Genomic DNA, 115,343 nt, shown 5'->3' with positions numbered 1-115,343 from the left:
GATGACGCAACGGGAGTGACGACACGCAGCGGACAATCGAACGACATCTTCGCCGTCAAATACGATCCTGCCGGTACACTCCAGTGGGCGACGGTCCAAGGCAGTACCGGCTACGAGTACCTAGCCGAGTCCGTCGAATCCAATGGTGACCTGATCGTTGCGGGCACATTCGGTGCAACAATGACGCTGGGCACTTCAACGCTCACCCCCGTCGGACAAGAGAACGTCTATGTTGCCAAGATCAGCGGTGCTGATGGCAGCATTGACTGGGCGGAAAGTGGCGGGGGCACCGGCTATGATTACTTCCGCGACCTCGACGTCGATGCATCCGGAAATGTCTTCCTGGCAGGTGCATCGGAGTCGTCCGCGGGCGAGCCGATCACGTTTGGCGGTCTGACACGCAATCATGCAGGTGGAAATGATGCCTTCCTGGTGAAGTACAACTCCGCGGGATCGTTTGGTTGGTTCGCCACCGTCGGTGGGACCGGGGGTGAAGATGTCTACCAGGTATTGCCCGATGGAAAAGGGAACATCTACCTGACGGGCAACTTCGGCGGGACGTCATCCGTTCAGTTCGGCTCGACCGCCTGGTCTTCGTCGTTTCGAAACGGCGTCGGTTCCTTCGACATTTATGCTGCTAAATATGACACCAACGGACGGATTCTGTGGGTCGAAACCGCCGGCGGCCCGGACTTTGAGAGTGTTTATCAAGCCGATGTCGACGGCGCCGGCAACCTCTATTTGGCGGGTTACTTCTCCAGTGATTACATCGACTTCGGAGCGGTTTCACTGAATCAGCAAGGCACGGGACTTTATGATGACCTCTTCTTGGTGAAGTACCAATCGACCGGGACGGTCGCTTATGCGAAGTCCGGCTATCTCGGTACCAGTCCCACCCCCAAGATTGCGTTCGACGCAGAAGACAATCTCTATCTCGGCGGGACGTTCCGGGGTGCTTCGCCGATTCTTGACGGCACGCCATTGGTCGCCGCCGGATCACCAGAATCTGACGACGCCTTTTTGATCAAATACTCGCCGGATGGCACGCTCAATTGGGTGCAATCGTATGGGGGAGATGATGGTGACGGCCTGACGGATCTGCAATTGGATTCCGCTGGCCGCGTCCACGTGATGGGCACCTTCTACGAGGAGACGCGAATTCCAGGTTCGTCGCTGACCAGTCAAGGAAACACGGATTTCTATGTCGCCCGTCTCCAACAAAACCCGATCCAGTACTCAGTTGCAACCGACCAGCCGGATGGTGTTTTGCCCCGCATCAACAACGGAAACTTGTTGATCACCACCGATTTCGATTTCAGTGGTGTAAGAACCGTGATCGTCAGCGCCGAAGACGGCCTGGGCCGTTCTGCCGAGCAACGGTTCTCCGTCGTTGTTGACCGCGGCGCGATCACGGGTACCAAATTCAATGACCTCGACGGCGACGGCGTCCTAGACTCAGGCGAGCCAGGTTTGGAAGGCGTGCCGATCTTCGTTGACAGGAATGGCAACGGCGTGCCCGATAGTGGAGAAACGGTCACGGTAACCGACGTCCAAGGCGACTACGAATTGCTGGACCTGAATCTAGGCAACGTCTATTCGGTCCGAGAAAGCCTCAATCCTCGATCGCAATCACCGACACCGGCAGGTCCCTGGGTCAATACCCGCCCCACCGTCCGCAGCGTTCGCCTTGGATCGGGTGGATTGTTTGTTAAACCGAGTGGAACATCCGAAATCATCGAGTTGCATCCGGAGACAGGCGAAGAGATTCGGCGGATTCCCGCACCGACCACGTCATTTGATCTCGCCTACGACGGGTCCCACCTGTACGTGCTCGGCCAGGGTTCCTTGTACCAGCTCGACCCGGCCACGGGTGCCGAACTGAACGTGTATACGAATCCAGAATTCTCCGGGGCAGTGGGACTCGCCTCGGTCTACGGCAGACTCTATTTCGGCAAGCACAGCGGCGGTTCACCGACGACCTATGAATTAGCAATTCATGCCTTCGATCCGTCCTCTGGAACAATCACATCGACGCTCGATCTAAAGCAACAAAACCCCGCGTTCGACGATTTTGAGTTCTACGCGCCGCAATTCTATGGGTTAACCGGTGACGGATACGGAGGATTGATCGCAACCATCTCCCGGGAGGACGCGGTCGGAAATCAAGGTTATCGCGTCTATTCGATCGACCGGCAATCAGCGGAAGCGTACGAGGAATTCAACCTCGGATCGGCAAAGAACATCCAAGGGATGGCATACTACGACGACAACCTCTACTTCGCGCATTTCGAAGGGCAGGGCTATACCGACGAAGTCGCCGTGTACGATTTCGGCGGGACACTTCTACCAGGACTGGACCTTCCGTTTACGGTCGTGGCGATCGGCAGCGACGGCGCTGCTGCGGTCGCGGAACCGTTTGCCACCGGCGTTGATTTTTATAACCAACGCAAGGTCCGTATCATTGCAGAAGTCGACGGTCAGCCGATCACCACTGCCGTCGGCGAAGGCTCCGCAGTGTCGCTGATCAGTGATCCGTTAATCGATGCCAACCTTACCAATCCGAATTACGCGTGGACGATCGCCGGCTCGTTAGGTGAACCTTTTGAAATCAACTCCCCCGTGAATCAGCCCACCACCAGCTTCACGCCCAGAGACAATGGGCGATTTCTGGTCGATCTTGTGATCACCGCCGACGAAGGTCAATTCACCGATCGCCTCGAAATCTTTGTCAAGAATCTTTCGCCCGGAATCGGAGGCCCCGTCCCCTCTGAAATCATCACCGAAGGCAGCACCTTCGAACTGAACGCCACCGACCTGGTCTCCCTGAACAGTGCGACCAATGATACGTATACATATCAATGGTTGCTCAGCTCCGACAACGAACAATCCTTTGATGCCGTCGATCGACAAAGTCAAACACTCTCGTTCGTTCCCGAAAACGAAGGGGTCTACACGATTTCGCTTGTGGTTACCGATGACGACGGTGGCCAAGCACGTCCGAGCGACTATATTCTTGTCGTTCAGAATGCGGAGCCCACCCTCCAGGCCGTCTCACTCAACGCCCAAACAACGGTTGCTCCGCCCGCGATTACCGCGTCGATCGATGAGCACGGGTTCATCACCTTATCGGGAACGATCCTGGACGCCGGATTCAGCCCGTCGTTCGCTCTCAATGACCAATTCACCGTCACGGTCGATTGGGGCGACGGTGCCATTGAAACCGACCAGGCCGCGAACAATACGTTCCAATTCGTTCATCAATACCTCGATGACGGCCTAACATCGGCGAGCGTCGACAACTACGAAATCGTGGTCACGGTGAGCGATCAGGTCAATACCGTCGGATCGCCGGATGATTCCGCCGATGATTCGTTGACGGTTGTCGCAGAGATCAGGAACAACGCTCCCGAGTTGACCAATCTGCAGATCAATGATGTCACCGAAGGCGAAACGGCGACGCTCACCGGCCAGATTTCCGACGTCGGAACACTGGATTCGTTTACGATCATGGTCGACTGGAACGATGGTTCCCCGCCGCAATCAATCGAACTCGACGCTGGAACGACCGGCTTCTCGCTTCAACATCTTTTTCAAGACGATGGTGCCAGCGGGACGGCGACCGATCCACTGAATGTCACGGTGACGCTGACCGATGACGACGGGGGACAGAACGTCGCATCGATCCCGATCAACGTGTCGAACGATGCACCGCGCCTTCTACAAGTTTCTGCGACTTCTGCCGATGAAGGGAGCTTCGTCACACTCACAGGCATCATTGAAGATGCCGGCCAACAAGACACGTTTACGTTGGTCGTCGATTGGAATGACGGTAGTGATCCCGAGTCATTTGTCTATCCGGCAGGCACAACGACGTTTTCAGAATCTCATATTTACGTCGATGACGATCCCAGTGGCACCCGGATCGATTCGTACAACATCACCCTCTCCTTGCAAGATGACGATACCGGTGTGGCATCGGGCGAGACGAGTGCGGCGGTTTCCAACGTGGCCCCCAGGGTGACCGCCGTGAGCGTCGACAATCCGACGGGCATCATCGTGGAAGGCAGTGTTGTGGACTTGTCCGCATCGTTTGTCGAACCGGGATTGAACGATTCGTTAACATTCGCGTGGCAAGTGGAAAGCACCAATGGCCAGCAGATTGCCCCTTCAAGCGGCACCATCGCTGCCGGAGACTTGGTTCCCGGTTTCAGTTTCGTTCCGATTGACGACGGAACCTACACGGTGACCCTGGTCATGAGCGATGATGACGGTGGTCACGGCAATCAGACGATCGTCTTGGAGGTCGTAAATGTTGAAGCGTCGCTGAATCTCGCACCGACCGCAGCGACCACCGTCCCCGAAGGTCATACCGAAACGTTTCGTGGCCAGATCGTCGATCCCGGCGACGATCAATGGGAATTGACCGCGACGATCATCGAAACAACGACGTCCAACATCGTTGCCGGTTTTGACGTGACACCGGCCGCAGATGGTTCCTTCCGTGTTGACTACACCTTCCCCGACAATGTTTCGGGCGGCTATACGGTCAATTTTGCCGTCAGAGACGATGACACACCGATTTTTCCCGGTGTTTCGGCCAGCCAGACGTTTTCCGTCGAGAACCGCGCACCGGTGATTGATGCCGGGCCGGACGATACGTTGCCCTTACCGCCGCGTGGGATTTCGCGACGGGTTACTTTCACGGACGTCGAGTCTGATTCACTCTGGTCCGCAACTGTCGACTACGACGACGGTCGGGGCCCAATTCCCGTCACGATCGAACCGGATCAATCGATTCTGTTGAACCACACCTTCACCGATCCAGGAGTCTTTAATGTCTCGGTTTCGATCACCGACAAAGACGGCGATACCGGAGTCGGACAATTCCAGGTCGCCGTTGCAACCAATACGACGCCGGTCGTCGATGCGGGGCCCGACGCCCGTGCATTTGCCGGCGTCATCTTCGAACGGTCGATCGTCATTGCCGACCCGGACGAATTGCAGGTTTGGTCCGTATCCGTAGACTGGAATGGCGATGGTGACTTCGATGACACCGAAGATCAGTTCTTTTGCACCAGCGTCCGAGAGTTTGTCATCGACCACATCTTTGATGCATCATCGGCCGGACGAAGCATCGACGTTTCGATTCGCGTCGACGACAGCCAAGGCGGAATCGCCAACGATAAATTCACCGTGGATGTTGTCACCGAACCGCTGCGTGTGATCGGCCACTCCATCACCCCCTCCGGCGTCGAACTCTCCTTCAACCGCGACCTCAACATTGATAGCCTCAGTCTTTACGGCTCAAGCCTGGACGGCCCCGAACCACGCGCAGATTTTTCGCTCGTGGGACATTCTGTCGGCAGCGTACCGGGGTCGCTCGTCTACGACGCACCGACACGAACTCTCCAATTCGTCAAAACGGGGGGCGTTTTGGCTGCTGATGATTACACGGTGACACTTCTTGCCGGCCTGGATGCATTCACCGATCTTGACGGGAATCCGATTGATGGCGACGCGGATGGATTCTCCGGAGGCGACTACGTCATCGACTTTGACGTGGAACATGGGGAGACACGGTTCATCACGCTTCCCGACTTCGTCCGGGCCGCAGGTCAACCGATCGATCTCTCACCCGCCGATCTTACCGATCTGGCCTTGCCCATCCGTCTCAGTGACGCCTCCGACGTCTTCTCGGTGGATCTCGAGGTCGTTTACGACCCACAACTCATGGTTGTCGACTCGGTGGTGGAATCGCCCGATTTGCCAGATGACTGGTCCATCACGTTTAACAACGAACCATCTGGCCGATTAATCCTGACCGCGTCCGGAAACACTCCTCTCGCGGGATCCGACGTCGCGGTCTACTCGATCAACGCTCGGGTCGCCGAAGATGCGCCCTATGGGACCAGTCAAGTAATCGAGATTCTTGAAGCAAAACTTAACGGGGATCGTATCGCGACGTTAGGCGACCGCGCGATCCACAAAGCGGTGCTTCCCGGTGATGTGACGGGAGACCGAACCTACAGTGGGTTGGATGCAGCTTTGATCTCACGCGTCGTCGTCGAACTGGATAGCGGGTTTGAGGCCCATCAGTTGATCGATCCCGAACTGATCGCGGTCGTTGCCGGCGAAGGCCGCCTTTCCGGACTCGATGCGTCATTGGTGTCAAGAAAAGCGATCGGTACCGGCGTCCCTGAAATCCCGACCGTTCCGTCCGGGATTGACGGCGTTCCGCAATCAGGGATCGATCCTGTCGTCAGCGTTTCCGATACCACTGCGATCGCGGGCGGCCAAGCGGAAGTGACACTCACGATCGACAACGCGCTATCCGGCCTGTTGGCTTTCGATGCACAGATTCAGTTCGACCCAACCAAGCTGACCTTGGCCGATGAGAACGTGCTTCTCGGCATTGGAAACTCGGATTGGTCGATCGAAGTTAACGTCGACAATGCTTCCGGCCACGTTAATCTATCGATTTATTCTGCGGTACCACTTCTGGGCACCGATCTTGAATTGTTAAAACTGCGATTCGACATTGATCCGAGCGCCTCGGGATCAGCAGTTGTTGCAATCAACACCGACGCAACGACGCAGCAAAATGTTCCCATCAGCCGTTTGAACGAAGGGCAACTGGCGTTGAGCACTTCCGACGGTGAAATCGAGATCCTGCCTGTGACTGCGATCCCAAGTGTCGAACAGGTGATCGTCAATGACGGATCCGCCGGTCGCTCGCAGGTCACTTCTGTCACCGTCCAGTTCAGCACGATCGTAGATCATGCCCTGCTCAATAATGCCTTCCGGATCACCAACTTGAACTCCGGTCAGGATGTCGGCGGAATCGAGGTAACGGCGACCAATACCGGTCTGAAAACATCCGCGACGTTGACGTTTTCAGGAACATCAACACAAACAAGACTGGGCACGGGTGACTTGGCAACCTCCTTGGCTGACGGGAACTATCAATTGTTCGTCCTTGCAGCGAACGTTCAATCGCAATTGGGCTATCCGATGTTGCAGAACGCCGTCTTTGGCGACCAACGTGTGGACGCATTCTTCCGAATGTACGGTGATACCGACGGCGATCGCGATGTTGACGGTCAAGACTATGGCCGCTTCGGCCTGACCTTCCTAAAGTCATCCGAAGCTCCGGGCTACAATCCGGACCTGGACTCCGACGGTGATGGAGACGTTGACGGTCAAGACTATGGACGATTTGGTCTTCGATTCCTCAAGACAATTTGATCTTGGGCCGTTCCCCATTGTCATTGGATTCGTCGACGGGCCAGACGAGATACGGACCGCTCTGGATTTCAACGTAAACGAGGTTCATGCTTCCCCTGGCAGCGGTGATGTGCACTTCGCCCACGGCTGAGTTCGTTCGGCGGCCGTTTCCGGTGTGATGCCTCGATGGTTTCGATGCCGGGGAAAACCGTCACGACAATCGCTCTACACCGCACAGGCATTCGCGATCGCCGCTTTCAAGTCCGGCGAACTGACCGGTTTGAGCAGGAAATCGGCATCGGGAAGTGGACGGATCGGGCGTCGGAGGTGGGGGCTGGGACTGCCGACGTACCTCGGCCGCATCTGTTTCAACAGCTTGCACCCTCTATTTTCATGAAATACAATCCCTTCATCAATGCTTTTTCATGCAAACGGGAGATGCGGTGTGCCTGCGACGGTAAAGGATGTGGCCAAAGCCGCGGACGTGTCGATCGGGACCGTCAGCCGAGTGCTGAGCGGCGAGCCCAATGTGGCGGATGAAACGGCACGGCGGGTCATGGAGGCCGTCGAAACGCTGGGTTATTCGCGGCTGCGGAAACGCAAACTGTCTCCCGAGGGGCGACAGCTTTCGCGGAAGAACATCGCCATGCTGCTGTTGGGGATGGACCGATCGCTCGTCAGCCTGCCGTCAGTTGCCTGCGGAATCCACGGTGCCGAATCAGCACTCTCCGCCGCGGGCGCAAATGTTCTGCTGGCCGACCTGCCTCGCGTCGATGAGATTCCCAAATCTTTTGCGAACCAGAACATTCATGGCTTGCTGGCCAAGGGGGCTCTGCAGGGAAAACTGATCGACTCCGCCGCCGAACAGCTGATCGAGCGACTTCGCCGCATCCCAACCGTCTGGTTCCTGGGACGCCCGCAAGGAGCAGACTGGGGCGACACGGTGGAGTCGAACGACACGGAGGTGGGGCGTCTGGCGGCCGACCACTTGATCGGCATGGGGCACAAGCGAATCGCGATCCTGGACCCCAAGCCCGATCATGTGACGCTGGGCCAACGCTGTGCGAGTTTCACTTGGCACGCGACCAACAATGGCGCGAGGGTCGAGAATGTTTTTGGTGCCAGTTCCGACTGGACCCTTCCGTTGCAGACGGTCAACGAGATCGAAGGGGTGGACACGCTTGTCGGAAAGTTGCTTCGGCTTCGCAGCAAACCGACGGCTGTTTTCTGCCCGGCCGATTGCATTTCCGCGATGGTTTACCACGCGTTCGCCCGCCGTGGACTACAGATCGGAAAAGACATCAGCCTGGTTTCATGCAACAACGAGTTGCCTCTTTTGACGGGTCTCTATCCCGAGGTCACCACGATCGACATTTGCGCCGAACAGATCGGTCGCCAAGCGGTCGAACAATTGATTTGGCGTCTCGATCACCCCGACTCGCCCATGGTCAGCGTCTCGGTGCAACCGCGATTGGTTGAGGGGATGTCGGTCAGATACATCGCTAGGAGCAAACGATGAGAAACGTAATATTGTCACTCCTCGTGCTGGTATCTCTATCGCGGGGCCTTCACGCGGCAGATGACCTGCCCATTGTACCGGAGGGTTTTGTCGTCGACGTCGTCGCCGCAGAGCCGATGGTCAGCAATCCCTGCGTGATGGCGTTTGACAAACGGGGACGCATCTGCGTGGCCCAGGGTCCGCAATGGCGAGCCCCGACGCCCGAAACGCCCGGCGATCGCATCGACATCTTGATCGATGAAGACGGTGACGGTGCGGCGGACGACATCAAGACCTTTGCCGAAGGCTTCAACAGTGTCCAGGGGATCGCCTGGCATGGCGACGACCTATGGATCGCAAACGCGCCAGATCTAACCGTCGTGCGAGACACCGATGGCGACGACGAAGCCGACGTGTATATCAAGGTCTACACCGGACTTGGGAACCTTGAGCATTCCCTTCACGGTCTCAACTTTGGGCCCGACGGCAAGCTTTACATGTCCAAAGGCAACTCCAAGGGGTACAACCGGCTGGACCAACTCGCACCAAAGACCTTTCGCAAGCTTTGGGGATTGGCTTCCCCGGAAGGAGCTCCCGAGTACACCGACGTCGAAGTCTTCTCCAAAGAAACGTACAAGCGAGCCTATCACACGCCCCAAGACGACTGGGGCCAACAAGGTGGGATTCTGCGCTGCGATCCCTACGGAGAAAGCGTGAACACGATGGGGCGTGACCTCGAAATCTTCGCTCGCGGTTTTCGCAATCCGTGGGACATCTGTTTTGATGACGGTTTCGAATGGCTGGGCACCGACAACGACCAAACCGAAGGCGATAAAGTCTTTGCGCCCTTTTACGGGGCCCACTTCGGCTGGGGCCATCCGTGGAGCTTTGACTGGAAAGGAATCGACCATCTGCCGACCGTCCCGATCAGCGTGCCGCTGTATGAAGGCTCCGGAGCGGGGCTCATTCACTACGGTGCGACCCAGTTCCCCACGAAGTATCAGGGCGTCTTCTTCGTCAACGACTGGATGCGGCGTGAAGTCTATCTGTTCCGGCCGGAATGGGACGGAGCGTTTTTGCGTCACGAAGGTGGCGGATTTCCGAGCGTCTTTGCCCACGCCGGTGGCGGCCGTTCGCTGCCGGCGAGTTCCGGGCGTGTGTTCGAACCGACGGATATCGAAGTCGGTCCAGAGGGTGCGATCTACATCCTGAGCTGGGGACACGGATACGGAGGCACAATTGAAAACGGAAAACAGATCGATGCGGGCCGCGTCTACCGAATCCGATATGGCAATCACGCTCCTCAGGCCCTGCCGAGACCCCGCGTGCTTTCGGAAATGACTTCCGAGCAACTCTTCGCCGACCTCGGCAGCAGTGTGCCGGCTTGGCGTGTCGATGCACAAAACGAACTTCTTCGCCGCGGCGCAGAAAGCATCCCGTTCTTGAAATCACGTTTGCAACGTGAATCCAGCAAAGCGCAGCAGACGTGGGGCCTGTGGACACTTGGCCGACTGTCGACTGAAGCGTTGTTGGATGCGTACGCGAAACAAAAATCGGACTTGAACGTTCACCTGCAAAGTCTGCGGATTCTGGCTCAGGAAAACCCCGCCGCTCTGGACGGCTTGCTGGCCTGGAACTCCAAAAACGCTCGGCTGCGCCACGCAACGGTGCAAGCAGTGTGGCGGGGCGGACGCGATGACTTGTCAAACGAGCTGATCCGACTCGCTGCGGATGAAACCGATCGAGTCGTATTCTATTCGGCTTGGAACGCTCTGCAGGATTTGCTGTCGACCGACGAGTTGAAAGTACGGCTTACTGATTCTCGGCCCCGTGTACGTCTCGCCGCTTTGCTGGCACTGTTATTCGAGGACGCGTTGAGTGTCGACCAAGTGCTTCCGTTGCGTACGGACAAAGCTCCGCAGGTCGCCGCGATGGTCGAACTCTGGTTGGAGAAAACAGGCAACGGTGCCCCGCTGATCACCCTGTCGCCTCCGCCGGGCGACTACTCCGAACCGATCGCCGTCACCGCGCAAAGTTCGATCCCGCGCAGTGTCATTACTTACACGACCGACGGCAGTGTGCCGGCGATGACCGGTCCGCGGGCGACTGGGCCGATCGCCGTCGAGAGTGACACCCGGCTTCGCTTTTCGGTATTTCAGGATTACACACAGGCCGGCGCGATGACGGATGCCGAATATCGAATTCGTCCGACCAAGGCGTATCGGCATCGACCGTTTATTGACGGTTTGGTCTCTGACAGCGGCCGCCGCTACGAATTTGATTGGAGCGGCTTGGCGGTCGGGAAACGACACTACACCGATCGAGACTACCGCATTCTTGAGGTATCCGGTGAGCTTGCTGGTCTTCCCTTCTTGCGCACCGCCAATGAAGACGATCGTCGGATCGTCGAACGTCTGGTTTCTTTCCGAAGCGACTCGGACGTCTCGGTGCTGGTCGGTGTCGATGCCCGTAATCGCGAGCCGCTCAGCTGGATGAACATCGGACAGCCGGACGGGTTCCAAAATACCGGACTGCAAATCATCACCAGTGATCCGGTCTTCAATGTCTACGAGAAAAAGTTCCCGGCAGGCCAAATCTCCTTGGGCGCAAACGTGAACCGCCCCAACGACTCCGGCCGCGGCAATTACATCGTACTGTTCAAGCGAGAGATTCTGTCGCAGCAGAGCGATCGCGAACCGATCACGATGGAAGCCGCCGTTGCGGCGATGGCCGATGCGGACCCTGAGCGCGGACGCGAGTTGTTTCTGCATCCCCAAGGCGCCGGCTGTTTCAAGTGTCATCAAATGCAGGGAATCGGCCAGGTATTGGGACCGGACCTTTCTGACATCGGCAATCGAGCGAAGACACCCGAGGTGCTGATCGAATCGATCATCCATCCGAGCGAGGTGATCACCGAGGGGTTTGCCCAGCAGAAAGTGCTCACCGTCGATGGACGTGTTGTCGCAGGATCGGTTCTCGAAGAAACGGGGCGATTGATCAAACTTGCCGCTTCCGACGGCAGCGTCACGACGGTCAACAAAGACGACATCGAACAGCGAGTCGGCACGAAAATTTCTCCGATGCCGGACGGCTTTGCCAAAATGATGACGGCGCAGCAAGTCGCTGATTTGACGGCTTGGTTGATGGCACAAAAAACCGTCGGCTACCGAGACGGTTTCTGGTTTCAAGATAACGGCGACAGTCTGAACATTCATTTTGCCGGTCAGCAAGTCGCGACGTATCTGAAGGACCATCCGAAGCTCACGCGGCGAGCACTTGTGAACGTCACAACGCCCGGCGGAATTCGAGTGACCAGGAACTACCCACCTCGTAAACCGGATGACATCGACCCCGGATACGGAGCCGAAGACGGAATCATTCACCCGCACATGCACCCCGGGATTTGGCTGGGGTTTGGCGACGTGGATGGAAATGACTACTGGCGTCTTCAATCAAGGGTCGCATTCGATCGTTTCATTCAGCCTCCAAGCGGGGACAGGAACTCAGGCTACTTTGTGACGCGAAATCTGCTGTTGCGAAAAGACGCTACAAAGGAAACCCGACGCAATAGCGAGAGAGACTCGTTATCCACCGTTGAAACCTCCGGCTACCAGGATGACGAAGTGGTCTGTGTTGAAACGACTCGCTACCACTTCGAGAACGTGCCTGAAGGACTGTTGTTGCGACTGGATGCGGAATACCGATCCGACGACCACGATTTCTACTTCGGGGATCAAGAGGAGTCTGGACTTGCCGTCCGGGTCGCTTCGCCCATTCGGGTCCAGGGCGGCAACGGCACGATCCTGAACGACCGCGGAGAACGCAACGGTGCGCAGGTCTGGGGCAAACAGGCGAAGTGGTTCGACTATTTCGGGACGGTCGGTGACCGCGAGGTCGGAATCCTGGTCGTCCCGAGCCCCGACAACCCTCGCCCGTCGTGGTTGCACGCGCGGGATTACGGAGTGATCGTGACCAACCCCTTTCCCAAACAGCCGAAAGAACGCCGAGAGCCGTACGTGAAGACCTGGGTCAAGCGTGGCGAGTGCTACAATCTTTCTTATGCCATTCTGATTCACGACTTGCCAGCCGATAAACCGATCGACCGCGATCACGTGGCAGAGTCGCTGTTAAAATCATTTGATTGACCCTTGCTTGATGTGATGGTCCGATCCATCTCTTTTTGGACACAGAAGCCGACCCAATATGAATGCAGTGTCAATGCAACGACGAGTCGTCTACCGCAACTTAGTTTTCGATCGGGCTGGACAGTCGCCGTCCTCTCCGAGGTCTGCGCAGGGCAAAGCTTCGCTTTTGCAGTCCGCCGAGTCCGGAGAACACGGCGACTCTCGGAAGGCATGGTCAACCCGCAATTTGAGTTGCGGTCGACGACTCGTGTTGGTCGCAATCGCCCTTTTTGCGTTTGCCGCAAGTCCTGCATCGGCGCAAACGTGGAAACCGCTCTTTAATGGCTCCGACCTGACGGGGTGGCATACGCAACCGGGCGGAAAGTGGGAAGTGGTCGAGGGTGTGATCGTGGGGACGAGCCCCAAGTCGGAACCGCGTCATGGGCTTCTCGTTTCCGACGATCAATACGCTAATTTCGTCTTGCGTGCAAAGTTTCGCGTCCACCAAGGCAATTCGGGCCTGTACTTTCGCGCGGAAAAGACGGATACCAATGTTGCCGTGCGTGGATTCCAAGCCGAAGTCGATGCGACCTCCGCTGTCGGCGGCTTGTACGAAACTGCCATGCGAGCCTGGGTCAGGAAGTCCGATCCAAAACTTGTCGAAAAAATTGTTTCACACCGTAACTGGGTCGACATCACGGTGACGGCGATCAATGACGACCTGACGGTATCCTTAAACGGCGTCACCGTCACCGAATTGCTGGGCGATAAAGAGTGCCTCAAAAGAGGCCACATCGCCCTGCAACTGCACGGCGGCACCGACATGCATGTCGAGTTCAAAGACATCGCGATCCTTGAGCTTCCCTAGCTGGACAGCACCACTTTGACGTAGCTACGCTCGCCAGAGCGTGGAAAACCCCAGAGCCCCACCTTCTGGCGAAGGTAGCTACGATTGACCGGCGATTCACGATGTTTCTTGCGCTAAGTGACGCTGTCCCGCTAGGCAGCGACATTTTCACCAACGCTTGGAAGAGGGAAACGGCAACATCACACTGACGATTCAGCACGTCGATGGCTCAATCGATCGAATCGAGCGTCAACGAAGCAATGGCCCAGATTCGCGAAACCGCATCAGAAGCTGACCTCCTCGGGCTAATTTCGGACAACAGCACGGCTGACGGAATCGACAAGACGATCCAAGCCCACCCGGACGTCGACATCCTGGTCAACAATAGTGAGTTGTTCCCCGGCCAGGATTGGGCTGAGGCGGAAAAGCGATTCATGGCGGAAAACCGTTCGCTCTCTTTGATTCAACGGCTGATTGAGCCGGAGGAAATCGCTAACTTGGTTGCATTCGTCGCAAGTCCACTCGCCGCCGCCATCAACGGTGCGGCACTCCGAACCGAAGGCGGGATCGTCCCGACGATCGCCTAAATAACGAGCGAGCTTATCCATGTACAAGATACGCCCCTTTCACGACTCCGATTGGGAGACAACCTGGCAAATCATTGAACCGGTTTTTCACGCGGGCCAGACGTACCCGTATCCTCCCACGATTTCGAAGCAGGAATCCTATTCCGTTTGGGTCGCGACCCCCGAATGCACCTATGTTGCCGAGGACGAACCCGGTCAGATCCTCGGAACCTACTATCTCAAGCCCAACCAACCGGGACAGGGGGCGCACGTCTGCAACTGCGGATACATCGTTTCCGACCTGGCTCGAGGGCGTGGCGTTGCGTCGGCGATGTGTGAACATTCTCAAGAACAGGCCATTCGACTTGGGTACCGTGCAATGCAATACAACTTGGTCGTGTCGACCAACGACGGGGCAGTCAGGCTATGGGAAAAACATGGCTTTGACGTCGTCGGAAGACTGCCCGGGGCATTCAAACATCCGATCGCGGGCTACGTCGACGCCCTGGTCATGTTCAAGAAGTTAACAAGCACGGTTTGCGGGTAGTGGACGAGGCGACGAGTCCATTCCGATTGCGCACCGCGAGGACTCCTCGCGTCGTCCACTACCGTTGACCGTGATCTTAAGGCGAGATGGATACTGGCCTGACTCCGACGGACCCTCCCGTGCTGCGCGATGGGATGAAAGCGTGAACGGATTCCGCAGCGATTTGCAATCGATGATCGACCTGGTTTCCGACTCCTCAACCGATCTATTCGCATCGATCCCCCACGGCGACGGCCAGACGATTCTGCGAGAAGCACTGCTGGTCGCCGATCACAACGCCTACCATCTCGGACAACTGGTCTTTTTGAGACAGTGTTTGGGCATCTGGGAGCCGACATTCTAACGGATCTGCAAGGCCTGGCGACACGCGGAAAGTGAGTTCAGGCCCTCGTTGGTGATTTCAACTTTGACAAACACCACCTCATTGCGACCAACTGCGATTCTTTCGCCGAGTTGACCAGCTCCTATAATCCTCCTAGGTCTAACTTTTCACAATGGAGAATTTCAATGACCGTGAAAGCGTATGCCGTGACCAAAGCCAAGGGTGACTTCGAACCGTTTGAATTCGAACTCGGTGACATCGATCCCTACGAGGTGGACATCAGCGTCGAGTCGTGCGGGATTTGCCACAGTGATTTGAGCATGGTGGACGACGAGTGGGGGATGGCACAGTTTCCGCTTGTACCCGGACATGAAGTTGTCGGAAAAGTCTCTGCCGTCGGCGATCTCGTGTCGCATGTGAAAGTCGGCGATCGCGTCGGGCTGGGGTGGCATGCCGGCTACTGCATGATGTGCGACCAGTGTATGGGCGGCGACCACAACCTCTGTGCCAATGCCGAGCCAACGATTGCCGGACGACATGGAGGATTCGCCGATACGGTGCGGGCGAAGGCTGCCAGTGTGGTCAAAATCCCGGATGGGCTTGATGCAAGTGAAGCCGGCCCGCTGTTGTGTGGCGGTATCGCTGTGTTTAACCCGATGGTTCAAGTCGGGCTATCACCCACCGGCAGCGTCGGGGTGATCGGGATCGGCGGACTGGGGCACATGGGGCTGAAGTTTGCTGCCGCATGGGGATGTCACGTCACCGCATTCACATCCGACTCGAAACGCCAGGAGGCTCTGGACATGGGAGCGCATGACACGATCAATTCTCGTGATCCGGACGCCATCAAAGCCGCAGCGGGTCGATTCGACCTGGTGCTGTCCACCGTCAACGTTCCGCTCGATTGGAACGCGGTCCTTGCGACATTAAAGCCGCGTGGTCGGCTGATGATGCCCGGTGCTGTTACCGAACCGCTGGGTATCAACGTCCTTCCGGACATGATGTTCAAACAACTGGCGGTGGGTTCGTCACCCGTCGGACCGCCCGTCGTGATCCGCCAGATGCTCGACTTCGCGGCCCGACACAACATCGCCCCCGTCAACGAGCACTTCCCGATGAGCAAAGTCAACGATGCGTTCGAACATCTACGGAGCGGGAAGGTGCGTTACCGGATCGTGCTGGACCGAGAATAAGTCGAAACCGCCCGGATGCTGGCGTGAACCGGCTGATCTGATGGAGCGTATCCCAATAGGCTCAGCCCCCCTCAACCCGTAGCGGAAGCCGCCAAGGCTTTCGACTCGCAGCAGTCCACACGGGAAAAGCCGAAATTCTTGGCGAATTCCTCTACCACAGTCGACCCTTGCCGGGTTTAGGGACAAAGCTAGGAGTGATGGCTTCCGTGAAACGTAACGGCATCTCTGGCAGGACGAACCATCTTCGCTACTCTCCCGCTTGTGCCCGAATCGCAGATTCCTCGGCCAGCGTTTGCAGCAGTTGCTGGTACGTCCGCTCGGCTTGGGACACCTTTGCACGAACGTCATCTGCCTGGTCGGCGGTGCGACGGCTCCAATAGTCCAGCGAACTTGAGCCGGATGCGACGCGTTGCTCTGCCGTCTGGACCTCTCGCCGAATCTCGCGAAGTACTTCCAGTTGGCGGTTAATCAAAGCCTTTGCCGAATCGGGATCCCAATGACGAAAGCCCTTCCGAGTGACATAGATCGGTGTGGTGTGCGCCTGGGAACCATCGCGGCCGACGGCGTGTGCCGCGATCCAGAATCCCCAATCGGAATCGATGCTTGTGGCGATTTCAAGCTCGGTGCCCCGTTCATCCTCTGACTGGGCGACCTCGACCGCCTGCCCCAGCTTGATCAATCGCAACTGTTTCGGTGCCGACGCATCGATGTCGCCCCAGGCCTTGACGCGAACCGATAGCGATCGGTTGTCGTCGACTTCAATCTGGTCACCCGGCATGGCATCGTCGACTTGAAACTCGATCATCGGTCCGTTGGTGACAAACGTCCTGCCACGCTTCAGTGCGGCAAACCACTGATCGGGCGAGAAAGATTCCGGAGACCCGGTAAATGCATAGGTGCGGACCGCGCCGATCGTTCCACCGTAAGGCGTATCGGCACCCGCGGACGCGGTCATTTTGAATCCCATATTCAGGAAGTCATAATACAGCTCGGTTCCCAATTCGGACTGCATGATGCTGTTGAAGTCGACGATTCCGTCGGGAGTAAACAGGGCCATTTCCCGATGCACAAAACAAGCGTTGGGGCCGACATGGGTGTGGCCGTAAAGCCCGCCCTGGTCCTGAATTTGCGCAGCGATCCAGTCGTTGGAAAGGTATCGATCCAAATCACGGACCTTGGATTTTAAATTCAGCCCGATCGCGTGCCCCAAGACCGACCTGGGGTCTTCTTGGCCGGGGATCAGCCAATGGTTACCGTGCTGGACGCGAAACGCATCCCCAAAACCACGTTGCGGATAATAAGTTCGCATCACGTCGCCCATCTCCAAGATATTTGCCACGTTGATGTCGACCGCGCGGGTGTAATCGAGCAGTTTTCTTGCATCGGCACTCGTCAGCAATTGAGCATGGACGTGGTCATCACCCGAATACCAGCCCCGCGACGGCATGTTGGTCCATCGTTTCGGTTGCAATTTGACACGTGTCCATTGCCCTGCCCGAACCGAAACGGTTTGCTGCACCGGAGTGAACTCGAGCCCGCGCAGCACTTTGATGTCCCAGTCTCCTGCCGGCAGGGGCATCTCCAACGGCGGCCTGACCACCCAGTAGCGACCTCGCTTTTGACCAGGCAAGTAGAACATGTAGCCGCGACCCGAAGGACTGAGGTGGGGGACGATCTCATTCAGGACTGACCGCAAATCGACGGCTTCGGCGGGTTCTCTTAGATTCCCCGTCTCGTGCGATGCGATGCTCATCAACACCGGAATCGATTTACCATCTTCGTCGACCACGTCCAATGCGAGTTGCCCTAGCGGTGCAGACTGAAACGTCAGCGCGTAGGTGTACAGGACGTCCTGCGTCTGGACATCGCGAAGGGTCAGGTGCGACGTCGTGCGATCCGTCGGAACGCGTTTCAAATCAAGCAAGACGTAGGTTGTTCCGTGCCTTGCGATGTCGACCGGAAAGTGTTCGGTCGGCCGCTCGCTGGCTAAATCCCAGGACCCCATCGACAACTGCACTGGTTGGCTGCGTCCGTCGGCCGGTTGAGCACGGACACGAAGCAGGATCATGTTGTCTTGTGGGCCGACCGCGATTGGCGTGTCCGGCAAGTGCGATGGCGCACCAGATCGAAAATCCAAATCGACGATGCTGTCGCCCGATAAATTGCCAAGCAACTCCAGCAGCGCTGACTCCGCCTTCCAGCGAAAAAAGTTGACCAGGCGAGATTTGGCCAACGCGGTGGGTTGGCGATCGGCCCCCAGATGTCCCGCGTCCACTCGCTGCATCATCTGCAGTTGATGATTGACTTCATCCAGCAGCGTGAGTTGCGTTGCGTCAAATCGGTGGCGCAATTGGGTGACCAATTGCCGCGCCATTGGAATCGCATGATCCAAGGGTGGTTGAACTTGTTCCAACTGCTTGCTGGTCGGCCACCCGGGCTGGGTTTCGTGCCCCCGAGCGTCAACGCCCCCCACGGTCAACAGAAGAATTAGGGCTGTCACCCGAGCCCAGTTGCGGCGATTGTGAGATGTCATGGCTGTATCACGACTAACGTCGTTTTTCCATTTCTGAATCGTCGTACTGAAACGGTTTTAGGTCGGGATAAGCGTGCCAAGGCTGCCAGCGTTTCGATACGGTCCCGTAAATCTCCGGGCGTCGCTGATGCATCATGCGGTTGTTCAAACGCTGATTTCTCAGTTCTTTCAAGTCCAGGTCAGCAACCAGCAATGCCTCCGATCCTGGCTCTGGTGCGGCCTGATCAAGCTTCCATCCAGGATAAGAACAAATCGCGGATCCACATCCCACCGATTGGTTGGACGCTACCACGTGCGTGCATGTCATGAAACTGGCGGACTGGATGATGTGTGGTTCGACCATACCGCCACGGGCGTTGACCCAAACCAGCAATTCCGCACCACGCAGTGAGGGCATCTGGAAGCTTTCAAAGAAATACCCGTCGTAGCAGGTCAGCAACCCGATCCTGCCAAATTCCAAGTCCACGACTCCGTTCTCCTGACCAAGCACCATCGTGTTTTCACCCTTTTCACCTGGATCCGGAGGCCAGCAATAGGGGGAATTCGGGCCAACCGCTGCATGCATTTTGCGGTGGGTTCCGGCCAACGCCCCGTCTCGGGCTGCAACCAGCAGCGTGTTGGCGTACGTTCCGGGGTCCGGCGGTTGTTTAATCGCAACATCGGGAAAGTGCTCCCAGCCACCGACGACGACGTTCAGGTCATGCTGCTTGGCTTGCGCGCAGAGCTTGTCGACGAGAGCGCTCTTCAGGTGAAACGACCCAAGCAGATACTCGGGAAAAACCAGCAAATCCGCGCGCTGATCAGCCGCCCGCTTCATCCAGGGAACCAGTGCGTCCACGGTGTCCTGGTCCGGATGAAAGGCTGCGTGATCGATCTGCATCTGAGCCACCGCGACGCGAACCGAATCCTTGGATTGGTCCAGGGGTGGAACCGGTTTCCCTGGCGGGGCTTGCGCGGGCAACGGGCCAGCAACTACCCCGGCCAAGCACAGCATCAATGTTCGAACGGCCATCAATTCTCCAAAACAACAAGACAGGCGGACTGAAACAGACAAGCACTCTGGTTCTGCCTCTTGATCGTTCTGGGCGTCGAAATTCTAACGCAGAAAAATTTGATCGAAAAAAGCAGTGAACGTTCGTTAGATCTCGCGCCCGTAGCACGAACAGATGTTGGACCTGCACCTTACTCCCAGCGGCACGAGTCCAATCGTTGGTGTCTAGCCTTTAGGCGATTTCGGGTCCCTGCGAAGCAGCGACCGGGAATCGCCGGTCAAACGTAGCTACCTTCGCCAAAAGGCGGGCCATCCGGGGGCACGCTCTGGCGAGCGCAGCTACGCCAGAGTGGTTTCCACGCTCTGGCGAGCGTAGCTACTTCGCTGTCCCGCTAGACACCAATGACGCGTTACCTTTCCGAACGATCGCTGAATCATGACAACACCGCGACACACCCGACGCCGATTCCTGAACCACTCCCTCGCTGCCTGCGGTGCCGCCTCGGCGGCGCTGAGTCGGGCCGGCAAGGTCGCCGCGGACGAGGCCGACACGAAGGAACCGTTGCGTGGAGCCGTGATCGGCTGCGGCGGGATCGCCTCGCATCACGCTCGCGTCAACCTGACGCCACACTTCAAAATCACCGCGATCTGCGATGTCGACCGCCAACCGATAGCGATCGAGGTATTGGATGCCGTCCACCCAGTCGACCTTGTCGACGGACTGCCGACTCTGGACAACCAGTACAACACTGCGAATTCCTTCCGGATCCGCTGCCGCTTCCCCGCCGGGGCTGAATTGATCATTTGCGATCACGCCCAGCAACTTGGTTTCGATAACGGCATCTTGTTCGAATGCGAACAAGGCCGCTTCTTTGTCAACCGCGGCAAGCTGACCGGCAAACCCATCAAAGACCTGGTCAGCCATCCCCTGGACAAGGCCTTGTTTGACAGCCTTCGCAACGGCCGCCCTGTCATGCCTCACATGGAGAACTTTTATCGCAGTTGCCGAGAACGCGTGGCGGGAATCTCGGACCCCGCCAGCCACATCCGGAATCTGAACGTCTGCCACTTGGCCAACATCGCATTGCGACTGGGGCGCAACTTGCGTTGGGACCCAGCCAGTCGGGCGGTCCTGGATGACCAAGCCGCCAGCGAGTGGCTGACGCGCGAGCAACGCAACGGGTTTGAGGTGTCTTAGCCCTCGTTGCTCGATCGGGGGCTTAAAGTTTGTCGCGAGTTTTGCGAGTTTTTTGCAAAAATGCGTTAGGCCAAACCAACTGACCACGATTACGAGTGGCGACCACGAACGACCGACGGAATTCAGATGGCGGACGATCAATCAACTCCACTTTCGAAAGACGACTTCGCGTTGTTGTACCTCCAGAATCAGGGGCGCGTGTACGCCTACATCGCCACGCTGGTCCCCAACCGGTCGGATGCCGAAGATATCCTCCAGCGAACCAGTTTGGTGATGTGGCAGAAGTGGGATCGCTTTGATTCACGCTATGGATTTGTGCCCTGGGCGCGAGGGATCGCCTTGAATGAAGTCAGGAACTTCTTGCGCCGCAGCGAACGAAAAAACGTCCATTTGTCAGACACGGTGATCTCGATGCTGGCCGAGCAGGTCGAGGAGGAGCCGGACGTGGATCGGGTGGAGGCGCTGGAGCATTGCTTGGAAGTGCTTGAAGATCGCCAGCGAGATCTGTTGGAGAAGTGTTATTTGGAATCCGTGGGGGCAAGATCCGTGGCCGAAACGCTGGGAATTTCTGCGGACGCGATTTACATGCGGCTGCATCGTATCCGACGCTCGCTGATTCAGTGCATCGAAGGTCAAGTGTCGATCAAGCCCGCCGGTTCAGGAGGAACGAACTGATGGCAGAATCAAAGGTCACTGAAGAAATGCTGAAGCTGATCGGGAAGTCTTGCGATGGCACGATTTCTCCCGAGGAGGCGAAAAAGCTGAACCAGAAGTTGGAAGCGAGCGCCGAGCTGCGCGAGGCCTACCTTGCCTACGCCCGTTTGAACGGCGAATTGATGTGGCGATATCGGACCGGCGAAGCCGCATCAAAACTGAGCACGTTGCAAGAGCCGACGATGCGACAGAAGTCGAATGGCAGTGATTGGGGCACCAAGGCGTCTCTGGCCTTGCTCGCGGTGGCCGCGGTGACGTTGATTGCTTTAAGCGCTTTTTGGGCGGGCCGCTCGGGCGACAACGCGGCCCTGCCCGGCCCGATTGCTGAGTCGGGTCCGAGCGACCAAGGGGCCGTGGGGACGGAACCGCTGTCGCAGTCGTTTGTTGCGACGCTGCTGAGCGCGTCAACGCCGGTTTGGGCAGAAAACCGACAGGCGATCGATGTGGGATCACGCATCAAGCCGGGGCCGCTTTCCTTGGAATCGGGTGAAGCCGAGATCGTCTTCGACTCGGGGGCCAAGTTGTTGGTTTCGGGTCCGGCCAAGCTGGACCTGGAATCGTCGTTTTCGGCTTACCTGGATTCTGGGAAATTGGCAGCGCATATGCCTCCCAGCGCGATCGGGTTTCGGGTGCGCACCCCAACATCGGAACTGGTGGATCAAGGAACCGAATTCGGTGTGGTCGCGGAACCGGGTGGCGCCTCGGAGGTCCACGTGTTTCGCGGCCAGGTGGATGTGCAAGACGGTCTCTCTGGTGATCCGATTGAACTGACCAACGGCCAGGCAATGCGATTCGAAACCGCAGGCAGGCCGGGTGAGAGGATCGCCTATTCCAAGAATCGTTTCGGTGGACTGGCGTTGCGTGCTGCCAATCCGATCCAGTGGATGACGCAGCAAGGTGGCAACGGGCATTACTACCAGTTGGTCGTTTTGGACCGACCGATTTCATGGCATGAAGCGGCATTAGAAGCCATGAACCTGTATCACAACGGGCTCCCCGGTCACTTGGTCACGGTGACGTCAGCGGAAGAAGACCGGTTCTTGATCGACAGCGTCATCGAAGACGTTGCCCAGCGAGGTATTTGGATTGGATTGACCGACGTGTTGCGTGAGTCCCACTTCCGTTGGGTCACCGGTGAACCATTGGGGTACTCGAATTGGGCCACCTACCCTTCGCAACAGCCGGACAATTACCAGGAAGCGGATTGGCATGGCGGTGAAGACTACGGCATGTACACGTCGTTTGCCGACCACCAGCCCTGGGCGTGGAACGATTTGAGTGTCGACAGTATCCACGAAAAGATCTCTGCGTTTTTGGTCGAATTCGAGCCATCGGTCGATGCGCTTCAGCAACGTAGCATGGCCATGGACCCGATCGAGTGGTCGAAAGAGGTCGGCGGCAACGGACACTCCTACCGGCTCGTGCTTTCGCTTCAGGCGACCGACTGGAAGGACATCAAGCAACGTGCCGACCAATCCAGTTTCAACGGTTCGCAAGGGCACCTCGTTGTTCTGGAGACTCAGGAAGAGACAGACTTTATCGTCGACAACATTCTTCGCGTGTGCGGCATCCCGGAAAACATGATCGGCCTGTCGGGATCAAAGCAAGACGGACTGACCTGGGTGAACGGTCAAGGCGTCGGAGACATCGAGATTCACCAACCCTTTTTGCCCACCAGCGATGTCTTTGGATTGCTGCGATGGGACCACACGAAAAATCAATGGAGTGTGCAGACGCGCGCGATGGAAGCGCGTCCCGCGAACTGGTTCGGATACCTGATCGAATACCCGTGATCGACTTTGCACGATCATCCCGCCTTCAATCATCCCCCCTGCTATTTCCCCAGCACCTGTTCGTTTCACGGCCTCTCCCTCTCGACGAGGGCTGCGGAGGCTTACATTCCTGATGTGTAGGAGTCTTCCATGTCGTACCGCAAGCATTCACGCGGATTTACCCTCGTCGAACTCCTGGTCGTGATTGCCATCATCGGCATCTTGGTCGGGTTGTTGCTTCCCGCCGTTCAAGCCGCCCGCGAAGCAGCCCGACGTATGAGTTGCAGCAACAACTTCAAGCAAATTGGCTTAGCACTCCACAACTACCACTCGGCCTACATGCAACTGCCGACACACGGTACGGGAACAGGCCTTGCGCCGGGTGCCGGCGGCTGGGGCGATCCCACGCCGATCGAAGGCGCATCGCACCAACGGCTGAGCATGCTGGTCGGCTTGCTGCCGTTTTTTGAGCAGCAAGCACTTTGGGATCAGATCGCAAACCCCAACACCGACTTCATCACCACGCCTCCCGTTTCCGGGCGGTGGAACCCCATGGGACCGGTGCCACAGGATGAATTCGACTACATCCCTTGGATGACCGAAATCCCAACGCTGCGTTGCCCCAGCGACCCCGGCGTCGGTGCCCCTGCACAAGGTCGCACCAACTATGGTGCGTGCATGGGAGATTCCTGCCACTCCGGTCTGGCACATGGTTGGAGCAATTGGACTCTCTCGGGCATTGACTCCTTTATGGCGCCCTTTGTGCGAGCAGCGGATCGGGGCACCTTCGCATTCCGTCGCGCTACCAAATTCCGCGACATTCTGGACGGCCTTTCCAACACGATTGCGATGGGAGAAATCGTGACCGAGCTGGGTGACCGCGACATTCGTGGTGCGGTCTCGTTGGGCAATGGCGAAGACAACTTCGCCATCGGCAGCAATATGCCGCAGGCGAATCCCATGCACTGCTCCGACACCGGCCAGATCAGCCCCGACCGGCCGAGGTTCTGGTCCCGCGGTAGCGACGGCGGAACGCCTCCTCCGTTTCTGGTGTCCGGCTACCCCGTGACCCGTGGAATGATGTGGGCCAGCTATCTGCCTTCGGTCCAACAAGTCATGACCATCTTGCCTCCCAACCGCGAACTCTGCGGCCCGAACTTGTTGGTTGTCCCCGGTGTTTACGGCCCCAGCAGCCAGCACCAAGGTGGATGCCACATCTTGATGGGCGACGGTGCGGTGAAGTTCATCACCGACTCGATCGAAGCGGGCACGCCCAACGCGCCGGTCATCAGTCAGCCAAACGTCCCGGGCAGCCAAAGTCCGTACGGTCTGTGGGGAGCACTCGGAACACGAGCGTCCCGCGAGGTCATCGATGAAGCACTGTAGGAAATGTTCACGACTACCCGTCTCCAATCTCCAAACCGATCACCATGCTAAAACCGTTCATTCTTGCCATCGCATTCGCTTTCATCTTGATCACCATCGGATGCGATGACGGTTCAAACCGAATTGTTGAACAACCAGATCCAGAAATGTTGAAAGCCAAAAAGCAAGCGTTTGCGGACTTTCAATCGCAGATGCAAAACCAATCCAAGTTGCCCGGCCAACGATAGTCGCAAAGGCCGGGTTTCGTCGTCCCATGCCATGTCGTTTCGATCGTTGACGCGATTCCTCAGGCGATCGAGATGACGGCACAGTTCCCCTAACAACACGGAGTCGTCTCGCGATGAGCGACCGACGTCATTTTTTAAAGCTTGTGGGTACCACAGGCGGCCTCGTTGCCGGCCAAGCCATGATTCGGGCCGGCGGGCCCGAGAATCACTCGACGGAGTCTAAATCGAATCCGTCCGCGTCAGCCAACTTCCTAAGAGTTGCGTTGATGCAAGCGATCCCGGCCGGTAATGACCAAGAGCGAAATCTGCAAATCGCGGAATCGTTCTGTCGACAGGCCGCGGATCGGGGATCCGACATCTTGCTGATGCCCGAGATGTGGAACATCGGCTATCGTGGCTTTACCGACTTTGATCAACAGACCGTGTCGGCATGGCGTCAGCAGGCCACACCGGTTGATGGAGCGTGGGTCGGCCGATTGCGGGAATTGGCAAAGGAATTGGATCTCGCGATCGCCGCAACCTATTTGCAGCGGTATCACCCCCACCCGCGCAACGCCGTCAGTTTGATCGATCGTCACGGCGAAATTGTATTGACGTATGGCAAGGTGCACACGTGCGATTTCGCTTTCGAAGCGGCGTTGACGCCCGGTACAGAATGGCAAGTGGTCGATCTGGACACAAAGCACGGAAGCGTTTGCGTGGGAGCGATGATCTGTTTTGATCGCGAGTTCCCAGAAAGCGCTCGCAGCTTGATGCTTGCGGGTGCAGAAGTGGTGTTGACCCCCAACGCCTGTCTGCTGGACTCACTACGTCTAGCTCAATTTCAAGTGCGGGCCTACGAAAACTCCACGGCGATGGTCATGACGAACTATCCGGCGCCGCAGAACAACGGCTGCTCGGTCGCCTTCGACGCTGCGGGAACCCAAATCGTCAAAGCCGGTGAAGCACAAGGGCTGCACTACGCCGACATCGATCTCGCCTCGCTACGTTTTTACCGAGAGCGAAGTCTGTGGGGAAATGCCTGGCGCCGCCCCCATCGCTATGACGTGTTGACGCAAGCTGCCGATCGTGGCGTGTTTCAACGCGAGGATGCTTTCGGAAACCCGTTCGAACCATCATCCCGGTAATCATGGATCCTATGTTTCACTTATCGAATCCGATTTTACGAAAGATCAGCGTCGGACTGCTGGCACTGGTTACGATCCGCTGTTCCGGACAAGAAAACGGTTCGGATCAGCGAATGCAGATCGTGACCATTCAGTTTCAAGATCAAGCGTCCGCCGATCGGGCAGAGATCAAAATCGAACCGCTCTTTGACGGCCACTACCGTGCCGTCTCGTGTCGCTGGGATGACAATTGGACCAGTGACAACGTCAAGACACGCGAATTGATGCAGGAATACGGTATTCGCGGGACCTTTTATCTGAACGACCGTGAGTTTTCGCCGGAGAATCGTCCCGCCGACTACTTGCCCGTCGCAAAGCAACTGTTGGAAGGCGGAAACAGTATCGGTGGACACTCGCTGACCCATCCCTTCGTAACCTACTTTCACAGTCACCGAATGTTCCAAGAGATGTCTGGAGTCCGAATCGCATGGGAATCGATGCTGGACCGCCCGGTCACTTCCTACGCTTACTCGTTTGTCGACATCCGTCCCGGCCCCGAAGACAAAGCGGTCACCTTGCGGACGCTGGATTCATTGGAACGAGCCGGGTTTTACCACCTTGCGGAATACGTCAGCTTCTTTAGCGACATCGACCTACAGCATGAACTTAGCCCGATCATGCCGCCGGAGAACCAAACCTTGGAAACGTTCCAGACCGCCATCCAATGGGCTTACAACGATAAAACGCTGACCGAACACTATCCGATGATCAGCAATTCGATGCACGCTTGGTACGGCACACAGCGGTCCGAATACGGGTACGACGAGTTGCGAAAACGATTCGATCTGTTGGTTGGACTGGAAGACGTCTGGCATTGCAATCAAAACCAGTACGGATCGTATCGGCGACAGTACCGCGACGCAAAGCTGATCCAAGTGCGGCGATCGGGCAACACGGTCCACGTCGCTGTCACGCGTCCAAGTGTGCTGGCCGTCAACGACGACACGCCGCTGACGCTGTCGATTAACGGTGTCGGGGCCGAAACAGTTCTTTCCGTTGACTGCAACGATGCGAAGGTCGTGATGTCCGATCGCAAGTTGGATGATCGCTGCCTGTTTCACTTGGGGCACCCCAACGACGATCGACTTCCAACCAAAATCGGCCACATCGCCAATCCAGACAATCAGCCGAACGAAAGCGAACTGGAGCCGGATCCCGATTTTCCTCAGATCAACGGCGTGCTGTATGCACAGAATCAATCGCTGAAATTGTCACTCAAGTGCGCAGGCAACCACCGATTGGATCGATTGCGTGTGGCCTGGCGCGTCCCGATCGGGTACCAGGTCACGGCCCCCATCCAACACGCTCAAGGGAATGATCTTCAGTCGCTTTCGTTAAGCCAAGAGTTGCAGTTGTCACCACAGCATGACCAACGCTGGGGCCAGGAACACTTTGCCGCCCAAATGGATTTCTTGCTTGATGGACAACCGGGGCGAATTCATTTGACGTGCCAGCGTCCGGGAGAGACGCCCGATGAATCACTGCCCAAAGACGGCTTTGCAATTCTTGGCCCGATCCCCAATGACCAATTCGATGTCGAACGGCTCGTCACAATGGCTCAGCAACTACCTTCCGCAGAAAGCTGGGAGGTGTCGGCCGGATCGTCGTTTTCATGGCGGACGAAAGCGCGCGATGGTTACGTCAATCACGATTGGTTGAACCCCGAATATGTTCGGACGATGGGCACTTGGGACGCGAGTTCACAGGGTTATGTCCTTCGCAGCACCGTCCATTCGCCCAAAAAGCGTCAGGCCGCCGTGTTGACCAGCCATCCCGGCGTCAGAACGGTTTTGGTCAATGGCCAGAAAGTTAACGCGGATAATCTTGTCGAACTGCAGGAAGGCGAAAACAAGATTGTCATCATCTACCCCGGCTGCACGCTGGGGGTCGGCACCCAACGACTGACCGCCTGCTTCGTCCGTCTGTCGGATGTCAGAACCGGGAAACGTTTGCGCGACATTCGATACAAAGCTTACTAACGAGCAGAAACAACAACGAGATCGGAGAATGAACCTCTTTGCAACCATGCGAAACATCCTTGCCTTTTGCTGCCTGTGCGTGGCGTCCCCAGTGACTTCGTTTGCGGAAAAGCCAGAACTTTGGCTGGGACACTACAACCCGGAAAACCTTGGAGATCCCCAGCAGGATTGGAAACAGGCGAGCCGAGCGATTGATGGAATTGAGTTCTACATCAACATGATCGCATACAAGGTCCCGCCACAGAATCTGGTCGACTTTTGCAAATCGCTGCGAAAAGAAGGCATCGAAGTTGGGGTCAGCGGCGGCTACTTTGATTGGGTGGCGATTCCGGATCAGTTCTTGGAACCTTCGCCAGAGACTCCCATCCGGGAACGAGAGCGGATGGTCGTGCAGGCCGGCATCGGCGCCGAAACAGCACGCGTCGAGATGAAAAAGCTGGAAAACCTGATCACCGCAGCCGACGGGATCGACGTTATCGCCTTGGACGGCCCGATTCGGCGTTTGCTGTATCCTGGGGCCGACCTGGGACGTACGTCTCCCGTCGGAGAATCCAAGGGAATGGCGGACGTCGGCCCGGCGGTCGACGAAATCATTCGCTACATGCTGGTCTGGCGTGAAGCACATCCCCAGGTGCGTTTTGTCGCCTTGACCAACTTTCCCAACTGGGGCTGGGATGGAGAGATTGCCTATTGGGGCAGCGGTCCCAAGGGCATGTACTGGGGCGACTTCCGCCCCGCAATCGAACTTCTGATCCGACGCTGCAAGGAAACCGGCGTGCCCCTGGAAGGCGTCCGCGTGGACCATCCCTTCGAGTTCGCGACGGGCGAATTCAGTTTGCAAGGCACGAAGTGGCCTGAACCGGTGAAAGACCCCGCCGCCGTCGATTGGTTGCCGCGGATTCTGCATTTGGAAAACATCGTCCGTTCGGCAGGACTGAAGTTCGAATTGATTGTCAATTCCGAATACGGTGGCGCGACGTCAAACGAAGCCTTCGCCAAACGATCGCTTGAATACCTGGACCTGTACCATCGTCACGGCGGGCGCCCGGATCGCTACATCCTGGAAGGTTGGTACCGTTTCCCCGATCGCTTGGGGCCGGATAGCGAGCCGTTCACGCTTAGCCATACGGCGGTCGAATTCGCCGACCGAATCCAACAGCGGAATCAATCCGACGAGACGAAATGACAGCACCACCGATGACAAGATCGAATGTCATGAATGACTGCTGCCGGGCCGGCGTGCTGGTGATACTGGTCGCGGCTGCTGGGATTCAGTCCCATGCGCACGAAGGGCATCACGATGACCGATTCGCAACCAGTCAGCCGTCGTCGAATCCGTCTTCCAGCCCGCAAGCGGTCACGGAAGCACGACACGCTTTCGACCTGTTGACTTCGCTGGTCGCCAAATGGCCGACAACAGTGAAAGACGACTTGATTCGACAAGCCTATCTGGAACATCAATTCATCCACGACGATCCCAATGCGGTCAAGATCGAACGCCTTCGCCAACTGCGGCAGCAGACGATGAATCAACTCGCGTCGCTGTTGCCAACGGTGACGATCGTCCTGTCCGACCAGGGAGCGACACTTGCCGATCCCCAGCAACAGCTACAGCTTAGCCGTGGACTGGAATCTCCATTGCTTTGCCGAGTGATCAATCAATCGGACCAGCGGCGCGCCGTCCGAATTGCCGCCATTCGTCCGCAACTGGTTCCTGCGGAAACGGGTCTACCCGATAGCACTCGTGTCGCGGCAGGCTCCGAAACCTGGTTCCTGAGTTCGCTGAAAGTCCCTCCAGAATCAGAAGCCCCGGAGCGGATGACGCTTCAATTGGAATCACAACCGGACGTCGTCTCCAACGTCTCGATTCCCGTCCGAGTGACGGCTCCGGCAACCTTCCAAATCGAACTGTCCGAACAAGGAAGTCCGGTGGCCGGACGAGTCACGGTTCAGTGCAGTGATGGCGTGTGCCGCCTGGCCGGCGAACATGCCGATAACTCCACGCTAACAGAAAAACCAATCATCTACCCGCCGATCGGCACATCACAACGTTTGCCGTTCGTCTACAGCGATGGCCCGTTTACGGTTTCGGTTCCGGCCGGAAAAACGATTGTCACGGTAGAACGCGGATTCGAACACCGCCGGCGGACGGTCGAAGTGATGTTGAAACCTGGCCAGTCGAAACAGCTGGAACTGTCCTGTGAGCGTTTGGTCGACATGGCCGCCGACGGATGGATTTCCGGTGACACGCACGTGCATTGGGTGACGAACGCATGGAACGTCGACGAACCACTGCAATTGCTTTCGATGGTTCAGCGCGCCGAGGACCTCCGCGTCGCGAATAATCTGACCTTGCTGCAACGCTATGCGAATCAAGCGTTCATCAAACCCTCGCAGGCTGCGATGGGGCTGGTCAAGGGATTCAGCGACTCCTCCTTTCACCTGCAGATGGGTGAAGAGTATCGCAACGAAGACCTGTACGGGCACCTGTGCTTCTTGAACATTGACTGGCTGGTGCAACCGATCGGCACCGGATCGATCATTGCCGGCCCCGACGCACTGGACTACCCGATCAATCGCACGGCGATCGATGCGTGTCGCGGGCAAGGCGGAATCAGCATCGAAGCACATGGAACGGGTGGCAATAAAGACGTTCCAGTCAACGTGATTCACAACCTGTCCGATTCGCTGGATCAAATGGAGCCGGAACTCTACTATCGTCTGCTGGATTGCGGCTTTCGAATTCCTTTGACCAACGGCAGCGATCATCCGGCACGTCCGTTGGGAATCGCCCGCGCCTATGTCAAAGTCGACGGGCAATTCTCCTACGACCGCTGGATCGAAGGGATTCGCCGCGGAAGAACGTTCACGACGTCCGGACCGCTGCTGTTCCTGACCGTCAACGAAGCGGAAATTGGAGACCAGATCCACGCCGGCCCCACCCAGCGACTGCGAATCCGGGCCAAAGTCGTCTCGCGTGACCGGGTCGGCACCTTTCAAGTGCTTTCCAATGAAGAGGTCCTCGCGGAAATGGTCGTCGACGCAACAACCGCGGAGATTGACCTTGAGATCCCGGCACAAGAAAGTCGCTGGATCGTGGGGCGATGCAGCAACCGATCGGATGGCCGCTCGGATTTCGGGTTCGGGAAATTCAATGCGATCACCGGACCCGGCGTCGCCCATACCAGCCCGGTCTACGTGCAAGTCGATGGTACTCCACGATTCAATCCGGAAGCGGCGCAGTACTGGATCCGACGCATGCGGGAACACTCCGGCAAGATCTCGGTGCGGGGTCGCTTTGCGAACGACACACAGCGGCAAGAGGCGGTCGGATACATCCAACAGGGCATCAAGATGTTTCGACAATTGCCCAGCCAACTGGCGAGCGCTCGAAGCAGCGACGAAGACTGGCGTGCCGCGAAGAAACGGATTGCCAATGTGCTGCGTCGGTTCGGAGCTCCCGAAGTCGTCGCTCCGATATTGGACGCGCTGGCGGACGCGAAATCCCCGCTCCAGATTCGCAAAGCGGTCGAACCACTGGTGCTCCTTTCCGCGTCCTTGAACCCCGAGTCTCGGGTCAAGATTTCGGCAACGCAAAATTCGATTGAAGTCCTGCAAGGGCGTCCCCAACGCTTTCTTGTTTCGGTCGAAAACACCGCCGGTTCGACAGCCCCCTTGCAGATCCAAGCGATCGACATCGCCAGCGACCCTCCCGCGGAAGCAACATGGTGCGACGTCCAAATCATCGACAGTCCATTTACGTCTGCTTTTTTGACCGGCGCACAGCAGGAATACAAGGTCGTCGAACTCCTGGTGCGCGAAGGCGGACTGAAGGAAGTCCGGCTGACCGCAAACGTGGGCCAAGGCACACAGGACCTTGGTTTCCGAGCCACCGCGGACCTGTTGATTGATTCAAACCCAGGCACTAAAGCAACAGAAGAATCGAATGAGTAGACTGCTGATCGGATTGTTGACGCTGGGAGTTTTCTGCCCGGCATTGATCGCACAAGAAGCGGCGGCGTTACCGAACATTCCCCGGCAACCCATGCTGGCGCAAGTTCATCGGTTGATCGAAGCGATGGATGTGGTCGGAAATCCATTTGACGCCGAAACCATCGACCGCCTGACGGCGCTAAAGTCGCTGCCGGATGACCAGCAGGTTGTGGCGGAGGTTCAGCAGCTGCTGGATCCGTATTGTTTGGCGATCGTCGACGTTCAACCCGAAGGTGCGCCCAAGGTTCGACCGGGCTCCGCAAAGCGGGAACTGTTGGAACAGGGTTGGCGGACGTTTCTGGTCAAAGTCATCAATACGCCCCGACGCACCAACCGTTTGCTGATTGAAAGCCCCAATGCGCGTCCGTTGCCCCACGCACCGGCGGATGAAATCCCCTCTCGCTGGATGCAGATCTCGTCCTTTGACGGACAACCGATGCGTCCCGATCTAAGCGGTCTGCCACTGGAATACCGCATCGTCCAGGTCTACAGCCGCGATGTGGGGACCAAGAATGCTGCGTTGGAATTCACCGTCAGCAGCGGCCCTGGCGATGACGGGGAATTGTTTCGCGAATGGCGTTTCGACAAAGACACCGACGGGTGGCACGCGATGAACCAATGCGAAATCAAAGCGGAAAACGGGTCGCTGCAATTCCAATCGACTGGTGAAGACCCATTCATGGGCGCCGAGGTGGAAGGACGCGGCGGACCGTTGATCCTTCGGTTCTGGGCCAACTGTGAAGAAGGCGGCATCGGACAACTGTTCTGGTGGACGAAGGATCTGCCACAGGCGACCGGCGATCGACAGACGAACTTTGTGATTCACAAGGGCAAGGACCATTTGTACGAAATTCCCTTCCACGTCGATGGCACCCTGGCGGGAGTGCGACTGGATCCACTGGTCCGACCGGGAAACGTTCGCATCGACTGGATCTACCTCTATGCAGCGACGCGATCGGAGAACTGGGCCAAGCTGGATGTCGACTTCGACTGCGTTCCCGCGACGCAAGTGACGTTTCGCGTTTTTGATGCGGAGGGGAAACCGGGATTCGGCAAGTTTGAGATCCGGGACAACAAGGGACGAATTTATCCGGCACAATCCAAACGTCTCGCTCCCGATTTTTTCTTCCAGCGGCATATCTACCGAGGCGACCAGGAGACGATTCAGCTACCGCCGGGTGAATACTCGATCGTCTGCTCCCGAGGCCCGGAAACAATTCCCGAATCGAAGACGCTGACCGTCGGCGAAGAACCGGTGCAGTTTCACTACCGCGTGAAACGCTGGATCGATCCTGCAAAAGTGGGCTGGTGGTCGGGAGACCATCACATTCACGCCGCCGGATGCCTGCACTACGAGAATCCGACCCAGGGCGTTCAACCCAACGACATGATCCGTCACATCATGGGAGAGGACCTGAAGGTGGGATGTTGCCTGACGTGGGGCCCCTGCTTCGACTATCAGAAGCGATTCTTCACAGGCGAAGTCGCTGAACAATCAAGGTATCCCTATACGTTGCGTTATGACGTCGAAGTGTCCGGTTTTGGTTCCCACATGTCCGGTCATTTGAATCTGTTGAATCTGAAGCAACAGATTTATCCGGGCGGTGAGTCAAAAGATCACTGGCCGACATTGGGATTGAACACGCTGCGATGGGCCAAGCGGCAAGGCGCCGTCTGCGGACCCGCCCATTCTTCCATCGGCCTCAGTCGCTTCATCGGACGTGTACCGAACACCGCGGACAAGGACGGACCACATGGGTTGCCCAATTTTAAGATCCCGGCATACGACGGGATCGGTGCGAACGAGTTCGTGGTGGACGTGACGCACCAGGTTCCAGGCCCAGATGGCCAACCCGTCCAAGCCGTCGACTTCATTTCGGCAATGAACACCGAACGCGTCGCGGAGTGGAACATGTGGTATCACGTGCTGAATTGCGGCATCCGGGTGGCAGCCAGCGGCGAAACCGACTTTCCGTGCATGAGTGGCGAACGGGTCGGCATCGGACGGGTGTATGCCCATGTGGACCGGGAGTTGACGTTTGCCAAGTGGGTGCAGTCCATTGCCGATGGGCGCAGCTACGTCAGTGACGGCAATTGTCACTTGATGAACTATGAAGCAACCCGAACCAGCACCAACCAAACCCTAGGTGTGGGACAGGATGGCGGCGAACTGCAAGTCGATTCGGGTGACTCCGTCCGTCTGTCCGTCACCGCCGCCGCACGTCTGCCTGGGTCGCCTGAGGTTCCGATCGAATTGATCGTCAACGGGTATCCCGCACAGCAACAACTCCTCCGTGCTGACGGCAGCCTGCAAGAGATACTGTTTGAAGCTGAAATCCAAAAAAGCCAATGGGTGGCCATTCGAGTTTTCCCGCACGCGCACACCAACCCGATTTACGTGGTCTGTGACGGCAAGCCGATTCGCGGCCCCATCGACAGCATCCGTTGGTGCCTGGCGGGTGTCGATCAATGCTGGAAATCGAAACAACCCACGTACGCAGAAGCGGAGCAGCAAGAAGCGCAAGCTGCGTATGAACATGCCAGGACGTTCTATCGCCGGCTGCTGGAAGAGGCGCCGTCCCAATGACACCAGAACGATGTCTGAGGCTGGTTTGGATTCAAAGGATTGCGTTTCCAGCGGCGATGCAATTCCTGTCTGGCCTAGCCGCCGCCCTGTTTCTCGCCACGGCACCGACCGCGCGAGCACAAACCGCCCTGCCCATCGAATCGCCATCCTTCGCAGGGGTAATTCACGACAATGAATCGAATCGGTGTCGGCAAGGCAGCGGGTTCTCACCGCTTGTTTTGAGAGACATTTCCGATCACAACCTGTTCCGAGATGATGCCGTCGGTCTAAACTTCGAACACATCTTCAACGGTGCAAAAGATCAGCATCGCATCTCGATGTTCACGCCGCGTCAGGATCCGTGCGAACTCACTCGTGTCGATCATCGCACGTATAAACTGCACTGGCCGAGCGCGGGGTCGCAGTGGGGGTTGCAGGCTGAAATGGTCTACGATCTGTCTCAGCCGAACCAGATCGACCTGCACTTCAGCTGCACACCCACACGCGACCTGTTCCCACAAGGTTACGCAGCGATGATGTGGGCGTCCTACATCAATCGCGCCTTGGATCGGAGGATTCATTTTTGGGGAACAGAAGCAGACCGGACCGGATGGGTTGCATTTGGCGGAACGGTCGGCGACACACTCGAACTGGGCACCGTGTCCTGTGCCGGTGTCGATGCGTTGCCGTTTGAGCAGGGTGCCCAGGCACTAAACGTGAATGAGAATCCACGTAAAAAGTTCATCGCCCCCTTCTACTATGGTGTGATCGATGCCGACCGATCCTCCGAAACGGACCACGACCGACTGCTTTACCTGATGCTGTTCGATCAAACCGATTCGATTCGTTTCGCGATGTGGAACTTTTTTCGCAACCGGCAGGGGGAACACGACACGCACAGCCCGGCTTGGGATTGGCAGTACGTGATCCGCGATCCGATCATTGGACAGCGATACGGGTATCGCGCGCGAGTGATCGTCAAACCATTCTCCGGCCGGGAACAGGTGCTGAAGGAGTACCAGCGTTGGGCAAGGGACTTGGGGAAAGACCTGCCAGAAGTCAAACGCGAATGAACCAATGGATCACGTCTCGTCGTTGGCAAAACTGAAGTCGAACGATGTTGCTCGCAGTAGCGTACGTCGTTGCAACCCGCGTCCCAAACTCACCAACCACGACTTCCGCATCAATGAAAAAAAGCCACTTGCCGCGAGTGGGCAAGTGGCCAGAAGATGGAGGCGGGGGGGGTCCAGTTGGACCCACTTTTTTCGCCATTTCTTACGAATGCAACTCCCTGTTTTCACGACACTTAGGTCCTTATCGGAATATACAGAGGTTTGTGTTGCAGGCCGTTGAGTCGGACTGCGAATCGGACTATTTATCGGACTGCTCGTGACCCCAAAATGGCGATCAGTCGGGTGGGCAAGTCCGAGCGTTCAACTCTACTCCTCGCAATGTCACGAGGCTCTCGCCAGGCTTGATCTTGGTGGCAAGCAGCTTCGCAACGTCAGGTTTCATTTCTCGATCTTCATCAGGCCGGTGTCCAGTGTCTTCGCGTTGCTGCCATGCGAGAGTCTCGACGATCGGGCAGGCGACAGCCACGAGCTCCTGCACGGTCTGATCAAGGGACAGTGGACTTCGGACAACATGGGCTCACGAAGATACCGACAACGTCTGATGGGTTAGTTCCACATCCACGTCCCATCCGTTGTTGAGTTCGTATCGGATCATCTCATCGGCGAGCCGGACCAACTGAAGCCCCACAGCTCGCAAAGAAACCATTCGATTGATTGTTAGACTCTCAGCCATCAACGCCTCCGCGTCGGCTGCGGCCTGCGCAAACTGATTCCCAGTTGGTTCGACCATCACTGCTCTCCCAAGTTCGGTTGTGTTTGTGTCTGCGCAACCGTAACCCTTACCAGCTAAGCCGGAGCCAGGACTAGAGTTGCATTTTGCAGACCGGGAGCCCGGACTGCCGCACGGAAACATTCCGAACGGCAGCCACAATTCAGTTGCCACACTGATAGCCGTTTTTACTGAACTGGATTCGGGCTTACTCTTGGTTCATTTCCTCATACGCGGATTCCTGTGTCGGACGGATCGCACCGGGTGTCTCTGCTTCGCTGCGGAATAACTCTCCCGCCTACCCTCGCCGATTGCGAGAGGCTGGTTGTGCGGTAGCACAAGCATGTTGAAGTAGAAACCAGATACTCAGTAGGAAGAACCAACAGAGCAATGGTTATCGAGCTGGCAAACATCAGCGAGCTTCCTCCAGTTCTCGGTGCCACGAACTCCTCGCACGAGCAGCTATTTCGAGCATGCTCTTGTGGGTGACGTTGCGGAAACCGGCATGGCGCGCCATATCAACCACTCGATCAACAACTTCTTGTTCTACGTTTCTCGTGAGAGCAGGCCCTTGTGCCTGAAGCCACCCAGTGCAGCGTCGAAGTGCGTTCTCCGCTGGAAGTGGCGCTTCATTGGCAACCTGAAGTCCAATGGTCAGAGTCTCGAAGGCAGATTCCGGTATGGAGAAGGTCAGGAGACCATTCTGCCAGCGCGGTATCAGTCCCAGGAACACCTTGTTGTGTTCTGGGTCTCTGAGGTCCTGTGGTTGGCCATCTTCCCCTTTCAGTTGGAAGCTAGCTGTTTCGAGAACCTCACTTGCCAGTGAGAGGGTTCTGACGCCCTCACTTACGTCCGAGCATAGATACGCGAGATTGTCCACGTATCTGAAACTCGGCGTGTTTCTCGCCCGGTCGGCCATGACCAGGTCGAGAACGTGATGGAGTAACAAGTCCATCGCGGTCGGGCTATACGGCGATCCTTGGGGTAACCCGATCCCAGTGCCGAGGGAATCGTTCCCCCGGATGATTCGTTGAATGACTTCCAATAAACGCTGCTTCTGAATGTGATGTCGATGCCATGCCATCACGTCGTCGAGTCGCGCGTAGTCGAAACACTTTCTGATGTCGTCTGTGGCAAACACGTAGCGGCGCTGTTCCTGGATCGTCCAGTGCAATCTGGCAAAGATTTGCCGGGGACTGAGGGCGATCATCCGTTCATTCCAGAATGGCTTGAGGCAATTCAGCAGCGCTTTGGCCACAGTGCGGTCAATGAACCGAAACAGCGCAAGGTCTCGTGTGCCACCAGCATTCTTGGCAACAGTGCAAATCTTTGGTTCGTAAGGCTGGTAGCTGCCGTCAATGAGTGTTTCCGTGACCTTACGAAGAATCGGCCGGAGTTCGTTCTCCGAGAAGTGCGCAGGGCGAAACCCATCGGTACCAGCTCCGTGGCCGCCATCTTCTTCGAGTCGTTTGAACGCGAGGTAAAGGTTGTCCGCCGCTGCGAACTTAGAGATTTTGAAATTGGCGGGATTCTTGACGTAGTACCCGGCGCTCTCGGAGGCAAACCATCGGTCACGTGCATTGGTTCGCGAGCGGCGTCCTTTCGGCAGTCGGTAACGTGCGTAGGCGAGGGCCGGATTTCCACTTTCCGTTGTCATTGGGAACCTCCTTCATCACGAAGGAAACGCTCAATGCGTCCGATGGGAGTTGGAGTGCCGACACGGAAAACGTCGCGGGCTTCGAGGTGACGAAAGCGACGCATGCTCCACTGTCTCGCAGCCGGAGCGAATTTGTCGAGAAAATCGACAATCAGCATCGGGCGGTCCGGGTCGGATTGGCTGAACATCCAAGAGGCCGGAATGGCTGCTACTGAGGTTCCGCCACTGGCCCAGATCACGACATCAGAATGGTTGCCACCGAACGACTTTGCTTCTTCCGCTACCACAATCTGTTGGTCACCAGGCAACCACCGTTTGGAGTCCGTCTTGATGCGACGACGAATCTGCGGTGAGATGTCATGCAAATTATTGTTGTTTTCGGCGATGATGGGCCAGTCGGGCAGCCGTTTGCCGAGCTGAATGGCGTGGTCGAGCCGGTCAACCGCGATCGTGACGTTGAGTTGGTCTCGACAGCGATCATCCAACCACCGGCGGATGTCGCGGAACCTTGAGTTGTTCAAAGGGCTTCCGAAACGGAGCGCCTTGGCGAGGCGGCAAATCGTGGCGTTGCGAGCATGGTGATGCGTGTATGCAGCCAGTGAGTTGACTGAGGCCGCCGGTCGTCTGCCGGGCACGGTGGGCTTCATCAAGACTGCGCTTCGAGGAGCATCCCCACCCTGGCGGACTATCGCGTAATGGACTGGTCGCCGGACTCGCTCTCGGCTCATCAGGTCGATTTGACTGAACCCGAAGACCTGGTGCAGCCGCGCTTGCTCGTATGGTTTCAACTCGCGATTTGCATCAACGAAGCCAAACAGCCGGAATCGAGCATCGACCTGGACCAACACATTCTGCATCGTCGCATGCGTGCAGTGCAGAGCGTCCAGGAGCAGCACAATGTCGCACTTTTCTGAATCAAGATCAGCAGATGCGATTGGCGTGCTGAGCAGCAACTTCGGAAAGTCTTCATCATCCGGGGGAGAAAACTGCTCACCGTCCGAAACGAGTGCAATCTGCTCAACAGACGATGTCATGCGCAGACTCAGTAGCTTCGGGATTTCTGCTTGAATTTGCCTTAGTGCTTGTACTCGCCCCAGAATCAGGATTCGACTGGACGGGAACGCAGCTCGCACATCAGCCACGACCTCGGCTGGACTGCAAGAGCGCGGCATGCGAATTAGACCACGTGGGTGGTCCGATAGAAATCGTGGCAAGGCTCGGTACGACAAGCGATCCAACGCAGAAGGATCAGGAAGCACGGCGATTCGAGTGTGGCATCGTCCTTGTAGGTTGATTTCGCACTTGTTTGCCAGGTAGTCGAGCAATTCGATCATACCTGCGTTGGCGACACGGTCATCGAGTTCAATGCCACCGCTCCGCACCACAACCTGTCCTCGGAGTAGCGATTCCCGAATCTGCTCGACGTTGTAGCCGTGGTCAGGATCGCTGGTTGCGACGCGCTTGCGAGCACTTGCATATGACCCCAAGAGTCCGAATGCGTCATCGTCCAGCGAGATCACATGGCCGTCGCGGAAGTATTCCAGAGTGGAAGGTGAAGTGAGCTGCATTCGGCTTCGCCAATTCTGCTATTCGGTAAATTTTTACCGCGCGTTGCCGGACAAATTGTCCAGCTTCGAGCGGCGTTTCGTTGTTGTCTGAATTGCCTTGATGGCTTGTTGCTTCAACTCACGCTTACGCTCCGTCCAGGCCGTCATGAACTTGGTGGCATCATCGAGTAGTTCGACCACGTCTCGCCCCCGCACCTGGACCCGGTCGAGAGACTCGATGTTGGTTCGGACCGCTGGCAGGTTCCGGTTGAAAAAACCCAGAAGTTCTTCTCCGAGTTCGGTCGGAGTCCGGGGCTTATTTGACTTGATGATTCCAAAGCTGCGGAGTACATCAGGGATGTTTTCAGCAGTTCGTAGAGCCTCGAAGACCTCCTGCTGACGTTTCTTCGGTAGCCGAAGAATCTTTTCAGCCTGATCCTTGTTGAGCTGCCTGGTTGATATCAGGTCCTGGATGTCACGGGGGAGTTGAAGCAACCGTTCGAGGCGATCGAGCGAGCGACCTGATTTGCCACAGTTCAGGTGAGCGGCCAACTGATCTCGAACATCGCCGGTTCCTTCGTCTCCGACTCGTCCTGATCGTTTGAGTTCCCGGTAGCACCGGGCAAGGGCCAGGTCATCGAGCTGCTGCCTCTTGATGTTGTCATTGATGAGTTCAGCGACAGTTTCCGCGCTGTGTGGATCGCTGAGGTCATGCCTGACGATGGCATTCAGCTCTTTCCAGCCCAACCGCTTCGCAGCCGCGACCCGGCGGTGCCCACGGATGATTATCCCGTCAGGTGTGATGTGGATTGGTTCCTGCTGGCCACGATGTTGGAGGTCTGCGGCAAGTTCATCAAGTTGAACATCGCTTGGAGCCGTGAAGAACTCGTGCTGACGTGGATGTTGCTGAAGCCGATCCAATTCAACCGATTTGACTTTCCGTTCGTTGCTCATGGTACGCCTCCCGGCACAGCGATGGCCGAAGCATCGCCAAGTTGACATTGGTATTAGATGTTTTACAATACAAATCTGAACTGGGGTTAGTCAACATTGGAGTCTGGAAATGGCAGACGTAACGTCGCGAGAGATCATGGATGCAACCGGTATTGCGGACGTCACAACGCTCATACGATGGCATGGAAAGGAAGGGCTGATCCCGCCCCCAGACGTCCGAACCCATCCGAACGGACGAGGAAAAATGGCATACTGGCCGGAGTGGGTGCTTGAGCGCTGCCTGCGAATCAAGCAGCTACGCAAAGAGGGCAAAAGCCTTGCAGAAATTCGCCAGTTGCTCGGGAATAACTGGCAGCAGGCAGCACGAGAACATCAGCGCCGCTACGTGTTCTCTCAGGTCAGCCACCGCATGGACGTTCGAGCCGCCCATTCCAACCTGCAACAGGCTGTTGAACAGATTCTGGCATCGTGGATCAAAGAACGTCGCGCTGCACTCACAAGGAGTTCCGTCCAAACAGTCACCATTGAGGCGATGCAGCGAGCGATTGAATTGATGGAACAGGGGATCAATCCCGTTCTCATCGTGACTGTTGACACCGTTTTTGTCACAGCTGACTTTGCTGTTAGCCTCCAACTCGCCTCTTTCGACTCCATAGAAACCGCCTTTATGGTGATCCCGATCTGGCGCGAACTGTCAGCGTACTCAGCGAGCATCGCCAAGTTACCCGAGCGTCCAGCGGTGCAGGCAATTCCCCGAGTGAAGGCAGCAGTTGGCGCGGGTACACAAGAACGATTGGTATGCGTCATGTCCTCGTGGGACTTTGAGATGGAAGCTCCCAAAGTGCGGCGCAATAGCAAGAAAGATTAGGATCGACTATGGGACAGGCCCGCGACACACCAGTGCAACCGACGGGACGCCAATGGCCTTCGCCGTTCACGCCGCCCCCCGCACCGCCCGTATTGCCGCCACCACAGATCGTGACACAAGACGAGTTGCAGCGACTTCAGGCTCTGCTCCACCAGCGTCGCGAGGCCGAGCGACTCCGAAAGTCGATCCTTGAAAGACTCACGGCTGGGGCAGCAATCGAGTCTGGAAATCTGACAGCACGTATTCGCCAAAGCAGTTGCCGTAGGATCACACGCTCTGCGTTAGAGCAGTTCTGGGGTACGGAATATGTTGAGAACCTTCGGCAGCAGATCCCCGAGTCCTCGCAGGTTCATCTGGAGATCGAGAATCAGTCCTGCATAGCCGATCTGTAACGGTGGGCTCGATGGCCCCTGAACTGCCAGGGTCTGCGGAAGGGAGGCGTTGGAGTCTGAGAGGTGAAACTCTGGTGGGGAATACGTGTCGGTGAGAAACAGGCTGGATGAAGTACCTCATACCAACACGCCCCCTGTCGAAATACGACAAGCCCGTAACGCGATAAATGACGGTCTGAACCACCAAGGGAAAGCGATTTCGAGGGCTTCGAGGCTTTGAGTTCGTGGCTGGAAGGGCTCTTCGCTCTGTCCGTCTAGCGACCGCCAACAAGCGTCCATAGCCATAAGTAACGCCGGACGCATAGCTTGCGGCGCAGTGGCTGCGTTGAATGACGCACTCAGCTTGAGGTCGTCTACCCCCCAAATCGGCTTCTAATGAGCGCCGCGACTTCATAACCCGCTGGCAAACACCGCTACGTTCCTCGCGAGCCATGAATCACCCTGCATCAACTCAGCCTGCTTGCGCCTTCATTCCGAACGCCAATTCGCCCTGAGGATTCCCGATCCGTGCGAGCACGGTTCACGCGTAATGACTTCCGGGGCCTGTTCCGTGCTGACGCGAGTCGCTTGCCCGACCGCAGGGTCAGTCGCAGTCGAAAGCATGTCGCGAACGCGCAGGGTTGTCGGCAGTTTCAGTTCCGTCTAAAGCGCACCCGGCAGGGGCGACGCATGGCATCTTTCATATGTCGGAAGCTGCCATGGGTGTAGTAACAAACGATTGCGCGATTGGGGAGTTTGGGTTACTCTGGTTGCTTCTTTCCCTTTTTGACAAGGAGGCCACGGGATGAAGTTTGAAGATCTGAGCCCCACCGAACGGCTGATCGCGGAGCAGGCCGTCTTACACTTTCGTGAGCTGAACCAGGCGTGCAGCCAAGCCGCCGATGGCACCGTGCTCGGCGTCGCCGAAGAGCTCGCCATGCGCCAGGGACGCGAGTTGATCCGACTCAACCTGGAGAGGTCGCTCGAGCAGGAAGCGATTCAGACTCAAAAAAAGGGGCGCCGAGCCGGACCTGCTCGTGCGGAATAAGCAAAGCCCATCACGGACGCAAGTCGCGGATCGTGATGACGACGGCCGGAGAAGTGCTGTTCTCCCGCGTCTATCTGCGCTGTGTCACCTGTCAGCAGGGAGGGTATCCGGCCGATGAACGCTTGGGGATTTGCGGACGATATAGCGTGAACGTGCAGCGGCTCGCCGCGTTGGCCGCTTCCAGTTGGTCGTACGATCTCTCTTCCGAGCGCCTGGCCGAGTTCTGTGGTTTGGCTCTGAGCGACAACACCATTCGCCAGATCGCGCAACAACAGGGCGCGGCCATGAACACGTGGCTGAACACCGCCCCCGAGGCCTGTCGGGAGTTTCGCGAAGCGGACGGGGAAATCGAGTTCACGACCGATGGCACCAGCGTCAATACCGTCGGGGGGTGGCGGGAAGTCAAGCTGGGAATGTTCTCGAAACGCGAGGTGGGGGAAGCGGCTCCGATCGAATCCTGGGCGAGTCGAGACCTGCCTGCTCCCACGACCCGTGTTGCGTTCGCGGCCATCGAAGGGAGTGCTCGCTTTGGCAAACGCTGGACACCGTGGAGACGTCGCTTGGGCATCCTGGATTCGTCCCATGTGACGGTCCTGGCTGACGGTGCCAAATGGATCTGGGAAGAACAGCTGAACCATCTGCGCGGTGCCGAAGGGGTGCTGGATATCTTCCATGCGGTGGAGCATCTCGCGTCCACCGCCCGCACTTTGTACGGCGAGGGGACGGAACGAACCGCAGAGTGGCTTGAGCAAGGGCGTCAGGCCCTGCTCAACGATGGCTGGCAGGGGATCACGCAACTCATTTCCCAGACGCGCCGGGAGGTTCGTTCCGTTACCAAGCGTGCGAGTCTGGATGGTCTGCGGAATTATTTGAGCCATCACGTGGCGCACCTGCATTACCGCGATCGGCTCCGCCGGGGTCTGTCGATCGGCAGCGGTTCGATCGAAGGGGCGTGCAAGCACCTCGTCGGTCGCCGGTTGAAGCAGAGTGGCGGCCGCTGGCGGGTGCGGCGTCTGAATCGAATGGCCGGCCTCTGTTCGGTGATGTACAGCCACCTCTGGAAAACCTACTGGGATACCGCCGCTGCCTGAAAACCGAAATCCGTTGCTACACCCGCTGCCATAAGCGACAACCACAGATTGAGAAATGCCGCCTTCGGAGGTATGATCGGGGATTGGGACGAGTAGGTCCCTGCTGCCACGAGGTGGCAAACAAAAGACATTTTTCGGAGATAAAAACAATGTGCCGGGAGCGTTATGGCTCCTGAATGACAATTTGATACGACGCGTGTGCGTCGGTCTGCTTCCTCTCAAATACCGCCAACGAGCCGCAAGGCTCACCAGTCAGAGGCAGAACCCGAAGCCACGCCCCCGTCCGGGGGCGTCGGCCGGTGTTCTGTTCTGGCTTGGCCCTTGGCGGGGCTGGAGAGGAGCGGGCTCGGTTCGGCGCTCCTTTTTTTGCGCTGCCGATCCCGCCGTTTGCCCGAGCACTCGCATGACACATTTGCGAGGTGCTCAACCATGCCTGGATTTCAAGAACTCATCATCAAGCTATCGCCAATAATCATTGGTGTTGGCATCGTCCTCGCCGGAGTCACCCGGTTGAGAAAGAAACTGTCCACCGAGGCCCAGCCGACGCTTGGAACATATATCAATGAGCTCGGCGGCTACGTGATTGCTGCAATCATCGCGCTGATCCTCGGCATCTACTTGCTGTTCTTCGATCAAGGCTCCCAAAAGACCGACTCTGGTTTGCGCCTGCAAGAGTTGCGTCTGCCAGTGTATTGCCAGCACACGGTCGACTTTGACTGCAACGAGTCTCAAGTTAGATCGGCGTCAGCAACGGAGCCCTTCGGTTCAACAAATCTTGACGAGGGCGAAGCAGATGTCTGATGAACGTCGGTCAAAGCCAGCGTACTGGAAGCGGAGGTATCTGGTCGCTATTGGATTCTTCCTGGGTTGTGTGATCTGGCAGATCTGTTCTCTGGGATCGCAGACTCTGTCCGCCGTCCCAGCCTTGCCGACGTGTGTCGCGATCTTCGTTCTCGTAGTGCTCGTCGTCATGTTGGCAAAAGACCCGAAAATACGGCTGTTCGATCAAGCGGGTAACTTGGACAAGGAAACGTCGACAAAGTTGAAGGACGGTGGAGCAAAGTTGTTTGCACCGCTCAGGCAGTTCTCCTCCTGCACTGTTCAGAACGTAAGCCTTTTGGTTCAGCGGATTGCTACATGGATTGAAAATCGCGATGTGTCAGTTCCTTACAGCTTCTGGCGACGCATCAGTGCAATTCTAGGATTCTGGTTTGGTGCTGCTGCCCTGACGGTCCCTCTGATGTGGTACGCACTTGATGGGACTGCGCCGTTCAGATTGGCATGGGGATGCTTTGCGGTGGCCTGCATTTCATGCGCCGACCTAATAGCCGGAGGCTCAGGCTGGCGCCCCGATACCAATCGGGGCTTGGGGGGATTGCTTCAATTCAAGCAGTTTTGGCCGTCCATCGTTCGACACGCTCGTACATTCACGAGGGGGTTCACTGGGGGAATCGCGACTACCGTTTTGTACGGATATACGATCGCAGCACTGTTTTTTATTGGGCAAGGCTTTCGAGATTCCCCAAATGGGCCTCCTGGTACTTATCCACGAGGAGGCAAATCAGCTGGATATGTCTCGCCGGCAATGTTGGGACAGCGTGAACATGAAGAAGGTGGCGATTCGACGGGAGCGTATTGGAAGACAGCTATTGCCGACCTAATCGCAGATCGTTTCCCTGAACCGGTCCAGGGTGAAACGGTACGGGAATTTCATCTAGCGGTGATCCATGGCTTAGAGCAATCAATTCAGAGAGCAGAGGCTCTGGACGATGAGTCGGTTGACCGACGACTCATCGCATTGACTGAGCAGTTGGTTGAAGTCGATCGAGAGTTGCTTGCCGTATTACGTGAAGTGGAAAACATTACAGTTGAAAGAGGCTTGGCTGGAGAATCGGTAGATGCAAACGAAGCAGTCTTGCAAGGTGCTGAATTGTCGGACTCACTTGCCGGTGGGACGATCTCGACAACACTGCTCGCCGAGACTTGGGGTGTACCGAATGAGCTCGTTCAAAAGATGTTTGCACTCGATCAACGCAGAGCACAACAGTGGGACGAGATTGTGGAGATGCAGTCATGTTTGAAGGCGGCCTATCCTTCTCAACCGTTTGATCTACCCGAATGATCGGGCTGATAGCTAAAGAGAAAGCCAAAGCCGCCGCCCGAGTTGCCCCGGACGGCGGCGGTGAGATTCGAGGGTCCGCAGATGTGAGGTCAGGCTCGACGGTTTCGGTAAGCTCGACCTCGACGCCAGCCGATCTTGAATGCAGCCTTCGAGCCGTTCCGTTTTCCGGCTGAGTAGGCCCAGTAGCCGATGCCAACGGCAACGGCGAGAGTTACGACGGTTTCCATATTCGGTGGTTCCTCTTGTTGGTGTTCAGTCTTTGTATTGACGACTATCCCTGCCACGCATCGCAGGGTCCGCGATACGGACAGCTGGGACACGACATTGGTGATGGTGATGGGAAAAAATGTCCGTCCTGGATGGAATGCCAGACTCGTTGCATGACTGACTTCGTGCGGTCAACGCGTTGCTGAAGGAAGGTGACCGGCAACGTATCAACGGTTGGTTTGGCGGCTTTGGTGATTACGGCGAACTCCAGTCGGATTGGCTTACCTGGTATCAGGTCTTTCGCGAGAGCGGCATACAACATCAACTGCTCTCCCGATCGTTCCGCTTGCTCAGCCGACCAGCGTGTGCGAGCTGTCTTCAAGTCAGTGATCGTGAGGGCTTCATCCGTTTCGGTGATCATGTCGATCCGTCCCAGGATCTCTGGCATACCCGGAATGAGTTGGCCGCGAAGCTCCTCCTCCACGCCAATAATATTGCCTTTCGGCTTCGCAATGTCGCTCTCACGAAATGCAGCGATGATCCGATCAGCAGTCTTGGCGATTGAGTCGAGATCATCCTTCTTGCCGAATCGGATCTCCGCAGTCTCGGCACGCGACTTCCACTCATCCCAGAAAACACTCAACAACGTGTCGTGATCAGGCGGAGAGTTACCGCATATCAACTCATTGAAGTGAAACTCGGCCGCACTGTGAACGGCGCCGCCGAGAGCAAGACTGGCTGCTACGAACGGTTCCTCAAGACCTTCGATATAGCGGAAGTAATACCGAAGCGGGCATTGCTGGTAGGTACTGATCGCCGAGAAACTAACATAGTCCCGCTGGACAACTGGCGCGGCACGTGGTTGTTGAGAAACTGCGATCATCCACGGCCTCCATTCCCTGCTGGCTGGCTTTTCAATTCGTCAATCAACACGCTCGCATCGCCGATGCTCAGGTCAGCGACGGCTTGAACTCCGTGCTGCTGGAGGTACGGAGCGAGGTCAATCCGATTGCGGTTAGCGATCGCGTTGATGGCTCGAACCTGACTCTGTGTCGCGCCGCGACCGTTCGAGGAACGGCTTCCGTTTGAGCGGTGTGAGTAGCCGTTGCCATTCGTCTGGCTATTGCCGTTACGGTGATGCCCATTGGTGGAATGATTCTTATCATCTTGATGCAGTTCGGCATTGAGCGAATCGCGAGCCAGTCCGAACAGTTTGTTGATCTGGCTTCGCAGGCGATCCGGGTCCTCAATGATTCCCGAATCGAGTTCTACTTCCAGATTGACCGAAGCGCCGCGGCTGCCGTAATTGGCCTCGCCAACTTTCTTATTGAGGCCAATGTTGATCTGTACGGGCATGTGGATGCCTCCTCATTGGTAGGTAAGAAAACAGCCCGGCACCATCCGAGAATGAAACCGAGCCGAGAGTGTGTGATGAATGATCTGCGGAGATTACGCGCCGATGTTCTCCAGTTGCTTGAGCGACCGAAGTGTGGTTTCGACGAGCCGGTTCTGCTTCCGCTTGGCTTTGATGGCTGAGATCAATCCGCGAGTGTCAGTCAGCGCCTGGCTCAGCGAATCACGCAGGGCCTCGGCCTTTGCTAGCACACTGGCAGGTTTCTCGGCGCGGTTTCGGGGCGGTGCGGGAAGTTTCGTGTTTCGCATGGGAATCGTGGTCCTTCTTTGTGGAGATGGTTTCTGTGAATCGTAGGGAGACTCGATGCGAGTGAGCTTGGCGTCGGGAGTGATTGCCCCTTCCTTGCCGAGCAGCGCCCAGATGTATGAGCGACGGTCGTCACGACAGGATGCGGGAGCTGCCGCTGTTTGCAGATAGATCTGTCGAAACCCCAGCGACGCCGCCCGACGGAGATAATCACGATTCGTGTTGAATCGCATTTCTTCGCCCGAGCGTTGCGAGTTACTGAGGACGAGTTCGGTGCCGAACTCCTGGTCCGCACTCTTGGCTCGGATCGCAACCGAGCCATTGAGGTCAACGGTTACCGGCGCATTGAACTCCGAAGCTGCTGGGAGCTTTCGAGAGGCTTGAGTCAGGAACTCGGCATCCGTATCGGCGAGGATCATTGTGGATGTGGCGGCATCGACAGCCGGAACATGATCGTCCACGTTGGGAAATCGAGCGTCCTTCTCGATCTTCAGATGCAGCGTCCAACTGTCTGCCTGGATCGAAACCCATTCGTCGGAACGCCCAATCGACACTTCGGCTGCGTTGCTGAAGGCTTTGGAACTGAACGCCTTCGTGGCGGGAACCAGAAGTTCGTCATCCCAAGGGAATGAGAATCCCGAGTACATCAATGCCTGACGTCCGTCCGTGGCGGCAATCTGGCCGTCCGAGCCGCGCAGTCGAACGCAACTCAGCGCGAAACGCGACGATTCGTTGTCGGTCGTTGCGACGGCTTCCGCCATCGCCGGGATAAACTCGCGGTCGATGCCCGTGAGTTCTGTTGGTGCTTCGGGAACTTCGACCGGCTCGGCATGGTTGTACTGAGCGGTTTGGGGGATGCCGCCATCGAGCCATTGAACTGTGATCGTGTCACCATCGCGCTGGATGCCGACTTGATCGTTCCGTTTGCCTTCGCAGGCTTGTAGCGCTTCATAGGGCAACGTGATAACGCTGGGGCGGAAATCGCCTTCGATGCGATGTTCAACCGCGATGTTATCCGAGAAGGACTGAATCAGCAGCCCGACTGGAGTTGCTCGAAACGTGACAATCGGTGCCCGACGCGCTGAGGTGATTCCAAGGGCCTGCCGAATCGTTGAGCGGATGAGATGAATCTGTTTGCGGGTGAGTTCAATCACGGCACCTCCTCTTGTGTTGGGTTGGTGGTGGACGTGACACCGGCGAATCGGTCATCACGTCATGAAAGAGCCGCATTCCGGACCGGAAGAAAATCCAAGTGAGGATGATCTCCCAACCAAACAGAAAGAATGCGACAAAGCAAAGCACGCCGACAAACACGGTGTAGCTCGCATAGAACTCATCGAGTTGTCGGCGTTTGGGATCGTTGCCTGCTGCCATCAGGCAGCCCAACGTCGGCGATCGCGACGCATGGGATACATGGCGTAGTTGCGTTCCAGTTCAAGCTGATCCCAGTCGATAATGTTGGGAGGTAAGTCGTCAGGCTCGGGGTCAAAATTTACTTCGAGGGGGTCAGCAATACTGAATCCGATGCGGCGAACGTCGCACAGTGTGTCACCAGTCGCCACGCAGACGGCGTCATCGATTTCTTGTTGGGTCATCGTTTGCTCCAAGGTGGAAGTAAACGACCGCCCTGCGCCGGACGGTCGTGAAGAAACACAACCGCCCCGCACGATGCGAAGCGAAAGGATCAGGTTGTTGTTACTCGGCCGGCGTCAGCCAGTGGGCGAGTAACCACGCAACTTCGGCGTCGAGCGCCTCGCTGCGGTTTGGAAACGGCCCCAGCACGGGACCATTTACGGGAGACAGGTCGGCGGTCCAGCGACCATCCGATGTTGGCTCAACATGCGAGCCACGGCGGATACTGGCTTCGCCGATCTGCCGGACATCGATCGCTTCCGAATAAACGCAGCGACAGTTTCCGGTAGGTTCGATGAGCAGTTGCAAGTTGACCTCCTTCAACGCGGTCGACGCTGAATGTTCCGGCGGGGACGATCGACCAGCAGGCCATCCAGTGACGACTGCACCCCAGCAAGCTGAGTGGCGATCTGCTGCCGGAAGGCACCGTTATCGCGAAGTTGCTGCGGTGCCACACCGCCCAATACTTGCTGAGCTCGACCGACCAGCTCGTCAAGCTGATCGTTGGACCGGACATTCAGCGCCTGGAATCGCTCGAAGAACTCGGTGAGATTGGTGACCGCCGTATCACGGAAGACCTTCGGTTTTCCATCTACCTCACCATTCAATCGCTCGGTAATGTGATCAACCAACCGGGCCAGCTCATCGAGGAATGCCTGCTCGGCGAGGCGTACCGCTTCGTCAAATCGTGACTGCACCCGGCGACATTCCTGCTCGTAAAGTTCCGGGCTGAGCTGCCGCAGATAGTTTGGCGGCTCGACACTCGGATAATCGTGCTCAATCGCAAACATCCCGGTCAACGTGGTCGGGTAGTCACTTACGTTGAACAAATCACCAAGCCGTTCCCGCGCGAGTGATCGCAGCTCGTCATAGTGGCGGTCGAGTTCCGCAACTGCGTCGTCCAGTTCTTCCCGAAACTCGGCTATCTGCTGATCAAAGTCGGTGATCGAGTCCTGCCGAATCAATCGAATGCCTGGCTCCGGGAACGGCAGCGACACGCCTTTCCAGTATGCGACTGCTCGCCCCCGAATGGCCGTGACGGCCTTGTATGCGGGGTGTGACGTATCGAGCAACTTTTTCCCTGCGGAAAGGAACTTCCCTTCCGCGCCGAACGAGTCTGCCGCCTGGTTCTTCTGTGCCGACGTCAACGACTTGCGCACGCCCAGCCAGTTGAAACTGAGTCGGGCTGCTGCCATCGTCGTCCGCAGTCGATCGCTGGAAGAGACGGTTCGCTGGGTCTGCGGTTCATCGAGTAATGTGGTCATGGTAGGATCTCCAGAATGAAAACAAGCCGGGCGGGACCACGCTGGTCGCATCCCGGTAGATCAAGATTCATCTTTGTGATGAGGATTAGTTATTGGATGGATCACGGCTTACGCGACGACGTTGCCTTGACGTTTTACCGGACTGGTAGATGCCTGGCTGATTAGCGGAAAGGCAGCGACCGCTGGCCCACTTTCGTTGGCGATCCACGCTTTCGTTGGCCGTCAGCGCGATGGGGACCACGTTCTGAGCGGCCTGAATCAATGGAACATCAAGCAGTGCCGACAGTCGGCAACAGGCTTTGATCTCCGCGCCGGTCCAGTCGGTGTCATTGGGCATCCGCTGATCACGGTCGATCTCGAACAACGTCAGGTAGATGTTCCAGATAGCGTCCTTCTCCTCACGACCGGGAAGATCGAGGAAGAAGATGCCATCGAAGCGCTCGCTGCGCCCGAACTCCGGTGGGAGCCGGGAAACATCATTCGCGGTGCAGACGACAAAGACGTCGGACGAGTGATCGTTGAGCCAACTCAGGAACGTCCCGAACATCCGCGAGGACACGCCCGAGTCACCGTTGCCGTTCACACCTGCGAACGCTTTCTCGACTTCGTCGATCATCAGCACGCATGGCGCCATCGCATCGACAACGTGCAACGCCTGCCGAGTCCGTTCCTCCGACTGCCCGACGAGCGAACCCATCAGGCTGCCAACGTCCAGAATCAACACGGGCCTGCCGACTTCTTTTCCCAGTGCTTTACAGAACTGCGATTTGCCACATCCGGGTGGTGACAGCAACAGTACGCCTCGCGGCCGTCGTCGCTCATCTCCCCGGCTTGGTTGCAAAAGTGCCCGTTTGCAGAAGGACTTCAATGCCGACAAACCACCGAGGCTGCTGAAGTCTTCCTGACCTCGATGCAGTTCGAGCGAACCGGACTTCTTCAACGTCTGAGTTTTCAATTCCCAGACTGCTTCGGGCGTCACGCGACCATGCCGAACCAGTGACAGGCTGAAAGCGTTTTCCGCTTCCATCCGAGTCAAACCGGCAGCGGCATCCAGGACCGTTTCCAGCTCTGGGCCGTCTGGCAGTTCAGAGTCTTCGGTCGCGATCCCGCGTGCGATGTCACCTAGCTGTTCACGATCGGGGAGTTCATGCTCGATGATCACGAACAACTTTTCGAGTTCGATCGGCAACTGCACGATGGGTGCGAGCACCACGAGAATCGTCCGGTTCTGCTTACCAGCGATTATCTGCTGGGCGATCGCCTGGACGATCTCCGCAGATTGCAAAAAGCGGTGAAAGTTCTGAAGCACCAGAATCGCAGTCCCATCCGGCGTGACCAGTGAGTTGACGGCGCGAATCGCTGCCAACGGATCGTTGCCTGTTCCTTCGATCTCAGCACCGGGGACTTTCAGTCCTTGTTCAATGTCCCAGGTGGCGAGCCGCCAGTCTTCCTGATGACATAATTGCGCGATGGCCACCAGTGCATCCTGATGCTCATGGCTTTCAATCCAGATGCCCGAGAAACACGCGCGCACGTACTCCCCGAACCGTTCAGTCAATGACATACACGGACTCCTGTTGAGTGTTGAATAAAAAGATGGAGGGACCGCTATTCGGGAGCGGACTCGATAAGCTCTGCTTCAAGCTGCTCAACCTGTCGTTCAAGTCGAGCGATCTTGGTTTGCAGCTTCTCCATCGCGTGAAAGGCTCGCTTCAGTCGCGACATCCAGCGTTTGAGGGATTCGCGTTCTTTGGTGAGTTGATCCAGTTTCTTTTGAAGCCTTCGCTGGCGACGGCGGGATTCCGCGTTAGAACTTTGCGGGCGCAGGACACGACGGCGGACGTTGGTCACGGTCAGCCTTCTTCCTGCACCGACTGCTGACGCGAGGCCGATTGATGAAAATCGGCTTTGAGGACTTCGTCCGTCTGCTGCCCCAGCGCCTTCTCGATGAACTGACTGGCATGTCGACACTCCGCACCGACGAAGCCCTTGGTTTCCACTTTGGTCTGACCATTGGGCAGGACTGTGATTTCGATGGTCTTGCTCATGCAGCACCTCCGACGCTTACGGTCAGTTTGATGGAGCCATCTTCCAGAGGTTGCTCGATGACCGAGTGCCCCTTCTTACGGGCTTCGATCTTGGCTTTCTCGACCGCGTATCCCTGAAGGAACCGGTCGAGCTGTTTCTGCTCGCCCCAGCGACCGTTGTAGTTGTCGTAGGCGAGCTTGCCGGTGTTGACGTCGGCCACGACCGGATACCGCCACGCAGGCAACTGCACAGCCCAGCCGGTCGCCGAACTGCTGAACAGCTTCACCTGACCGAAGACGGGCTCCGGCAGCTTGAGTCGATCACACGCCGACCGAATGGCGACGGGATCACGAACTTCTGTTTGAATCGAAACGATGTGCGACAAGGCTAGTTCCTCCGAGTTACAGAAAACGAACACAGGACCGACCACCGGCCCCGAAACGAGAAAAGCCCCGCGCAAACCGGATTGATCCAGTTCACACGGGGCGCGATCGCCTGAGAAGCGAGTTCCCAGAGCTATGCCAGGGGCATCAAGGTACTTGCCGCGTTTTCGGTCCCAGTTCAGCAATCACAGCTTTCCCAGCCCGCAAAGTCGTGGAACGAATCGTCATGGAATCCGAGGGCCTGATTGAGAAATGGTGGAACTATTGGTAAGGTTTGGTTTTGGTCGACAGACCGCATTCCGCCTGTTGGGAGGGAGCGTCATGTTGAAAGACGAAGGCTTCGTTCGTGTGAAAGAAGCTGCCGAAATCCTTGGAGTGTGCCCGAATACGGTTCGCGCCTGGGGTGCGGAAGGAAAGCTGACGGAGTATCGGCATCCGCTCAACAACTACCGGCTTTTCAAGCGGAAGGAGTTAGAGCAGATACTGCGAAAGCTGGAACGCTCCGCAGGGAAATCGGCGTAGCACCGGGATCATCCACCTCGAAACACCGTTTGGTAGACAAGGACTCGACATCCGTGGGAAAGAAGAAGGCCAAGAAGGTCGTTAGCGATTCCGACGTCGACACGATGGACGACGAAATGTCGGAAGACGATGCCGCGTCGATCGAGGACGGCAAGATCGTCGACTACATCACGGGGAAACCGGTCAAGGAATCGGCTAAGGAGAAGGTCCGTCAGCGGATCGCGCGTGCCATCTTTCATGAATATGGATTCTCCCCCGATGACATGGAGCCCAATTTCAAGGTCAAGGTCGGGAGTAAACGCAAAGGCGTCGACATCGCCATCTTCAAAACTGGCAGCGACCATGAAGTTGAAAACCTGCATCGTGTCGTAATCTGTAAGCCCGAACCCAAACTTGGCAAAAAAGGGACATTTACCCTTCGTGATCACAAACAAGCCACTAAAGACCTTGACGAGCTCAAGGATCTGATGGAGGCGATTGAATCCTGCCAGTGGGGCCTTTGGACCAACGGCTTAGAATTGTTTTTCCTTAGAAAGGATGAAGGACGATTCGAGGCCAGTTTTGAACCTGCTGGTGACTGGCCACTTGCGGATGACTCACAAGGCACGAAGGAAGTTCATTCGCATGCGAAATTGCGTAAAGCTGACCCCGAACTTCTGAGGATTACGTTTCGTCGCTGTCATAACTTTCTTCACGGCAACGAGGGCATGCAGAAAGACGCGGCTTTTTGGCAATTCCTCTACCTGATCTTTGCCAAGATGTACGACGAGCGTCAGACGAACGGTGATCGACGCTTCTGGGTGGCACCAAACGAACGCTTTGAAAAAGAGGGACAGCAGGCAATCAGAAAGCGGATCATTCCTCTGTTTCATGCGACGCGGGACGAGTATGCCGGTGAGAAGTATGGCCGGATCTTTCAGGGTAACGAGGAAATAGATCTTTCGGATCGGGCGCTGGCTTTCATGGCGTCTGAACTCGCGAAGTATGACTTCAGTCGGACGGACACTGACGCCAAGGGAGCCGCTTACCAAGAGATTGTTCGTAGCAACTTACGTGGGGATCTCGGTCAGTTCTTCACGCCACGAAACGCAATCAAGCTCATGGTTGAGATGCTCGCTCCGAACGAAGACGAACGCATCATTGACCCTTCGTGCGGCACCGGCGGATTCTTGATCGCAACCTTGGCATATCTGAACAAGAAGTTCCACGATGAGAGTGGAGTCGATCAGTCCAAAGAATCGACCGAGGAGTTCGTTTCCCACCAAAAGCGGCTGAAGAAGTTCGTCAAATCGAACCTGTTCGCGGCTGATTTTGATCGCGCTTTGGTTCGTGCATCGCAAATGAATGTCGTGATGGCATGTAACCAAATGGCCAATATCTTCCACATGAACTCACTGGAGTTTCCAGATGGCCATCTGGATGGCGTTGGTTACATGAATAAGCGTGGGAAGCTCGGAACGATGGATGTTGTGATGACAAATCCACCGTTTGGAGCCGATATTCCGGTCACGGACCCCAACATTCTCCGGCACTATCAACTGGCGCATGAGTGGGAGCGAACCGAAGCTGGTACTTATCGCGACACTGGGAAGATTCAGAGCTCCGTTGCCCCGCAGATTCTGTTTATCGAGCGATGCCTCGAATGGCTGCGTCCCGGTGGACGAATGGGGATCGTGCTCCCGGATGGCATCCTGAGCAACGCAGGTGATGAGCCCATTCGCGCATGGATACTTCGGCACGCATATGTTTTGGCGTCGGTCAGCCTTCCTATCGAAACTTTCGTTGTCGATGCCAACGTCAATATTCTTACCAGCCTGCTATTCCTGAAGAAGAAGACAGCAGAAGAGATTGCGAGAGATGATCTCAACCCTGACTCGGATTACGACGTCTTCATGGCGATTGCAGAAGCTGTTGGATACGACCGCAAAGGGAACACACTCTATCGTCGCACTCCTGAAGGAGACGAAGTTGTTCGCGAACTCGTGTGGGAAGAACGCGTGAGGCACAACGGTGAGTGGGTTACTCGAACGTTACGCCGTCCAGAAAAAGAGGTCGACGATGATCTTCCATTGATCGCCGAGGCTTACCGACAGTTTCAGAAACAGTCCAAGACTTGGAAGGGAAAGTAAGATGCTTCTTGGGACTGTAAAACTGCGGAGATCACTGCGGCGAGAAAGACGTCTCAATGCAAATTCGTTTCTGAGCGAGGATCAGGAACTCCTCGATGCCCTGGAGATGTGGCCAGGCGAAAAAAGATCAGTTGGAGATATCGCGAAGACTTTCCGAGGACCGATTTTCAAACGCAACTACGTCAATAATCCTGACTACGGTTTTCCCTACGTATCAGCCGCCGACATGGACAGATCCGATTATTTCGGAAGTCGATTGATCAGCCGAAGTCAAGGTGACGTTCTCGATCAACTTCGGCTTTCAGCAGAGATGATTATTGTCACTTGCTCAGGGATGAACTTGGGCTGGTCAATGCTTTGTCGGAAGGATCTAGACGGAGTAATTGGTTCTCACGATCTAATCCGAGTTATTGCCGACAATTCCGAATACCGAGGTTATCTGGGCGCCTTTCTCGCGTCGCGATTGGGGTGGTATTCAGTTCGTCAGTCCATCAGTGGAGGTAGCGTCAAGCATATAGAACCGCCTGACGTCGATCGCCTTCAGATACCGTGGCCTGCAACCTCAGTTCGACAAGAAATTAGCAAGGCGTATCTGCAAGCTGCCGAGCTTCGTGCTCAGTCAACTTCTTTGATCCATCAGGCAACAAATGCCGTGTTCGCAAGCGTAGGTCTTCGCGACTTGGATGAAGGGAATTGGTTTGGACAAGGACGGGAACTGGGATTTGTGGGGAATGTGAGACAGAGGACCTTGCGCGCTTGGAATCTTTCGGAGAAGGCACGAAGTGTAGCGGCTAACATAAATTCGTGTGGAGCTTCACCACTTCTTAGCCTCGTTAGTCGCGGAACCCTTCGGAAAGGACCAGGGTTCAAGCGGATTCCAGTTGACGAAGGATTTGGCGTCCACCTGATTGGCCAGCGTCAACTATTCCGGTTCCGGCCACGACCTAAACACATCGCGAAAAGAGGGGTTCCTGATTCTGCATTCTGTTCTCCAGGGACTACCTTGATCGCTGCTCGCGGAACATTTGGTGAGGCGGAGACGTTTGGACGTGCACAGTACGTAAGTGATCTAACGTCAGATTGGCTGTTTTCAAATGATATTCTCCGAGTTGTCCCGAAAGATGAGAGCCTCTGTGGGTGGCTCTATGCTTTCATGCGATCACGTTCAGCATTTAGGTTGATCCGCTCAGTTGCAACAGGATCAAAGCAACAAGATTTGCATCCTGAAGGGTTGGCAGAAATTCCTGTTCCCAAAGGCTCGAAATCCGACATGGAGCAAGTAAACGACCTCATTACTCAAGCATTCGCACTACGGGACGCTGCATACAGGAAGGAAACGGATGCTCTCGAAAGTGTCGTAGCGTTGGTCAAGGAGAACGCCTGATGGCCATGGTGATTGCAATCGGACAACCGGTCAACGACTCCGAGCGACAGGCGATTGTTCACTTGCGCGATCATCTCCCTGACACCTACACGATTCTGCATAACTTCGAGATCCGACGCGGTAACGAGATCTTTGAGATCGACCTCGCGATCATCGCGCCGCACGCGGTTTATCTGGTCGACGTCAAAGGGACGAATGGCAATATCGACGTCTATGGGAGCAAATGGTATCCCGAAGGACGCCAGCCGTTCAGTTCCCCTTTACCGAAGTTGCGAGGACACGCCAAAGCTCTGAGCGGCTTGATCGGCGATAGCAATCATGCCGATCCGAATCTACGGAAGGTTTACTGCGATGCGGCAGTCATCCTGACGGCCCCCACCGCTCACTTGTCTGATTCCACAGGCAAGGACGCGCCCAACACCACGACCCTCGCCAAAAGTGCTCGCTTTTTTCAGGACAACAAACGGATTCCCGACCGCTTCCTGAACAACATCAAGAAATACACCGGCAACACGATCAAAGCCATTCAGGGAAGCGCCAAACCGATTCAGGGGCCAGCCCGGTATGGCAGCTGGGTTGTCAGTGAGAAGCTGGGAGGGACGGACCACTTCTCTGAGTTCCGCGCATACAACACGTATGTCGGCAAGAGTGGTGGCCGCGTTGTTCTGCGTGTTTATTCCGTCGACCCGTACGCCACCGAGGAGGAAAAGGCGGCGGAACTTCGGCGTATCTCCAACGCCTACAAGGCACTTAGCTCCTTACCGACGCATCCTGCAATCCAGGCGGCTCGGGACTTCTTTCCCAACGAGGATGAAGATCGCTACGTGCTAGTAGTGGAGGACATGAGCGGCCAAGCTCTGCGGTTGCATATCGAACGCCCGGATATGGCTTTGACGTTCGATCAGAAAGTTCGTGTGGCCAAGGATCTGTTGAGCGGGCTTACTCATGCACACGCCCACAATGTGATCCATAGGAATATCTGTCCGAGCACAATTCTGTTTGGAATTGACGGACAGGCGAGACTGATCAACTTCGACCACGCCCGAGGCGGAACCGAACGGACATCAACGATTGCGTCTGAGATCGTCGATGATCTGGAGAGCGACTATCAACCGCTGGAGTGTCGTACCGAAGCGGGCGGCCATCCCAGTCAGGCATCAACGGCTTCCGACGTCTTCTCTCTTGGCATCGTGCTCTACGAGTTGTTCACGGGTGAGCGACCGTTCGGAAATGCCAGCGAGATGATGGATCAGAGCTGTGTCTTCTCCGTTGTCGCTTCAAAACATCAGCCCGACTTGCCTGATGGATTCGATGAGTGGTTGCAAGCCATGTGCGCTTTCAACAAAGACAAGCGTCCCAGTGCAAAGGAAGCCCTCGGCGAACTTGAAAAGATTCTTGCGCCACCGAGCGACTCTGGCGACGGCGAACCACCGTCAACGGAGGAACCTGAAACCGGTGGAGAAGACTCGGACGATTCCATTGTCAATTTCAAAGACCTTCCCGCCGGCTACGACCTCACAAAGCAATACAAGGTTTTGGAGAAGCTGGGTTCAGGCGGCTTTGGCGTCGTTTACAAAGTATTTGACTCGCTTCGTGAACGCCCGATTGTCGTCAAGATCATCCTGCCTGGTCGTTATTCTTCGATTGAGAAGGTCAAGCAGGAGACCATGCTGCTCGACCAACTTCCCCAGCACCGTTATGTGGTGAAGGTCATCACTCCCGGATTCCTTGCCGGTGACCTGCCGTTCATCGCGTTTGACTTCGTTGAAGGCTACGACGTTGGTGGGCTGATTGAAAACCATGCGCTGCAACGGGGCGACGCATGGGAAATGGGCAAACAGGTCGTGGAGGGTCTGGCACACCTTCACAAGCACAACGTCTACCATTGCGACATCAAACCTCGAAACCTGCTGTGGACGTCGGAAGGTGTCAAGATTATCGACTTCAATGTGTCGGTCGATGTCAGCGAAGAAACCGAGCAGCATGGTGGAACACGCAAGTACCTTCCACCGGACTACGAACTGGGCGTCGAGCCGACTCGGACTGACCTTCAGGATCGTGATTTATATGCGTTTGGTGTGACGCTGTATCAAGCGATCACGGGCAAGTATCCCTGGAATGCGTCCACGCCCCCGCGCGGAACGATGGCTCAAGACCCTCGCTCGTACGCTCAGTCGACTTGTGGTGATTTGCCACAACCAGTCGTTGAGTTTCTCTGGAAAGTGATTCACCCCGAGAGGCACGAACGCTTTCAGTCGGCGGATGACATACTCAAGGCGATGCAGGCCATTAGTTCGTTGCGAATGACCGCGCCAGAGGAAACAGAAGGAACCATCACGTGGAAGGTGCCGTCCACACTCGATTCTGCTGCGAAGCCAAACACGAATCCCTTCGTGGACGTGCTTCTCACGCTTTACAGCCAGGGACGCAACAACAAAGGCACTCGTGGGCTGACACTGGATGGCGAGATATACGTTGAGACAGCCCTTGACCGGGAACTCATCCCCGCTTCGCTCGACGGTGAGTTTCGGTTGGTGATTATCACGGGAAATGCTGGTGACGGCAAAACGGCATTCCTGCAAAAGCTGGAACAGCAAGCGAAGTCGGACGGTGCGACGGTGACTCCTGCGCCGCGTGGCAATGGAGCCACATTTGAGTTGAAGGGACGGAAGTTTCGCAGCAATTACGATGGCAGCCAGGACGAAGGCGACGTTACCAATGAGGCGGTTCTCACTGAATTTCTGGAGCCGTTTCAAGGAGATGATGCCAGCGCATGGCCCACGGATGAGACTCGACTTATCGCGATCAACGAAGGGCGGCTTGTCGATTTCCTCGAAAGCCATGCTGAGGATTATCCGCACTTGTTGACTCTGGTTCGTCAAGGACTCGAAAGCGGTGTCCCTGACGATGGAATTGCCATGGTCAACCTCAACTTGCGAAGTATTGTTGCCAATAGCTCAGATGGGCAGCCGTCGATACTGGAACGCTTGCTGAAACGGATGACGCACAAGAAGTTCTGGAAACGCTGTGATAGCTGCGACCTCCGCGAGCGATGCTACGTCCTCCACAATGTGAAGACGTTCCAGGATGACACAGCCGGACCATTGGTCACTGAACGGCTGAAGACGCTCTACACGCTGAGTGACTTGCGTGGCCGACAGCATGTGACGCTTCGCGATCTCGGTTCGTCGCTGTCTTTCATGATCGCAGGGACACGGAATTGCGAGGAGATTCACGAGCTGTACGCCAGCGGAAATCCACGAGAGATTGCCAACTCGTTCTACTTCAACAGCTGGATGGGCGGTGAATCGGGCTCGGCCGATCGCCTACTTTCGCTGTTGGCAGAGATTGATGTCGGCAAGGCCACAGATCCTCGTCTCGATCGTGCTTTGGACTTTCAATCTCCAGACCAGTTGAAAGGACTTTTGGGCTTCGACCAGCGCGGACAATACGACACGGAAATATTCTCGCGTTTGTACAACGACCTGCCTTGGAATCACTCGGGTCAAGCCAGTAGCGACCGATTCTTCGCACATCAGTCGTATGTGTCGATGGCAAAGCGGCGGCATTACTTTGAAAGGATTGATGATTCATGGCGAAGGATGCTGCCTTATCATTCAGCCGGTCAAATGCTGCAAGTCGTTCGCGGTGAAGTTCCACCAGAGGATGTTCTCCAATCGTTGATCCGAGCAATCAATTTGGGCGAGGGATTGACGAATCCCGAACGGATGAAGGGGAAGCTGGTCTTGCAGGTTCGAGACGTACCAAACGGGGCGATGCGAAGTTACCGATTGTTCCCAGCGGAGCGATTTCAGTTGCAGGTTGATGACTCGGCCAGCCGAGCTCGATTCGTAGAACACATGCCGACCAGTCTGATTTTGAGTTTTCATAGCGAAGCGGGTCTGGTCGCCAGTCTCGATGTGAACCTCGATGTGTTCGAGATGCTCTACCGATTGAATCATGGCTATCGCCCGACTGTGGAGGAGTTGCAGGGTTATTATCTCAGTCTGGCAATCTTCAAAAACCTGCTTAGTTCAGCTCCGTATCAAGAGGTGTTGCTCACAACTACTGGCCATGACTTCTTCCGCGTCGAGCGAGAGGAATCGGGACGGCTAAACCTCGAACACGTCGGAACGGAGGTTTAGACATGGCACTTTCTAAAAAAGACAAAGACTTCCGTCTAACAAAGACCAGCTACCTTGAGTTCAAGCAGATCGAGATGGATCGCGTCTTGACGACTTTGCTTGCTCGTATCCGTCATAGTGGGCTACCTAGCCGTATTCGCCGAACGGTAGACGTCACTCTCAAGGATTTCACAAACGAGTTTCTGGAGCATCCAGAACTGTTCGGCGGATTTGACAAGTATCCGAAAGTCTTGGAGCAATGGCTTGAAACGCACCTGATGGACATTGTGAATCGGGGAAAATCGAATCAGGCGATCGCCGCTCCCCGACCGCTCCACGGGTTCACATACCGCTTTCGCAACGCGAAGAAGTGCCGAGACTATGGAGCTGCCCAGCACATCTATGAAACGCTTTACCACGCTCGACACAATGGTCAGAACGCGATTGACCAGCTCAAGCGGTTCTTCTTTCCCGGACAAGACCTGAACACTGACAAGTTTGACGCAAATACTCAGATCGACGTGGAAACGCAGGCATTGCTGGCATTGTGCAACCAGGTAACTCAGGACATCGCGGACAACACAAAGGAACGAGACAGCCAAAAGCCTGTCTGCGTTGGTTCTGCGGACCTTATGGCCGATGACGTGATTGGGCTTCTTGTGTATCAAAACTTCATTCCGCGCAGCGTCATGGTGGAGTATTTGAAGATTTTGTTGTCATTTCACATGGCACTCTACCACCTGAGGCTGTTCAAGCTGCTGCCGCTACTCATCAAGCGTCGATCTGCGGACCCAACCTGTGCTACCGGCAACTGCCCCATGCAGCCGAGAAACCTGACTGAACCACATGGTGGCTGCCCTTATCGGGTTCATTTACTCGCAGACGTAGCGAACGTGCCAGGATCTCACATGGCGACGTTGGCCGAACGAAGCGCGGATGTTCACTTTGGAAGAATTACAGGCTTCGTGAAAGCGAATTACACCATCAAGAAGCTCGACGAGTTCGCAGAACATCTTGTAAAGAAGGGCAAATTGATTCGTCCAGACAACGGATTCGCGATTGGAGACCTTCTTCAGTTGTTGGAGCCGACACACAAGAATGAACGCGAAGCATTTTTCAGTAGTCGTTTGGCGGGTGTATTAGAAACGAGTTCGGGGGCATCGAAGGAAGACATCGCACCGGAAATTGAAGCTGTTGTCGACATGGGACTGTCAGATTTCGAGACCTACATTGAAATCATCGTTGGCCTGCAAGCTGCGGGGCATCGTCGAAACATTGTTACGGCTCTCGACTCGCTGATGATGAAGAACGATCAAGGGGCACTTTTAGCACAACCGAGAGTCCGCAACTCAAAGCGTCGCGTTGTACTCGATGGCCGGCTGCTCGAAGTTTTATTGCAGATCGCCGTGCTTCGGCCAGGAGGGCGTCGTGGCTTCCATACCACCGAGATGAGAATAGAGGAGGTTCTGCTATTTCTTCGCGAACGATACGGGATTTATGTCGACCGTCTGCCACCAAACGATGGCTTTGGCGAGGCGAGTATCACTGACAGGGAGGCATTGCGTGAGAACCTTGCGTTGTTCAAGACGCGACTGCGGGAAGTGGGATTCTATCGTGATTTATCTGACGCCTATGTCACACAAACTGTGACACCCCGTTACTCAATTCCAGAATACGACACCTCAAGCGTCGCTGAGGAGGATGGGGCATGAGTCAAGGACTGAAGGAAATACACCACTCCGACGTCGCTGCCGAGATTGAGAAGCACTTGGCTGCTCGGTTTCGGCAGATGCTGATTCAGCGTGGTCCAGGCCATTGCATGCGGGTCTCAGACCTCGATGCAGACTTGATGTCGCGACTTTGTTCGCGTTTGCGGGGAGAAGTACCTGATTCATTGGTATTCGTACTGACGGACGACGCTCATTCAAAGAACGATGATGTTTACATCACAAGTACGAAACTGATCGAGCTGCGCAATCCAGAGGCCGATGGCACTATCAGGCCGCCTCTGCTCGTGTTTGTTCCGAATGAACTGAGGACCTCCTCGGAGGATTCGTTCGGAATCGCTACCTTCGAGGATGTGCGTCTTGGAGATGTCTATTCTGATGTCAATCGCAAGCTTCTTGAGGAAATTCCTGTTGCGATTCGGAGTGGCGTACAGAGCATCTTGCAGCGCGTTTCGCAGAGCGATTGGAACTGGGCTACTCCACTTGCTGTCACGCGGTTCCTGTTGACAATCAAGGTCAACGACTGTGATCCTGATGTGGTCGGTGCGGCGCTTTATGAGTTGGGACTCGTGCCCGACTTCAAATTACTTGCTGACGCGACCAAGGCCCCATACCGTGTTGGGACAAATCTACGGTGTGTGTCTAGTCTGACTACCTCGGAAAAGTCCGATCGTTTGCGCACGATGGACCTCGGACTTGAAAAGCGTGCGTTTAGAGCCGACCTCGCGAACTTTTTATCAGAAATCGGGCTTGAAAATCCGCACCACTGGACTCGTCAGATAGTGCGCGACCGGTCGAACTACCGCTTTTCATTTGACAAATGGGAGTTTGAAGACGAGGCCGACGCACCGGACGAAGTCTTCGTGGAAGTGACAGACACAAAGCTGCCAAGGGTTGGTGAAGAAGATAGTGGTGTTCAGAGTCTCGAAGGGTTGACTGGCGAGCTCGTGTTGCCGCTGGGCAAGAACGGTTTGAAGAAATTCAGTGTTGCATTTCAGGTCGATCCAATACCGTCGAAAGTCGAAGGACTAGCGAAGTTCCAACTTCAGATCATTTCGGTAAACAACGGCCCAACAGGTATCGTCAAAAGTGTCTCGGCCTGGAAAACCAATTCAGGTAAGAAGACCGTGAGTTTCAATAAACTCGCTGGATTCGATTGGGAAGAAGGCTGGCATTTCGTACGAGTCCAAGCATTCACTGAGGATGGCGAGCGACTCACACTTCTTGATCGCAAGGGACAAGCGCTACCGTGGATCGACGATACAAGTTCAGAACAAACACAAGCACCGAACGAAGGTGACCTTTTCTATGTAGTTCCTGAAGGCGACGTGGAAGTTGAGCCCGTTCAACGTGCCATTCCTCGCCACCCAAGTCTTCTGCACGCACAACGAGACCTGCAATTCACTGCTATCCTTGACGATCGTGAATCCCAGCAGATCGTACCATCCTCTGTACATTGGTCGGAGAAGTCTCGTGGCTCCCAGGCAATGATCGAAGCCAAGTTTGGCAGCGAAGGGACGGTCAATATTCCAGTCAGTGGCTGCCTTTGTGGCATTGAGCAAAGAATACTTGCTGAGCCCGAAGTTTTGGCGACGTGGCGGCTGTCGATCAATCGCGGCGTCGCAGGCGATCCCGTCTGCACAGCACTCAATGTAACCGGCGCAGTTTCGATTGACGCGTTCCTTGTAGCTCGCAAGTCTCTTTTTGAAGCGATCACACGAGGCGAGTTGAATCTCATCTCACAAGGCGCTGATTTCGGCGAACTCCACGACGAAGTTCTTGAATACGCAGTTCAGTTTCAGTTGTTACTGCAAACATTGCTGCGTCACGCGGAGGCCCGAAGTGGAAAAGATCGGCACGAGGTGCTCGTGGCCATTGAGGGGCTCTTGAATATCGACGTCGTTCACATCGGCTTGACAAACTATCGAGGCCAGAGACAGCAGGCAGCGCTGATTGGCCCACTTCATCCGATTCGGTGCCTTTGGCTAGCTGGTTGGTCCGCTCTTGGAGAGTCATGGATCACGATTGCCGAGAAGTCTCGAAGAGAGTTCGTTTCGCCTGCCAGAGATGTCTTGCTGAACCGGTTACTGCCGGCAAACCATCCTCCCTATCTCTCGGTCGGTCACGGGAGTGTATTTACCGCAGTGGACAATATTCACCCACTGTGGACGCTCTATGCTCCCAGTTTGGAGCGGGATGCACGAGGACTTATAGGAAACGTGACATCCGCGCTAGGATTGCCCGAGCCTGACATTGGAGGGATGACTGTCACAGGCAAGTTTTTGGCAGGCCGAGTTCAGCGTTACCTCGTTCAGCACCCCTATGTTCGTTCACTATCGATCAATGCTTTCAATCCCGGACGGGGACGAGTGCTCGCTGACATGCTCCTTGAACTTCAGGGCATTGAGGCACTTCATGGCATGAAATACGACATCCGTTTGTTCGTGCCTGACGCAAACGAACCGGGTGTTGGAGAGAACCTACTTGAGTTGTTGAACCCCGAGGGCAGCACAACGGCGCAGCGAGCTGATGCGTTTTCAGCTTTGGGCAAGGACCACTTGAATCCAAAATTGAGGGTCGCGATTCGCCCAACGGCAGATTTTCGGTCGGAGAGTGACGCGTACCCAGCTCATGTCAGCCTGCTGTTCGACGTGTTTCCAGCGGAGGCGGTTTCTGCCGGAAAGTATCAAGCGGAACAAGCTGGTGCTCCGGTACACGGTCTGCTGCAAGACTTCGTTCTCGACTACACAGACGATGGAGAAACAGTCGCCTGGACACGGCAGCCTCGACATGGGCGAGCATCTGCGATTAGTGGAGCTGAGTCTATCACTGATTTGCTATCGTCTCTCCCAACCGTTTTCTCAGCTGCGACCGCGACGGTTGCCACGGGACAGGCGGGAGTATCGAATCGGCCTCAGGTTACGCTTGCGCTCGACAATGACGATAGAGCACTGATTCACCAAGTCCACGACGTGAGTGACTGGGTCTTCACCGTCGATCGGAACATTGGAATCGAATACTTTGATCACAATGACCAAGGAATCCGGCCTGACTACTTGATCGAACATACACCCACATTGGAAAACGGATTGGGACATCAGGTTCTTGTGACCTCACGCTCGCTGCTCGAAGTTGAGGCAATGATGCGATCGGTCTTGCAGCGATATTCGTTGCCGCACGATGGGAAGAGATCCGCTGCTATTCTCGATAGCTTGCGATCTTTATCAGGTCGACTTGCACTGAAGTTGATTGCCTCGCCGAACCAGAGAGCGGAAGCGCTTGGTCTCGCGCTCGCAAAGCTGTATCTCGACCATCAAGGAATCTTCTCTAATCAAATCGTCGTGCCACTCGATGCCCATGTTGACCTGTATCGGGAGCCAAGAAAAGCCGCTGCTGATCTCCAGGAGGAAGTCAGCCTCAAGCGTACTGATCTGGCATTATTCGATCTCAACGCAGCAACACGAACAATTACCTGCAACCTGATTGAAGTGAAGTGCTATTCCAACGCAGGCAATCTCGCTCAGTACGCTCAGTTGAAGGACAGTATTGTTGAGCAGTTGGAAACGAGCGAACGCGTCATCCGCCTTCATTTCGATCCTCGCTTGCATACTCCTGACCGAATCGACCGCTCGTTCAAAACAGCGGAACTTTGCAAGTTGCTTGAGTTCTATGTTGAACGTTCAGCACGTTTTGAGATGCTTGAACACAAGGTGGCCGATGAGGCTCGATTTTTTCTTCGGACACTTGAAGACGGCTATGATTTGAAGTTTACGCGTAGTGCAATAGTGTTCGATTTTGAGAAGGACGGTGTTGACGAATCAGAAGTCGATAATGAAGTTGAGTTCCATCGAGTCGGCATAGACGTCATTCAAACGCTCGTAAATGAGGTTGGTGCGCGACCGAGTGATTCCGAGGATGATTCCAGCAGTGGTGATCTGTTTGTCTCAGATAACGGTGAAGCCCCTCCCACACCGAGTTCTGGCGGAGAGGCAGCAGTCGAAACGACATCATCGATACCAAAGCTGAGTGCTGCTGCATTCCTTGCCCCAGATCGTGACCGATGCGTGGATTGGGACTCGCTGACCACACGTAGTTTTGTCTCCGATCTTGACGAGGATGCCATTCAACCATCTTCATTCCAATCCGAAGACGAACAAGACCAGGACATTAGAGCAGGAGCCACCGAAGCCCCGCAGCAGAAACCCGCGGCTGAACGTAAATCACTCGCTGAACCAGGACAGGAACAAATAGAGTCCGAGCACGCAGTGTCGCCAGAAACTGGCGTCCAGAGAATCGAGGAGTCGAAAGAGACAGTTTCCGTCCTGCCGGCTCAAGCGGATGAGCGCGGTCCATCTTTCGACGTACTTTTGGGAAGTACCAATGATTCTCCCCAGTACGGCATTATCGGTGAATTTGCGGGGCGTAAAATTGCATTGGACCTGAATCAGACCCACACAATCAGCTTGTTTGGTGTCCAGGGAGGTGGCAAAAGCTACACACTCGGTTCGGTCGCTGAGATGGCGACGGTTCCAATCCCGAACATCAATCACCTCCCGAGCCCACTCGCCACTGTAATTTTTCATTACAGCCCAACTCAGGACTATCGCCCCGAGTTCACGTCCATGCGGGAGCCGAACTCCGAGAGTTGGGCCATCGAAGCACTGGAAAAACGGTTCGGCGCGAAGCCTCGGGCTATCGAAGATGTTTTGCTGCTGGTCCCGAAGGACAAGATTGAGGATCGTCGTCGAGAATATCCGGGAGTTGACGTGCACCCGCTTCGTTTTTCCGCAAAAGAGTTGCAGGTGAGCCACTGGCAGTTCCTGATGGGGGCTGTTGGGAACCAGCTCTACATGCGGCAGCTAAAGTCAATAATGCGAGGTCTCCGCAACAACATGACGCTGGAGGGACTTCGGAGTGGAATTGATAACTCCTCGCTATCTGACAGTTTGAAGGATTTGGCGGGACTTCGACTGGAAATGGCAGGGCAGTACATTGATGACGAGAGTAGCTTGAAGGGATTGATCCGGCCTGGACGGTTGGTAATCGTCGATTTGCGTGACGAGTTCATCGAGAAAGACGAAGCGCTCGGACTCTTTGTTGTTCTGTTGCAACTTTTCGGAGACGCGACCTACGAAGGTACGAAGTTCAATAAGCTGGTTGTCTTCGACGAGGCCCACAAATACATCGACAGTGCTGAACTGGTTGCCGGACTCGTGGAAGTCGTTCGTGAAATGCGCCACAAAGGCACAAGTGTGATGGTGGCTAGCCAGGACCCTCCGTCGGTCCCGCTGGCTCTGATTGAATTGTCGACACAGATCATTCTGCATCGCTTCAACTCGCCTGCATGGATCAAGTACATCCAGAAAGCGAACTCCTCTCTGCATGCGCTCACGCCGGAAAAGATGGCCCAACTGAAGCAAGGCGAAGCCTTTGTCTGGTCAGCTAAAGCAACCGACGAGTCGTTTTCACGAGACGCAATGAAGATTCAATGCAGACCACGAGTGACGAAACATGGCGGTGATACAAAAACGGCGGTCAATACTTGATGCGGAGTCATTGAAAGTGTTTGTCTATCACGACACAGAAGAAAATGAACGACGACTGGCCGAAGGGCGTTGTCGTTGCGGTACTGAGCACAATGGGCGTGTCTTCTCGCTAAAAGAGCTGGTCCGCAACAACGCACTTTACGATCCCTATTGTCAAGATACGCTCCTAAGTGACGATCCCATCGTGCCACAAAGTTCAGTCGAAGCTTATCGTCCAGGTCGGTACATTTATGCCGTTGGCGAATCTGGTGACATTAGGATTGCTCTTGATTGCAATAGAGATCACCGCGATGCAATCAAGCATGAAAGTCTTTTTCATAACGCGAACGTGATGGCGGCCGGCGAAATTGGATTTCAGAATGGCATGATAGCGTTTGTTGACGACTCCTCTGGTAGCTACGTGACTCGCGGTGCGATGAAATCACGCCCAGATTTTGTCGGTTCTTTAGTCAATGCCATTGAATCCAACGCAATCCCAATACAGGACGGCGTGATGGAAATGCTAATGGACAGATTGGAGTCTTTTGAATGAGTCCTCAAGAAATTATTCTACTGTTACAGCAGGATGCTGAAGCGGTCGCCGATTCAGCATCACGGCTGTCGCCATCAGAGCAAATCACTACTCTGCGCCACGTAATCGAGCTAATAGGCGCTTCTAAACTTGATTCATTGCAAGTCTCACGTGCACTATTGATTGCACAGGAAATCTTGGATAGCAGCGGAATTTCCCTTCCCTCTCGCGATTCCGCAGATGCCTTTCGCACAATTCTGCGCTTTGGGGTGCAAACAGAGAAACCGCGGTTGCGTCAGCAGGCCATCATCATTTTGGGGCTGCTTGGAGAGATGGGCAAAACAGCAGCACTTGTCTTCGATGAAGGTACAAAACAACTACTGAATCGACTTGCCCAAGATAGGCCAATAACATCTGCCACTAACAGCTTGACATCACGGCTAGAAAACTCTGTGAATCGACAGCGAGTCAGTTCAGGCAAGTCATACTCGATCCCGTCGATTGACATTTCCAAGGCAAGGAAAAATGTTCTTGAGGATGTAAAGCAAGACTGGTTTAGTGACCCATGGGGATGGCCTGAGTTCGAGCGGCTGAGGGACGAGAGTGTTGGCAAACGGCTGGAAGAAGATGAGTGCGGATGGACATTTGCTTTAGATGTCCCGAAATCGTCTGACGGAAGCCGACCATCAATCTTATTGAACCCCGTTGATCGAATAGCATTCCAATGCCTGTCAGATGAACTTTCGCTTGTTGCAACGAAAGATCTTCCAGATTGGGTATTTGGCTGGAGGGTTCATCGCGAAGCACCTTCTAAAGGAACATACGCAAGTAACTCGCAAGAGTGGAAGTTGTTCAAAAAGCGTATCCAAGAACTGTCTCAAGAATACGATCTAGTCTTGAAACTTGATGTCAGGAGTTTTTTTGAAACGGTCGACACAGAACGCCTAGTATCAGATTTGGGGCGTAGTTACAGAAAAACTGGAACATTAGCACGTTTGGCTGATTACTTTGCACGGTTGCGAACCCAGCGCAACGGCGACGGACTTCCCCAAAGGTGTCTCGCTTCATCAGTGCTAGCACATGTGCCGCTAAGTGCCGTTGACCGATACCTATCCATTATCGGAAACCCCATTGGATCGACTGCACTAGCCCCTTTGCGTTGGATGGACGATATTTGGCTGTTTGGAAACTCAGAATCACATCTGCGCTCAGTTCATTCAGAAATTGAGCATGCGTTGGGGCAACAAGGATTAGGCGTGAATCCGGCAAAAACGGTCTTAGAGGAGTGCCACTCAGCATTCGAGGATCTAATACTCGACAGCAGTGGACAAGAAGATTCTAGCGCAGGTGAGCAACGTGAAGCGTTCGCCACGAGACTTCTTGAGATCGCCAAGAGCATCGCCGAGTCTCCCAGGTCTGATATCAGCTTCATGCTGAAATACAAAGGAGAAAACTCAGAGGAGCTTGATGAAGTCGTTCTGAACCGCCTCAGTGCAGATGGCCTGGAATCATTCAATCACGCTGCCGACAGAGTCGCGGACTTCCTCAGAAGAAAAGAACAATGGCGGGGTTATAGCGAGTGGTATCAACAACTCGTTAGGCGTCAGGCAGACATGCACAGCTGGTCGATTGCTGCATGGGGCAACATGTTTCCCATTGCCTCAGACGCTTCGTCAGATTTTCATGAGTTGCATGACTTCTTTGCAGAGCGATTCGAGAATGGTATTCAACATTCGCTAGTACCACTTGCAGTCCACAGGCTTGTCAGCTGGAAGGATGGGAAGGACATCGGTAACCCGTTGGATTACATGCCGAAACTGGGACCGACCGCGAATTTTTTCGTCGTACGAGCGATAGCTCTCGCAGCACAACAATTCGGTATTGATGATCAAGAGATAGTCAAGAATTGTGACGATGACTACCAAGAGGAGATTTCAGGAATCCTGTAAGGTATTTTGGTGCCTGTGGCTTGACTGCTTTCAAAACACTTTCAAATGAGTCTGGCGGTCTCATTCGCAGGCATTTCAGAGAACAAATGGCAGTATGAAAAACGTTGTAGGAGATTCAAGGACCAGAGGCGTAGCTGATGCCCAAGCTGCAAGTGGAATCAAATAGCTTCTAGTGACGACGCTTTTACTGTGAAGGGATTGGCTGTGAAAGGACGACAAATCCGCATCTACCTGGTTGACAGTGTACCCACGGGTGTGCTGACGGCCGAGATTATCAACTGGACGGGCAAGATTGTCGTCGCTCCGCGTTCACAACTCTCAGCCTTAGCCAAACGTGAGGAGTCCAAGCGGACGGGTGTGTATTGCCTGGTCGGCCCCGATCCTGATGCGCCCAACAAGGAATGCGTCTACATTGGTGAAGGCGACAGTGTTTGGAATCGGCTGTTGAACCACGACAAGGATGAAACCAAGGATTTCTGGAATCGAGTCGTTCTGGTTATCAGCAAGGATCAAAACCTTACCAAGTCGCACGGGCGGTACCTTGAAAGCCGTGTCATTCAAATGGCTCATCAGGCTGGTCGGGCAAATGTGATGAACGGCACCGCACCGCCGTTGCCGCCTCTACCCGAGCCCGATGTTGCGGACATGGAATACTTTCTGGAACAGGTTCAGATGGTGTTTCCAGTCCTGAGCTTCGGTTTTCTACAACCGAAGCCATCAGCGGCTGATACGACCGATCTGATTGAAGTCGAATCTCCGACATTCTCACTGACCGTGATGGGAGCGACTGCGAAGGCTCGTGAGATTGGTGGTGAGTTCGTTGTGTTGAAGGGATCGAAAGCTCGGAAAGAGGGACCAAAATCTTGGACTTCCTACAAGGCGTTGCGGGAGCAACTACTGAATGACGGCAAGCTCGCCGATAGCCATGAATCGGAGTATTTCATTTTCACCGAGGATGTCGGATTCAGCAGTCCAAGTGCCGGTGGCGCGATCGTCAATGCCGGAAACATCAACGGCCGCATCTCATGGAAACTTGAGGCAACCGGCCAAACATATCAGGAATGGCACGAGCAAAAGCTCGGAGAACTCAGCAACGGGGACGGTGATCTCGAATGATTCACGTGACAGGAAAAACAGAGCAAGGGGCGTCGATTGTCGACTTGCAGTCCTGGTTTGAGAATGCACCACCAGCCGGGGGAGCTGCTCAGTGGAAGGATTACCGGAGTGCTAAAGAACTTGCCAGAGCATGGTGCGACTCTGGCAGTATGGAGTGTCCCCATGAACTCAAAGAGGCATTGGACAGGGATCCGGCAACTCGTGGCCTGACAATCGAACAGGCGGTTGCTGAGATGGAGATTGGATTCGATGAGTTCCGGGGCGGCAAGCGAAATGCTGACCTCGCACTATGGGGAACCGCCTCAGCCGGACACCGAGTGGCTGTCACCGTCGAAGCCAAGGCAGATGAGTCTTTGGGACCAACCGTGCAGAAACAACTGGACGATGCGCCGATTGACCGTGGTAGCAATATCCCGACGCGAGTCGAGAGACTCTCTTGCGGAATCGTCGGGCACTCCGTGGATGATGAGATCAAGCCTCTACGATACCAACTGTTTCATGCGTTGGCAGCAACTGCCAAGCTGGCAAAAACGACGGACGCCACCCACGGCATATTGATGATTCACGAGTTCGTTTCACTCACACTCGACTTTGAGAAGTTCACCGAGAACGCGAACGATCTGAACAAGTTCATTCAGGCGATCCCCGGCTGGGAGACGGCAACATTGAAGTGCGGCGACCTGCTAACGCCGATTCAGTTGCCGGGGAGCGAAAGTGTTCCCAATGACGTTCTCGTCTCTATTGGCAAGATCAGAACCTTGATCCCACTCGGATCAGGTGGACGAGGCAATACCAAGAGTGCATAGCCTGCGTGTTGAAGTTGGCATTCTTCCGGTTGAATTGAGATGACAAAACGCTGCTTGGCATGACCTCAAAAAAGACATTTCCGCCTCAAACGGGTAGAATAATTTTCATCGACAGAAACGAGCCAATGCAGTGCGTCGTCAGTGCTCACCCAATCACTCAACGGCCGTGATGTACGCTCGTGTCTCGTCTGATGAGCAGGAGAAAGACGGCTTTTCGATCCCAGCCCAGCAGAAGTTGCTACACCGAATCCGGTGCTACCACTTCAATACCTGACCAAGAGGGGCTCATGACCGGGTCCTCGCCTGAGACGCCAGTAGGGCGCGCCCACCGTTTCACGACCGGCCGATTCAAGACGAGTCGGTCGGTCGATAATGCGAGATTATGGCCACGACAACCGCCTCGAAAGAGATTACCGAAGATCGCATCTATCACATCAGTGGCCACGCTCTGCTTGCGATGAACGCAGGGTTTCCCATTGAACTGCTGTCGGTCAATGGATTCTCAGTCGCCGATCTGTCCCGCATCAGTCCGCGGGTACAGCGGCTCGACGAGTGGACCATGATCCGTATGCCTGAGTTGCAGTATCCACCTGGCACGTTCCCACACACTCGATTGATGGAAAACCTGTGCCACTTAGCCTTGGCTGGACCGATCCTGGAACTTTTTCATCGAGGTCGGCCCTGCACAGTATCTGCGATCAAGGAACACGAGCACGACTGGCGTCAAGCATGGACAGCGGCCGGATTTCTTCACCACGATGAGACAGAGCGAGTCGCCTATTTGGACCGGCAGATTGCTCTTGGAGAGCGATATATCAGTTTGCCAAGCTGGCAAGAATACATCGGTCCGGTCACACGACATCTGTCGACAAACGGGACGATGGAAGGTTCGGACGTACAGGCGATCTGGGATCGTATCAAAGATGAGCACGAAGCTCGCTCGCGACGCCCAGTCTGTCGTCAAAGAATTGAGTTTGAGATTGACGACGATGTGGCACTTCAAGAGCAGCTTGAATGGGAAGCCATGTGTGATGAGGAACCTGACATGGAATAGAAGATTGGGCGTCCTCGATGCGAATATGCAGTTCGGGCAATCCACGGCCTGCCAGCATCATCCTTCCGCTCGCGTCTGGATTTACTGAGGTACGATCCGACGCTGCCGGAAAAGATACAACTCTATGCGTCGAGCAATCCCCGTTCCCGCAACTTTTGGATGTGGCGGTGGACCGTCATTCGTGACTTTCCGATTGCCTCCGCGATCTCTCTGACGGTCTTTCCTTCCTTCGTCATCTCGGCGATACGATCAACTGATTTGCGGCTCGTGTAAGCCTGGGGTTGCTCCAGGGTCGGATCGTCACTGGCCTCCTCAAAGACTGGTTGCAGGTATTCCTCAACTCGTCGAATCGCATCGTAAACCTTGCCAAACGGTCTGTTGGTGTAGACGTCGGACAGTTTATCGGTGGTCACAGGGCTGCCGTGCAACAGAAACACGCCAGCCACCTCGCCATCGGAGAACCGCCGGATCAGGTCTCCCGCCGTCTTTCTGAGGTGTTTGAAGGGCAGCTTCGTGATTTCGTTTCCATCGTCGATGATCCGCTTGTGCAGACGCGAGAATGTGTTGGGAATTTGGCGAGACGGATTTCCGTTGGCGCTTCTCTGGTCCAGCGGCATTCCCTTGCTGTTGAGTATTGCGGGCTGGTCGGGACTGGGGTTCCTCTGCTTTAGTCGACGCGCCATGACCCATTCCAGCAACTTCACGGTCTGCCCGAACAGTAAATACTTCCCGACAATCGTGGTCTTGTTGCGGACCAGTGATACGAATGAATCGTCGTCTGTCGAGTGAAAGCCAAAGACCTCTTGCTCATCTGCTGGCAGAGCCTGATGCAGGAAGATTTCGCCGATCGTCAAGGTGGCGATCTCCTTGGTCCCGAATCCGCAGTTCAGGCCGAGCATCAGATAGAGGCGCTCGGTAGGCGTGGCATAACGATTGAGCAAACACAGTTCATCGAGCTGAAACGTGTCGACCTTGCGAATCCGTTTCTTGACCGTCTCTGTGTCGAGCGGGGTACTGCGGTCAATGTCGTCGATGTCTTCAGGCTTCCGCCAGGCAAAGTCTTTCGAGCGATGCAACCATTTGAAGAACCTGTGTAATTCTCCCACGTAATGGCGAACCGAGGAGGCGCTCATTCGCTGTTCATTTTGGCCTTTCTTCGTCCGCTTCATCGGGCGTTGCCGCCAGAAGCGGTACATCTTTTCGATGTAGTCGTAGTCAATCTCAGCAAGAGGGACATCCTCATGCCGATCTTTCAGGGAGTCAATCTGCCCGAGCTTCGTGTGGGCATACTCGGACAGCGTCTGAGTCTCGTCATCGAAATAATGCTGCTTGATCCAATCCTCATACGCCTCGAAAGCCTGATGCAGCGTCTTCCCGTCATCCGTCATCCTGCGGTAAGGCGGATTGATCATCGAGTCCAGCAGGTCGCCCTTGCCAACAGTCACGTCGCCGATGTTTGCTTTCAGCGGCGGAGCCGCAAACACGTCATGCTTCCGCCAGTAGTCTTCATAGGGGTTGTCTACGAGGACGACCTGACGCATGTCGATCGCGTTGTCGCCGATTCCGATCGTGTACCGCTTCTCGTCAGTGGGGACGAAGCGCAGGAAGCTGAAACGATTCTGGATTCGCTGAAGCCGGGTCGCGTAACTTGTTGGAGCTTCGTCATCTGGGACCGGAACAAGGTGGACCTTGTCAGCTCCCCTGGCCAACTGCTTGCCGATCTCCAAGGTGACTTCATCCCACAATGCCGTGCCTTCAGGAGCGTCGCCATCAATCTTCTCCCACAACTGGCGGAGGCGGTCGTCGCGTCGCTCTGCTTCACGCTTGTCGGTCCCGAGGCGGAACTTGTGTTGGACTCGTGTTCCCTTGCTGTTGAGTTTCCAGCCCAGCTGTCGAGCGTATTGACCCTGTTTGTCTGGCTTCGAGAGCCGAGCCGTCCGCGCTGCCATTTCCGCTTTCCCATCCGTCCCAACGATAGTGGAGTCATAGTCCGATTCCCCAGAATACGGATGAAATCGGACTTAGAAAAGGCTCGAATCGGACTATTTATCGGACTACGAGTCGGACTATTGGGTCAAAACGGGGGTGTGGGACAAGCATTTTGGGACAGGATATTTCCGTAACCACAAATAAAAACAGCCACTTGCGTCATTTGCAAGTGGCTGTTTGTGATGGAGGCGGAGGGAATTGAACCCTCGTCCCGCGATGCGTCCACGACGGCGTCTACGTGTGTAGTCGGGCGGTTATGAGCCGAAACTCGTTTCGCTTACCGCGGCGCTGCTCGACAGACTACGCGGCTTGCTAACTCGAATCTTGTTTAACCCGCCGCGTCTCGAGTAGGACGGCGGGCGATCCAGAATTGTGACGGACTTTCAGGCGACTCTGGCAGCCCCCATCAGTCCGGGCAGCCTGTAATTAGGCAGCCAGTGCGAGATTTTCATCTGCAATTAAAAGTTTGATCAGCTTTTTACGTGGCCAACTGATCAACCACGACACGCAACCATACGCTTCCAATCATCCGGTCGAATCCAAGTCGCCCCCCTGACTGGTCGATTCCAACAGACTGCACGCTACACGCGACGGGTCGAAGGCAATCGATGCGTGGAAAGTGACACGCAATCACTTCCCGGGTTCACCCTATCTTAACGAGAGAGGGGGGGCGGGCAAGGGATTGGCAGAATGATACAGGGCAGAATGATGGATGGCAGAATGGTGCGCGGATGACGGACAGGGGCAAAACAATGGGGGCAAAACGATGGAGCGGGGCGTATTGGGTGACGGAAGAGGCGGGAAAGCGTTTTTTCCTTTTTCGGGGCCATTCCGTAACATGTTGGGGATTGGTCCGCTTGGCGGATTAGCAGGCCCGCGGTCGATGCCGCTCCTGCAATCCATTGGATGCCTCCATTGAAGAGCAAGACTGTCATGAATCGCCGCTTTTTCGCTTCGCTGATCGTTGTCATCACCACCCTGGCAGCCGTCTTCTTGCCCGAGCAGCAGGCGGTCGCCGGCGGGAACAGCGGATGGGGATGGGCCAAACCGATCAACAAGAAGTTGGGGCTGTTCTACACGAGCAACAAGAACGCAAATTTCAGCCGCAATTCGACCAAGAAATCGACCGGGTACCGACACTACCACCGACGCCCCGCGGCGACGAAGTACGTTCCGGCCCCATCGCCCCAGCGGTTGCAGCATTCGGTTCCGCAGCCCGTCGCTCCTGTACCAGCACCGGCAGTGACGCCGCCTCCCATTCCGGCGGCTGAAGCATCCGCCGGGTCCCAAAAACAGGTCTCGATTTGGACCGCCGATCCGATCTCCAATTCACCCGGCCGTCTGGCGACCACCCAAACCCTGCCCCCGCCCAACGTCCTGCCCAACACGACGACGCGGCCAAACGTGACGGCGAATCCGGTCGCTACCGGCCCGCTGCCCCACGCATCGACGACCGACAGGATCTGGCAATAACGTCAACCAAAGTCGATCTCGACGACCACGCCGCGCGGGCCGGCGTTGAGCACCAAGCTGGATTCGAGCGTGACTTGTTTTTCCCAGTCGTCATGGATGTGACCGCAGACGACTAGTCGCGGCCGCTTGGCGAGCACACACTCGCGAATCGATTCGCTGCCACGGACCCGCCGGCCGCTGTCGCGGTCGACTGTATCCAAGGGCGGCGAGTGCACGACCAGCACACCATCCTCCGGGCACCCCCCAAGCAATTCCGTGGCCTGCGTTTCATCAAAGTCATACGACCAGTCGCCGAAGGGAGTCACCGGGATGCCGCCGCCGACGCCCCAGAATGGCACTCCGGCGTGCTCACACCCCTCGCCGTGCAACACGGATGCGGATTTCCACCCCGCCGTCGCGGCCCGCAATTCATCCACGGTTTCTCCGTTGCCGGGCACCAGGATGGAGGGCTTGTCGATGTCGGCCAGAATGTCCAACGTGTCGGCCAGGCCTTCGTGGCGATTGGCAAAATCCCCCGCCCCGATCACAACGTCGACGTCATCGGCAAGCCGCACAAGATTGCGCGCCGCCTCTTGATTTCGGTGAAGATCACTAAAGCAAAGAAATTTCATCGGTCTATCAGAGAGAGAATGTGGCGTGTTCGAGCGAATCGGATCGCGTCACTTTAACGACCGATGATCGCTGCGACCATCGATCACGGCCCGATCGCGATCAGGTACTCCTGGCGGCGGCCGGATTCGTTGATTCCGGTCCGCACATACAGTCGATTCCCGACGGCGACCGGGGTGGCGAAAATGGAGTCGCCGGTCTGGATCGTAGCCATCGACTCGAATCGATCCGGGAACGCCATGAATAAAAAAACTTCGCCACGTTCGCTGGCGACCACCACGTGACCATCGGCCAGCAACGGCGACGCGCTGATCCCTCCGCCGAACAGACGCTTCTTCCACATCTCTTTGCCGTCTTGGGTCCGCCAGCAATACGCCACGCCGTTGTCGGCCACGGCGAACAGATAATTCTTGATCGCCAACAGGGATTGCTCGTAGCACATCACCCGGTTGCTCCACAGCAGTTTCTGTGTCCCGTCGGCGGCCACGCACCACGTCCCCGCCTCGGGATTGCCCCCGCTGACGATCACGCGACGGTCATCCCAGACCGCCGTCCCACAGATCGCTTCGGTCGTCGTTTGCACCTGCCACAACAACCGGCCTTTCACCGGGTCATAAGCCGAAAACGTCTCCGCACCGGCGATCAACAACTGCCGCGTTCCCGTGATCGTGGTCACGATCGGGGAGGCAAAATTCAGGTTCGCCGGCCGTGGGATTTTCCAGGCCGGTTTGCCACTGGCGCGATCGAAGGCGTAGATCCCACTGTCCCGGCCGTCGTACTCGGCCGCCACGATCACCAGATCATCTTCGATGATCGGGCTGGCACCGTATCCGAATTGAAAGGCAACCGGCTTGAAATCACAGACCCGCCGCTGCCACAATTCGGTGCCATCGGTCGAAAGCGCCGTCAGCACAATGGCATCATCGGTGTGAAACGAAGCGAACAATCGTTCGCCGTCATAGGCCATCGAAGGAGACGCGTGCGAATTGTTGGGATGGATGCGGCGCGGCAGTGTGCCACGGTGCAACACGAACTCCTCGCGCAACTGTCCCGATTGTGCATCGAGTTCCAACACCGACTGTGTCCCGGTATCGACATCCGACGTGGTCAAAAAAATGGCGTCGCCGACAAAAATCGGTGTTGAATGCCCGCGGCCGGGCAACTTGGTTTTCCAGGCGATGCCCTCTCCCGTCCCCAGATCCCAGTGACGTGGCAACGTGACTTCCGCTACGGCGTGGTTGTCCGACGTGGGGCCACGCCATTGCGGCCAAGGCCCTGCGTCGGGCGACTGGGCCAAACAGGCTCGGGCCGAAGAAACCACGACCAAACAGACCACAGCGGCCGACAGAATCAGCCATGTGGATGCGGTCAAGCCGAAACGGTGCGTCAGTGCGTTGAATTGTTTCATGGTGGAACCGTGGAAGCGAAACTGAATCAATGATAGATTTCGACGCGCCGGCATTGTAGCGAATCGATCGCTGCGGTTCGTTGGCGACGATTCGAGGCTACAATGGCCCAGAAATCCACTTTGAAAAGGACAAGAGAGCGTATGCGTGCGGGAATCGTTGGCGTCGGATTTATGGGCTGGATTCACTATCTGGCTTACCAGCAAAGTGATCAAGCTGACTTGGTGGCGTTTTGCAGTCGAAATGAGGCCAAACGCAACGGCGATTGGACGGGCATCAAGGGTAACTTCGGCCCGGCGGGAGAACAAATCGACGTTTCCGACCTTGGCGTGTACGACTCGTTGGACGCGATGTTGGCGGATGATTCGATTGATTTGATCGACATTTGTTTGCCACCGAGTCTGCATGCCGATGCGATCGAAAAATCGATCGCCGCGGGCAAGAAAGTTTTGTGCGAAAAACCCTTGGCGCTGACCGCCGCCGATGCGCGACGTCTGGCACAACTCGGTTCACCGGGTGATGTGATGGTCGCCCACGTGCTGCCGTTCATGCCCGAATTCGGACTGTTGGTCGATGCGGCGCGCGACGGCCGATTCGGAAAACCGATCGCCGGGCGTTTCAAACGGACAATCTCGCCACCGGATTGGATTCCCGATTTCTATGACCCGACCAGCGTCGGCGGACCGCTGATCGACTTGCACGTCCACGACGCCCATCTGATTCGAGTGTTGTTCGGAATGCCCGAGTCGGTCGAGAGCAGTTGCATTCGCAAGGACGGCGTGCCCAAGTTCTATGAAACGCTGTTCCGCTACGCCGACGGCCGACCGGTCACGGCCGGTGGCGGTGTCATCGACTCTCCGGCGCGGGGCTTCACGCACGGGTACGAGGTTTCATTCGAAAAGGCAACGATTCAATATGAATTCGCCGCCTACGCTGATGAAATCACCGCGACAATCCCGCTGGTGATTCTGCATCAAGACGGCCGCGTCGAACGACCCGACCTTGGCGACGGCGATCCGATCACCAGTTTCGTCAAGGAGTTGGATGCGGCCGCCGAGTCGATTCGCAGCGGAGAAGTCTCGCCGCTCTTGGACGGCAATTTGGCCGCCGATGCGATCCAGATCTGCCAGTGGCAGAGTTAGCCGGGCCGAGTTCCGTTGACGTCGCGACGCTCGATGCGGGCGTGTTCAACGTCAGCGTTCCAGCTTCTGGCGAAGGTAGCAACGTCGAACCGTCACCCCACGTGTCCCTAAACCTTTTTCTTCTTCCGCTGGACTTCGATTTCTTCCAGCGTGTAAAGCTTTCCGTTTCCGGCGCCGGGACATTCCTCGCAGGTCTCGCGCCAGGCCTTCTTCGTCTCGATGGTGGAATCCCAAAACGGCCAGGTGCGACATTGAGTCGGTCGGGCCTGGTAGACCATACAGGTCCGTTGTTCGGGATCCAACAAGATGCAATCCCCATCGGGATACTCCCGCAGACTTCGCTGTGTCCCGACGCGGCGAATGAACTTGGATTCGAATTCATCGACCGTCAACTGCATCGCTTCGGCCATCGCGTCGATCTCGTCTTGATCGACCCAAACGTATCCCGGGTCACCGCTGCAACACAACCCGCACTGCGTGCATTCAAAGCGCAGACCTTCGTGGTACCAGGGGCGTTGGGATTGACGTGGCATGGAGTGAAGGAGTGAAGGAGTGAAGGAGTGAAGGAGTGAAGGAGTGAAGGAGTGAAGGAATAGACGTGCAGGCTTTGGGTGATCGTTTCCCGTGTTCGATGGTTCTTCCGGGCCGTCGAACGTCCTAGCGACCTTCGTCAGCAGGTGGATCTCCGGCGCTTTCCATACTCTGGCGAGCGTCACTACGTCAACGAGATGCCGCCCCGCTGGAAAGGACGTCGTACTGCTCAACACCAACGACTCGAACCGAGGCGGCGCGATTGTAGCGAATGGTAGCGTCCTGACAGCAGCCTTCAATCGGCGCAAACAAAAACTGCTGGACAAACTTTGGCGGCGTGGCAAAGTTTGACGAGTCCATTCATGCACGACGAGAGTGCCTGCCCCTCCCAATCCTGCGGGCAATTCTCGTCGTCGCGATCGATGGAATGGATCACTGGTTTGGCGGCCCGGATGCCTGAGCCACTCGCGGATGTGATGCGAGTCTGTTTTCTTCCCGAAGCATCGTCAATGGAGCTGCGTGCCGTGAAGTTGTCATTCCCAATGGACCCCGTCGGCCCTTCGCTGATGACGCAAACCCGAGCCCTCCACAATCCACCAATTGCCGTGCCCTCCTCTGGACTCCCCTCCCACCAGACCCCAGCAATTGAAACGGATTACCTGCTCGTTTGCGAAGCCTACTCGCGTTCGCTGACCGATGGACGCTGGCGATTCACTCTCGAAGCGGCCGACGGGGAATTGATTTTGGACGCCGAAGACCATGAGCTGGGCGACCTGAACCGACTGACGTTGCTGGCCGCGGTCCGCGGCTTGGAATCGCTGGAAGGCCCCAGCGCGGTGACGTTGCTGAGCAACAACCGCTATTTGATTCGTTCGCTTTCGAACTCGCTGCCGCGTTGGCGTCAGAACAACTTTCGCTGGGAGCACTTCGGCCGGCGGATCGATGTGCAGCACGCCGACTTGTGGCGACGCATCGACCACGCCTTGGCGATCCACCGCGTCCAGGCCTGTTTGGTCAGCTCCTGTCTGGTCAGCCACGGTCACGACCAAGCCGCTGCCGGCGGCGCGTCCCGGCAAGCAACGGCAGACCGGGCCCGCTATCGAATCGATTCGCCGGAGGGCAGGGCGGACGATGCCGCCCCGCTGCGAAGGGCCCGCAGCGTGGTTCCCGCGCCGAGCGCGCGGCTGCGGCAATTGATCAACGGCGACGCGCTCCCGCCCCCGACTCAAGCCAACGTGCGTCGCCGCGGCCGATTCACCGCCGAAGACCTGCAATCCCCCTAAGCACCAAACCTCCTGAACACCAATCCTTCCGAACACCGGGCGGCTCCCCCCCGCAACTGATTCGATCGAGTGCACCCTGCTGGGGGCTCGCTGTGACTGGCGTTTTAACGCCACCGCTGACGGCCTCCGCTGTCCCGCGACGGCTCCCCCGGCAGTCACCCCACAATTCACGACTCCGCAATGGACTTTGCGAGTCCATCGTCAGATCTGACCTTTTTGGACCCCCTGTTTTTCGACATGCACACACAGATTTCCCTCACCGATCTCGGACGACTCGTTGACGGTCATTTGGAAAACCCCTCGTCCATCCTCGGCCCACACACGATCGATTACCGCGGCAGCCGAGCCACGGCGGTTCGCAGTTTTTTGCCCGATGCCCAGGCGGCTTGGGTCGTTGATCGTCCCACCGGAAAACGCCGTCCGATGCGCAAACTGCATCCGGCGGGGTTTTTTGAGGCAATCTGCTCGGACACGGTCGACGGGGCAGCGATCAGCCATAATGATGGGCGGGCATCCTCGACGCACTCAAATTATCGAATTCAAATGGCTGACAAAACTGGCAAACTCATCGAGACGCACGATCCTTACGCCGTGCCTTCGATCCTGACCGATTTCGACCGCTATCTGCTCGGCGAGGGAAAATTTTATCGGCTCTACGAATCGCTCGGCGCCCAACTGCGGACCGTCGACGAAACCGATGGCGTCAATTTCGCCGTCTGGGCCCCCAACGCGCGGATCGTCCAAGTGGTGGGCGATTTCAACGGCTGGGACGGACGCGGTCACGTCGCCAAACTGGACATGTCGGTCGGGATCTGGGAGTTGTTCATCCCCGGTGCGAAAGCGGGCCAGAAGTACAAGTTCCGCATCCTGGACCAGCACGGCCAGTGGGTCGACAAGACGGACCCGGTCGGGTTTGCCGCCGAACTGCCGCCGCTGACGGCATCGATCATCACCGATCTGGACAAGCATCAGTGGAACGACGACGCTTGGATGAAGCGGCGCGCGGCGACCGATCCGATGCACGCCCCGATGAACGTTTACGAGTGTCACCTGGGCAGCTGGCAAAAGGGCCCGGGCCGCACGCACGGCTGGCTGGACTATCGCGACCTGGCACATCGGTTGGTCGATTATTGCCACCGCATGAATTTCACGCACGTCGAACTGCTGCCGGTCACCGAGCACCCGTTCACCGGATCCTGGGGCTATCAAACGGTGGGCTACTTTGCCCCGACCAGTCGGCATGGCAGCCCCGAAGACTTCATGTACTTTGTCGACTACCTGCACCAGCACGACGTCGGTGTGTTGGTCGACTGGGTGCCCGCTCACTTCCCCAAAGACGGGCACGGGTTGCGACGTTTCGACGGCTCGGCGCTTTATGAACACGAAGACCCACGTCAGGGCGAGCACCCGGACTGGGGAACGATGATCTTCAACTTCGGCCGCAACGAAGTGCGCAACTTCTTGGTCGCCAACGCGATGTTCTGGCTGGAAAAATACCACATCGATGGTTTGCGAGTCGACGCGGTCGCATCGATGCTGTACCTGGATTACAGCCGCGAAGACGGCGGCTGGATCCCGAACCAATACGGCGGCCGGGAAAACTTGGAAGCGATCGATTTCCTGCGTGAATTCAACGTGGCCGTTCACGAACACCATCCCGGTGCGGTGACGATCGCCGAAGAATCCACCGCCTGGCCCGGCGTTTCACGTCCGATTTATGACGGCGGCTTGGGTTTCACCTACAAGTGGAACATGGGCTGGATGAATGACACCTTGACGTACATGCACAAGGAACCGATTCATCGCGGGCATCATCAAAACGATTTGACGTTCAGCATGATCTATGCCTTTACCGAAAACTTCATGCTGCCGCTCTCGCACGATGAAGTCGTCCATGGCAAAGGATCGTTGATCAGCCAAATGCCCGGCGACATGTGGCAGAAATTTGCCAACTTGCGACTGCTGTACTCGTACATGTGGACGCACCCCGGCAAGAAGCTGTTGTTCATGGGCGGCGAACTGGCACAGTGGAATGAGTGGAACCATGACGACGGCCCGGATTGGTTGTTGCTGGACTTCGAAACCCATCGCGGGGTGCAGGAACTGGTTTCGGACCTGAACCGACTGGTCGTCAAGAACCCGGCGCTGCATCAGCTGGACTTCAGCGACGACGGATTCGAGTGGGTCGACTGCATGAACTGGCAAGAGAGCACGCTGATCTACCTGCGCAAGGGTCTCGAGGGAACCGAGCCGATCTTGGTCTGCTGCAATTTCACGCCGGTCGTCCGGAAGGACTATCGCGTCGGTGTTCCCAAGAGCGGGTTCTGGAAAGAGATCTTCAACAGCGACAGCGACCGTTACGGCGGGACCAATGTCGGCAACTATCCCGGGGCCAAATCCACCGGCGAAGGCCACCACGGACGCTCCGACAGCATTCTGGTGAACCTGCCGCCGCTGGGCGTGACGATGTTCCGCATGGAAAAATAGGCGTCTGCCCTATCGTGTCCGCGGTCGCGATCGGTGGTAAACTCAGAACCAGTGTTACGCCTGACGAATTCCAGTCCCCTTCTGGTCCGCCGCGATGCCGGTTCAAATGCAACTTGCTCGGATCATCATTTCCGAGCTGACCGAAAGCCAAGTGATCTATTTGCGCGAGATCGATGGGGAGCGTGAGTTCCCCATCTTGATCGGCATTTTTGAAGCGACCAACATCGACCGTCGCGTCAAGGAAGATGGCTATCAACCGCCGCGACCGCTGACCCATGATCTGATCGTTCGAACGGCCGAGGCACTCGGCGGCACGATTCACAGCGTTGTGATCAGCGATTTGAGCAACCAGACGTATTACGCGCAGTTGCGTGTCGAGACCGAAGACGGCGAAATGATCGAAATCGATTCGCGGCCCAGCGACGCGATCGCCGTCGCCGTCACCTTCTCACCGCCGTTGCCGATTTTCGTCGCCGAGCATGTTCTCGCCGAAGCGACCTCGAGCATGCCATAGTCGACGACCGAAATGCAGATTCTAAGAACGACCGAACAAGCCTATGAGTTTGTTTGGCAAGCACGTCGCAGCGGTCAAGCGGTAGGCCTGGTCCCCACAATGGGTGCGCTGCACGATGGCCATCTGTCGCTGGCCAAGACCAGTGTCGGCCAGTGCGATCAAACGGTGGCCACGATTTTCGTCAACCCGACTCAGTTCGCTCCGCACGAGGACCTGAATCAATACCCGCGAACGCTCGACGCGGACCTGGAAGGGCTGCGCAGCGTCGGTGTGTCCGCCGTGTTTGTCCCCCAAGGCGACGTGATCTATCCGCCCGGATTCAGCACAACGGTTCAACCGCCCGATGTCGCGCAGTCTCTCGAAGGCGCGTTTCGCCCCACACACTTTCAGGGCGTCGCCACCATCGTCCTGAAACTGTTTCACATCCTGCCCGCTTCGCACGCATTCTTCGGGCAAAAGGACTACCAGCAACTGTGCGTGATCCGGGCGATGGTCCGCGACCTGAACGTGCCCATCGAAATCGTCGCCTGCCCCACCGTCCGCGAACCCGATGGATTGGCGATGAGCAGCCGGAATCGTTATCTGGACGCGAACGAGCGGTCACGTGCGCTGCGGCTTGCCGCGGCTTTGGAAGAAGCCGAAAAAGCCGTCCTGGACGGCCAACGCGATCCCGCGGCGATCGAACGGATCATGCATGCCACTCTGCTGGCCGGCGGACCGGACGACGGAGTTGATTCGATCGATTACGCAACCGTCGTCGATGCCATCACGTTGGAACCGATCCGGCAGATCCAAGACCGTTCGGTCGCGTTGGTCGCCGCCAAAGTGGGGTCGACGCGGTTGATCGACAACCGCCTGATCGATCCCTAGCCGAACCATGCCCCCGCGACGATCGCTGCGACACCGCGACGATTCGACCGGCGTTGAATACCCCATCCATCGTCCTGACGGGCGTCGATCAAAACTTACCGCAAAAACGCGCCGCTTCTTTCGCATTCGATTTGTCACCCAGACGGAATCGCGTCATGATATCCGCCACTGTCGAATGAGTGCCACTTAACGTCATCCCCGATCCGTCACATGATTCAACGCATTCTTGTCACCGGCGGTGCCGGTTTCTTGGGTTCCTACCTGTGCGAGCGACTGGTCGATCAGGGGCACGATGTCATCTGTTTGGACAACTTCTTCACCAGTCAGAAAAGCAACGTCGCTCATCTGCTGGATTTCCCGAACTTCGAACTCATCCGGCACGACATCACTCTGCCCGTGTTTTTGGAAGTCGACCAGATTTACAACATGGCGTGCCCGGCAGCGCCGGGGCATTACCAGTTCAATCCCATCAAGACGATGAAAACCAGCGTGATGGGGGCGATCAACATGCTGGGGATTGCCAAACGCTGCGGCGCAAGAATCCTGCAAGCCAGCACCAGCGAAGTATACGGCGATCCCGAAATCCATCCCCAGGTGGAATCGTACCGCGGCAGTGTCAACCCGATCGGCATCCGAGCCTGTTACGACGAAGGCAAACGGGCGGCCGAGACGTTGTTCATGGATTATCACCGCAGCAACGGCGTGGACGTCCGGATCGTGCGGATCTTCAACACCTATGGCCCTCGCATGCACCCTTTCGATGGCCGCGTCGTGTCCAATTTCATTCGCCAGGCGCTGGCCGGTGAAGACATTACGATTTTCGGCGACGGCTCCCAAACCCGATCGTTCTGTTTCCGCGACGATCTGGTCAACGCCATCATCGCGATGATGAATCACAACGACTTTATCGGACCGGTCAACATCGGCAATCCGGATGAATTCACGATCCGCGAACTCGCCGAACAGGTGATCGAAATCTCCGGATCGTCCAGCAAGTTGGTCCAACGCCCGCTGCCGGCAGACGACCCGACGCGGCGGCGGCCGGACATTTCCTTGGCCAAAAAAGAACTCGCTTGGCAACCCGAAATCAAACTTGCCGACGGATTGCGGCAAACGATCGATTGGTTCAAGTCCATCGATCTGAGCGACTATCGGCCCCCGACGCCCAATTACGTGTAGATCAGCTGATCTTCATCGGAAGCTCACGCCCCTTGGGCCAGACCTGGACGATCGCGCCTTGCTCTTCGTCGCTTTCATCCCCCAGCGGATAAGATGCTACTTTTCGCAGTTGCAGGTTGCCCATCAATCCCGCGTGACGCGCCTCGCCTCGCTCTTCGATCCACTTCGGCCCCTTGATCAGCAACATCCGGTCGACGTTGCTCCAGTGCGGTTCGATCCATCGACAAAGTTTGGCAATACTTCCCACCGCGCGACAAACCAGGCTGCTGAACCGGAAATCTTCCAACAGGTCCTCCCCTCGGGCCGAATAGACAGGCACGGGGAGATCCAAATCCGCGATCATCTCGCCCAACACGCTCGCCCGCTTGGCAACCGATTCGGCTAGCGAGACGTCGATGTCTGGTCGCAGGATCGCAAGCGGGATTCCGGGCACGCCATTGCCGCTGCCCAAGTCCAGCACTTCTTCGCCCGGATCCAGGATCGGCGCCAACTGCAGGCAATCCCGCAGGTCGCGGCCGACGAACAAATCCCAGGTCGTGTGACGTGTCAGATTCAACTTTTCGTTCCAGCTCCACATCGCCTCGGCATAGGCCTGCAGGCGCTGGGCAACCTCTCCATCAAGTTCGACGGAATGGTTCTTCAAAGCGGTCTCAAATTCGGGAGCGAGGGGCATGGGCGAAATGTGTTGAAAGGTCAAACGATTCGTGACCCGCATGATGATGCAATCACCGTCGTTTGGGAACATCCCGCCAGACGGGATTTCCCCGGGGACCGAATCGTCCAGCGAGGATCGCCCCCACCCTCGACCTGGCGACGCTCGCCCGAGCGTCGACGCATTCCGCCAGTCGCCGTGTTTTCCGAACTCGGCGTGCGCGAAAAAGCGAAGCTTTGCCCCGCGCCAACCTCGGAAAGGAAGGCAACTGTCCATCCCAGTCGAAAACGGAGCTGCGGTGGTCTGCGAGTGCTTCGTCAGCGCCGTCGTCGGAGAAACACTCCGCCGGAGGCGAGCATCAGGATGGCCGCCGCACCCGGTTCGGGGATCGCAACGGCAGCCACGGTGACCACGCCCGAGGAGACGGTAAAATCGAGGTCGGCGAGAGCTTCGTCGGAAAAAAACGACGCCAAATCCACGCTCACCTCAAATTGGTCGCCGGCGGTCGCCGCCGGCATCGCCCCGCCCAATTGGTGCCGCACGTCGACCGTCGCCAGCAAGTGTCCGGATGTGACCGGAACGTTCAGGGGATCACCCCCGGCATTAAGACTGGCGTCGTAAAACGTGATCCGATTGCCGGAATTGTTTTGCGTCGAAGGTAGGTTTTCGGAGATCGACTCGCTGGTCGCGGCAAAAATGTAGTCGGCGTCGGCGAGAAACGCCTCCGATTGTGGTTCGACGAACACCAGAGAGCTGCCGGGAGCGGCGCTCAGCGGCGTGATCTGCAAGATCAATTCGAACTCAGCCAGGTTCTGAGGCGGCGTGTCGCTCTCAATCCCGATCTCCAGCAACAGGTCGCCGCCGGGATCGATCGTTCCGCTGCCGACCGAGATCGCAAACTCGGCATGGGCGGAGGCAAGCGACAAGTGCAGCGCGATCGCGAAAGCCACCATGAAACGGAGAAACGGAGTAGACTTGATCATCGGCTCTGGCCAGAAGAAAAGCGTATGGTTGCCTGCTCGATCATAGATCGTCGATCGGGCAAGCGTTCACACCGTAGAATAGTTAGAAACCGAACCCGGTTCGAACACTTTCCAGCGTCGGTCCATTTTTCTCGAACTCTCCCGGTTGTGATCGCGGCGATCGTCCGCGCCAATCACAGCGTGCCCCCTGAACCGCCGCCCGCACGACGCCTATCGGAATTCGTCCTGAATGAGTCTCATGCCCACCCCCAGCCGGACCACTGGCCTCCCCTCTGGCGATCGCGTTGATTCAATGTTTCGTCGCGTGAGTGTCGCGGGAATCCTGACGCTGGCTGCCCTGTGTTTTGCCAATTCGGCCGCCGCGGGCATGAGCAGCGAGAACGTGGTGGTGGTCGTCAACGGTGATTCAACCGTGTCGCGGACCATCGCCAACCACTACATCGATGCACGAAAGATTCCGACCAAGAATGTGGTGGTCTTGAGTGATGTCCCTGGGGGGCTCGAGATCGACTTGGAATCGTTTCGCGAGCGGATTCTCAAGCCGTTGCTGGCGGAGATCGACGCCCGCGGGATCTCGACACGTGTCCGAGTGATCGCCTACTCGGCGGACTTTCCGACAGCGGTCAAGATCCCGTCCCATTGCGAAAAATTGACCGACCCGACGGCGAAAAGGTACCAGTTGCCCGTGGCTTCGATCACAGGGCTGACATATTTCTATCGATACGTCCTGGCCGACGATCCGGGCTACCTAAGTTTTGCGGCCAACCTGTACGCACGCGGAAAATTTGAACGGCATTTCCTCAATCCGTTCGCCGGCGACAAGAAGGCCGAATTCGAACAGGCGACCGCACTGCTGAAGGATGAAAAGTATGCCGAAGCGGCGGTGATCTGGAGGAAACTGCACGAAGAACATCCTGAAACAATGCCGGCCTTGGCGCTGCGCGCCGCCGAGGCGTATTCGCTCGACGGGCAAGCCGAGTCGGCGGTCGAGATGATTCGGGCGGCCTTGAAAGCCGGTTGGCGGTCCTCCAGCTATCTGACCGAGACGCCGGCGCTTGAGAAACACCTGAGCGACCCACAGATTCAAACGTCGCTTCCGTATCTGGACGACAGTCCGATCGCTTGGCAGGGACCACAGGCATTTGCCTCCAACGTCGGTTGGACGTTGACCGGCAGCCCGGTCGCGATCAAAGACGGAGGCATCCCCTACCTGTGCTCATGCTCCTTGGCCGTCGTCCACCCGGGCGGATCCACTCTCAGTGATGCCGTTCGGGTTTTGTTGCGTGCCAGCAAGGGCGATCGAACGTTTCCCCGAGCCCGATTTGCGTTCAGCACCACCGCGGATGTCCGGTCAAAGACCCGATATCCCGGTATCGCCGATACCGTCGTTTATCTGCAAGAAAACGGGTTCGAAACCGAGGTGTTCAACTCCGTCGTTCCGAGCAAAGAAGGAGCGGTTGCGGGATTGATGCTGGGAACGTCGACGGCCGATGTGATGGCCAAACCGTGGATTTTGGTCCGCGGATCGATCGCAGAAAACCTGACCAGTTTTGGTGCCGCGTTCGGAAATCGCTCGCAAACCAAATTGACCGCGTTCCTCAGCGCCGGCGCCGCGATGTCCAGCGGTACGGTCACAGAACCCTATTCGTTGCAATTCAAGTTTCCCACACCGATGCTGTACGGCTATTACGCCCAAGGCCTGTCGGCGATCGAGTCCTTTTACCAGTCGGTGGCGTCACCCTATCAGTTGCTGATCGTCGGAGATCCCTTGGCCCAACCGTTTGCCAAAGCCCCCGACGAACTGGTCCAATCGGCCTTCGTCAGCGAAGGTAAACGCCGGCTGAGAATTGAACGCCGCTCGATGCGATTGAAAGTCCCCAAATCGCGCGCCGCCTCCATGGAACTATCCATCGATGATCGAATCTTCCAAGTCGTCCCGCTAACTGGAACGGTCGATGTGAAAACGGTCGAAATCAATTGGCCGGACAACACCTCCGGAATCTACGACGTTCGCGCCACCTTGATCGGACTCGACCGAACCGAACCACGCGTCACGTTCGTGTCCGAAGTAGACGTTGACGGCAACCATCCGGCACCGACAGCGACGATCACCAAGCCTCGCTCGGATGCGGATGGTTTCGGCAATGACGGCAGCAACGCGACTGCGATCCAAGTCGATCTGGAATGTCCCGGTGCCGATCGGATCGAACTGCACCACCTGGGGATTAGCGTCGCCACCGTCGATTCCGACCAAGGGACCGCGACGATCCCCACGAAGACACTCGGCGGTGGCCCCTTACGATTCCGCCCGATCGCGTTTTTCGGCGATAAAAAAGTGCGGGGCAAGATACTGGTCGATCAGCTGCAACCGCTGAAGTAATCCTCAACCGCGGCGCGAATCGCTGCTTGCACCTCTTCCGGCGGACGGTCCGCGTCGATCACCGCGGTCACAGGGCTGGAACGTGGCAATTCGGCCAGAAAGGCTTGGCGCACCGATTCCATGTAGTCCGCGCCGCGCGATTCCATCCGGTCGGTCGGCCGCCCGATCCGGCGAAGCGCCCGTTCGGCCGGCATGTCCAGCAACAGCGTCAGGTCGGGACGCAGGCCCCCATTGGCCAGGTCACCGATCTGCCAGAGCAATTCCGAGGAAACCCCCGCCTGGGCATCGCCGACGCTTTGGTAAACCACGTTGGCCAATAAAAATCGATCGCTGATCACGCTGGTCCCGCTGGCCAGCGTCGGACGGATCGTCGATTCGACCATTTCGCAACGACTGGCCATAAACAGCATCGCCTCGGTTCGACGATGCATGGTCAACTCGCTCTCCAACAACAAGGCCCGTAACCGCTGGCCGATTTCCGAACTTCCCGGATCACGCGTCGTAATGAAATCCAACTCGAATTCGCGCAACAAACGCTGCAAGCCCTGGATTTGCGTGGTTTTGCCGACGCCGTCGATTCCATCGACGGTAATAAAATGTCCGGTTTTTTGAGGCATCGAAGGGTCTTGAGTGACGAAGAGGGGGAAAGATGGTCGGTCCGATTCAACCCGATGACGCCGGTTTACGGTAGGGGAAGGTGGTATTCGGCAGGAAAAGCGGCATCAAGCGACCAATCTCGCCCCACACCCCCCGCGAGCGAGAGAGCGAACTCCGTGATAGAGCGGCTTTGTGATTTTAAGCTTGATTAATACTGCCTGAAGGGGTAAGTTCTTCCCCTTGCAGCCCTATTCAATGGATTTCTCTTTTCAGGAGTGGCTGATGAGTTCAAACAGTCTTGTTCGCTTCACACGGTCTTGTCCTACGTGCGGTCGGCGAATTCAGATTCGTGGCTCTTTACTCGGTCGCGTTGTTGCCTGCCGTCATTGCAATGCCGAATTTGTCGCGATGGTGTCCGATGACACCAGCGGTTGCGTGGATGATGCGCAACGCTTGATGGATCGCGTGGAATCGGTTTTGTCGCGCAGCCAGGCACCGATGGTGGATAATCCGGTGATGGAAAGCCCGGCTTCGTCCACGACACCGGCGGGGTAACGGATTGTTGATCTATTCCGATCACAGCTGAAATCTGCCGTTTCGCGCGAGCGTACGGGCCTCCACTACCCAAACAACGCACTGGCGTTCGTAGGCTCGCGCCAAACGGCTGATTACATCAACAAGTCGGCTACCGACTTTCCCCGTATGGGCGACAGAAAAGCGGCCGCGACCGTGGTAGCCTTCAGGCGTAGTTTGCGACCATCGCGCGCACCGATTCGGCGATGGTTTCGCGAAATTCCGTCGGCTCGATGACCTCCGCATCCGCTCCCAGCGAGAGGACTTTGGGCAGAATCTCTCGGGGGTGCGCCGCCGGAACCGTCAGCAAGGTGGCGCCGTCATCCAGTTCTTCCAGCGTTTGCTCGGGGTGCCAGGGATCTTCTCGCAGGTAAGCGGCACTCCGTTTTCCTAAACGAATCTTGACCAGCGTCGTCGAATCTCCCGAAAAGATCCCGATGCTACTGCCGAGATACTTCGACAAGTTGATTTCGGGGTCGGGTTTGAAGTATTCGTCCAAGAGCGTCGCGTGGTGAAAACGATCGAGTTTCCAGTTCCGCAACCGCTGCCCCTTTTCCGGCGACTCGACTGCGGCCGTCGTCGGGACCGCAGCAACGATATAGATGCTGCTTTGATAAACCGCCAAACCGTAGGGTTCGATCTTCCGGGTCGACACCGGTTTGCCTATCGGCTCGTATTCGATTTCAACCAATCGGTGCTCCAGGATGGCCCGGTTGATCGTCTTGAGCATGCCTTCCTGGCGTTCGTACGATTTGCTGGGTGAACCGAAGACGTGTAGGGCAGCGCGATAACGCGCGTAGTGGTCGAAGACGCCGTTGGGGACCGCTTCTTGAACTTTGTTCCAGAACGTTTCGATCCCACGCCAGTATTGGGTGCCCATCAGCGGATAGAGCAGCTCACGCCCGATCGACAGCGCGATCAGTTCCGTCGCAGAGATCCCGATCTCATGAACATCCGTCGTGTTTTGGCCCAGCTTGAAGACCCGGCCGCGCTGCAGGGATTCGGACTGGATATCAAAACCCGCCGCTTGCAGTGCTTCCAGATCGCGGCGCACTGTTCGTTCGTGAAGCTTGGTCAGCCCCAGATCGGCGACCAAATCGCCTCGCAACTCCTCCAGTGTGCGTCCGAACCGCGACAGTTCGAGCAGCTGAAGCAACTTGTGCTGGCGAATGAGTTGTTCATTGCGTGCCATCGGGGGTTCGTCTCCTTACGAGTCGCGACCGGGAAAACACACCCGCGATGTGTTTCATAGTCTCCCGGCTAGGAACCGGGAACGGGGAGACCGGATTCTAAGCATCAACACAACGGCATAGCAGTGGTTCGCCAGCCGGAAGCCTTCAAAAAACCAGCCCCGCCCCCACTCCGGGGTCTGTCCCCGTACACCCGGGGTCTGTCCCCGTACACCCGGGGTCTGTCCCCATTTACCCGGGGTCTGTCCCCGTTCACCCGGGGTCTGTCCCCGTTCACCCGGGGTCTGTCCCCATTCAACCGGGGTCTGTCCCATTCAACCGGGGTCTGTCCCATTCAACCGGGGTCTGTCCCCGGGTAAGAGTCCCCGGGTGAGAGCTGCGGAGATTGCGCGGCCCGGGGCACTTGCGTTGGGATGGGGAACTAGGAGAGATGCATGATTGCCGCTGGGCTTACTGCCGTAGCTCACCTTGCTCGTTCGCTTGCCAAACCTGACGCGTGTTGACGTCCATTGCTGTCAACCAACCGCCGCCGTAGCAATAAGTGTCGAGACAAATCAGATGCCCCGTGTCCAGGATCTCGCCGTCACGGTTGGCCGTGTGGCCGACCACAGCGGTCTTGCCACTTTGATGCTGGGTTGGGATCCCGTTGGTCAACGAGTACCAGCGCAACAGTTCGATCTCCTGATCTTCCAGAGCAACTTCGGGGTTGTACGCGGCATGGGTGAAGAAAAAGTCGCCTGCGACGTAGAAGTCCCCCAGGGCGTCGAGAAATTGCTGGTGTTCGGGCGGCAAGAAATCCAGGTCCCCGTCAAACCCGTAACTTTCCAAGGTCTCAACGCCCCCGTATCGCAACCAAGCATGATGGGAGCCTCCATGATGCAACACTTCCAGCATCATCTCTTCGTGATTGCCCAACACCCCGACCAACTGCGTCCGCTCGCCCAGACGGATCAACGTCTCAATGACCCCACGAGAATCCGGGCCACGATCGATGTAGTCGCCCAACGTCACCACCGTGTCTTCAGCGCTCGGTTGAACCGCATCCAACAGTGTTTCCAGGGCCGTGCGACAACCGTGAATATCTCCAATCGCGATCAGTCGTTGCGTCACAAATCCTCCTAAATCGCCAGCGTTTGCGTGGATTTCCCAACTCGGTCCCGCACGGCAAGCATGCCACACGTTTTCGCCCTCACCCTCCCGTCAGGAGGGGCTAGCGAAGCGGGGATGGGTACAATTGGTGCCAAATCGGCGTTTCTTCGATAGAGTTCAGGTGAACAGGTGGTCGGAAAGCCGTTTCTACGTTGAAAGTTTGCGAAAGCTCAGCGAAACTGTCTAGGCAGACCTTCTCTGCGAGTTTTCCAGGATCGGATGTTAGCATGAGTATGACTGAGTTTCCCAGCACCGAATCGGCCGAGTTTCCGGAGCGTGACGACGAATCGGCCGATCTGGACGACCAGGAAATGGATACGGTCGACGCGTGGGATGAGGAGGAACTGGAAGAAGAGCCTGTCTTGCAGACCGACGAATCGGCGGCCTTTTTTGGCAGCATGGCGGTGCACATCTTGATCATCGTCTCGCTGGCGATCATGCCCAGCCAGGTCTTCAAGGAAGAAGAAGCGGTCGTGATCGTGTCGCCGCCGGTCGAATCCGAATCCGAACCCTTGGTCGAAGAAGTTGTTTTTAGCGACATCCCGGAGATCGCGATCGGCGCCAACAGCACCGCCGAATCGGAAATGGCTGACGCGTCGGCGGAAATGTTCGCGGAAATCGCCGAGATCCCCAGTCCGGTCGAGCTCGAAAAAAGCGACCTGGGCGACATCGAGGTCAATCGAATCTTTTCTCAACCGATGGCCCCGATGGATCGTCTGACCAATCAAAAAGGAACGGTCGGCGAAGGCGCCAGCGGCGCCGCCGGCGCGGTCGACCGATTGACGTTCGAAATCCTGCAGTCGATGGAAGAACGGCCGACACTGGTCGTTTGGCTGTTCGACCAAAGCGGCTCGTTGCACCGCCAACGCCAAGAAATCCGCGACCGGTTCGACCGCATCTATGACGAACTGGGAATCCTGGCCGACGCCAAGGCCAAGGACGAAAAGGAACTCGCGGCCGAGCGACGACGCGGGATGAATCACGACGCACAATTACTCAATTCCGTGATCGGGTTCGGTGAAACGATCACGCTGTACACCGAGACGCCGACCGAGGACGTCGATGAAATCAAACAGATCGTCGACAACATCGAAACCGATGCCTCAGGAATGGAACGGGTCTTCACGGCCGTCAAAAGCGCCGCCGAACAATACAAGTCGCTGCGGGTCAGCCGCGGCGGCAACGAACCCCAGCGAAACGTGCTGTTGATCGTCGTGACGGACGAACGCGGCGACGACGAACAACAAGTCGAAGACGCCATCGAGATCTGTCGCAAGTACGGAATGCCGGTTCACATCATCGGAGTCCCCGCCCCGTTCGGACGACGTGAGACGTTGGTCAAGTACATCGATCCCGATCCGAAATACGACCAATCCCCACAATGGGCTTCGGTCGACCAAGGGCCCGAATCGTTTTTGCCCGAACGCGTTCAGCTGCCGTTCACCGCAAACTTTGAAGAAGAGCCGACGATCGACAGCGGATTCGGCCCCTACGCGCTGACACGCTTGAGCTATGAAACCGGCGGGATTTATTTCAACGTGCACCCCAACCGCAACGTTTCCCGCCGTGTCAACAAACGCGACGTCGCCGCCTACGCGTCGGACATGGAATACTTCTTTGACCCCGTCGCGATGTCGCGTTATCGCCCTGATTACTTGTCGCCTCGCGACTACGTCGCCAAAGTTAAATCGAGCCCGCTGCGGACCTCCCTGGTGACCGCCGCCCAGCTGAAACCGGTCACCGGGATCACTCGCCCCCGATTGCGATTCATCGGGACCGACCAAGCAAGACTCTCCGGCGACCTATCGCGGGCTCAACAGGATGCCGCCCGACTGGAACAACCCCTCGGGCGGATGGCGATGACGCTGGAACCGGGAATGAAGTATCGCGATCGCGAGGAAAGTCCGCGTTGGCGGGCGGGCTTTGATCTGGCGATGGGACGCGTCTTGGCCCAGAAAGTTCGCACGGAAACTTATAACGCGATGCTGGCCAAAGCCAAATTGGGCATGTCATTCGAAAAGGAGAAGAACAACACCTGGGTTCTGGAACCGAGCGACGAAGTCACCGTGGGCAGCAAGTGGAAACGCGAGGCGGAAACCGCCCGAATGCTGCTCGAAACGGTCGTCAACGAGCACCCCGGTACCCCCTGGGAATTGCTCGCCAAGAAAGAACTGGAGGTGCCGATCGGATGGACGTGGACGGAAGATTTCACCGACCTTTCGCCCCCTCCGCGACGCAACCCGGGCAACAACAACAATCCCCCGCGTCCCGGTCGCGATGACCAAAAACGGATGCTCAACAAAGCCCCCAAACGACCGGTGCCGAAGCTGTAGCCGGCGGTTGAAAACTCTCTTTCGCCCTCGGGTTGGGATTTGATACCTAGAGACGAGTTGACGATCAAATCGACTCGATATCCAGGGAAACCAACCGATGATGCGTCCCTCCCGACGTTCGTTTGCCGCGTTATGCACCGCCGCCGTTGTCACCGGCCTGTCTTCGGCACCCTCCGACGCCGCGCCACCGAGCCTGTTGAAGTTGTTCGGCAAGGCGCAACCGATCGACCAAGCCGACTCGTTCTTGCTGAGCGAAGAGGACGGTCCGTGGCTGTTGTTGGCAACAACCTTTGTCGGTGAAGACGCCAAGGATCGCGCCCAGCGCGCCGCCGTCGAAATCCGCAACGAACTTCGATTGCCGGCGTTCATCTACAAAGAGGAATTCAATTTCACCGGAACCGCGGGCCAAGACACCGCGACCGGTCGACGCGCACGCTACGCCAACCCGCACCAATACCAAGCCTATGCGGTCCTAGTCGGCGAATACGATTCGGTCAATCACGAGAGCATCGACAAGGACCTGGATCGATTGAAGTCGGCCGACCTGGACGTTTTCCGCGATCCCGATGACGTTGCCGCCGAATACAACACCGATTCGCCGGCGTCGATGATCAAAGCGTTCGGCGAGCAATTGTTCAAATCGCGAAAAGGACGCGGCCGAAACCCGATGGCGGCGGCATTTGTCACCCGCAACCCACTGTTGCCCGAATCGTTCTTCCAGCAACCCGAAGTCGACTCGTTCGTCAAACAGCTGAACGAAGGCCTTGAATACAGTCTGCTGGAAGCCGATGGCAAATTCACCGTCGTGGTGCGCACCTTCAACGCCTGCGGAACCATCTTGGGCGCGAAAAACCAAGACAAATTCGAGCCCAGCGAAGAACGGATGGCCAAGTTCGCCCGCCAAGCCGCCAAGATGGTCAAAGAGCTACGTAAACAAGGCGAAGAAGCCTACCAGTACCACGACCGAGACCGCTCGGTCGTCACCATCGGAAGCTTTGACTCGTTGGGACGCGAACTTCCCGGCGGTGGATTCCAATACGAGCCCGAAATCCGCCGGCTGATGCAGCAATACAGCGCCCTGAACGCCTCACACGCCAAACGCGTTCCCGGACGCCAAGGCGTCGCGGCAAACCACATCGCGATGATCCCGTTCGACGTCCAGCCGACTCCGATCGCGATCCCCAAAGCAAGTAAGCGCAGCCTGTACAGCTCATTGCGATAGCCTGCGCCTGGCCGCTGCACCATTCTTTCAGGCTCGCCCGTGCCTGCAAAGCCGGTGCAGAAGCGGCCTGTAGAAAAAATCGTTTTCGATGAATGAACCGGACGGCACGAGCCCGAAACGCTAGCCCAATGCCACCTACGTCATGAGCCTACGGCTCAGTTTGGGATCGAAAGTAGGTGGCTTTGGGCGTTCGCTGCCTGTTGAATTAATTTGCCGCACAGCCGCTGCACTCGCAATTCAATCAGGCTGGCCAGTCATTAATCATAGCTAGCTCTCGTCACTCTCCCCGGCCGCCCGGCATCAGAAGGGCGGTGCGCCCCACCGATGGCCGAGCCCCTGGAGCGGTTAAGCGGCGCCCGGTGTTCCGCGGGCAACAATTTTTCCGGTTATCCGGAATGTTTCAAGAATCCGGCGTCCGAATGCCGACAAACCTATACAAGAGCGGCCTGATTCGCCAGAAATCCGCCTCCTTTCGCTAGGGGGCGTTGGCTTGACGCCCGTCTCCCGCGGCCCTATGCTTCGGCCTTTAAGTTGAAAGCTTGCAAAGGGTTACATCATTCGCCCTCAAGCGCAATTTGGGTCGGCGGAGAGCCAGCAGGAGTCGGGTGTGACCAAGAAAGACATCGTTCGAACGATTTCTGACGAAGTAGGCCTAACGCAACAACAGACCAAGAAGATCGTCCAACGGACCTTCGATTCAATCATCGAGACGCTCGTCCGCGAGGGTCGAATCGAATTGAGGAATTTTGGGGTCTTTGAGGTCAAACCGAGGGCTGCACGCCGCGCGCGCAACCCACGGACAGGCGACGAGGTGATCGTACCCGAAAAGTACGTCGTCACCTTCAAGCCTGGAAAGTACATGGAGGTCAGGGTCCAGGACGCCGAACTCGATGGTCACCACGACAACCTGTCCGGTGACCTCGACTCAGCGAACTCGGTCGCCCCGACCCCCGAAGCCGAAACCATGCCTTCCAACAAGAACTCCGGTCGCTGGGACGAAGACTGACCGTCGTCACAGGGGTCGAGACCCAACAGAAAACGTTCACGGAGGAACGTCCTATGCGTCGCTTGTTCCAAATCACCATGCTGGCCGTCTGTGTGAGCAGCTCCGTCGGATGCTTCCTTCCGATCTATTCACCACGCCCAGAACGTCGCGTCCAGCAATTGCTGTACACGTCCGAAGACATGCGGTCGGTGATCGACGAATGGGAACGATTCTGGTTCCTCGATTCGCCCAGCCACCTGACGCCGATCCGAACTCACGGCGGCATCATGTAAGAAACGAGTCGATCAAACGCCTTGGGACGCGATGGCCCAAGGCGATTGGAGACGACAACAAGCCAATGCGATTACGACGCGTAAGCGAGAGGCGCCGGTGGACTGCCACCGACGCCTATCAGCTTATCACGGAAATTCTTGGCGACTTTCTCTACCGTTTAGAAGCCTACCGGATGATGTTGGTCAGCTCTTCCAGCATCTCATCGGACACGGTGATCGTTCTGGCGTTCGCGCTGAAACCACGCTGGGCCACGATCAGCTGTGTGAACTCTTGAGCGATGTCCACATTGGAACGCTCAAGCTGGCCCCCCCTGATTTGGCCCCGATTCCCGGCCATCCCGGACCCCAGCGAAGCCTCGCCGCTACTCATCGATTGCTTGAAGTAGTTGTTGCCCACCGCGTCGAGTGCATTGGGGTTACTGAACGAAGCGATGGCAAGTTGTGCCAACGGGACTGCGCGACCATTGGACGCAAGCCCCGTCAGCTCTCCCGTCGTCGAAACGGCGACCGACGTCAGCGAGCCCGGGGGGATCCCGTCTTGCATTTGCGTGATCGAGAAGTCCGTGGCGAGGTGGCTGAGTCCGGAGAAGTCGAGCGCAATCTCTTGCGGTGCGGTGATGCCATTGAATTGGATTTCGATGTTCGCATCGCCGACTCCCGTCAATCCGGCCAACCCGTAGCTGCCGTCTTCGTTGAACGTCAGGTTGTAGACCGAATCGTCGAGCAGGACACCGGATTCGGCGCGGATGTCGGCGGTCACCGTCCAGGTGTTTTCGGTTTGCTTGAGAAAGTCGAAATTGATGCGATGGCTTTCTCCACGCACGTCAAACACTTCCATCGACAACTCGAAGGTGTCTCCGTTGCTTCCCTGGGTGCCGAGAAACATGGAATTGGCAGAAAAACTTGATCCACCGACGTTGCCCGAGGCATCACGCAGCAGCAGACTGAGGTAGCCTTCGCCGGTCGTGTCCGAGGTCACCGAAAGCGACCCATCGGCTGCCAACGCGGCGGTCGCGCCGACGAGCGTGCCATTGAGCGTGTCGACCAGATCCTGCAACGTCGCCGTTTCCGCGTTCAGGTTGACGGCGAACGGGGTGCCGTCGGGATTGGTGCCCGAGATTTCGATCACATCGCCGGCAACGTAATCGGTGGTGTTGATCGTCAAGTCAGACAGCAGCGTGGTGCCATCGGCGGTTCCTGACGCCGTCTCGAATCCGGTGTACGACTGCAACACCTCGGCGACCGGCGGCGAGGAGCTTGACGGCAGGTTGCCGGTAAAGTTCACCATGCTGCTCGCTTCACCTGCGATCGGGGCGCCGATCGGAATGTTGATGTAGCTTTCGCCGACGTCTTGAAAGGCAACGCCACCATCGGCCCCTTCGCCGACATCCCCCATCCGCTGCACCAGGTAACCGGTTGCCGGATCGACCAGGCGGCCGTTGGCATCCAAAGAAAATGCCCCCGCACGCGAATACACATTTTCATTGGCCTGGCCTCCCAAAGTGAAAAACCCCTCGCCCTCAATTGCAAAGTCGAAGATCTGCGACGTCGACTCCAGCGTTCCTTGGGTAAAATTCCGGGTGATCTGGGCCATTTGCACCCCGGTTCCGACCGCTTGTGGATTGATCCCGCCGCTGTCTTCGGTCGCCGCCGAAGCGCCGCGAGCGACGTTGTACATCAGGTCGCTGAACACGGTCGACTGGGTTTTGAAGCCCACCGTGTTCATGTTCGCCAAGTTGTTAGCGACGACGTCAAGTTTTTGTTGATGAGTACGGAGTCCGGTGATACCGGTCATCAAAGATCTAGACATAGGTTGCCCCTAAAAATGAAAAGTGGTGGTCGGTTGAAATCGATACGAAACGTTAAGTCTTCAAATGTCTAAGCTGGACATCGCCAGCTTGACGTAGCTACGCTCGATGCGAGCGTGGGAAACGCCGGGCACACCTTTTGATAAAGGCAGCTACGATTGACCGGCGATTGGAAATGTTGCTGAATCCATCGAGACGCAGCTGAACTAGCTCGCCTCGGTCACGCGAGCGATCTGGTCAAGTGAAACGGTTTGCCCATCGACGAGCACTTGGATTGAATCGTCGATGTTGAACACGTCGGTCGCGACGCCGGACCTGACCTCGCCTGAGGCCGAGTCGATGTAGTCGACCGACTTGCCGATCAAATTGACACCCTGGGTCAATTCCTGAAGCTCCATGTACTGGCTGAACGATGCATTCAAGTTTTCGATCCCTTCCAGAATCGAAAACTGTGTCAGGTCGTTGATCAGACCTTCTTGGTCGACCGGATCGACCGGGTCCTGGTGCTGAAGCTGGACGGTCAGCAACTGAAAGTAGTCCACCGAAGCGGTTTGCGAAGTGATTCCTTCCACGTGTCTCTCCTTAGGCCACAATGTTGACGCCGCCGCCGGAAACCGATTCTCGGCTCATGCTGGACTGCGCTTGTGATTTCGATTGATAGCGATGATCGGCCGGCCGATGTTGCCCCTCCGATTCGCCCGACGATTGGTCTTGGTACGAAATATTGACATCCGATGCGTCGAAGCCCGCGTCAGCCAGTGCGTCCATCAATTGATCGCGGTGGCTGAGTAACAGTTCGCTGGTCACGTACTCGGTTGCAATGATTTGTGTCTCGATCGCTTGATCGGTTTGCGTGACGTGAATCTTCAGTGTCCCCAACTCGGCCGGATGAACTTCCAGCCGAACGGTTTGGCCATCGAGTTGCAAACTGGTTCGCATCGCTTCATGAATCACTTCGGCCGTCTTTTTGACGGCTTCCGGTGATGCGGGCGAGCTCTGAATGAATTCCTCCAAGGAGAGCGTCTCGAAAATCTCCTGGTCCGCGACCACATCCAGACCGACATCGATCGGCGAGTCCATCGGAACAATCGCCGGCGATTCATTCGTCAGCGGATTCGAATCGGAAAACTCCGCCGAAACGATCGGCTCAAATGGGTTGCCACGCCGAGATTCCTGGCCACCGAACTCCGCAGCCCCACCCGATTCGATTGGGATCGAATCTTGCAAGATCGCATCACCCGAACTGTCTGCCGAATCATCCATTTCAACCGGGTCGGTCGCATCGTCGCTCGTCTCTAGCGGCTGCCTGGTTGCTGCGAGAGCCGGCTGATTGGACGGACTTGAATCACTGGCCAGTTCACCCGCGACCTGCGCCGCTGAAGCCGCTGCGGCTTGCTGTGGCGGGGCTTGAATCAGTGGCTCCGTGGCGCGTGATGCACTTGCCTCTTGGTCGACGGCGTCCGATAGGGACGTTTGATCCACCGCAGTTTCGGCGTCGGCCCCGCGCTGTGTCCGCTCCGACGGATCGGCCGCATCCAACCCGTCCGCCCCTTCCACCGCGGCATCGCTGTTCTCACCCGACACGACGCCTGCCGTGGCGAATGATCCTTGGTCAGCTGCCGTGAACGGTTGCGACAGGACGGAACTGCTGGATGCCTGATTCTGCAGACCTACCGAATCACTGCTATCGGAAGCCTCGACCGGCATCACGGAGGCCGCAACGACGGCATCAACCGAGGCATCGCCCGCCGAATGATCCAAGTTGCCTACTGGGGCACGTTCCTGATTGCTCGATGCAACCCCAACGCGAGTTTCCGCCGCAGCACCCGATAACTCACCGGGGTTCTGTTCGACATTGCTGGCCGCATCGGCTTGGTCGAATTTGCCATACGCCGATTCGTCATGTTCCCCAACGCGTCGCGATTCTGCTTTTACATCCACACGCCTTGCGTGGTCAGACGAGGCTTCCGAAGCGGCGGCGAGTGATTCCACGCCGCGATCAGCCACCGAAGCGGCGTCCGATTCCGAGACCGCCAAGGGGAAATCGTCATCCACCAGGACATCGTCGCCAGCGGTGTCCGCATGAACCACTCCATCCGGGGCGCCGGCTTCCGAATTTGACGCGTCGGCCGAAGCGGACGAGTCGATGTTTACCTGGGTCGTATCGAGATCCAATGCATCCGGCGAAAGGTTCCCTGTGTCAACCGGTTGTGCTACCAGTGGATACCCCGAAAGCAACACCGCCTCGCGTTGTGAGTCGACGTCAACGGCCGTATCCGCAGCGACGCTCACGTCCGCATCGCTGACGACGCGCCCCAATTCTCGGTGGGCGAATTGCGTCGTCGGTTGCGCCGATGTTGCGAGTTCGGCTGCCGGTGTGACCAGTTCAGACATCGCCGAAGCTGCTTCGCCGGTTGCAGTCGCTGACACATCGACTTGCGTGACCGGATCCTCCTGCATCAGGAGTCGTTTCGCGACCGCATCAAACGACTCGGATCCCGCTGCCGATCGATCCTGTTTTGGAGTCGCCGACACCTTGCTCGGGCAAGGTGCCATGCAGGGGAAATCGAAAAAGTGGTTTGCCATTTGTTCCTCAAAGTGAGCTTCAGTCCGCCGACGTGTCCGAAGACATGCCGGCGTAGCACTTGGCAAACGCCGTGCCAAACTCACCAGAGACGCAAAATGGCGTCTCGGCAGGCGGGTGATTTACGCAGAACGATCAACCCGCATTTCAGAGAATTGCTCAAGTGTCGGAGGCGGAAAAATCTGCACCACCGGTGGCAATTCTTTCCTATGCCGCCTTGCGATCCTCGCCGTCCAGCTCGCGATATCGCTTGATCTTGTTGGTCAACGTCCGCGGCGAAACCCCAAGTTTCTCTGCCACAAGACGTCGATTACCGAAGTGGTCGATGGCGGCGGTGATGATCTGCCGCTCGACCTCTTCCAGATGCGTGTGCAGCCAATGCTCCGGCAAGACGGTATCAACATCCCCGTCACCTTGCGGGGCTTCGTCGCGCCCGCGATCGCGATCGCGTCGTTGATCACACGGGATTTCGCTTTCGGGCAACCCCAGGTGCTCGACACCGATTCGGGGACCGTCGGCGAGCACACACGCGCGGTGGATCACGTTCCGCAGTTCACGAATATTTCCCGGCCAATCGTGACGGGCCAGTGCCCTCATCGCGGCTGCATCCAAACCTTCGACGTCGGCCTCGCCCTCGGAACGAAATTGTTTCACGAAGTGCATGGCCAGCGGCGGGATGTCACCGAGTCGCTCGCGCAACGGGGGGATGACGATTTCGATGACATTGATTCGATGAAACAAGTCCAACCGAAAGTTGCCGTCATCGATTTCCTGTTGAAGATCACGGTTGGAGGCGGCAATGATCCGCACGTCGTGATCGATGGGCGTGCTGTTGCCGACGCGTTCGAAGCGTTTCGATTCCAACACGCGCAGCAATTTTGCCTGGGATGTAATCGGGATCTCGCTGACTTCATCAAGCATCAACGTGCCATCGCTTGCCAATTCGAAACGTCCCTGACGCGCCGCGACGGCCCCGGAAAAAGCACCCTTTTCATGCCCAAACAGCTCGCTCTCGAGCAGGTTTTCTGGCAGCGCGGCACAGTTGAGCGTCACCAGGGGCTTGGCCGCCCGGGGACTGGAGTGATGAATCAACTGCGCAAACAACTCCTTTCCGGTACCGCTCTCACCGGTCAGCAAGACCGGCGCACTGGAGCGAGCCGCCCGCTCGGCGAACTTGATCAGCTGTTTGATTTTTGGCGATTGGGTAATGATCATCCGAACTAGGCGTGATTGTTTCCCCGATAGGCGTTTTGCATTTGCACGGCCCGGACGCTCCCTTGGATCTTCGGAAACAGCCGACGCAGCGAATCGACCGACGCCTTTTCCAGGCCCGCCAGCTTTGGCATCAAAGTCTTCACCACGTCGATGGTTTCGTCGGTCAGTTGTTTGATTTGGCCGCCGGCATGCTCATGCTCGTCCTGATAACGCTGCCGAAGGGGTCGCAACACGTCTTCGGTCTGCTTGATCTGCTTCATTTGTTCGCCGATGGACTCAACCCCGCCGCCGGGCTCACGACCGACGGTGTCGACAATCTCATTCAGCCGTTCGTACTGCTGTTTCAGCCGAATCGTGTATTCAATCAGCGTCTGTTCTTCACTGGGAGACATAATCATTTGACCTTTCAAGGAGGGCATTAAAGTCCGCCGACACATCACTGAATTTTTTCTGCGTCCCGTCCGACGACTCCGCGTACTTGAGCCACCACTTGGCGGCCTGGACGGGATAATCCGCGGACTCTTCGTTAGCGATGTCACGCAGTGTCCCCTGCGCCTTTTCGTAATCCCCAAGCTTGCGCTGGCACAGCGCGACCAGCAGATCCAACCACGTTCGATCAGACTGCGAAAGCTTGTCGACCGCGACCGACCGGAATGCCTTGAGTGCCGATTCGTAGTTCCCGGTTCGGTACAGACTCTCGCCAAGGGCCAAGGCGTTGACCGGTTTGGGTAGAAGTCGCTCGGCAGCCACCGATCCCTCGGGCGTCTTGTCCTCCGCCGCCGCCTCGACGGCCGCCGGTTGATCCAGACTTTCGTCGATCGAAGACAGTGTCGGCTCCTTCGTGGCGGCTGTCACCCCGGATTCCACGGCCCCGTTACTTTCGACGACGTCCCCTCCGGGCGTCTCCAACGCGGGAGTGCCGGTCCCACCGGGAATCGCTTGGGCTTGCTCGGCCGACAGCGCCATCGCCTTATCGCGGCGAAGCCGTTGCAGGATCCGAATCCGTTCGCGAATCTCCGACAGACTGCGAGACGAATTCTGGGCCGGCCCGCCGGGCTGCTGACTATCCGCCGCTGCGGAGTCGGCTTCAACCGCGCCTTGACCCGGAACCCAAACGCTTCTCGGCGCCGGCGACTGCGATTGCTCCGCAGCCGTCTGGCGCTCCTGCCGCGCTTGTTGAGTCCGCTTGATCAGCGCTTCCAAACGCCCCTGAACCCCCTGATCGGCGACAGATTCGTCTGCCATGATCGAGCGCAAAGACATCGGGGCATCGGCCGGCGACTGGGCGCGCAACGGGTCGACCGAGCAGGCGATGGCGACAACAAAGACCAGCGTGAAACTGCGAAGCAAAATGTTCCGGATCAATTGAATGTATCCTTTTGATGATTGTGCTTGAACCTTCATGGCGTCACCGTCGTCGCGTCATTGCCCGATGACGCATTGCCCTCCGTCTCGGGCAACAGACCGGCAAAGCACAACGCCGCCGCGTAGTGGTCACCCGATTTCTGAAGCGTTTCGCCCAACTTCTCAAGCGCGTCGGATTGGATGGATTGGTCGACTTGCATCGCGAGGATCCGGCGGCAAATGATTTCACTCTGCTCCAGATTCCCCATGTCCAGCTGAACCGACGCGTGCAGGTACAACACTTCGGGCAACAGATCGGCCGACACCGTCCCGAACGACTCGATGGTCGTGTTGGCCTGATCCAAATCCAATGATTCGTAATACATTTCCGCCAACTGCAATCGAATCCGTTCGTTCCAATAGCCGGGCGGTGCGTTTTCCAGCGCCGCGCTCAGGTTGCCGATCGCCTTGGATCGCAACCCCACCGACGAATAAGCCTTGGACACGATCAACGAATCGGCAAACGAAACGATGTCCTGGGGTTGAAGAGCCGCCAACGCAAGCACGACCCGCTGCCCTTCGTCTTGCAACCCATGCTTCGGGCCGACGTGTTGGAATCGCGCGTACGAAGAAAACACGCTCGCCAATCGCTCCAACGGCCCACCGGCCAAATCGGCGGAAACGTCGAACAGCACCGAATTGGCCGAATAGGGGTCACCTGTCAACAAATAGCCACGCGCCAGTGTCATCGCGGTTCGCGCCAGGACGACCGGGTCGTCCGCGCGACGCATCCCTCGCGAAGCCGCCGTGATCGATTTTGACATCTGGCCGAATTCCAATTCCAAATCCGCGATCATCGCATAGACCTCCGCCTGAAGCGCCGGAGACAGAGTCTGGTCGAGGGCCATGTAGCTTGCGTGCAGCGCATTCAGGCTGTCGCCACGCACCATCGACAGCGACGCTTCGTTGAAATACAGGTCGGCATTCAATTCATGAGCCGGCCCGGCCTCGCGAGCGGCACGGTACTTGTCAGCCGCAAGGTCCCAACCGCCAGACAACCGAACGTTGTTGCCGTCGTTCATGATCGCGGCGACCCGTTCGACGCCCTCAAGGTAGTCCAACTGCACCCGCTGCAACATCCGCTGGGTACGGGCAAGATCGTACGAGGCCAAATCCCGCGTGGTCAGTTCCTCACGGGCCATGATCGTTACCCCGCCCTCGGACTGACTCCACGACAGCTCCATCGACTCAAGGGCCTGATCAAGCAACAACGACACCGCCATAACCGGCGCGTTGACGTTGGCCAACCGCCCCACCAACGACGACTTTGCTTTTTCGGTGACCGTGATCTGCAACCCCGACAAACGCTGCAACTCGGAGATCAGCTTCAACACCGAGACACCACTCAAATGGGCCTGCACGAGCACCAACGACACGTCACCCTCATAGTTCTGCAATAGCTTCAACCCCGAACCGGGATTCACGGGCACGCCATCGGGCGACTCCCAGTCGGCGAGCGCAAGCATGGAATCCACGGCAACGGGCACCCAGTGGTACTCCATCGGCTCCTTCTGAAGGGCCTCGACGACCACCTCATTGGCGAGCAGACGTCGCTGCAGGCAATCGGCCAATTGGTGCACGATCGTTTGCCGGATGATTTTTGGGTACCCGTCATGGGAATACACCAGAAACAACTCGCTCAATAGCGAGATCGCCTCACCCAATTGACCCTGACTTTCCCAAAGCCGCGCCAGCCCCAACAGGCTGGCCAATTGTTGGACGGAACCTTTCTCCGCAACCCGGATCGCGCTGTGATAGTGCTTCTCGGCCTGCTCGTGCAAACCGGCCAACTCTGACGCCAGCCCCAAGCGGATCAACACGGCGACATCGACCGGCAAATTGGCCTGTTGCCAGAGCTTGCTGTAATGCTTGACCGCACCGACCGAATTCCCTCCGGCCAACAGGCGATCGCCCAGTTCAAGCACGCCGAAATCGATCGGCTGGCTGCGCTGTGCGGACGGACGGACATCATTCCAGATTCCCGCAACGGTGGCGGAACTCGCCGGCGGCGCCTGAGGGTCATCCCTCACCGCGCCATCGAAGTCTTCAGCGGCGAACGGAGAGAGCTGCTCCGCAGCGGCCTGACCGCTTGTTTCGGTGGCCGGCGGGGGAATCTGCTCTGCGGGCGAGTCGATGTCCACCTGGGGCTCGGACGGCCAATTGTAGACCAGCCCGCCGACCGCACCGATCGCCAGAAAGACTGACACCCACAAGACTTCCGTTCGAAACACCGCGTCTGCATCCTACATGAGAACATGGCCCCGATCGCTCAGAGCGGGGCATCCAAAAGCGATCCAATCGGCGCATTCCGGACATGCGCGATCGTCCCTTTATTCGCTACGACTGTATCGACTAAAAAAGCTTTGCGGCTTAAGGATTTTATACGCAAGTTCGTCACGGGCCTCTCGACAACCCATTTCAGTCACCCATTGCGGAGAGAGAAGAATGAGAATCAACCCCATCGGAAATTCGCAGCCCGCTCAATACAAGCGGCTCGATTCCCAGTCGACGGCCCAGCAGAACGAGACGCCAGCGCCGACCCAGGCTTCGGCGGCTAAGTCTTCGACGGCCTCGACCTCGATTCAACTCGATTCGATCCGCGATTTATCACAGGTCCTCAAGCAGTCAGCTGATGTGCGAGAGTCCGTGGTGGAAGCAGTCAAACTGAAAATACAAAGCGGCGAATACCTGACCAAAGAGGCTGCGGTCGATACGGCCAGGTCGATTCTCGATTTGTAAGCTTGCCGGGAACCTCCCTCAACGCAAGTGCCACGGATGCACTCATTGTCACGGACGTTTCTTTGAATCCTTAATCCAGAGTAAGCAAGAGAAATGAGCTTAACAATAACCAACAACGTCGGCGCTCTGAATGCCCGCAACAATCTGAACCGATCTTCGAACGCATTGAACAAATCGATCGAACGACTGTCGACGGGCTTCAAAGTCAACCGGGGTGCAGACGGTCCTGCCGCTCTGGTGATTTCTGAGAAGCAACGTGCCCAGATCGCCGGTCTGCGAACCGCCATCGACAACACCGAAAAAGCGGTCGCCGTCGTGCAAACCGCCGAAGGTGCCCTGAACGAGATCAACAGCATTTTGATCAAAGTCCGCTCGCTGGCACTCGATTCGGCAAACTCCGGCGTCAACGACGCCGACGCGTTCGCCGCCAACCAAGCGGAAATCGACAACGCACTTGACACCATCAATCGAATCGCCGCCAACACCCAGTTCGGCGAGAAAGCACTGCTCGATGGATCCGCCGGCGTCACCGGTTCGACCTCCGACACCGACGTCACCTTCCTCAAGGGTGGCAGCAATACCAGCGACGGTACCTACGCGGTTGCCATCACCACCCAAGGTGAACGAGCCAACATCACCGCCGGCACGTCGCAAACCGGCAACCTGGCCGCCGACGAAGTCCTCTCGGTCAACGGCGTCAGCATCACGCTGAACTCCGGATTGAGCCGAGCCGGTGTGGTCGCTCGTATCAACGAATTCACCGACCAAACCGGTGTCGTCGCCGAAGACATCTCCGGCGGAACACGCCTGCGTTCAATTGAATTCGGCTCCGACGCCGAGATCGAAGTCGTTTCGGACACCGCAGCTGCGGGAACTTCGTCCGGTTTTGGCACCACGCTGAATACCGACCAAGGTGTCAACATTATCGGTACCATCGATGGCGTCGCCGCCTCGGGTAAAGGCAACACGCTGACCAGCGTTTCCGGTGCGTCCAAAGGCACCGTGGTCCGTGTCGGCGAACATTCCTCCGACGCCGCGCTGACCGAAACCGGTGCTCAAGGCAACGTTTCGATCCAAAACAACGCCTTGGTCTTCCAAATCGGTGCCAACCAAAACCAGACGGCCCAAATCTCGATCCAATCGGTCAACGCCGACGCTCTCGGTGTCGCCGTGACCGGAACGAAGTTCAACAGCCTGAACGAAATCGACGTCACGTCCTTCGACAACGCTCAAGACGCCTTGAAGGTGATCGATTCCGCGATCGACGAGCTGTCCAACATGCGTGGCGAACTCGGTGCGTTCCAATCGAACACGCTCGAATCGATCGCCAACAACATGCGATCGACGCTGGAAAACACCGTCAACGCCGAATCGGTCATTCGCGACACGGACTTCGCCGAAGAAATCTCCAAATTCACCAACAACCAAATCTTGGTGCAAGCGGGGACGTCGGTTCTGTCCAGTGCGAACCAAACGTCTCAGTCGGTTCTGTCGCTGCTGCAGTAAGACGAATCGACCGATGAATCACCGCCGGGTGAGGGAAATCCACCCCTTCCCCTCTCGGCGGCCCCAGTCAGCGTGCTCTCCGCGATCGCATCGCCCCTCCACTCGGCGGTGCGGCCGCGGCGGGCACGCTGACTTTTTTTCGGCCCGCGTCCGCGGACGTTTCGCGCTCGCGCCTCATCATGAGTGCTTTGGTCCGATTCCAGTCAATGGTAGTGGACGACGCGAGCAGTCCTCGCCGCTGGCATCCCCAATGGACTCGTCGCCTCGTCCACTACTCGAAAACCGAGCGGCGGCGGATTTCCGGCACGATCGCCCACTGGCCGACACGATCCGCGTGGAATGTGAAACCGTAGCCGTCTTCCGGGTTAGCAGTGGAGGTTTACCGTCGGATCCGACATTTGTGTGAACAGCACAATGCAAGCGTCCTAGGCTTCCGATGGAACTGTTCGGGGGTGAGACCAGAACGGACTCGCGACGTAATCAACTTGGATGATTGTATTCCTGTCAGGGCGCTGAGCTCTTTGGCTGCCGGTGCGAGTCTTCATTCGCAGCCTGAGATCCCGCTTCTTGACGCCTTGCACGGCCCATGCGGCTACACCTCGCCAGAAGATAATTGACGATGTTCAGTATTGACGGGATCGTTTCTGGTTTTGACACGACCAGCATCATCGAAAGCCTGCTCGGTTTCCAGCAGACCCAGATCGACACATTCAATTCACGCAAGGCGGAAGTCACCACCAAGCAGACGACATTCAAGGGCATCGAAGCCCAGCTCGTCACGCTGCAGTCGTCCCTGAGCCGCTTAAATCGTGCGACCAATTCGGTGTTTGATGCGCGCACCGGGTCGAGCACCAACGAAGACGTGGTCACCGCGACGGCCGGCAGCGGCGCGATCGCCGCCAACTACCAAATCAGCGTCGAACAACTCGCATCGGCCCATCAGATCGCTTCCCAAGGATTCTCGTCCACCAGCGAACAGATCGCCACCGGCGACATCACCTTCAAGGTCGGTGACCGAGCCGAACAAACGATCACGATCAACGAGAGCAACAACACACTTAAAGGCTTCGTCAACACCATCAACGAGCAGGTCAAGGATCTTAATGCCAGCGTCATCTTTGACCAGGCCGCCGGATCTCACCGCATCCTGCTGTCGTCCAAACATACCGGCGCCGCCAATACGATCTCGGTCTCCAGTGCCCAGGACCCGCTGACCGGCGTGCTGCCGGATTTTTCCGGCCCCGCCGTGCAACCGCCGCTCAACGCGATCGTCAAACTCGGCTCCGGCATCGGCGCGATCTCCGCCGAATACGATTCCAACACGGTCGACGGATTGATCGAAAACGTCACCCTGGAACTGAACAAAGCAGCCCCGGGCGAGGTGATCAACATCGACATCGAAACCGATACCGAATCGGCCAAAGAAGCGGTTCAGGGATTCGTCGACAACTTCAACGCGATCATCGAATTCATCGATACCCAGTCGCAATACAACCCCGAGACCGAGGTCGCAAACCCGCTCCTGGGCGATCGATCCGCCAGCACGATCAAGAACAAACTGCTGACCATCGTCTCCGAGTCGGTCCCCGGTTCCGGATTGGCGCGGCTGAGCGAAATCGGCATCGATCTGGACCTGAAAGGCAAACTCGCAATCGATTCGGCGAAACTGGACCAGGCGCTCAAGGGCGAACTCGATGACGTCGATGCCGGCGAGATCCGCAACCTGTTCGGGCTCAACGGCGCCTCCACCAGTTCCGGCGTCCGATTCCTCGGCGGGACCGCCCGCACTCAACCGTCCGAGACGCCGTATGAAGTCGACATCACTCAAGCCGCCGAACAGGCATTGGTGACCGCGACCAACGCCGCCGCGGCCAGCATCGTCGTCGACGGATCCAACGACAGCTTTGAAATCACCGTCGACAGTATCGTCAGCGAAACGTTGACGCTGAACCACGGAACCTACACCACCGAAGAACTGGCCGACCACCTGCAATCGGTGATCAACAGTTCCTCCACCCTGGGCGTCCACCAGGTGGAGGTCAGCGTCGGAAGCGACAACCGATTGAGCATCACGACGGAGGCTTATGGGTCCGCCGCCAACGTCTCCAGCTTGAACGGCACGGCCGCCTCCATCCTCGGATTCGACGGAACCGAAAATGACGCCGGCCAGGATGTCGCCGGACGATTCCTCGTCGGCGGCGTTGAAGAAATCGCCAAAGGCACCGGACGAATCCTCACCGGTGATCCGGACAACGAAAACACCGCCGACCTGCGCGTCGAAGTCACGCTGACCGCTGCCCAGGTCGCGGCCGGCAGCGAGGCCGAACTGACGATCACGCAAGGCGTCACCGGACGGCTGAACGACTACATCCGCAGCGTCTTGGATGCCGACACCGGATTGCTAAAGACCGTCAACGAAACGTTTGAATCGCGGATCGCTTCGATCGATGCATCCATCGAAAAGGTCGAAGCATTGACGGAATCCAAACGGGAGTACCTGATCGCCGAATTCACAGCGCTGGAAAGCATCATCAATGAACTCCAGACCACCGGCAATTTCATTTCAACTCAATTGACGTCGCTGGGCAACTTCAGTGGCAACAACAAGAAATAGCACCTTTCAAAGACCGTTCGCGCACGGGGGATCATCAATGGAACAGCTAAAGACATATCAACGGACGAGCATCAAACGCGGTTGGACCCGAGTGGACATGCTGCTCATGCTGTACGACCGCGCCATTGAATCGATCGAAGCATGCGAAATCGCTGCCGACGCCGGCGATCCCGCATTGTTCTGTAAACACGAGTTGGCGATGCGCAAAACCATCATGGCCATTCACGCAGGACTGAAACCCGACGAAGATGAAGTCGCCTTCAATATCGCGCGACTGCTGCACTTCGTCATGATTCGATTCGACGAAAAGGACTTCGCGAACTGCATCAAACTGCTCAGCCAGATCCGCGACGGGTTCGCCCAAGTCGCCGACCAGGCCAACGAAATGGAACGTCAAGGCGAGATCCCCGCGCTGCCCGAAAGCGACACGTTCGAATCCATCGCCTAATTCCAGGCAGATCTTTTTGTGCGTCGTCACCGATCTCGATGACTCTCGTGAACGAAAACGTCGGAAAAACGCGTGTGAACGTCAGTATGACCGCATGCGGAGCGGCCTGGAGACGTCGAGAGCATCCTTTACGAATCTGCGTGTTGCCGCGGTAACTCCGTTTCAGCAAGGCGACAAAGATCCCGACGAGAAGACGCTCTGAAATGCGCCATTAGATGGACGCGCTGCAGGAAACTGGTCCGTCGGGTGGTTCTCATTTTTAGTCTCGGCGCTTTTCGATTGTGCCCCCTGTTCGCTCAGTCATCCCTTTCGCTGGACAGTCGCCGTCCTCTCCGAGGTCGGCGCGGGCAAAGCTCCGCTTTTCCGGTACGCCGAGTTCGTAGAACACGGCGACTCTCTGATCGCATCGCCCCCTGAAGATCGAGCTGCGGTGAAATACGAGGGCCGAGTGAATTTCGGCCCCCTTTTTTTGTCACAACAAACATTGTGAAAAAGATCACAACGCGCCGCACAGGCCCCTTATTTGTTTTTTGCGTGTTTTCATTTGCCTTTAAATGCCTTTGGCATATGATTGAGTGCGTGAAGTGGGCGGCAATTTCGGCTCGGTTGCTGCCGCACCGCTAGACGGCTTCGTGGTTCCCGGGCGGGAGCCGCGACGCTGTGTCAGCGCGTCCTTTTCTCACTCCTCGCAGAGTTCCGTATCGCCCGCCACAACGGCGGCGTTGCCACCCGGTGGCAGGCGAAACGGGGCTCCTCTCGGGCCGATTCGGCGTCCGCAAACCGGAAGGCCGAATTC

87 protein-coding genes and 1 other RNA gene (1 of these 88 running past the window's edge) are annotated in these 115,343 nt (G+C 56.8%); 52 read left to right on the top strand and 36 right to left on the bottom strand.

The features are described from left to right. Positions 1-7,245: the 3' portion of a DVUA0089 family protein gene (locus Mal15_RS14355; protein WP_147868403.1), read on the top strand. It extends 41,703 nt beyond the left edge of the window; only the last 7,245 of its 48,948 coding nucleotides appear in the window; its start codon lies off the left edge, out of view; it ends in the stop codon at positions 7,243-7,245. Here Mal15_RS14355 and Mal15_RS14350 read toward each other — a convergent pair. Together Mal15_RS14350 and Mal15_RS34075 are read right to left on the bottom strand one after the other, a co-directional pair. Further along, a complete protein-coding gene (locus Mal15_RS14350) occupies positions 7,232-7,360 on the bottom strand; it encodes a DUF4437 domain-containing protein (RefSeq protein ID WP_315854301.1) in 129 nt (42 codons plus the stop codon). The genes Mal15_RS14355 and Mal15_RS14350 overlap by 14 nt on opposite strands. Before the next feature lie 89 nt (positions 7,361-7,449). Beyond that, positions 7,450-7,596: a hypothetical protein gene (locus Mal15_RS34075; RefSeq protein ID WP_167546816.1), complete on the bottom strand. Its 147-nt coding sequence runs from the start codon at positions 7,594-7,596 to the stop codon at positions 7,450-7,452. Between the two features lie 73 nt (positions 7,597-7,669). Between Mal15_RS34075 and Mal15_RS14345 the strand changes: the two genes are divergently transcribed. The 7 genes from Mal15_RS14345 to ahr all read left to right on the top strand — a co-directional run bounded on the left by Mal15_RS14345 (position 7,670) and on the right by ahr (position 16,321). Beyond that, positions 7,670-8,743, top strand: coding sequence for a LacI family DNA-binding transcriptional regulator (locus Mal15_RS14345; protein WP_167546815.1), 1,074 nt, complete (start codon positions 7,670-7,672; stop codon positions 8,741-8,743). Continuing rightward, a complete protein-coding gene (locus tag Mal15_RS14340) occupies positions 8,740-12,867 on the top strand; it encodes a PVC-type heme-binding CxxCH protein (protein ID WP_147868400.1) in 4,128 nt (1,375 codons plus the stop codon). Before Mal15_RS14345 ends, Mal15_RS14340 begins: the two co-directional genes overlap by 4 nt. Positions 12,868-13,114: 247 nt before the next feature. Next, positions 13,115-13,714: a 3-keto-disaccharide hydrolase gene (locus Mal15_RS14335; protein ID WP_167546814.1), complete on the top strand. Its 600-nt coding sequence runs from the start codon at positions 13,115-13,117 to the stop codon at positions 13,712-13,714. Between the two features lie 203 nt (positions 13,715-13,917). Beyond that, positions 13,918-14,280 (top strand): SDR family oxidoreductase, encoded by a 363-nt coding sequence (locus Mal15_RS14330; RefSeq protein WP_147868398.1) that lies wholly within the window; start codon positions 13,918-13,920, stop codon positions 14,278-14,280. Positions 14,281-14,299: 19 nt separating this feature from the next. Next, positions 14,300-14,806: a GNAT family N-acetyltransferase gene (locus tag Mal15_RS14325; protein ID WP_147868397.1), complete on the top strand. Its 507-nt coding sequence runs from the start codon at positions 14,300-14,302 to the stop codon at positions 14,804-14,806. 142 nt (positions 14,807-14,948) lie between these two features. Further along, positions 14,949-15,149, top strand: coding sequence for a hypothetical protein (locus Mal15_RS14320; RefSeq protein ID WP_199773869.1), 201 nt, complete (start codon positions 14,949-14,951; stop codon positions 15,147-15,149). Between the two features lie 164 nt (positions 15,150-15,313). Next, positions 15,314-16,321 carry an NADPH-dependent aldehyde reductase Ahr gene (gene ahr, locus Mal15_RS14315; RefSeq protein ID WP_147868396.1) on the top strand — a complete coding sequence of 336 codons (1,008 nt, stop codon included), beginning with the start codon at positions 15,314-15,316 and terminating at the stop codon, positions 16,319-16,321. A 247-nt stretch (positions 16,322-16,568) separates the two neighbouring features. Here ahr and Mal15_RS14310 read toward each other — a convergent pair whose 3' ends face one another. Both Mal15_RS14310 and Mal15_RS14305 read right to left on the bottom strand, forming a co-directional pair. Further along, on the bottom strand, positions 16,569-18,695 hold the full coding sequence (locus Mal15_RS14310; RefSeq protein WP_147868395.1) for a CehA/McbA family metallohydrolase: 2,127 nt from the start codon (positions 18,693-18,695) through the stop codon (positions 16,569-16,571). 172 nt (positions 18,696-18,867) lie between these two features. Beyond that, positions 18,868-19,866, bottom strand: coding sequence for a carbon-nitrogen hydrolase family protein (locus tag Mal15_RS14305; protein ID WP_147868394.1), 999 nt, complete (start codon positions 19,864-19,866; stop codon positions 18,868-18,870). A gap of 415 nt (positions 19,867-20,281) precedes the next feature. On the opposite strand from Mal15_RS14305, the gene Mal15_RS14300 reads away from it, so the two are divergent. The 11 genes from Mal15_RS14300 to Mal15_RS14250 all read left to right on the top strand — a co-directional run bounded on the left by Mal15_RS14300 (position 20,282) and on the right by Mal15_RS14250 (position 35,919). Continuing rightward, positions 20,282-21,043, top strand: a complete 762-nt coding sequence (locus Mal15_RS14300; protein WP_147868393.1) for a hypothetical protein — start codon at positions 20,282-20,284, stop codon at positions 21,041-21,043. Positions 21,044-21,169: 126 nt separating this feature from the next. Beyond that, entirely contained in the window at positions 21,170-21,718 is a 549-nt protein-coding gene (locus Mal15_RS14295) for a sigma-70 family RNA polymerase sigma factor (protein WP_147868392.1), read from the top strand. Beyond that, the gene (locus Mal15_RS14290) at positions 21,718-23,550 is read left to right on the top strand and encodes a lectin-like protein (protein WP_147868391.1); all 1,833 of its coding nucleotides are present in this window, start codon (positions 21,718-21,720) and stop codon (positions 23,548-23,550) included. The genes Mal15_RS14295 and Mal15_RS14290 overlap by 1 nt, the downstream gene beginning before the upstream one ends. A gap of 129 nt (positions 23,551-23,679) precedes the next feature. Further along, positions 23,680-24,915: a DUF1559 domain-containing protein gene (locus tag Mal15_RS14285; RefSeq protein WP_147868390.1), complete on the top strand. Its 1,236-nt coding sequence runs from the start codon at positions 23,680-23,682 to the stop codon at positions 24,913-24,915. A 44-nt stretch (positions 24,916-24,959) separates the two neighbouring features. Beyond that, on the top strand, positions 24,960-25,142 hold the full coding sequence (locus tag Mal15_RS14280) for a hypothetical protein (RefSeq protein ID WP_147868389.1): 183 nt from the start codon (positions 24,960-24,962) through the stop codon (positions 25,140-25,142). Between the two features lie 266 nt (positions 25,143-25,408). Further along, positions 25,409-26,269 (top strand): carbon-nitrogen hydrolase family protein, encoded by an 861-nt coding sequence (locus Mal15_RS14275; RefSeq protein ID WP_199773868.1) that lies wholly within the window; start codon positions 25,409-25,411, stop codon positions 26,267-26,269. Between the two features lie 11 nt (positions 26,270-26,280). Further along, positions 26,281-28,287, top strand: a complete 2,007-nt coding sequence (locus tag Mal15_RS14270) for a polysaccharide deacetylase family protein (protein ID WP_167546813.1) — start codon at positions 26,281-26,283, stop codon at positions 28,285-28,287. A gap of 28 nt (positions 28,288-28,315) precedes the next feature. Continuing rightward, complete coding sequence (locus Mal15_RS14265) at positions 28,316-29,473, top strand: hypothetical protein (protein ID WP_233903444.1); 1,158 nt, start codon at positions 28,316-28,318, stop codon at positions 29,471-29,473. Positions 29,474-29,502: 29 nt separating this feature from the next. Further along, a complete protein-coding gene (locus Mal15_RS14260) occupies positions 29,503-32,241 on the top strand; it encodes a CehA/McbA family metallohydrolase (protein ID WP_147868386.1) in 2,739 nt (912 codons plus the stop codon). Continuing rightward, positions 32,234-34,867, top strand: a complete 2,634-nt coding sequence (locus Mal15_RS14255; protein WP_147868385.1) for a CehA/McbA family metallohydrolase — start codon at positions 32,234-32,236, stop codon at positions 34,865-34,867. The genes Mal15_RS14260 and Mal15_RS14255 overlap by 8 nt, the downstream gene beginning before the upstream one ends. Beyond that, the gene (locus Mal15_RS14250) at positions 34,864-35,919 is read left to right on the top strand and encodes a hypothetical protein (protein WP_147868384.1); all 1,056 of its coding nucleotides are present in this window, start codon (positions 34,864-34,866) and stop codon (positions 35,917-35,919) included. Before Mal15_RS14255 ends, Mal15_RS14250 begins: the two co-directional genes overlap by 4 nt. A 577-nt stretch (positions 35,920-36,496) precedes the next feature. Here Mal15_RS14250 and Mal15_RS14245 read toward each other — a convergent pair. The 4 genes from Mal15_RS14245 to Mal15_RS14230 all read right to left on the bottom strand — a co-directional run bounded on the left by Mal15_RS14245 (position 36,497) and on the right by Mal15_RS14230 (position 40,846). Beyond that, the gene (locus Mal15_RS14245; protein ID WP_147868383.1) at positions 36,497-36,709 is read right to left on the bottom strand and encodes a hypothetical protein; all 213 of its coding nucleotides are present in this window, start codon (positions 36,707-36,709) and stop codon (positions 36,497-36,499) included. 391 nt (positions 36,710-37,100) lie between these two features. Further along, positions 37,101-38,345, bottom strand: coding sequence for a reverse transcriptase domain-containing protein (locus tag Mal15_RS14240; protein ID WP_147868382.1), 1,245 nt, complete (start codon positions 38,343-38,345; stop codon positions 37,101-37,103). Next, positions 38,342-39,913, bottom strand: a complete 1,572-nt coding sequence (locus tag Mal15_RS14235; RefSeq protein ID WP_147868381.1) for a hypothetical protein — start codon at positions 39,911-39,913, stop codon at positions 38,342-38,344. Before Mal15_RS14235 ends, Mal15_RS14240 begins: the two co-directional genes overlap by 4 nt. Before the next feature lie 33 nt (positions 39,914-39,946). Beyond that, the gene (locus Mal15_RS14230) at positions 39,947-40,846 is read right to left on the bottom strand and encodes a ParB/RepB/Spo0J family partition protein (RefSeq protein WP_167546812.1); all 900 of its coding nucleotides are present in this window, start codon (positions 40,844-40,846) and stop codon (positions 39,947-39,949) included. A 109-nt stretch (positions 40,847-40,955) separates the two neighbouring features. On the opposite strand from Mal15_RS14230, the gene Mal15_RS14225 reads away from it, so the two are divergent. The 5 genes from Mal15_RS14225 (at position 40,956) to Mal15_RS14210 (ending at position 46,346) form a co-directional block, all read left to right on the top strand. Next, the gene (locus Mal15_RS14225) at positions 40,956-41,714 is read left to right on the top strand and encodes a MerR family transcriptional regulator (RefSeq protein WP_147868379.1); all 759 of its coding nucleotides are present in this window, start codon (positions 40,956-40,958) and stop codon (positions 41,712-41,714) included. Positions 41,715-42,890: 1,176 nt separating this feature from the next. Beyond that, on the top strand, positions 42,891-43,133 hold the full coding sequence (locus tag Mal15_RS34670; protein WP_233903604.1) for a hypothetical protein: 243 nt from the start codon (positions 42,891-42,893) through the stop codon (positions 43,131-43,133). Beyond that, complete coding sequence (locus Mal15_RS14220; RefSeq protein WP_233903544.1) at positions 43,130-44,224, top strand: ISKra4 family transposase; 1,095 nt, start codon at positions 43,130-43,132, stop codon at positions 44,222-44,224. Before Mal15_RS34670 ends, Mal15_RS14220 begins: the two co-directional genes overlap by 4 nt. 429 nt (positions 44,225-44,653) lie before the next feature. Continuing rightward, positions 44,654-45,025, top strand: a complete 372-nt coding sequence (locus tag Mal15_RS14215; RefSeq protein WP_147868377.1) for a hypothetical protein — start codon at positions 44,654-44,656, stop codon at positions 45,023-45,025. Then, entirely contained in the window at positions 45,018-46,346 is a 1,329-nt protein-coding gene (locus Mal15_RS14210; protein WP_147868376.1) for a hypothetical protein, read from the top strand. Before Mal15_RS14215 ends, Mal15_RS14210 begins: the two co-directional genes overlap by 8 nt. Before the next feature lie 271 nt (positions 46,347-46,617). Here the strand turns inward: Mal15_RS14210 and Mal15_RS14205 are convergent, their stop codons facing one another. The 11 genes from Mal15_RS14205 to Mal15_RS14155 form a co-directional block, all read right to left on the bottom strand. Continuing rightward, positions 46,618-47,436, bottom strand: coding sequence for a RecB family exonuclease (locus tag Mal15_RS14205; RefSeq protein WP_147868375.1), 819 nt, complete (start codon positions 47,434-47,436; stop codon positions 46,618-46,620). Then, positions 47,433-47,909 carry a hypothetical protein gene (locus tag Mal15_RS14200; protein WP_147868374.1) on the bottom strand — a complete coding sequence of 159 codons (477 nt, stop codon included), beginning with the start codon at positions 47,907-47,909 and terminating at the stop codon, positions 47,433-47,435. The genes Mal15_RS14205 and Mal15_RS14200 overlap by 4 nt, the downstream gene beginning before the upstream one ends. Positions 47,910-48,002: 93 nt before the next feature. Beyond that, positions 48,003-49,367: a hypothetical protein gene (locus Mal15_RS14195; protein WP_147868373.1), complete on the bottom strand. Its 1,365-nt coding sequence runs from the start codon at positions 49,365-49,367 to the stop codon at positions 48,003-48,005. Then, on the bottom strand, positions 49,360-49,587 hold the full coding sequence (locus tag Mal15_RS14190; RefSeq protein WP_147868372.1) for a hypothetical protein: 228 nt from the start codon (positions 49,585-49,587) through the stop codon (positions 49,360-49,362). Before Mal15_RS14190 ends, Mal15_RS14195 begins: the two co-directional genes overlap by 8 nt. Beyond that, positions 49,587-49,808, bottom strand: a complete 222-nt coding sequence (locus tag Mal15_RS14185; protein WP_147868371.1) for a hypothetical protein — start codon at positions 49,806-49,808, stop codon at positions 49,587-49,589. Before Mal15_RS14185 ends, Mal15_RS14190 begins: the two co-directional genes overlap by 1 nt. A gap of 100 nt (positions 49,809-49,908) precedes the next feature. Next, a complete protein-coding gene (locus Mal15_RS14180; RefSeq protein ID WP_147868370.1) occupies positions 49,909-50,154 on the bottom strand; it encodes a hypothetical protein in 246 nt (81 codons plus the stop codon). Positions 50,155-50,165: 11 nt separating this feature from the next. Further along, entirely contained in the window at positions 50,166-51,110 is a 945-nt protein-coding gene (locus Mal15_RS14175; RefSeq protein ID WP_147868369.1) for a hypothetical protein, read from the bottom strand. 85 nt (positions 51,111-51,195) lie between these two features. Then, entirely contained in the window at positions 51,196-52,674 is a 1,479-nt protein-coding gene (locus tag Mal15_RS14170) for an AAA family ATPase (RefSeq protein WP_147868368.1), read from the bottom strand. 44 nt (positions 52,675-52,718) lie between these two features. Next, positions 52,719-52,961, bottom strand: coding sequence for a hypothetical protein (locus Mal15_RS14165; RefSeq protein ID WP_147868367.1), 243 nt, complete (start codon positions 52,959-52,961; stop codon positions 52,719-52,721). 2 nt (positions 52,962-52,963) lie between these two features. Then, complete coding sequence (locus Mal15_RS14160) at positions 52,964-53,158, bottom strand: DUF2997 domain-containing protein (protein ID WP_147868366.1); 195 nt, start codon at positions 53,156-53,158, stop codon at positions 52,964-52,966. Beyond that, positions 53,155-53,523 carry a DUF1257 domain-containing protein gene (locus Mal15_RS14155; protein WP_147868365.1) on the bottom strand — a complete coding sequence of 123 codons (369 nt, stop codon included), beginning with the start codon at positions 53,521-53,523 and terminating at the stop codon, positions 53,155-53,157. Before Mal15_RS14155 ends, Mal15_RS14160 begins: the two co-directional genes overlap by 4 nt. Before the next feature lie 319 nt (positions 53,524-53,842). Here Mal15_RS14155 and Mal15_RS14150 point away from each other — a divergent pair, with 319 nt between their 5' ends. The 11 genes from Mal15_RS14150 to Mal15_RS14100 all read left to right on the top strand — a co-directional run bounded on the left by Mal15_RS14150 (position 53,843) and on the right by Mal15_RS14100 (position 74,389). After that, on the top strand, positions 53,843-54,043 hold the full coding sequence (locus tag Mal15_RS14150) for a helix-turn-helix domain-containing protein (protein WP_144975283.1): 201 nt from the start codon (positions 53,843-53,845) through the stop codon (positions 54,041-54,043). A gap of 53 nt (positions 54,044-54,096) precedes the next feature. Continuing rightward, positions 54,097-56,172 (top strand): methylation-associated defense system DNA methyltransferase MAD2, encoded by a 2,076-nt coding sequence (mads2, locus tag Mal15_RS14145; RefSeq protein ID WP_199773867.1) that lies wholly within the window; start codon positions 54,097-54,099, stop codon positions 56,170-56,172. A 1-nt stretch (position 56,173) separates the two neighbouring features. After that, positions 56,174-57,556, top strand: a complete 1,383-nt coding sequence (locus Mal15_RS14140; RefSeq protein ID WP_147868364.1) for a restriction endonuclease subunit S domain-containing protein — start codon at positions 56,174-56,176, stop codon at positions 57,554-57,556. Then, on the top strand, positions 57,556-61,701 hold the full coding sequence (gene mads6 / locus Mal15_RS14135) for a methylation-associated defense system protein kinase MAD6 (RefSeq protein ID WP_147868363.1): 4,146 nt from the start codon (positions 57,556-57,558) through the stop codon (positions 61,699-61,701). The genes Mal15_RS14140 and mads6 overlap by 1 nt, the downstream gene beginning before the upstream one ends. Before the next feature lie 2 nt (positions 61,702-61,703). Continuing rightward, complete coding sequence (gene mads7, locus Mal15_RS14130) at positions 61,704-63,392, top strand: methylation-associated defense system protein MAD7 (protein WP_147868362.1); 1,689 nt, start codon at positions 61,704-61,706, stop codon at positions 63,390-63,392. Positions 63,393-63,469: 77 nt separating this feature from the next. Beyond that, the gene (mads8, locus tag Mal15_RS14125) at positions 63,470-68,953 is read left to right on the top strand and encodes a methylation-associated defense system ATP-binding protein MAD8 (RefSeq protein ID WP_167546811.1); all 5,484 of its coding nucleotides are present in this window, start codon (positions 63,470-63,472) and stop codon (positions 68,951-68,953) included. After that, a complete protein-coding gene (locus tag Mal15_RS14120; RefSeq protein ID WP_147868360.1) occupies positions 68,919-69,485 on the top strand; it encodes a hypothetical protein in 567 nt (188 codons plus the stop codon). The genes mads8 and Mal15_RS14120 overlap by 35 nt, the downstream gene beginning before the upstream one ends. Beyond that, the gene (locus tag Mal15_RS14115) at positions 69,482-71,413 is read left to right on the top strand and encodes an RNA-directed DNA polymerase (RefSeq protein ID WP_147868359.1); all 1,932 of its coding nucleotides are present in this window, start codon (positions 69,482-69,484) and stop codon (positions 71,411-71,413) included. Before Mal15_RS14120 ends, Mal15_RS14115 begins: the two co-directional genes overlap by 4 nt. A gap of 204 nt (positions 71,414-71,617) precedes the next feature. Continuing rightward, positions 71,618-72,529 (top strand): GIY-YIG nuclease family protein, encoded by a 912-nt coding sequence (locus tag Mal15_RS14110; protein WP_147868358.1) that lies wholly within the window; start codon positions 71,618-71,620, stop codon positions 72,527-72,529. Beyond that, on the top strand, positions 72,526-73,335 hold the full coding sequence (locus tag Mal15_RS14105) for a DUF6946 family protein (RefSeq protein WP_147868357.1): 810 nt from the start codon (positions 72,526-72,528) through the stop codon (positions 73,333-73,335). Before Mal15_RS14110 ends, Mal15_RS14105 begins: the two co-directional genes overlap by 4 nt. A gap of 382 nt (positions 73,336-73,717) precedes the next feature. Then, complete coding sequence (locus Mal15_RS14100) at positions 73,718-74,389, top strand: hypothetical protein (protein ID WP_147868356.1); 672 nt, start codon at positions 73,718-73,720, stop codon at positions 74,387-74,389. A gap of 122 nt (positions 74,390-74,511) precedes the next feature. Here Mal15_RS14100 and Mal15_RS14095 read toward each other — a convergent pair whose 3' ends face one another. Beyond that, positions 74,512-76,176, bottom strand: a complete 1,665-nt coding sequence (locus Mal15_RS14095) for a winged helix-turn-helix transcriptional regulator (protein WP_167546810.1) — start codon at positions 76,174-76,176, stop codon at positions 74,512-74,514. A 382-nt stretch (positions 76,177-76,558) separates the two neighbouring features. Continuing rightward, positions 76,559-76,930: a transfer-messenger RNA gene (ssrA, locus tag Mal15_RS14090) on the bottom strand. 381 nt (positions 76,931-77,311) lie between these two features. Here ssrA and Mal15_RS14085 point away from each other — a divergent pair. Then, positions 77,312-77,851, top strand: coding sequence for a hypothetical protein (locus Mal15_RS14085; protein WP_147868354.1), 540 nt, complete (start codon positions 77,312-77,314; stop codon positions 77,849-77,851). Positions 77,852-77,853: 2 nt separating this feature from the next. On the opposite strand, the gene Mal15_RS14080 is transcribed toward Mal15_RS14085, so the two are convergent. Together Mal15_RS14080 and Mal15_RS14075 are read right to left on the bottom strand one after the other, a co-directional pair. Next, positions 77,854-78,462 (bottom strand): metallophosphoesterase family protein, encoded by a 609-nt coding sequence (locus Mal15_RS14080; RefSeq protein ID WP_147868353.1) that lies wholly within the window; start codon positions 78,460-78,462, stop codon positions 77,854-77,856. An 83-nt stretch (positions 78,463-78,545) separates the two neighbouring features. Then, positions 78,546-79,868 (bottom strand): outer membrane protein assembly factor BamB family protein, encoded by a 1,323-nt coding sequence (locus Mal15_RS14075; RefSeq protein ID WP_233903443.1) that lies wholly within the window; start codon positions 79,866-79,868, stop codon positions 78,546-78,548. A gap of 141 nt (positions 79,869-80,009) precedes the next feature. Between Mal15_RS14075 and Mal15_RS14070 the strand changes: the two genes are divergently transcribed. Then, positions 80,010-81,008 carry a Gfo/Idh/MocA family protein gene (locus Mal15_RS14070; protein ID WP_147868351.1) on the top strand — a complete coding sequence of 333 codons (999 nt, stop codon included), beginning with the start codon at positions 80,010-80,012 and terminating at the stop codon, positions 81,006-81,008. 107 nt (positions 81,009-81,115) lie between these two features. Here Mal15_RS14070 and Mal15_RS14065 read toward each other — a convergent pair whose 3' ends face one another. Next, positions 81,116-81,541 (bottom strand): YkgJ family cysteine cluster protein, encoded by a 426-nt coding sequence (locus Mal15_RS14065; RefSeq protein WP_147868350.1) that lies wholly within the window; start codon positions 81,539-81,541, stop codon positions 81,116-81,118. Between the two features lie 603 nt (positions 81,542-82,144). Here Mal15_RS14065 and Mal15_RS34405 point away from each other — a divergent pair. The 5 genes from Mal15_RS34405 (at position 82,145) to Mal15_RS14040 (ending at position 87,872) form a co-directional block, all read left to right on the top strand. Next, on the top strand, positions 82,145-82,822 hold the full coding sequence (locus Mal15_RS34405) for a ribonuclease HI (protein ID WP_199773866.1): 678 nt from the start codon (positions 82,145-82,147) through the stop codon (positions 82,820-82,822). Positions 82,823-83,059: 237 nt separating this feature from the next. After that, positions 83,060-85,309 carry a 1,4-alpha-glucan branching protein GlgB gene (gene glgB, locus Mal15_RS14055; RefSeq protein WP_147868349.1) on the top strand — a complete coding sequence of 750 codons (2,250 nt, stop codon included), beginning with the start codon at positions 83,060-83,062 and terminating at the stop codon, positions 85,307-85,309. Positions 85,310-85,403: 94 nt separating this feature from the next. Further along, the gene (locus Mal15_RS14050; protein WP_147868348.1) at positions 85,404-85,823 is read left to right on the top strand and encodes a bifunctional nuclease family protein; all 420 of its coding nucleotides are present in this window, start codon (positions 85,404-85,406) and stop codon (positions 85,821-85,823) included. A 12-nt stretch (positions 85,824-85,835) separates the two neighbouring features. Beyond that, positions 85,836-86,693: a pantoate--beta-alanine ligase gene (gene panC, locus Mal15_RS14045; protein ID WP_147868347.1), complete on the top strand. Its 858-nt coding sequence runs from the start codon at positions 85,836-85,838 to the stop codon at positions 86,691-86,693. Positions 86,694-86,903: 210 nt separating this feature from the next. Further along, positions 86,904-87,872, top strand: a complete 969-nt coding sequence (locus Mal15_RS14040) for a UDP-glucuronic acid decarboxylase family protein (RefSeq protein ID WP_147868346.1) — start codon at positions 86,904-86,906, stop codon at positions 87,870-87,872. Between the two features lies 1 nt (position 87,873). On the opposite strand, the gene rsmG is transcribed toward Mal15_RS14040, so the two are convergent. Together rsmG and Mal15_RS14030 are read right to left on the bottom strand one after the other, a co-directional pair. After that, complete coding sequence (gene rsmG, locus Mal15_RS14035; RefSeq protein ID WP_147868345.1) at positions 87,874-88,545, bottom strand: 16S rRNA (guanine(527)-N(7))-methyltransferase RsmG; 672 nt, start codon at positions 88,543-88,545, stop codon at positions 87,874-87,876. Positions 88,546-88,841: 296 nt separating this feature from the next. Beyond that, the gene (locus Mal15_RS14030; protein WP_147868344.1) at positions 88,842-89,507 is read right to left on the bottom strand and encodes a PEP-CTERM sorting domain-containing protein; all 666 of its coding nucleotides are present in this window, start codon (positions 89,505-89,507) and stop codon (positions 88,842-88,844) included. 292 nt (positions 89,508-89,799) lie between these two features. Here Mal15_RS14030 and Mal15_RS14025 point away from each other — a divergent pair, with 292 nt between their 5' ends. After that, positions 89,800-91,887 (top strand): hypothetical protein, encoded by a 2,088-nt coding sequence (locus Mal15_RS14025; RefSeq protein ID WP_147868343.1) that lies wholly within the window; start codon positions 89,800-89,802, stop codon positions 91,885-91,887. Here the strand turns inward: Mal15_RS14025 and tmk are convergent. Beyond that, complete coding sequence (gene tmk / locus Mal15_RS14020; protein ID WP_147868342.1) at positions 91,866-92,504, bottom strand: dTMP kinase; 639 nt, start codon at positions 92,502-92,504, stop codon at positions 91,866-91,868. The two genes, Mal15_RS14025 and tmk, sit on opposite strands and share 22 nt — an antisense overlap. A 388-nt stretch (positions 92,505-92,892) precedes the next feature. Between tmk and Mal15_RS34665 the strand changes: the two genes are divergently transcribed. Beyond that, positions 92,893-93,039 carry a hypothetical protein gene (locus Mal15_RS34665; protein WP_233903441.1) on the top strand — a complete coding sequence of 49 codons (147 nt, stop codon included), beginning with the start codon at positions 92,893-92,895 and terminating at the stop codon, positions 93,037-93,039. Between the two features lie 184 nt (positions 93,040-93,223). Here the strand turns inward: Mal15_RS34665 and Mal15_RS14010 are convergent, their stop codons facing one another. Together Mal15_RS14010 and Mal15_RS14000 are read right to left on the bottom strand one after the other, a co-directional pair. Further along, a complete protein-coding gene (locus Mal15_RS14010; protein ID WP_147868340.1) occupies positions 93,224-94,249 on the bottom strand; it encodes a helix-turn-helix transcriptional regulator in 1,026 nt (341 codons plus the stop codon). A 448-nt stretch (positions 94,250-94,697) separates the two neighbouring features. Continuing rightward, positions 94,698-95,357 carry a metallophosphoesterase family protein gene (locus Mal15_RS14000; RefSeq protein WP_147868339.1) on the bottom strand — a complete coding sequence of 220 codons (660 nt, stop codon included), beginning with the start codon at positions 95,355-95,357 and terminating at the stop codon, positions 94,698-94,700. A gap of 266 nt (positions 95,358-95,623) precedes the next feature. On the opposite strand from Mal15_RS14000, the gene Mal15_RS13995 reads away from it, so the two are divergent. The 4 genes from Mal15_RS13995 (at position 95,624) to Mal15_RS13980 (ending at position 100,229) form a co-directional block, all read left to right on the top strand. Continuing rightward, positions 95,624-97,729, top strand: a complete 2,106-nt coding sequence (locus Mal15_RS13995; RefSeq protein ID WP_147868338.1) for a vWA domain-containing protein — start codon at positions 95,624-95,626, stop codon at positions 97,727-97,729. Between the two features lie 97 nt (positions 97,730-97,826). Continuing rightward, positions 97,827-98,951, top strand: coding sequence for a hypothetical protein (locus Mal15_RS13990; protein WP_233903440.1), 1,125 nt, complete (start codon positions 97,827-97,829; stop codon positions 98,949-98,951). A gap of 607 nt (positions 98,952-99,558) precedes the next feature. After that, positions 99,559-99,957, top strand: coding sequence for an HU family DNA-binding protein (locus Mal15_RS13985; protein ID WP_147868337.1), 399 nt, complete (start codon positions 99,559-99,561; stop codon positions 99,955-99,957). 53 nt (positions 99,958-100,010) lie between these two features. Beyond that, positions 100,011-100,229, top strand: a complete 219-nt coding sequence (locus Mal15_RS13980; RefSeq protein ID WP_147868336.1) for a hypothetical protein — start codon at positions 100,011-100,013, stop codon at positions 100,227-100,229. Positions 100,230-100,395: 166 nt separating this feature from the next. Here Mal15_RS13980 and Mal15_RS13975 read toward each other — a convergent pair whose 3' ends face one another. From Mal15_RS13975 to Mal15_RS13945, 7 genes are all read right to left on the bottom strand, one after another. Then, on the bottom strand, positions 100,396-102,039 hold the full coding sequence (locus Mal15_RS13975) for a flagellar hook protein FlgE (RefSeq protein WP_147868335.1): 1,644 nt from the start codon (positions 102,037-102,039) through the stop codon (positions 100,396-100,398). 204 nt (positions 102,040-102,243) lie between these two features. After that, entirely contained in the window at positions 102,244-102,609 is a 366-nt protein-coding gene (locus Mal15_RS13970) for a flagellar hook capping FlgD N-terminal domain-containing protein (RefSeq protein WP_167546809.1), read from the bottom strand. 10 nt (positions 102,610-102,619) lie between these two features. After that, positions 102,620-104,593, bottom strand: coding sequence for a flagellar hook-length control protein FliK (locus tag Mal15_RS13965; protein WP_233903439.1), 1,974 nt, complete (start codon positions 104,591-104,593; stop codon positions 102,620-102,622). 235 nt (positions 104,594-104,828) lie between these two features. Beyond that, positions 104,829-105,836 (bottom strand): sigma-54 interaction domain-containing protein, encoded by a 1,008-nt coding sequence (locus Mal15_RS13960; protein ID WP_147868332.1) that lies wholly within the window; start codon positions 105,834-105,836, stop codon positions 104,829-104,831. A 5-nt stretch (positions 105,837-105,841) separates the two neighbouring features. Next, on the bottom strand, positions 105,842-106,234 hold the full coding sequence (locus Mal15_RS13955; RefSeq protein WP_147868331.1) for a hypothetical protein: 393 nt from the start codon (positions 106,232-106,234) through the stop codon (positions 105,842-105,844). Then, positions 106,215-107,240 (bottom strand): tetratricopeptide repeat protein, encoded by a 1,026-nt coding sequence (locus tag Mal15_RS13950; protein WP_147868330.1) that lies wholly within the window; start codon positions 107,238-107,240, stop codon positions 106,215-106,217. The genes Mal15_RS13955 and Mal15_RS13950 overlap by 20 nt, the downstream gene beginning before the upstream one ends. Further along, positions 107,237-109,471 (bottom strand): tetratricopeptide repeat protein, encoded by a 2,235-nt coding sequence (locus tag Mal15_RS13945; protein WP_147868329.1) that lies wholly within the window; start codon positions 109,469-109,471, stop codon positions 107,237-107,239. The genes Mal15_RS13950 and Mal15_RS13945 overlap by 4 nt, the downstream gene beginning before the upstream one ends. Positions 109,472-109,685: 214 nt before the next feature. On the opposite strand from Mal15_RS13945, the gene Mal15_RS34070 reads away from it, so the two are divergent. The 4 genes from Mal15_RS34070 to Mal15_RS13925 all read left to right on the top strand — a co-directional run bounded on the left by Mal15_RS34070 (position 109,686) and on the right by Mal15_RS13925 (position 114,547). After that, positions 109,686-109,979, top strand: coding sequence for a flagellar biosynthesis anti-sigma factor FlgM (locus Mal15_RS34070; protein WP_167546808.1), 294 nt, complete (start codon positions 109,686-109,688; stop codon positions 109,977-109,979). Positions 109,980-110,072: 93 nt separating this feature from the next. Next, positions 110,073-111,485, top strand: coding sequence for a flagellin N-terminal helical domain-containing protein (locus tag Mal15_RS13935; RefSeq protein ID WP_147868327.1), 1,413 nt, complete (start codon positions 110,073-110,075; stop codon positions 111,483-111,485). A gap of 619 nt (positions 111,486-112,104) precedes the next feature. Continuing rightward, positions 112,105-114,099 (top strand): flagellar filament capping protein FliD, encoded by a 1,995-nt coding sequence (fliD, locus tag Mal15_RS13930; RefSeq protein WP_147868326.1) that lies wholly within the window; start codon positions 112,105-112,107, stop codon positions 114,097-114,099. 37 nt (positions 114,100-114,136) lie between these two features. Next, positions 114,137-114,547: a flagellar protein FliS gene (locus tag Mal15_RS13925; RefSeq protein WP_147868325.1), complete on the top strand. Its 411-nt coding sequence runs from the start codon at positions 114,137-114,139 to the stop codon at positions 114,545-114,547. Positions 114,548-115,343 lie beyond the last annotated feature (796 nt).

Origin of the sequence: Stieleria maiorica, from assembly GCF_008035925.1 — a bacterium.
In the GTDB taxonomy this organism is placed as follows: domain Bacteria; phylum Planctomycetota; class Planctomycetia; order Pirellulales; family Pirellulaceae; genus Stieleria; species Stieleria maiorica.
This window is presented reverse-complemented; position numbering and strand designations above follow the sequence as displayed.

Excerpts from the sequence above, each read along its gene's own strand:
- Mal15_RS14340 (WP_147868400.1), top strand. The coding sequence starts at position 8,740 with ATGAGAAACGTAATATTGTCACTCCTCGTGCTGGTATCTCTATCGCGG.
- Mal15_RS14330 (WP_147868398.1), top strand. The coding sequence starts at position 13,918 with ATGGCTCAATCGATCGAATCGAGCGTCAACGAAGCAATGGCCCAGATT.
- Mal15_RS14325 (WP_147868397.1), top strand. The coding sequence starts at position 14,300 with ATGTACAAGATACGCCCCTTTCACGACTCCGATTGGGAGACAACCTGG.
- ahr (WP_147868396.1), top strand. The coding sequence starts at position 15,314 with ATGACCGTGAAAGCGTATGCCGTGACCAAAGCCAAGGGTGACTTCGAA.
- Mal15_RS14310 (WP_147868395.1), bottom strand. The coding sequence starts at position 18,695 with ATGGCGCGGCAATTGGTCACCCAATTGCGCCACCGATTTGACGCAACG.
- Mal15_RS14305 (WP_147868394.1), bottom strand. The coding sequence starts at position 19,866 with ATGGCCGTTCGAACATTGATGCTGTGCTTGGCCGGGGTAGTTGCTGGC.
- Mal15_RS14300 (WP_147868393.1), top strand. The coding sequence starts at position 20,282 with ATGACAACACCGCGACACACCCGACGCCGATTCCTGAACCACTCCCTC.
- Mal15_RS14295 (WP_147868392.1), top strand. The coding sequence starts at position 21,170 with ATGGCGGACGATCAATCAACTCCACTTTCGAAAGACGACTTCGCGTTG.
- Mal15_RS14290 (WP_147868391.1), top strand. The coding sequence starts at position 21,718 with ATGGCAGAATCAAAGGTCACTGAAGAAATGCTGAAGCTGATCGGGAAG.
- Mal15_RS14285 (WP_147868390.1), top strand. The coding sequence starts at position 23,680 with ATGTCGTACCGCAAGCATTCACGCGGATTTACCCTCGTCGAACTCCTG.
- Mal15_RS14280 (WP_147868389.1), top strand. The coding sequence starts at position 24,960 with ATGCTAAAACCGTTCATTCTTGCCATCGCATTCGCTTTCATCTTGATC.
- Mal15_RS14275 (WP_199773868.1), top strand. The coding sequence starts at position 25,409 with ATGCAAGCGATCCCGGCCGGTAATGACCAAGAGCGAAATCTGCAAATC.
- Mal15_RS14270 (WP_167546813.1), top strand. The coding sequence starts at position 26,281 with ATGTTTCACTTATCGAATCCGATTTTACGAAAGATCAGCGTCGGACTG.
- Mal15_RS14265 (WP_233903444.1), top strand. The coding sequence starts at position 28,316 with ATGAACCTCTTTGCAACCATGCGAAACATCCTTGCCTTTTGCTGCCTG.
- Mal15_RS14260 (WP_147868386.1), top strand. The coding sequence starts at position 29,503 with ATGAATGACTGCTGCCGGGCCGGCGTGCTGGTGATACTGGTCGCGGCT.
- Mal15_RS14255 (WP_147868385.1), top strand. The coding sequence starts at position 32,234 with ATGAGTAGACTGCTGATCGGATTGTTGACGCTGGGAGTTTTCTGCCCG.
- Mal15_RS14250 (WP_147868384.1), top strand. The coding sequence starts at position 34,864 with ATGACACCAGAACGATGTCTGAGGCTGGTTTGGATTCAAAGGATTGCG.
- Mal15_RS14245 (WP_147868383.1), bottom strand. The coding sequence starts at position 36,709 with ATGGTCGAACCAACTGGGAATCAGTTTGCGCAGGCCGCAGCCGACGCG.
- Mal15_RS14240 (WP_147868382.1), bottom strand. The coding sequence starts at position 38,345 with ATGACAACGGAAAGTGGAAATCCGGCCCTCGCCTACGCACGTTACCGA.
- Mal15_RS14235 (WP_147868381.1), bottom strand. The coding sequence starts at position 39,913 with ATGCAGCTCACTTCACCTTCCACTCTGGAATACTTCCGCGACGGCCAT.
- Mal15_RS14230 (WP_167546812.1), bottom strand. The coding sequence starts at position 40,846 with ATGAGCAACGAACGGAAAGTCAAATCGGTTGAATTGGATCGGCTTCAG.
- Mal15_RS14225 (WP_147868379.1), top strand. The coding sequence starts at position 40,956 with ATGGCAGACGTAACGTCGCGAGAGATCATGGATGCAACCGGTATTGCG.
- Mal15_RS34670 (WP_233903604.1), top strand. The coding sequence starts at position 42,891 with ATGAAGTTTGAAGATCTGAGCCCCACCGAACGGCTGATCGCGGAGCAG.
- Mal15_RS14215 (WP_147868377.1), top strand. The coding sequence starts at position 44,654 with ATGCCTGGATTTCAAGAACTCATCATCAAGCTATCGCCAATAATCATT.
- Mal15_RS14210 (WP_147868376.1), top strand. The coding sequence starts at position 45,018 with ATGTCTGATGAACGTCGGTCAAAGCCAGCGTACTGGAAGCGGAGGTAT.
- Mal15_RS14205 (WP_147868375.1), bottom strand. The coding sequence starts at position 47,436 with ATGATCGCAGTTTCTCAACAACCACGTGCCGCGCCAGTTGTCCAGCGG.
- Mal15_RS14200 (WP_147868374.1), bottom strand. The coding sequence starts at position 47,909 with ATGCCCGTACAGATCAACATTGGCCTCAATAAGAAAGTTGGCGAGGCC.
- Mal15_RS14190 (WP_147868372.1), bottom strand. The coding sequence starts at position 49,587 with ATGGCAGCAGGCAACGATCCCAAACGCCGACAACTCGATGAGTTCTAT.
- Mal15_RS14185 (WP_147868371.1), bottom strand. The coding sequence starts at position 49,808 with ATGACCCAACAAGAAATCGATGACGCCGTCTGCGTGGCGACTGGTGAC.
- Mal15_RS14175 (WP_147868369.1), bottom strand. The coding sequence starts at position 51,110 with ATGACCACATTACTCGATGAACCGCAGACCCAGCGAACCGTCTCTTCC.
- Mal15_RS14170 (WP_147868368.1), bottom strand. The coding sequence starts at position 52,674 with ATGTCATTGACTGAACGGTTCGGGGAGTACGTGCGCGCGTGTTTCTCG.
- Mal15_RS14160 (WP_147868366.1), bottom strand. The coding sequence starts at position 53,158 with ATGAGCAAGACCATCGAAATCACAGTCCTGCCCAATGGTCAGACCAAA.
- Mal15_RS14150 (WP_144975283.1), top strand. The coding sequence starts at position 53,843 with ATGTTGAAAGACGAAGGCTTCGTTCGTGTGAAAGAAGCTGCCGAAATC.
- Mal15_RS14140 (WP_147868364.1), top strand. The coding sequence starts at position 56,174 with ATGCTTCTTGGGACTGTAAAACTGCGGAGATCACTGCGGCGAGAAAGA.
- mads6 (WP_147868363.1), top strand. The coding sequence starts at position 57,556 with ATGGCCATGGTGATTGCAATCGGACAACCGGTCAACGACTCCGAGCGA.
- mads7 (WP_147868362.1), top strand. The coding sequence starts at position 61,704 with ATGGCACTTTCTAAAAAAGACAAAGACTTCCGTCTAACAAAGACCAGC.
- mads8 (WP_167546811.1), top strand. The coding sequence starts at position 63,470 with ATGCTGATTCAGCGTGGTCCAGGCCATTGCATGCGGGTCTCAGACCTC.
- Mal15_RS14120 (WP_147868360.1), top strand. The coding sequence starts at position 68,919 with ATGGCGGTGATACAAAAACGGCGGTCAATACTTGATGCGGAGTCATTG.
- Mal15_RS14115 (WP_147868359.1), top strand. The coding sequence starts at position 69,482 with ATGAGTCCTCAAGAAATTATTCTACTGTTACAGCAGGATGCTGAAGCG.
- Mal15_RS14105 (WP_147868357.1), top strand. The coding sequence starts at position 72,526 with ATGATTCACGTGACAGGAAAAACAGAGCAAGGGGCGTCGATTGTCGAC.
- Mal15_RS14100 (WP_147868356.1), top strand. The coding sequence starts at position 73,718 with ATGGCCACGACAACCGCCTCGAAAGAGATTACCGAAGATCGCATCTAT.
- Mal15_RS14085 (WP_147868354.1), top strand. The coding sequence starts at position 77,312 with ATGAATCGCCGCTTTTTCGCTTCGCTGATCGTTGTCATCACCACCCTG.
- Mal15_RS14080 (WP_147868353.1), bottom strand. The coding sequence starts at position 78,462 with ATGAAATTTCTTTGCTTTAGTGATCTTCACCGAAATCAAGAGGCGGCG.
- Mal15_RS14075 (WP_233903443.1), bottom strand. The coding sequence starts at position 79,868 with ATGAAACAATTCAACGCACTGACGCACCGTTTCGGCTTGACCGCATCC.
- Mal15_RS14070 (WP_147868351.1), top strand. The coding sequence starts at position 80,010 with ATGCGTGCGGGAATCGTTGGCGTCGGATTTATGGGCTGGATTCACTAT.
- Mal15_RS14065 (WP_147868350.1), bottom strand. The coding sequence starts at position 81,541 with ATGCCACGTCAATCCCAACGCCCCTGGTACCACGAAGGTCTGCGCTTT.
- glgB (WP_147868349.1), top strand. The coding sequence starts at position 83,060 with ATGCACACACAGATTTCCCTCACCGATCTCGGACGACTCGTTGACGGT.
- Mal15_RS14050 (WP_147868348.1), top strand. The coding sequence starts at position 85,404 with ATGCCGGTTCAAATGCAACTTGCTCGGATCATCATTTCCGAGCTGACC.
- panC (WP_147868347.1), top strand. The coding sequence starts at position 85,836 with ATGCAGATTCTAAGAACGACCGAACAAGCCTATGAGTTTGTTTGGCAA.
- Mal15_RS14040 (WP_147868346.1), top strand. The coding sequence starts at position 86,904 with ATGATTCAACGCATTCTTGTCACCGGCGGTGCCGGTTTCTTGGGTTCC.
- rsmG (WP_147868345.1), bottom strand. The coding sequence starts at position 88,545 with ATGCCCCTCGCTCCCGAATTTGAGACCGCTTTGAAGAACCATTCCGTC.
- Mal15_RS14030 (WP_147868344.1), bottom strand. The coding sequence starts at position 89,507 with ATGATCAAGTCTACTCCGTTTCTCCGTTTCATGGTGGCTTTCGCGATC.
- Mal15_RS14025 (WP_147868343.1), top strand. The coding sequence starts at position 89,800 with ATGTTTCGTCGCGTGAGTGTCGCGGGAATCCTGACGCTGGCTGCCCTG.
- tmk (WP_147868342.1), bottom strand. The coding sequence starts at position 92,504 with ATGCCTCAAAAAACCGGACATTTTATTACCGTCGATGGAATCGACGGC.
- Mal15_RS34665 (WP_233903441.1), top strand. The coding sequence starts at position 92,893 with ATGGTGTCCGATGACACCAGCGGTTGCGTGGATGATGCGCAACGCTTG.
- Mal15_RS14010 (WP_147868340.1), bottom strand. The coding sequence starts at position 94,249 with ATGGCACGCAATGAACAACTCATTCGCCAGCACAAGTTGCTTCAGCTG.
- Mal15_RS13995 (WP_147868338.1), top strand. The coding sequence starts at position 95,624 with ATGAGTATGACTGAGTTTCCCAGCACCGAATCGGCCGAGTTTCCGGAG.
- Mal15_RS13990 (WP_233903440.1), top strand. The coding sequence starts at position 97,827 with ATGATGCGTCCCTCCCGACGTTCGTTTGCCGCGTTATGCACCGCCGCC.
- Mal15_RS13980 (WP_147868336.1), top strand. The coding sequence starts at position 100,011 with ATGCGTCGCTTGTTCCAAATCACCATGCTGGCCGTCTGTGTGAGCAGC.
- Mal15_RS13975 (WP_147868335.1), bottom strand. The coding sequence starts at position 102,039 with ATGTCTAGATCTTTGATGACCGGTATCACCGGACTCCGTACTCATCAA.
- Mal15_RS13965 (WP_233903439.1), bottom strand. The coding sequence starts at position 104,593 with ATGGCACCTTGCCCGAGCAAGGTGTCGGCGACTCCAAAACAGGATCGA.
- Mal15_RS13960 (WP_147868332.1), bottom strand. The coding sequence starts at position 105,836 with ATGATCATTACCCAATCGCCAAAAATCAAACAGCTGATCAAGTTCGCC.
- Mal15_RS13955 (WP_147868331.1), bottom strand. The coding sequence starts at position 106,234 with ATGATTATGTCTCCCAGTGAAGAACAGACGCTGATTGAATACACGATT.
- Mal15_RS13950 (WP_147868330.1), bottom strand. The coding sequence starts at position 107,240 with ATGAAGGTTCAAGCACAATCATCAAAAGGATACATTCAATTGATCCGG.
- Mal15_RS34070 (WP_167546808.1), top strand. The coding sequence starts at position 109,686 with ATGAGAATCAACCCCATCGGAAATTCGCAGCCCGCTCAATACAAGCGG.
- Mal15_RS13935 (WP_147868327.1), top strand. The coding sequence starts at position 110,073 with ATGAGCTTAACAATAACCAACAACGTCGGCGCTCTGAATGCCCGCAAC.
- fliD (WP_147868326.1), top strand. The coding sequence starts at position 112,105 with ATGTTCAGTATTGACGGGATCGTTTCTGGTTTTGACACGACCAGCATC.
- Mal15_RS13925 (WP_147868325.1), top strand. The coding sequence starts at position 114,137 with ATGGAACAGCTAAAGACATATCAACGGACGAGCATCAAACGCGGTTGG.